Origin of the sequence: Psychrobacter sp. Ps3 (assembly GCF_022129275.1) — a bacterium.
Lineage (GTDB): Bacteria > Pseudomonadota > Gammaproteobacteria > Pseudomonadales > Moraxellaceae > Psychrobacter > Psychrobacter submarinus.
Map to the genome: position 1 here is coordinate 1 of NZ_JADQAL010000004.1, position 115,343 is coordinate 115,343.

Here is a 115,343-nt window from a genome sequence, read left to right on the forward strand (position 1 = left end):
TTGATAAACTAGTAGCGATCAGCAGTGCGCATTTGTGAATGTTCAACACGCCCTAATACAAATTAAGAAGAATCAAATTAAAACGCTGTCTTGCGCGCTGGTAGCGCATTTAAAAACTCATTACGTGCTTGGTTATCATGTACATATTCGCCAAGCATAGCCGTGCTACGAGTCGTAGAGTGCTGCTTATTGACACCGCGCATCATCATACACATGTGTGAGGCATCCATAACCACTGCCACCCCGCGGCAGCCAGTCACATCCATAATAGCCTGTGCCACTTGCTCGCTGAGGTTTTCTTGAATTTGCAGGCGACGCGCAAACACATCTACAATCCGCGCAAACTTTGATAACCCTAACACTTGTCCGTTAGGCAGATAGCCGATATGCGCAAGGCCATGAAAAGGCAGCATATGGTGCTCACATAGAGAATAAAACTCTATATTCTGAACCAACACCAGCTCCCGGTTACTCGATGGAAATACCGCATCGTTGACGACATCGGCTAAATTTTGATGATAGCCTTGGGTCAGGTGAGCAAAAGCCTTTGCTGCCCGCATAGGCGTATCTTGTAAGCCTGGACGTTCTAGGTCTTCACCAGTCGACTCTATCAGTTGACGATAAGATTCGATGGTTTCTTGATAGTTTGATGCTAGAGTTGAGTCATTACTCATAATTTTGACAGCCATCCAAAATGTGGGTATCGCTTAACGCTAAAGTCTCTCGCGCCCAAGACAGTTTATGTTGGGCGGCTGAGGATTTATGAAGAAAGTGCAAGCTTGGAAGGGTTGTGATTATACTTGAAATCAGCGCAACTTCATACCGCTGTCGATTGCGCTAGCAGTATTTAAGTTTACGACTGTTTACTTAAATTGATTCGTGTATAATGAGAACCTGTAGATTTAGATAATTATAACTGCTTTATAAGGACCCATTATGTTACTTCAAGGCCAACGTTTTGTCGTTACTGGTATTGCCAGCAAACTCTCTATTGCTTGGGCTATCGCTGAGGCACTACACCGCGAAGGTGCTTCATTAATTCTGACTTACCCTAATGACAAAATCAAAAAACGCGTCGATATGGCTGCTGAGAAGTTTGAAGCAGATTTAGTCCTTGAATGCGATGTCGCCTCTGACGACTCTATCGCTGCTTGCTTTGAGCAAGTGACAAACCATTGGGGCGATGGTATCGATGGGGTGGTACATGCTATTGGCTTTGCCCCTATGGAGCAATTAGATGGCGATTTTGTTAGCGCTACCACCCGCGAGGGCAGCCAAATCGCTCATGATATCTCAAGCTATAGCTTTGTGGCTCTAGCTAAGGCCGCCCGCGAATTATTAGCGATGCGTCACGGTTCCATGTTGACGCTAACTTATGAAGGCAGCATCTCAGTACTACCCAATTACAATGTCATGGGCATGGCAAAAGCCAGCTTAGAGGCGAGCGTGCGCTATCTAGCAACATCGATGGGCGCTGAGGGTATTCGGGTCAATGCTATCTCAGCAGGGCCTATCCGTACACTTGCTGCTAGTGGCATCAAGTCTTTTCGTAAGATGCTCGATATCAGCGAAAAAATCGCACCTTTACAGCGCAACATCAATCAGATGGAAGTTGGTAATGCTGCGTTATTTTTACTGTCTCCTTGGGCATCGGGTATCACTGGCGAGATTATGTTCGTGGATGCAGGTTTCAACACCGTCGCAATCAGCGAGCAGCTGATGATGCTAGATGAAGCGGATAAATAACGTAGATTACTACTGGTTCATTACTCTTAGCGCTAGAGTGTCGTCCTAAATAGCTAGCCCCAAAAAGCTATTATAGTGCTGGTTATCTTATATTAAGGCAGCGAATAGGCTGCCTTTTTTTGTGGGCAGTGTTTAGTGTATGATGAGCTGTTTTGAATCAGCGCGTAGGCGAGAGCTATGATAACTAAACTACCGAAATGGATACTCTGGGGCGGGGCGGTGCTAGCGTTCAGTGCTGGCAGCGTCAACAGTGTGGCGCTTATGGGTTTTACCAATTTATCCGTGTCGCATGTGACGGGTAATGTAAGTTTATTCTCGGCGGCCATCGCGCATTTTGATGGTCCTAGTGTCTTATTCATTGGCGCTTCTTTAATCGCTTTTTTGATAGGCGCGGTGTTAAGCGGCTTTATCATCGGACAAAACTCTTTAAAATTAGGCCGGCGATACGGACGCGCGCTATATTTAGAAGCACTCCTGTTAATAGCGAGCTACTGGCTCTATCAGCAGCATGCCTATCTAGGTCAGCTCACTGCGGCAATGGCTTGCGGATTACAAAATGCCATGGTAGCGACTTATAGCGGCGCGGTGATTCGTACCACGCATCTGACGGGACTGACCTCAGATATGGGCGCGGCTATCGGTAATTGGCTGGCAGGACGCGCTATTAGTAAGCCCACTTTAGGCTTTCAGGCCATTATTTGGTATTGCTTTTGTGGCGGCGGGGTAGTCGGGGCTTTTTTATTTGCTAGAGTTGATTATGCCGCCTTTATCGTTCCTATTGTTATCGTCTTAGCAGCAGCATTTATATATAACCAATCCTTAGATCAGCTACCTGAGAGACGTCCTCCTGCTTTGTAAAATTTGTCTCGCTTGCATACAGAGCATACCATCTACTCACTAAAAAGCGCCTATCAATATGATAAGCGCTTTTTAATTTTGATAGTCTATTAGCAATTTTATAAGCGATGTAAGTTTAGTAGCTATAATCAGTACCTATAAAAAGCTAAATTTTTAACTGTTTTATTCATTCTCATCTTCATGATCTTCATGCTCATGCATACCTTGCATCATATCGAGAGCTGAATCGTCAGTACGTTGTTGATCCTTTTCAGATAGGCCATCTTGATTAATATCGTTAGGTGCCATCTTGGTTGTTGCATCAGTTGTATCACGATTTGACATAAAGTACTCCTAGTTAGTGTTGTTCCATATTTATTTATAGTATCCAAAATAGTATGGTTCAAGCAATAAGATATGTACACGGTATAACTGCATAACTTTCGTGACTGAGTGTAACATTTCTCTCTACACTGCCGACACTGCTGAGACAGTACCTCTTTGAATAGAGCTCATTTAATAAGTGCTGCAGTCTTTTAGCCAATAGGAGCTATAATCAGGCAGGTTAAAAATCATCAGCAATATTCACCCACACCCAGCCGTTCTCCAGCCACTCCATTAAGTCATCGGGATCGATGTCTGCAACATCATCCGCCTGCAAAGCTTCACCATCTGCCAAGCGCTGCAATGTCTGTTTGGCAATAGTATCTAGACCATCTAGGCGTTGACCATTAGCGTAAAGGATGAGTTCACCGGCATGTTTATGATAGAGCAGCCGATTGCTGTAATCTGCTTGCAAGGTCGCGCCTTCCGTTATGGCTTGCATGAGCTCATCGGTCGTTAGAGTTTCCTCAGGTACGAGCGCGTCATATTGACGCTTGCTGACGACCTCAGATACCGCCTGACGAATGATATCGTCACCACGCTCAGACTGTAGCATGTGCAAGAGCTGCTCTTTGATCGCACTGATACTCTCTGATTGCAATGCGCCAGATGCCTGTAGTGCTTGCGGCAATAGCAGCGGAATAAACAAATCGCTATCGTTGGTGGCGATATCCGCTAGGCTATCGATAATTTGCATCAAATTTGGACGACGGCAGCCAAAAGAGAAAGTCAGACAATCATCTTGCGCCACGCCGAAATGCGAGAGTTTGGGCGGCACATAAAGCACGTCACCCGCTTCTAATATCTCATCAAAGATGATGTCGCCCATATCATCAAACAGTCTTATCGGCTCATCTGTGACAAACTCTGTATTCTTATCACAGTATTTACCTAGCTGCCAACGGCGAGAGCCATAGCCTTGCGCCAAAAACACATCATAATCATCATAGTGCTTGCCGACCGAGCCGCCTTTAGGCGCGTAAGAGACCATAATATCATCACGCTGCCACTGCGGAATATAGTCAAACGCTTGCCACAATTGCCCAAGCTCAGGCGACCATTGCTCAAGGTTTTGCACAAGGACTGTCCACTGCGCTGGCAGGTTGTCAAAGTCGGTTTCGCTTAAGGGGCTTTTTTTGAGTTGCCACTGCGGCTCATCGACAGGCTTAGTTGCCGCTTGAGTGAGCAGGCGGGCAGAGGCCTCTTCTTCAAGCGCTAGGCCGAGCATATCTTCTGGCTCAAACATACCGATTAGTTGCGGCAGACCTTGCTTGATCAGCAATGGCTTTTTTTGCCAATACTCGTTTAAGAATTGCTCAGGGGTCATATTATCAGGTAAACAAAGGGGTATAGCGCTCATTGGTAAATCCATATAAAAATTAGGAAAAATTAATAGTCAGGATGACTTTATAGGAGAGTTTTAATCGTTTATGATGACTTTTCGATAGCTTAATACAAAGACTATCGGCTTATCTTAAAATTATAGGAAGTTTATGAAAAAGTTGCATTTCATCGTCATTATCGCCAGCGTATTTGTCCTACAAGCTTGTGTCCACAAAATTGTCACTGTACCTGCCAAAGTTGCTTATAAAACCACCAAAGGCGTAGTCAAAGGCACGGTCGCGGTCGGCAAGGCTATCATACCAGGCGACAGTGATGACGATGATGATAAAAAGGATAAAAAATAAAACCTTACTTATCACCTATGAGTTTTTAAGATCATCATAGCATGCAAAGTAAGGTTGTTTTTTTATAGACTTAGGCGAATGTATAGCCAGTTTGAACAAATAGAGATGAGGTAATTGTGCCTTATCTCTATTGCTTTAAGGTATTCAATTCACCTTAGCAAACTTTAAAGCTTTGCTATCCAGTCTTGAATAGCGCGTGCTTGCTCAGCAGCGTTACCCGTATAAGTAGCTGGCGTCAGCTCGCGCAGGCTTGCTTTGTCGCTATCTGAGACAGCAGCCAACTCATCGCTCTCTACAAAGGTGAGCATGGCTTCGCGAGTCATGGCATTACCGCGAGTCAAGGCTTTGAGCTTCTCGTATGGGTTTTCGACACGGTAACGGCGCATGACCGTTTGGATCGGCTCGGCAAGTACCTCTTGCGCTTGCTCCAAGTCATCATTTAAACGCTGATGATTGACTTCTAATTTGCCTACACCTTTTAGGCATGCATCATAAGCAATCATACTTTGCGCCAGGCCGACACCGATATTACGCAGGACGGTAGAATCTGACAAATCACGCTGCATACGCGAGATAGGCAGCTTTTCCCCTAAGTGCGCTAGCATGGCATTGGCCACGCCCAAGTTGCCTTCTGAGTTTTCAAAGTCAATCGGGTTGACCTTGTGCGGCATGGTAGATGAACCGACTTCACCGTCTTTTAGGCGCTGCTTAAAATAGCCTAAGCTAATATATTGCCAAATGTCACGGTTAAAATCGATTAATATAGTATTAAAACGTTTGACCACATCAAACAATTCAGCGATATAATCATGTGGCTCAATTTGAGTCGTATAAGGATTAAACGTCAGCTCTAAGCTTTGATTGATAAACTGCTCAGCATGACTTTGCCAGTTGACTTCTGGATAGGCTGATAGGTGAGCATTGTAGTTACCGACTGCGCCATTGATTTTACCGAGTAGCTCAACCTGACCGATTTGCTTAATTTGACGAGCTAAGCGATAAGCGACATTGGCCATCTCTTTACCTAGCGTCGTTGGGCTAGCAGTTTGACCGTGCGTGCGTGACAGCATGGGCTGATCAGCGTGAGTAATCGCCAAGTCAACGATGCTATCGGTCACTTGCTGCATTTTAGCAACCACAAGCTCGCGGCTGTCTTTGAGCATAAGCGCATAAGACAAATTGTTAATATCTTCACTGGTACAAGCAAAATGGATAAACTCCAAGCTATCTTCTAGCTGCTGATTGCCGCGAAACTTATCTTTGATAAAGTACTCAACCGCTTTGACGTCGTGATTAGTCGTCGCCTCAATATCTTTAATCGCCTGCGCGTCACTTTCACTAAAATCATCAACGATACTATTCAAAAAGGCATTGGTATCTGCATCAAACGCTGCCAACTCACCGATGGCGCTGTTGTCCGCCAATGACTGTAACCAGCGAATTTCGACGGTGACGCGCGCTTTAATAAGACCAAACTCAGAAAGATAAGGACGTAAGCTGTCAGCTTTTGAAGCATAACGGCCATCGATTGGGGAGAGAGCGGTAAGTGGGGTCATGGTATCGCCTTTGAGTGAACAGAAAGTGAATGACTGCTTACGACAGCAGTAAATTTTGGTGGCGCAATTATAGCAAAAACTGATGCAAAAAAGGAGTGTCAGCGATATTTCCCACGAATTAATAGTACGTCAAAGACAGATATCAACGTCAATAGATTTGGGAGAAATTGAATAGAGAGAGGAGTCAAAAACGATTGAGGATCATAATCCAAACGCGAACGGACGACATGACAAGCGGAGCAGTAACGGTTACTACTGCCGCTTGTCAAAAATTAAATGCTATCTAAAAACCGCAAGGCGCATCAATAGACTCAATCACGCCGCCACCCAAACAAACCTCATCGATATAAAACACCGCAGACTGACCCGGCGTCACTGCGCGCTGCGGCTCATCAAAAACAACCTTGACCTCAAGGCCTTGCTCATCGATAGCAAAAACTGTGCAGGCTTGATCGGGTTGACGATAGCGTGTCTTTGCCATACAGCTTAAACCTTCGCTAGTAAAAACAGCTTTGGGTGCAGCACCATCGACCCAATCCATTTTATAAGCTTGCAGCTCATTACTCATCAGCATAGGATGCTCGTGACCTTGACCAACGATTAGCTGGTTTTTCTCTAAATCTTTAGCAAGGACAAACCAAGGCTCCTCAGGGCGGTCTTTGACTCCGCCGATACCGATACCGCCGCGCTGACCTAAGGTGTAGTACATTAGCCCATCATGCTGACCGATAACATGTCCATCGTCAGTGATGATATCGCCTTTTTGGGCAGGCAAGTACTGCTGCAAAAAGTCCTTAAAGCGGCGCTCACCAATGAAGCAAATACCGGTTGAGTCTTTTTTCTTCGCGGTCACTAAATCATGCTCTTCTGCGATGCGGCGTACTTCAGGCTTCTCTAACTCTCCGACTGGGAATAAAGTCTTGGCTATCTTGTCGCCGCCAACGGCATGTAAGAAGTAGCTTTGGTCTTTATTATTATCAAGACCGCGCAATAGCTGCGCTACCTCCATACCCGCGCTATTTTTATAATTTACGCTGCGGCGCGTGTAATGACCGGTAGCGATATAATCAGCGCCAAGACCAAATTTTGGATCAGAGGCATAGTCCAAAAACGCCTTAAACTTAATTTCTTTGTTGCACAAAATATCAGGGTTAGGGGTGCGTCCGGCTTTATATTCAGCTAAAAAATGTTCGAACACGCGATCCCAGTATTCCATTGCAAAGTTGGCAGTGTGCAATTTGATACCGATTTTGTCACAAACGGCTTGCGCATCTGCCAGATCATCCATTGCCGTGCAGTACTCAGTGCCGTCGTCCTCTTCCCAGTTTTTCATAAACAGTCCTTCAACGATAAAGCCTGCTTGCTGCAGAAGTACGGCTGATACCGAAGAGTCCACACCGCCTGACATACCAACGATGACCCGCTTCGTGTTTGGGCTATCGATGTCGGCTAAGTTTAGAGGGCGATGGTGAGTGATCGTAGTAGCTTGACTGGATAAATTTTGCGTGGCTGATGTAACTGGCATAACGGAGCGCTCAACAATTTGTGATAACATAGGCGCTATATTATAGCATTGAATTAAAAATCAATGCTTATCAAGCTAATTTCTAGTTTTAAAAATAGCTTAGATGCTTTCATAAAAGTTTCGCTTATGTTGAATAAAATTTTGGATGAACAATGATAAAAATTGGTCAAGGTATTGACGTTCATGCTTTTCATAACAATGGTGAACAGCAACAATATGTCATATTAGCTGGCGTGCCGATTGAGCACACCCATAGCTTGCTGGCGCACTCAGACGGTGATGTGGTGCTACACGCACTTGCTGACGCGCTACTGGGCGCTCTGGCGCTCGGCGATATCGGGCAGCACTTCCCTGATACTGATGCCGCGCATGCTGGCTTGGACTCGCGAGTGTTACTGCGCTATGTGTATAGGAAAATAGTCGACGCCGGCTACAAAATTGGTAATGCTGATATTACCGTGATGTGTGAGCGCCCTAAGCTTGCTCCCCACAATCAAGCGATGCGCGCCAACATCGCCAGTGATTTGCAAACCGATATCAGTAATGTCAGCATAAAAGCCACGACTACTGAAAAGCTAGGATTCGCCGGTCGTCAAGAGGGCATTATGGCAAGTGCTGTCGTCCTTTTATTGGCTGATAAGTCCTAATCATTAGTGGCTTTGATAGTGACCCTTAATAAGCCATTGTTAAAGATCTAGAATAAGTCCTCAAAATGGCTTGCAATAAAGTTATCTCTACCCCATGTAGCACACAACGCTAAGCAAAATTTTTAATAACCCTGCTATTTTAATCACTCTACTAATAGGATAGGAGCTTTTATGAGCGAGCAAACCCCAAATACCGCTGCTAATGATGTCGAACAATTGATTCGCGATCAAATTCGTGACAATAAAGTACTCATTTATATGAAAGGCACGCCGCAGTTTCCGCAGTGTGGATTTTCCGCGCGCTCTATTGAAGTATTAACGCAAATCGGCCGTCCGTTTGCTTTTGTTAATATCTTAGAGAACCCTGAGATTCGCGCGACCTTGCCAAAAGTAGCGAATTGGCCTACTTTCCCGCAATTATGGATTGATGGCGAGCTGATGGGCGGCTCAGATATCATTCTACAAATGTATCAATCAGGCGAATTGAAGCCACTAGTCGAAGCTAATAGCCCTGCCGCTTAATTTATAGACAAGGCTGTATGGATCCCATATAAGCTTTGAGTAAATACTCAAAATAATAATCAGCCTTAGTTAAAGCCTGAGTCAGCCAATAGCTGCTGACTCAGGCTTTGTTGTTTTCGGCGTATTTATCCCCATATACGGCTGCATAATCAAATAAACAATAAGAGGGTATTATGACCAATCAAACCAATACGCAAGCCTATGAAGATGCCGCTTTAGAAAAACGCCGCGAGCATCTTAAGAATGAATCAACGCTCATTATCGAGATGGCCAATAACGAGGACTTCTCAGCGCTTAGATGTATTCATCAGCTCAGCGTCGCTGGCGGGGCGACAGAAGGTACTTATACCGCAATCGAGCAGCGTATCGTTGCTGATCAAGATGCGGCGGGGGCTTATCATCTAGCGCTTTTGGCACAGAATACGCCAGATCTGCCCGTTGATGCTCGTCAGCTTATCGAGATTGTCGTCAATAAAGGCGATAATGAGCAGCGTTTGGCCTTATTGAAGAACCTGCCACTACCGCCTGTTGAGCTCATCAAAGAGCAAATACTAGCTAGCGATGATGGCGAAGCGATTGGACAGATGAATGCTTATTTGCAAATTAACCCAGAAGGTCATGGCAGTCAGCATATGCTGGTCAGTGGTAATTCCGATCAAATTGTACCGCTAAGCGAGGGCAAAAATATAAAGTTTGATTAATGCAGCTCACTAATAACGGCTAAAAATTGTTATAATGAGCACCAATGTCAACTCTCTAGCCATTTTTTAAATCACTGAATACGATAGATGTTGATGTCCTTATTTTTGGGTCGATATCTATCAAGCGAGGCACAAATGCAATACCCAAAATATTACGACGTAGTCGTCATCGGCGGCGGTCATGCGGGGACCGAAGCCGCTCTAGCAGCAGCGCGTATGGGTGCGCAGACCTTGCTATTGACGCACAATATCGAGACCTTAGGCCAGATGAGCTGTAACCCTGCTATCGGCGGTATCGGAAAATCGCACTTAGTGCGTGAGATTGATGCGTTAGGCGGTGCTATGGCTTTGGCGACCGACAAGGCAGGCATTCAGTTTCGAGTGCTAAACAGTCGTAAGGGCGCAGCAGTACGGGCCACGCGCGCGCAAGCGGATCGTATTCTTTATAAAGCGGCTATTCGTCATACGCTTGAGAATCAGCCTAATCTTGATCTGTTTCAGCAAGGTGCAGATGATATCTTAGTCGAGAATGGTCGCGCGACTGCTGTTGTCACCTCGACCGGTATTATTTTTAAAACCCAGACGGTTATCTTGACTTCAGGGACTTTTTTAGGCGGCGTCATACATATTGGCCTTGAGAACTCCAAGGGCGGACGCGCGGGAGATCAGCCCTCAATTAAGCTTGCTGATCGTCTGCGCGAGCTAAAGCTACCTGTCGGCCGCTTGAAGACAGGCACGCCTGCGCGTATCGATGCGCGCACGGTGGACTTTAGCGTTATGACCGTACAGCCTGGTGATACGCCATTGCCAGTGATGAGCTATATGGGTAATGTAGATATGCATCCTGAGCAAGTCAATTGTTATATTACTCATACTAATGCGCGTACTCATGACATCATTCGTGAGAGTCTAGATCGCTCGCCGATGTTCTCAGGTAAGATTGAAGGCGTGGGCCCACGTTACTGTCCGTCGATTGAGGACAAGATCCACCGCTTCGCTGATAAAGACAGTCATCAAATCTTTATTGAGCCTGAAGGTCTCACTACTCATGAGCTTTATCCTAATGGTATCTCCACCAGCTTGCCTTTCGATGTGCAGTTAGAGTTTATCCATAGTATGAAAGGCCTTGAGAACGCACATATTACCCGCCCTGGCTATGCCATTGAGTATGATTATTTTGATCCGCAAAACCTCAAACCAACGCTTGAAACTAAGTCGATTGATGGGCTTTATTTTGCCGGTCAGATCAATGGCACGACAGGCTACGAAGAGGCAGGGGTGCAAGGCTTATTAGCAGGTACTAATGCTGCACTAGAGACCACGAATAATAGCGAGTATGACACGTGGACGCCGCGCCGTGACGAGGCGTATCTAGGTGTGCTCGTCGATGATCTCATCACTCATGGCACCACTGAGCCGTATCGAATGTTTACTAGTCGTGCTGAGTATCGTCTGCTGCTACGTGAGGATAACGCTGATCAGCGCTTGACTGAGACCGGTCGCAAATTAGGTCTCGTTGATGATAGCCGCTGGCAAGCTTATGAGCAAAAGATGGAATCGATAGCTAGTGAGTCCGCGCGTCTCAAAGACATGTGGGCGACGCCAGTCAATGACTTAGGTAAGCAAGTCGCCGCGCAAACGGGTGAGGTGCTATCAAAAGAAGCGACCGCTTATGATTTGCTCAAGCGTCCGCAGATTAACTTTGCCGATATCGCTGCGATTACTGATTCCAAAGTCGATAACCAAGTGGGTGAACAGATTGAGATTTCAGTCAAGTATGCCGGCTATATCGATCGTCAGCGCGATGATATTGAGCAAATGAAGCGTTTGGAGAATACCGCGCTACCACTCGATTTTGATTATAGTATCGTCTCTGGTCTGTCGAATGAAATTGTACAAAAACTCAGTAAAGTACGTCCAGCTACGCTCGCACAAGCGGGGCGTATTAGCGGGGTTACCCCTGCCGCGATTCAACTGCTAGCGATGACAGTCAAAAAGCAGAAAAAAGCCAAGTCGGCACTGGAGTCGTAAGTTTTATACTATTGATGAGGCTGTAGACAGGTTTTATCTAAAACATGAGTTAACGTTTTATTGACGTGAGTCACTTATGATCGCTGCGGTTATTTTTGCTATTACTATCGTACTGCCCAACCTCTTTTTGATGGGGTTGGGTTTTTTCATGAAAAAACGCGGACAAGTGAGCCAAGCGTTTATCGATCAAGCCTCTTATTTTGTTTTTAATTACTGTCTGCCAGCTTTATTGTTTTTTAGTGTGGTCGATAGCGAGGTTGACTATGCTAAGCAAATCACCTTAATAACGGCAGGAATTGTTACCACCTTTATTTTGTTTCTTGGTAGCGAGATTTACGCTAAGCGCTTTATAGCCGATAGCGCTGATCAAGGGGTGTTTGTCCAAGGTATCTTTCGCAGCAACATGGCGATTATCGGTCTTGCTACCGTCGCCAACGCTTATGGTGATATCGGCCTCAGTATCGGCGCGGTCTATATGGGCATCGTCACTATTCTCTTTAATATCCTAGCGGTGATTACGCTTAGCCGAGTGTCTAAAAGCTTAGATGATACCCGTCTAAGCCGTAGCCTAATGGTAATAAAAAAGGTATTTACCAATCCGCTTATCTTAGCGCTACTGGCGGCTTTTACTTATAAAGCATTACCACTGCCGCCTGTGCCCTCAGTCATTCATCATACTGGTGATTTACTCGCAGCAGTGGCGCTGCCTCTCGCTCTACTTTGTGCGGGCGCAAGTATCAACCTAAAAGCGATGCTCAGTCTGTCAGGCTTATCGATGCAAGCGAGTATAGGCCGTATTGTGATTGCGCCGCTACTGGCTATCGCTATCGGTTTGGCATTTGGTTTAACGGGCGTGCATATGGGGGTGCTGTTCTTGATGGTCGCATCGCCAACGGCAGCGGCAAGCTATGTGATGGTCAAAGCGATGGGCGGTAATGACATTTTAGCTGCCAATATTTTGGCGTTTACCACGGTGGTGAGTCTATTTGGTATGGCGCTAGGCGCGGCGGTATTGCGTGCTTTAGGATTGATGTAATTAGTATTGATGTAACTAGTATTGATGTAAAAAGTGAGGTGAGCTTAGGCTTAGTGTATTTAAAGATAAGAGGTGCTGAGGTATTGTCACTAACTTTAACCGTGTTAACCAAAGACACATGGCGTTTTGCAGCGTCTTTTTTTTATAATAAAAAAATAATATAAGTAAAGGAGTCTGCCATGCCATACGATAAACTATCTGATCTACCTGATAATGTAAAAGACAATTTACCTAAGCATGCCCAAGAGATTTTTCAAGCGGCGTTTAATAGTGCAAGCGAGCAATATGAAGATGAGTCGCGTCAGTTTGCTACCGCGTGGGCGGCGGTTGAAAACGTCTATCATAAAAATGACGATGGGAAATGGGTCAAAAAGCCTGATCATAAATAGCCAAAGAGGCTACTCATTAGCTTAAGATTTTAACTTAAAGTTCTACTGTCCTGAACAATAAACACCAGCCATAATAACTATGGCTGGTGTTTTGCTGATATGAAGTTGTATTTTTAATAAACCTGATGACTTATCTTATTTATTCAGCAGGCTGGACATCAAATTTAAATACCCAAGAGGTGGCTTTGGTGGTGGTAGCATCAGGATAATTAATCTGTGTCAGACGCATGCGCGCATAACTATCACCACTGTTTGAGCGGATCAGCGCGCCTTGAGCTATGTCATCAGGTTTTGCACTGAGTTGATGAGTCATGCCATTATAAGTGTACCAGCCAAAATCGAGGTTTGGATAAGTGCCGGTGTAGCCCGGGTTTAGATCTGAGCTGTCGCTATCCACCATCCAGCTGCCTGCTGATTTTGGCGTATCAAAGTCTGTGACATTCAATAGATTGGCAAGGCTTTGCTCTTTATTGTCAGTCATGAACTTAGCTTTGATAGGCTCGTCTTTATCATCATAGTAGCCGTCTGGAGTATTGGCGACAAAACCACCGACCTTACCGGTACCGGACGCGCCGCCATTGAGTTTGACACTGTCACGCCTAAATGCCACCTGCCACTGTTTTGTAGCATCATCAACGATGTTACCCGTTTTTAGATTCAGATAAGTCCACTCCGTGTTGCTAGTGGCGTCAATGGTCTTGGTTTTGACTTGATCGGCGCGCGGCATTGCGGTATCAATCCAGCGCACGGTTGGGTGGCCAGATACTCCAGCTTCATTGTAGTAGTTGATAATCTGCATGGCATAAATAGGCTGCTGCACACTGCTGGCAGTGGCCGGATCGGTATGGTCTGTTGTGATAAGGTACACGCGGTTATTAGGATATAGCTTATGATTTTCTGCAATATTATAAGCGTACCATGAGTGACTATCAAAAATACCGCCACTGTTATCTTCGTTATAATGGTGCGTGATGTCACTACCGGTTTTTGGGTCTTGCATACCGTTGTTATAAGCGCTTAGCTCTGACCAATCCATCAATCCAAACACGCCGCCATCACCGTCGCCTGAGCTGCCACTGTTTGACCAAAGACTGACCCCGCGTTGTTGATTATCAAATTTAACGTCCCACGTGGCGCTACTACAGTCCACCTCGCTATCACTGTCAAAATCAAAACAAGTCTGCATATTAGGGTTGAGACTCGCGCCACTGATCGTCCATTCAGCGCTTTGACTAAAGCTCGCCGTAGCCGTGGGTGGTGCCGTAGTTGAACCGCCACTACTACTGTTATCGCTATCACTACCGCAGCCGGTTAGCGCAACTAATATGGCGGCACTGAGTGCGCCTAAGGCAGATGTTTTGGTCAGGCGTAAATAAGATGACATAAAAAGCTCCTGTTGAATAAAACGATGATATTAAGTAAAACGATGAAAGTAAGGGTTAAAGATTTTGTGATCCAGCTTATTGCCAGTTAAAACGTGCGCCAATTAGCCACTCACGGTTGTCAATCGGGCGATAATCACTGGTATCGCGTACATCACGCTGGGTATCAAAGATGTTATTCACCGCGCCATACAGACTAAAATTATCATCAATCTTGTAGTTCAATTGACTATCAAGCGTCCACCATGATGGTGAGTAGGACTGCGTGGTAGTATCAATCAGCTGCTTAGACTCGTAGTTCAACCTAGGAATAAGCTGCAATGTATCACTCAATTGATAATCGAGTGCCAGCATGACTTTATGATTAGGACGGTAAGTTAATTCGCTGTTGGCGCTCTCATTTTTGGTTTTTAGATAGGCGTATGTGGCTTGTAGGGTGGCGTGATCATCCACTTGCCAATCGATGCCAATATCGCCGCCATAAGTGTAGGCACTATCGATATTGGTATATTGAAAAATACGGATGCCATTTTCGATAATGGCGTTTTCGTTATCAGTTTGGATTAAGTCCTCCACATCGTTATAAAAGCCGTTAATGGATAGGTTTAAATCATCACCAATCTGCCCTTGATAACCGACTTGATAGCTCGTTGAGGTTTCAGGCTGTAAGCTAGGGTTGCCCATGACTTTATAGCCCAAATTACTGTGGTCAAAGACGTAATAGCGCTCTTTTAAGTTGGGCACACGGTAGCCGCTGCCGACGCTGGCGCGAAAGATATGATCGCGTCCACTTGCGTCCGTACGGTTGTATTTGACAGCTACTTTTGGTGCCACATGATCGCCAAAGTCTTGATCATCTTGATAACGAATGCCCGTGAGTATCTCCCAATGATCACCAATCAGCCAGTCATCTTGGAGGTATAGCTCGCCCACATCACGGCTGACCTCATCGCTGATAAGCTCGCTGATACTGTTTTTGGTTTGAGATAGGGTGTCGCGCTGCACCTGTCCGCCTACTTGCAGTAAGTGCATATGCGCACCTGAATCGATGGCTGGTAAATCAAGCTGCACCTGACCTAGCGCGGTGGTGATGTTTGTATTTCGCGATGATGCAAGCACCTCATTGGATAGGGTGTCTGAGTCGCTTTGATAGTCTTCATATAATGCTTGCGCAGATAACTGATAGGTTTGCGTATTTTCATTGAGATGAATATCAGTGCTACCACCGATGCTGATACGATCCTTGTTAATCGACTCCTCACGCTGCTGCGGCAAAATATTTTGCGCCACGCGGAGATTAAAGCGGCTGGTATCGTCCTCACTATAGCGGCTCGCCTCAGCCCACAGCTTTGAGTGCGTAAGCATAGTACGATCATCAGGAGTATAGCTGAGACGTCCTGTTACCTGCGTTTGTTCGCTAGCGTCTTTGATTTGTGGCCAGCGCGCGGTATCGGTATTTAGGCCATCATCATCTAAATAAGAAGCAGACAGACGGGCCTGCAGGCGCTGCGCTGGATCCAGTGCTCCTTCGATACCGGCAGCGATAAAGCGTTTATTGGCATCAATATCATCACCTGAAGGGTTTTGATCGCCATTGGTGGCAAGCTCGGTATTGACATAAGCTTTGGTTTTGTTAATAGCTTTGGTAATAATATTAATCACTCCGCCCATTGCTGCACTGCCAAATTGCGCGGACGCCGCTCCTTGAACCACCTCAATTTGTTCGATATCTACGGTCATATACTGATTGAGATTGACTGTCGAGCCTGTACTGGCGGTGATAGGCAGACCATCAATCAATACTAAAACCTGATCGCCTGTAAAACCCTGCATACTGACTTCATAGCCCGTCTTGCCATGTACTTGCTTGAGATAAACGTTAGGCAATAATTCTAGCGCCTTTTTTAGGGTATGCGCATGATTATCCTCGATTTGTTTGCTGCTAATGACATCTACTTTGACAGGGGCGTCGCTAAGAGCTCGGTTTGAACGGGTGGCAGTTACCACAATAGGATCAAGTACGGTGCTAGGCATGGCGCTATTTGCCAAGCTTTGCTCGCTATCAGCAAGACTATTGAGCTGATAAGGATCTGCTGCTTTCGCGTTTGCCGTTATCGTAACGGCTAATACAAGCGTTATAGCGGCACTCAAAGGCTTGTGAGAAACTTTAAAAGTATTAGATGTTGGCATAAGTGTACACAGTAAGAATAAGGAAGTTTGAATAAATATAAGTTACATAATTCTTAGTTTTGAGTAACAAAGTAAGCATAGATTAATACAAATGAGATTGGTTATCAATGAGTAAATAATAATTATTATCATTTACAAATAAAAAAAAGTTGGTCATAATGCGTTTTGTCAGTGAGCGCTCCGGCATTTTATTAAAAAAGCATAGAGACGCCGCTTTTATATTTGCTTAATAGAGGATACGACCATGACTCACCCCATTCAGCTTGGCCAAAAAGACTCGGTACTTTGGCAGGCCTACCAAGATAAAAAAACGGTGACACCGATGTTATTTCCGACCGAAGGCGCGGCGGTATTGGGTGTAAGTGAGTTTGAGCTGTTACTTGCCTCACCGCATAGCCAGTATATTGGTGGCCAATGCAGAGCAGTGCTTGAGCAGCTAGAGAATTTCGGTGCTGTTGAGAGTATCGTACGTAACGCCTTAGCCGTCCATGAAAAAACCGCACCATATCACAATCTAAAACTTGGCGAAAAAAGGGGCATTGCCCTCAATGTTGGTGGTTTAGATTTGCGCTTTTTTATGGGACGCTGGCAGCATATGCTCGCCGTGACAGATCTTAGCAAGAGTGATAAGCCCTCTTATAGCATTCAGTTTTTTGATGAGCAGGGCGCTGCGATCGATAAGGTGTTTTTACGCGAATTAAGCGATGATAATATCGCGCGCTGGCAGAAGTTAGTTGATAGGCATGCGCAAGCGGTCGATATAACCGAGCTGGTGCTTGATGAGGCAACCGTACCCAAGACTTGGCAGTATAAAGAATTGAGTGATGATAACCGTGACAAGTTGCAGCGTCGATGGCGCAAGATGACGGATGTCCATCAGTTTTATCACATTTTAAATAAGCTTGAGGTTGATCGCGCCAGTAGCTACCGTCAAGCGCCTACAGGGTCTGCATATCCGCTCAGCCTTGATGCGATGAGTGCTGTTTTTGAGCAAGCGCGTGATAGCGAGTGTCCTATTATGATATTTGTTGGCAATTCAGGGCTGGTACAAATTCAAACCGGTACAGTAAAAACCATCAAACGCATGGGCGACTGGATCAACATCTTAGATAAGAGTCACAATAACTTCACTTTGCATCTAAAAGACAAGCAGCTGGCGCAATTGTGGTGCGTCAAGCGTCCAACGGCTGATGGTATCGTCACGTGTATCGAAGGGTTCGATCAGTTTGGCAGCAGTATTTTGACTGTATTTGGTCAGCGTATGGAAGGCACTAGTGAGCTTGCAGCATGGCAAAAAATCACTGCTGATATTGTGGCTAAATTCTCACAAGGGCTGAATGCAGAGGCGCAGCATACTGCCATGCACAATAATCCGGCACAGCCTGCTTAATGAAAGGGCTGTTAGCCACTCATGACTCCTATTTTATGATTCACAGTTACAAGGAACGTTTATGTTCGCGCAATTATCATCTTCTTTTTCTCGCTCCCGCCTCATATCATCTTTTTTTGTTGGCAGTATCTGCGCGCTGACTGCTTTATCGGCACAAGCTTATGAGCGCATCGTCGCCATGAGTCCAGATGTGGCAGATATCATCGTCGCGCTTGGTGCGACCGACAAGCTGGTGGGCAAAGATGCGACCAATAGCCATCCTGCCTTAAAAGATGTGCCAAAAGTGGGGATGCACCGCAACATTACCGCAGAGTCCGTGTTGGCAGTTAAGCCTGATTTGGTACTTGGTAGTTATATGGTGCAGCCGGTTAGTGTCTATAAGCGCCTCAATGACTTAAATGTCAAAGCCACTAACGTAGCGCCAAAAGAGGGCGTCGATTATTTTGCCAATAGCATCAAAGCGACGGGTATCTATATCGGTAACCGCAGTGAAGCTGCACAACTTGCAGATCGTTGGTCTCAGGACATGCAGCCGTTAGCAAAAACGGGCAAACGCTATATCTTAAGCTATGATGGGCGCATTGTCGCAGGCAAAGGGACGGTGGGGGATGAGCTGATTCGCCGGGCAGGCGGGATTAATGCGGCGAATGTCTCAGGACTCAAACCTATGTCGCGTGAAGGCTGGCTGGCTGCCAAGCCTGATGTGATTATCATCGCCGATCATAATCAAAAGGTCATCGGCGGCGTCAGTAAGTTTAGTAAGCGTCCTGAGATTGCCGTAAGTAATGCCGCCAAAAATAATAAGGTTGAGTTTTGGCCTGCCGATAAGTTTTTACGCTACAGCCTAAACTCTCCAAAGGTCATCAAATCGCTACACGATATGGCAAAGTAGCGGGCACTCTAAACCTCTACTGTCATGATTCATCGGTTTAATTCCTCATTTATCACGCTACAGACGATATCCTTATGTCAAACAGTGCCACTTCCAAAAGTCAGAGTCGCTCTCATGTCGGCGCGTTGAATATACCTTCTAAATATAAGCAGAGTGTCTACTATGTCTTAGCAGCTCTAGCGTCATTGCTGCTGATTTGGTTGGGATTGGGTATTGGCTTTGGTGAGTGGTCAAGCCCGGTGCACTTAGATGAGACCATTTGGCAATTGCGCTATCCGCGTGTGGTTACAGCATTGCTTGTTGGTATGGCACTATCGGTGAGCGGCGCTGCATTGCAAGCATTATTTGAAAACCCGCTGGCTGATCCAAGTCTTATCGGTACCTCAGGCGGTGCGTCACTGGGCGTGGTGCTAGTGCTTGCTTTTGGGGTCAGCGGTATTGGTATTCCCTTTGCCGCCTTTATGGGTAGTGTGATTGTCTGTTTGTTTATCCTAGGCTGTCATAGGTTTTTGGGCGGCGGTCAGATGGGGCTACTGATTTTAGGCTTTGTCATTAGTGCCTTTTGCGCGGCGGTGGTGAGCCTAATCTTATTTATGTCTGATGATATGGTACTTAGGTCCGCGACCAACTGGCTATCAGGTAGTATGGCAGAAGCAGGCTTTGTACCGCTACGTTATTCGATTATCTCCATGGTGCTAGGACTCATTATTTTATTGCCTTTGGGTCGTCAACTAGATGGGTTAATGCTAGGTGAAACAACTGCAAAATCTTTAGGGATAAAGGTTGGCTTGAGCCGCTGTCTGGTAATTATTGCCTCAGCTTTGTTAACAGGAGCAGCAGTATCTTTGGCCGGAGTGATTGGCTTTATTGGCATGATGGTGCCCAACTTGCTAGCTATCTTGTTTGGCGGTGGACGGATGCGGCTGATGATATGGTCGGGCTGGCTGGGCGCTATGCTGCTACTCGTGATTGACAGTATGGCGCGGCATGTGGCTTATCCAATAGATGTGCCCGTTGGCATTGTGCTGGCGCTGTTAGGCGGCCCGTTTTTTATCTGGCTGTTTGTACGTAGTAGCCGTCGTTAATCAAGTAACTATCAAGGATGCCCTCTATGTTCAATTCAACTGCTACGGCAGCTACAACCACTACCATAGACTATCATGAGCATGAAGATAATACTGAGCTGCTACGCTTACAAGGTATTCATATTGCTCATGGCGCTAAAGTGCTATTAAGCGTCGATTCACTGACGCTACCTAGCCACAAGTTAGTGGCTTTTATTGGCCCTAATGGAGCGGGAAAAAGCACTTTGCTACATGCTATATTAGGGCAGCATACCGGATCAGGTCTTAAAACTGATGGACAGATTAGCGTTCATGGTCAGCCCATTGATGAGGTCATGCGCCATGGTCATATCGCTTGGGTCGGACAGCATGAGCGTTTTGAGTTGCCATTGACCGTATTAGATTATGTGCTGCTAGGCGTATCCCCTAATCTAGCTTGGTATCAACGACCAAAGGCTCAGCATGTGAGTCAGGCTAGACGCTTGCTTGAGGATTTTGAGCTATGTAATTTGCTATCAGCGCGAGTACAGACTCTATCAGGGGGCGAAAAACAGCGTTTAGCTATCGTGCGCGCGCTGATGCAAGACACGCACATTATGATGCTCGATGAGCCAACCAACCATTTAGACATTCGCCATCAGCGTTTTTTATTAACCTATTTGCGTGATCTGGCGCGCCGTCAACATAAAAGCATCTTAGTCGTATTACATGACTTGACTCATGCACATCGCTATGCCGATGCCGTTGTGCTATTACATAATGGACAAGTTGTGGCTCAAGGCTCGCCTAATGCGGTTATGGATAGCGAGCAATTAAGCGCGGTTTATGATGTTGATATAAAGGCGCATCAAACCGAGGACGGCGTGCTATTTGTTTAGCAAATAAAGCAGAGTAAATAAAAACCTCCTTCTCGCTAGAGTAGGAGGTTTTTATTTACACTAAAGTGAAGATTAAATTTAGCGGCGTCTATCACGATTGCGCCGCTCTTCACGCCGAGCTTTGCCTTTCGGGCTGACACGATAAGTTAAATAGCCAAAAAATACCAGAACGATAATAAAGGCGACTATATATAAGAATATAGAGCTGCCAATAAACAATGATGCTGCAATCACAGGGGTAGCTTCCATGTCAGGTTTCCAATTAGTGCTTTTGATTATTATGCAACGGCGGCATCACCTTGTAAAGTAAACAAATTTAACTGAGAGATGAGCTCAAATGAGCGTAGACGTGCTTCTTGGTCATAGACGTTAGCGGTAACAATCAGCTCGTCAGGTTGGTAGTGGTCGATAAACTCAGCAAGCTTTGGCTGAACCGTCTCCACAGACCCGATAAATGACACAGACAGCGCATTATCAACCATCGCTTTCTCGCTTGGACTCCAAATAGAGCTCATATCGGCAACAGGTTTTGGCATTTGACCTTTTTCACCGCGGCGCAGGCGTACAAAGCTTTGCTGCGCTGAGGTAAAGTGATAATTTGCCGTGTCATCATCATCCGCTAGTAGTAAGTTTGCCGCTAGCATCAAGTAAGGCTTATCGAGATAAACAGAAGGTTTGAAGTTATCGCGGTAAGCTTTGATCGCTTGGCTAATCATCTGCGGAGCAAAGTGTGAGGCAAACACATAAGGCAGACCTAAATGCGCCGCTAGTGTCGCACCAAAAGTTGACGAGCCTAATATCCATACTGGCACTTTTGATTTAGCACCAGGAAAAGCTTGTACAGGACTACTATCGGTACTATCACCAAGGAAATACATCAGCTCCTGCACATCTTGCGGGAAGCGCTCAGCATCTTTCATTTGCCGGCGCAACGCTTGAAAAGTTGCGCCATCAGTACCCGGCGCTCGGCCTAAGCCCAAATCCACGCGGTCGCCATACAGCGCTTGTAGCGTACCGAACTGTTCAGCAATAACAAGCGGTGCATGGTTCGGCAGCATAACGCCGCCCGCTCCGATACGGATACGCTCAGTCTGGCTACCGATGTGCGATAGCAGCACAGAGGTCGCCGCACTGGCAATACCTGCCATATTATGATGCTCTGCCATCCAGTAGCGGTTAAGACCGGCTTCTTCGGCCTTTTGTGCCGTCTCGACTGTCTGGGCGATGCCCTCGGTGATGGTTCTACCTTCAGGTACAGGGGCTAAATCTAAAAATGATAAAGGAATGGTAGTAGTATTACTGTTGGTCATATCTCACCTATTATTGAGTAGTGATAAGCGCTCACAAGCTTTAGGCAGTCTTTCGTTATTATCGTTTAAGACGGCCTATAAAAAGGGTGAGCGCTTGATACTGTATATGATGGGGTAGATCATGAGTTTATCAAGGGCTGTGTTAACGAGGGTAACAAATATTAAAAGACTAGGTTGCGTGCGACAGAAATATTGTCAAACCACACCTTTATGATCGAATTGCTGCTGACAGAGCTCAATAAAGGCGCGGCCATACTGGCGAACCTCAGCATCATCACGCACCGCCATCCAACTGGTAAAGCGGCCAAAGTGATCGACCGGTATAGCAGTAAGGTTATGATAATGACTAGGCTCAAATGCCATCTCCGCGATGATCCCAATCCCTAAACCTAACCCAACATACGTACTGATCACGTCAGCGTCGAGAGCCGCTAAAACAATATCAGGCTCTAGTCCTGCATCGCTAAAAGTTTTATCAATAGCGCTGCGACCCGTATAGCCGCCGTGATAAGTGACAATAGGATAGCTGGCAAGCGTGGGCAGATCGATAGTTTCTAGACCGGCAAGCTCATGATCTTTAGGGACGATAATGCGATGGGTCCAATCATAGTAGCGGTGGCAGCGTAGATAGTTATTATGAAGTAGCGATTCGGTAGCGATACCGATGTCCGCCTGTCCGCGAATGACCATCTGCGCGATAGTTTCAGGATCAGCCTGCTGCAGAATCAAATTTACCTTAGGAAAGCGCTCTTTAAAGGCTTTTACCACATGCGGCAAGACATAACGCGCCTGCGTATGCGTGGTGGCAATGGTGAGCGTACCTGTATTGGGATTATTATAATCGAGGCTTAAGTTCTCAATCGTACGTATCTCAGCAAAGATAGCTTCGATATGCGGCAGTAGTGCAGTGCCCATGTCGGTAAGGCCGGTTAAGCGCTTGCCTTGACGGATAAACACATCTGTTTTTAATTGACTCTCAAGCGCAGCAATGTGCTTGGATAAGCTCGATTGACTGGTATGCAGTACGGTTGCCGCTTGGCTTAAATTATAGCCATTGATGACGGTATGCCAAACCGTCTCAAGCTGTTTCAGCTGAATTTGCAAGTGCCGCTGATTGACGACTACGTCGATTGCCATAATTTATTCCTCAAAGTTTTAAAACCATATCTGCGGCTAGTGTAAATCATAGTTATTATTCTTGTATATACTAGATAGTAATCTATTTATACTATTTTGGAATATATATTACCGAAACTATGAGAGTAGCTGAACTTTCATAAATAAACCTTGATAATCATTAGACCAGTTAAAGAAGATACAAACAGTAGCGATAGTTGATATCACCGTGTATTAACAATGAGATAGGTTAGGTACACAAAGCATCACGCATAAGCAATTAGTTGCAAATACCTCTAGTCATAGATGATGTTCTCAAGTACCATAATTCAATTTTGTAACGAAACCTTTTTTGTTTCAAGTTTTGGTAACTTATTATGTCTGCTGTCAAATCCGTACCGCCTAATCAGCCCGCTAGCAAAAAATCATGGGGTGATGCGTTAAAATCTTTTTCAGATATTCGTGTCATGATCATGCTGTTTTTAGGCTTTTCAGCAGGGGTACCTATTCTGCTCGTTTTCTCTAGTCTATCGTTATGGCTGAGCGAAGCAGGTCTTGAGACGGGTGTTATCACAATGTTTGGCTGGGCGGGTCTTGGCTATTCCTTTAAATTCATATGGGCGCCGCTCATTGACTCTATGCCATTACCTTTTCTGACCAAATGGCTTGGGAGGAGGCGCGCATGGATGTTTGTGTCTCAACTTTTGATTTTGTTGGCTATCTTTACCATGGCAAGCGTCAATCCTGTGGTCGAAAATGTACTTTGGGTGATGGCACTAGGCGCTGTCTTGTTAGGGTTTTCATCCGCTACCCAAGACATAGTCATCGATGCTTACCGTATTGAGCTTGCACCGCCAGCTCTGCAGCCGACATTGTCATCAATATACGTTGCAGGCTACCGTATTGGTATGATCGTCGCAGGGGCAGGAGCACTTTACTTAGCCACCTATTTTGGATCCTCTGAGACGCTCTATAACTACGAAGCGTGGCGCAATACTTATTACACCATGATGGCAGTTATGTCAGTGGGACTACTGACAACATTTGCGGTTTATGAGCCAGCGGCTGAATCATTAGCAATTCACAAGCAAAAAAGAAATCTAAAAGTGTTTTCTATGTATGCCGCTTTTCTACTCATTCCTGGTTTAATTTATGGATTACCGGTATTTATAAGTACTTTCTCAACTCGAATATTGAGCAGACCTTTAACCATCATACCTGTCGAGTTTTTGCCTACTATCAATCTTTACTTTTTAATCGTGATGGCATGCGCGCCTTTTTTATTAATATATTTTATTTTAAATCAGCCAAAAATAATCAATAAAGTTAACGCAGTTGCTCAGTCTCGTAACGATAATCTTAGAATATTAGGACTGTTTGTTTTGTCTGTACTGGCATTTATTGGTGCTTTTGTATTTATAGGTGGAATATTTGAAAAACCTGAAGATGTCGCGCTAAAGTTCCTAATAGAGGTCATCAGACTGCTGGGTAGTTTAGCAGTCGCTATTTTGGTTGGATATGCACTAATAACAGTAGGTTTAGCAAAGAAAGAAGTCGCCAAACGATTATGGGTAGACCCTATCGCGGATTTCTTTCGTCGTTATGGCAAACAGGCGATACTATTACTATTACTGATAGGGTTTTATAGAGTATCAGATATTGTCGCAGGCAATTTATCGAACGTTTTTTATGCAAAGATGGGCTTTACCAAGATTCAGATCGCTGATGCAGTCAAGTTCTTGGGCTTATTTATGACCATCGCTGGAGGATTCTTAGGCGGACTTATTGCACAAAAAATGAAAATGATGCATGTCATGCTTATCGGTGCTATCGCCTCTAGCTCAACCAATTTATTATTTATTCTATTGACTTATCATCCAGGCGATATGAATTATATGTATTTGGCTGTTATCATTGATAATCTGGCTGCTGGGTTTGCAACCGCTGTATTTATTGCCTTCTTATCAGCGCTTACTTCTGTGAAATTTACAGCAGTTCAGTATGCAATCTTCTCATCTTTGATGACTTTGTTTCCAAAGGTTTTGGGAGGATACTCAGGCGGTATATCAGACAATGTCGGTTTTGCTAATTTTTTCTTAATAACCTTTTTGATTGGAATACCGGTATTAATACTGATTTATCTGGTCGATAAGCATGTGGTCATTGGGAGTAATGATGATCCAATCGAACCGCCTGTAAAGCTTAATTAATGGATCATTCTAACGATTGATAGACGATTCTCACTAGTGAATAAATAGATATGACTCCTTTTGATGGTTTGGAAAAAGCTGCACCCATCAGCATAAAGATGATTAAGAAGCGCTCAATTCAAGAGATTCCAGATTTTTGGATAACAGATTGGCTACTGCACGTGATTAATCAGCCAAGCTCATTTTTGTTTACGGATGAGCACTACCAGCTGACAGAGAGTGAGCTTGCGCGGTTTGATGCCGGCGTGACTCAAATGCAGCAAGGTGTGCCATTAGCTTACTTGACGGGACATCAGGCGTTCTGGTCGCTTGACTTTAAAGTAAACGCGCATACCCTGATACCGCGGCCTGATACCGAAGTATTGGTTGAGCAAGTTCTGGAATGGATTGAGAGTAATCCGATTGCCAATCATAAAGCCTCTAAGCGTTTGCTAGATTTAGGTACGGGCTCTGGTTGTATTGCTATTAGTTTGGCTCATGAATTAGCACGATCAAGTTGGCAAGTTATAGCTGTTGACTTATCCGCAGAAGCATTAAGCGCCGCTCAGCAAAATGCTAGTGATAATCAGGTAGATAATGTCAAATTTATGCAAAGCAGCTGGTATGAAGCGCTACCTTCTGATGCCATTCAGCGCTTTGAGGTCATTGTCTCCAATCCGCCTTATATCGATGAAGCGGATGAGCATCTAGAAGGGTTAAAAGCTGAACCTATCAGCGCCTTAAGTGCGCCTAATAAAGGTTTGGCTGATATTGAGCATATCGTAGAGCAAGCGCCGAATTACTTACAGCAAGGTGGCTTATTAGCCATAGAACATGGTTACGATCAAGGCGAGACGGTTAGAGCGTTATTTAATGCTAACGGCTTTGAGGCGATAAAAACCGCTAAGGATTATGGGGGTAATGAGAGAGTGACCCTAGGACAACTAAAGTGACAATTAAAATGACAACTAAAACGCCTGATACAGATAACCGGAGTCTCACGGACGCTGAGTTACTGCGCTATGCTCGGCAAGTGTTATTAACAGGCTGGGATATTGACGCACAGCTGCGTCTGAAGTCTGCTCGGATTGTAATGATAGGCGCAGGGGGCCTTGGTTGCCCAGCATCAGAGACGCTAGTGCGCGCAGGGCTTGGTGAGGTGCATCTCATCGATGATGACGTGATTGAGATGAGCAACTTACAGCGCCAAAGCTTATTTTTACCAAGTGATATCGGTGCAGCTAAAGCGCTGACCGCGGCGCAGATGCTCAAGCAAATCAACCCTTTGATTAGCGCGAAAGGCACGGTCGCACGTCTGACATTAGATAATGCTTATGAGCTATTAGAGCTAGCTGCTGGCAAGCCTAGTCTATTACTAGACTGTACTGATAATTTCGCCACTCGCGATATTATCAACCGGATTAGCGTGCGCTATCAGATTCCATTACTTAGCGCTTCGGCGATTGCTATGCAAGGACAATTGGCATTGTATGAACCGCAGTTAAAGAGCGGCTGCTATCATTGTGTTTTTGGCGATGTTAGTACGGATGAGGCAGTAGATGAGCGCACTTGTGCCAACTCAGGCGTCCTTGCTAGTACTACTGCTATCATCGGTAATTTGCAAGCCAATGCGGCATTGCATTACCTCGGGCTGAATACCAATCCGCTGACAGGCAAGCTTTTATTGTGGGACGGTAGCCGTATGCAGCAGCGCATGATGGGCTATCGGCAAGATACCAGCTGCCCGATATGCGCGTTATGACTGTGTACCGCTAGCGCCATCACAGTTATTTTAGATCATTGGGTTATAAATCATTACTTTTACACCTGACTATAGTTGTTCGGGCGTGTTGAACATTCGACCATGGCACTGACAGAGACTATTTTTTAGGCGATTTGCAGATAAAAATGGTAAGTTTAGTTGTTCTAAGCGTCTATTTTTATCAATAAAGCGGCAAAAAATAGTCCTGTCCCTGTTGTTGTAGTTAGGGCTGATGCTAAAATCGCCCTAGTCGTTGCGACTGTTTAAATAAAATCAGCTAACCAATGCAATAAGCATTACCTGCAATTTTCACTTAGACTAGAACACAGCTTTGATTAACTAGTAGCGATCAGCAGTGCGAATTTGTGAATGTTCAACACGCCCTAATATTAACGCGCAACTGGTATTCATTTTTCTTGCATGCTGTGTCTTCGCTGTTTCGATGTTGCGCAAAATTAATTCCAGCTGCACCGCATCGGTTTTAAAGTGATTCAACTATACTTCCCAAATCAGATGGCAACCTAAGAGCATCGTTAGCGCTATGAAACTAGAAACACTAATTACTAAAGCATGGCAGCGAGAAGCGCTTTGGCTTTGGTTGTTACTGCCGTTAAGTGCGCTATACGGACTACTAACTGCTATACGCCGTAGAGCCTATCAGCTAGAGTGGCTGAAAAGCTACCGCGCTCCTGTGCCGGTTATGGTCATCGGTAATATCAGCGTAGGCGGCAGTGGCAAAACGCCATTAATTATCAGCTTAGTGCACTATTTGCAGCAGCGCGGCGTCAAAGTCGGCGTCATCAGTCGCGGCTATGGCGGTGACACTGCGCAAATGCCAACGCTGGTGACTAAAGATAGCCTGCCAAGTGCCGTCGGCGACGAGCCTTGTTTGATCGTTGGTACGACAGGCGTGGCTATGGCGGTCTGCCCGAATCGTAAGCAAGCGATAACCACTTTGCTTGAGGCTCATGGAGATATCCAGCTGATTATCGCTGATGATGGCTTACAACATTATGCTATGCAGCGCGATATTGAATGGATTGTGGTGGACGCTGCACGCGGCTTTGGTAATCGCCAGTTATTGCCAGTAGGCTATCTACGCGAGCCGCTATCACGGCTTAAAGACAGCACAGTCATTTACCACCAAAAACTTGGCGGTCCCATCTTAAGCGATAGTCAGCTAGCGACAGATAAATTAACCATGCATTTACAGCCTAGTTCATTAGAGCAGCTGCTAGCGCACGAATTATCACAGATCGGTACGGACAGCATCAGTCAGCCTGTAGCACCTAAAGCTGGCAGTACGGTACACGGCGTTAGTGGTATTGGCTATCCGCAGCGGTTTTTTGATACTTTGCGTACACTTGGTTTACAAGTCATTGAGCACCCTTATCCTGATCATTACGACTTTAGCTTAACTGAGCTATGGCAATATACTGAGCATCCTATCGTGGTCACTAGCAAAGATGCGGTGAAGATAAAAGCGTTATGGTTGCAACAGCAACAACACGCTGCGAGTAGCGAAGCAGCTAAGATTGATCAGGACTGGCATGCGCTCGCTGCTAGGCTTTGGGTGTTACCTGTAAGCGCAGAATTATCCGCTGCTTGCTATCAGACGCTAGAGCAGCAACTCAAAGCGTTAGGTATTAACACTGCATTAATAGATACTGCCGCTTACGACTGAGCGCTTAACCCACAGTTTTAGCGCTGTGATTTATTATGGAAATAGCTATGACAACTGTACCTTTTAAGACTCACATCGTCATTCCGGCGCGCTTTAAAAGCACGCGCTTACCGGGGAAGCCGTTATTAGAGATACATGGCAAGCCTATGATCTTATGGGTGGCAGAAAAAGCCCGAGCAGCAGATTTTGCGGATGATATGTGTATCGCCACTGACGATAAGCGCATTGCTAAGCTTTGCATAGAAGCGGGCTTTGAGGTGGTTATGACCCGTCACGATCACGCTTCAGGCACTGATCGTCTTGCAGAGGTCGCTGCTATTAAAGGCTGGAGCAAAGAAGATATTGTCATTAATATGCAAGGCGATGAGCCGTTAGTGCCACCTTTGCTGTTAGAACAAGTCAAAACGCTACTGGTTAAGGATAGCGCTAGCGTCATGGCAACTTTATATGAGCCAATCGAAGACTTCGAGAGCTTTATGCGCCCCTCAGTGGTCAAAGTCGTGAATGCTACCGTCAATCAGCAACAGCGCGCGCTTTATTTCAGCCGCGCGCCTATCCCTTGCGATCGTGACCTAGCTTTAGCGATGGCTTGCGATAATAAAAATGGAGCATCACTAGATATAGACCCTAAACCGCCAAAAGCAGCTTATCGTCATTTGGGTTTATATGCTTATAGAGTCAGTCTACTAGAGCAGTTCGTGGCGTGGCCACAAACACCGCTTGAAGTGCTTGAGAGCTTAGAGCAATTGCGTATTTTAGAAAACGGTGGTCACATTGCGATTGCTGCCGCCGCGTTACAATTACCGGCGGGAGTAGATACGCAGGACGACTTAGATCGGCTCAACGCTATGAGCATAATTGATTTCCAGCAATACCACAACTCATAGGTTTCTAAAACTAATAGTTAAATAACCTAAGCAAAACGTTTGTGAAAACTCATTTGCAGATGCCGGTTGAGGGTAACAATTAAAGGTAATAAGGAATATGACCGACAGTATTTATTTTGCGCCGTTATTACCTTGGCAGCAGTCGCTATGGGAACAGCTGACTGAGCGCTTACTCATGCCGCCGCATCACTTACCGCATGCATTGCTAGCCGCAGGAATGTCAGGGATGGGTAAACGGGCGTTTATCTGGCGCTTTGTCGCTTGGCTACTGTGTCACCAGCAAGCCAGTCATCGGCAAGGCGCTTGCGGTCATTGTGAGAGCTGTCAGTGGCTAAGATCAGGAACCCATCCAAGCTTACAAGTATTGCCTTTAGCAAGTTTGCCGCTTGCAGCTGAGCCAGATAATGCTCAAGAAAGTGCTAAGTCTAATTCTAAAAAATCGAATAGCAGTAATAAGTCATCCAAAGCCAGTAGTAAGGCGCAAGTCACTATCAAAGTCGATGATATTCGCGCGCTGCAGCCTTTTATTTATCAAGGCGGGCAGGGGGTGCGGATTTGTGTATTGGACTATGCCGAACAAATGACTATCGCCGCCGCTAATGCGCTATTAAAGACATTGGAGGAGCCGCAAGCGCAAGTCCATCTATTTTTACTCAGTGATACGCCGAGCAAATTACTTCCGACTATCAAGAGCCGAGTACAGCAATTGCCTTTGCAGCATATTGAGCCTTCAGTGTCAGCCGACTATGTACAGCAGGCGCTTGGCAGCACCATCAATCGCGAAGCGGTCAGTATTGATGAGATCCAGCAGCTTCTTCATCTCGCCAATGGTGCGCCTTTAGCTGCGATCGCTTTGGCACAAGCTGATTGGTATAGTAAACGCGCACTATGGCTGACGACTTGGCAGGCTCTGCGTAGCGGCAAGCGGAGCAGCCTAGCGGCAAGCGACTATTGGCAGCAGCAGCTGAACCTTGCCGACTTTATCAAATTAACCGAGCTTATGCTTTTGGATATTCGCCGGATAAATATGGGATTAGCCAGTATTCAAAACGATACTGAACTACCCAAAGCGCTAGCGCAGCACCAGCCAACAGAGATGTCGATGCAGGATATTGTCGATAGCTTGCAACACATTAAAATTTCTCTACAACAAAATGTCCAAGAGAAGCTTGCCTATGATAAGCTCATGCAAGCATTAGCAGAGTTATAATATATTGACCTTAAAAACTGCAGTGAGGCTCATACAACTGCTTTAGCTGTTATAAATATATGGTCGATTCTAAATAAAATAAAGACATAGTTTTTCAAGGCGGAACTGGTATAAATTTTACTGGCTTGCTGTGCCTACGCATACAGAGGCTGCATAAAATTCATCCCAGTCCCGCTGTATCGTTTTTATAATGAACTTACTATAGTCAAATCTGCAATAAACCTTATATTCAAAAGCCTAACCTTCAAGGAGCTGATTATGGCGATGCCAGGACGCGGTGGAATTCTTACTTGTCATATCGAAGATATCACCACCTTATATGCCAGTTATTTGTCTTTTGTCGACAACGGCGCTTTATTTGTACCCAGCAACCTCGAGCAGCGTTTAGGCGATGAGGTGTTTGTGGCTTTTACTCTGCCAAACTCAAAAGAGCGTTTGCCAATGAGTGGCAAAGTAGTCTGGATCAATCATAAAGCCAACGCCCACCGCCCAGCAGGATTCGCGGTGCAAATCGGTAAAGATGTCACTGGCCAAAGAATTAAGAACGAAGTAGAGCGGCTGCTTGCCGGCAAGATAGACAGTCAACAAAACACTTATACGATGTAGGTTTTTGCCCTATTCTAAAAGATGTAGATTTTAAGATAGTCTACTATCTCTCAAGACCGTTCAATACTGCTCAATAACGCGATGGCACGTACATATCATCGGGGATAGGCTCGCGGTAGTACTCGTCATCACGCTTACGATCCGGCAGATCTACCTCTTCACGTGGTACTTCGACATAAGGGATTTGCTCTAGTAGATGAGCGATGCAATTAAGCCGCGCGCGCTTTTTATTATTACCCTCAACCACCCACCAAGGCGCTTCTGGGATATGAGTGCGCTCAAACATCGTCTCTTTGGCTTTAGTATAATCTTCCCAGCGTCGACGCGATTGTAAGTCCATCGGTGATAGTTTCCACTGCTTTAGCGGATCATGGATGCGGCTCATAAACCGTGAATGCTGCTCATCATCAGTAATTGAAAACCAGTATTTTACGAGGCGGATACCTGAGCGCACTAGCATACGCTCAAACTCAGGTACCGATTGAAAAAACTCTTCGTACTGCGCATCACTGCAAAACCCCATGACTCGCTCAACACCAGCACGGTTATACCAGCTACGATCAAATAAGACAATCTCGCCCGCCGCTGGCAAGTGTGCTACATAACGCTGAAAATACCACTGTGATTGTTCACGCTCGGTAGGCGCAGGTAGGGCGGCTACTCTACAAACCCTTGGATTCAGCCGCTGAGTGATGCGCTTAATCGCACCGCCTTTACCCGCAGAGTCGCGTCCTTCAAAGATAACGACAATGCGCTCGCCGCGATCCACCACCCAATCTTGGAGTTTTATCAGCTCTCTTTGCAGACGTACCAGCTCTTGAAAGTAGGTGCGCCGCTCCAAAACCTCATGCTCGCTCATCTCAATACCATCGAAATGAAAATCTCGCACATAATCATCAACTTCGTTCTCAAGCTCCTCATCATAGGTATCGATCAAGTCTAGATGCATCTTGCGACGCAGCTCATCATCGTACACCTCTTTATCCATACGCTCGACAAAGCTATCCTGCTCAGGCGGGCTCAGTTCGTGTCGCTCTTGAATAGTTAGAGAGTTAGGGTCTATTGCTGATGGTATCTTAGGCATATAAAACTCATTAATATAAAAATGTCATAGCAGTGTTAGGGCTATCATTACTTTACCATACCTTTAATAAATTCTAGAGATAGGTTAACGGTTATTCATCAAAAGCAGTCACAATAAAAACCTTTTAGCCATAAAAAACGCCCTCTGATTATCATCAAAGGGCGTTTAAATATAACGATAAGGTAATGAATAAATCATTCATTCATAAGCAGTAGACTCTCAGCTTACTTCTCTAAGATACAAGTGACGCCTTGGCCACCAGCAGCGCAAATAGAGACAAGCGCACGGCCTGAGCCTTTTTCGTCGAGTAATTTAGCCGCTGTGGCTAAGATACGACCACCAGTTGCAGCAAAAGGATGACCAGCTGCTAGTGATGAACCGTTGACGTTAAGCTTGCTACGATCGATGGAACCTAGTGGCGCATCAAGACCTAAACGCTCTTGGCAGAAAGTCTCATCTTCCCAAGCGGCAAGCGTTGATAGTACTTGTGAGGCAAAAGCTTCATGAATCTCGTAGAAGTCAAAGTCCTGTAGGGTGAGACCTGCACGCTCAAGCATACGTGGTACGGCGTAGGCAGGTGCCATGAGTAAGCCTTCAGTTTCGCCAGACTTACCGATGAAATCTACCGCAGCGGTCTCTTGATGGACGATATAAGCCAATGGCTTTAGACCGCGCTCTTTGGCCCACTCATCGTTGGCTAATAGTACACATGATGCGCCGTCGGTGAGCGGCGTTGAGTTCGCAGCGGTCATCGTTGGGTTGGCGTTTTTCTTGCCAAATACTGGCTTGAGCTTAGCGAGTTTTTCTAAAGTGGTGTCTGGGCGTAGGTTGTTATCGCGAGTCAGACCTTTATAAGGAGTGATCAAGTCGTCAAAGAAACCTTCGTCATAGGCACGCGCCAAGTTTTTGTGGCTATTGAATGCCAGCTCGTCTTGATCTTCGCGGCTGATGTTCCATTCAAGAGCAGTGATCGCTTGATGATCGCCCATAGATAGACCAGTACGCGGCTCGCCGTTTTGAGGAGAGTCGATGATGTCTTTTGGATTCAGACCCATCAGCGCTTTTAGACGCTGCTTGTTCGTCTTAGCCGCGCCTAGTTTGATCATGACCTTACGTAGGCCATCACCGACTGCGATAGGCGCATCAGATGTGGTATCAACACCGCCAGTGATAGCTGAGTCGATAAGACCTAATGCGATTTTGTTCGCTGAAGCAAAGGTCGCTTGCAGACCAGTACCACAAGCTTGAGCGATATCATAAGTTGGCGTATGCGGGTTTAGCGCAGTGTTCAGCGCCGCCTCACGAGTCAAGTTTAAGTCGCGGCTGAGCTTAAGAACCGCGCCGGCAACCACTTCGCCTATTTGCTCGTCTTGTAAGTTATAACGCTCGACTAGACCATTTAAGGCTGCGGTAAGCATGTCAATATTACTGGCATCGGCATAGGGACCGTTTGAGCGTGCAAATGGAATACGGTTACCCCCTAAGATTGCAACGCGCTGCTGGCCTGTGCTTGACGCTGCGCTTTTCTTTTTAGGCGTAGTGCGAGGTTTTTTGCTGGCGGCTTTTGTTTCGTCTTTTTTATCTGTCATAGCTTCTTTCTCGTTAGTGTTGTTTTTAGTCGAGGTGCTTGTCTTAGTGCTGGTATTAGTGCTTTTGCTAGCAGTTGTGCGCTTGCTGGCTGGTTTTTTGTCAGCGCTGTTTTTACTAGAGCTATTCTTATCAGTGCTGTCTGTTTTGGCTTTATCAGCGCTATCCGTTTTTTCTTTGTCAGTGGTGGTAGACTCAGGAGCTGCACCAAGAGTAGCCAGCTCTTCCTCTTTAGCCGCTTTTTTATCGCTCGCTCTGTCTTCCGTGATCTTTGCTTTTTTATCCGCTTCAGCGCTATTCGCTTGCTCGGTAACCCGATTGCCATCGGCATCAAGAATATCGGTATGCTGCTTTAGGTCAGCGATAGAGTCATACTGCGCGTCGTTGTCTGTAGATGGTGCCGCACTTTGGCTGCTAGTCGTCGATTTTTTGGCGCTATCATCGTCACCTTTGACGACTGTCGTTCCAACAATAGGGCTGTCTTTTTTGTTACTCATAAAAGTATCCTTAAAGTAGTAGTGAATGTTAGGGTATAAAAATATTCGTCAATAAAATTAGTCAATACATAATATGATAGCTGCTAATCACAATAGTTTTAATAACCTTCTTGTAGGGCTTTAGCAAATATTTACAGGGTAAAGCAACAAGAGTGCAAAATGTAACCTGCAAAGATTAGACTGAGCAGTATCGACTAGGCTGAATACTGAGTGGCTCATTCAATAATATATTGTTATCATTGACAGTGTAGATCATAACTTATAGTAAGTACCGATCAGATTTTAACATAAGCGGGTTTTTTTTAAATGATTATAGAGTAACTGTGCTGTCTACGTTTGTGCTTGCGGCGGTCTATTGACTTTTATCTGGTTTGCAGATGGGGCCGGTAATTCGTTACTATAGACGCTTTAGACGCTTTGGTAAGGCGAGTTACAAGCGGTTTAAGATGGTTATTAATAAATAGGGTTACGGTCGACAAGCGCTAACGTTAACGATGACAAATTGGTTAAACTCTATAGTAGGCTTATTGTGGCCAAAAGATGTATAGCCGGAATTACTAAACACTTATAATCATCGCCCAAGTGAGTCTTTATAATAGGTATTGTTTTTTAGACTCTATTTTTATCTTTATATACAGGAGTATTTTATGTCAGACCGTTATGGTGATTTTGTACAATCTTCAATTGGTAAAAAAGTAGCCAAAAACTTAGGGTTGCCGCAGCCGGTAAGTCTAGATCGTTTTGAGAGCGGTCAACGTTTGGTACGTGGTAGCGTCTTAGTTGGCCGTGCCGAAGGCGATGACATGAGTGTCAGTAACTCAGTTGCGCGTATCTTATCTGACTTGCATGCTGAGGTTTATGTCAATAGCCGTGATGACGCCAAAGATGCGTTGATAGAGGCAGGTATCGAAGCCAAAGCCAATACAGGCAGCAAAGATAAGTTTAAAGTCTTACTATTTGATGCAAGCAATATCAGTAACGCCGATCAGCTCAAGCAAGTGTATGAGTTTTTTCATCAAGTCGCGCGTAGCGTTGAAAAGTCTGGCCGCGTGATCATCATTGGTCGCCCGCCTGAAGATATCGACGATGTGCAAACCGCACTTGCTCAGCGCTCGCTTGAGGGCTTTGTGAAATCAGTGGGTAAAGAGTTCAAACGCGGTATCACCGCACAGCTCATTTATGTGGCTAAAGGTAGTGAGAAGAATCTAGATTCAGCGCTGCGCTTCTTTACCTCAGCTCGCTCCGCTTATGTTTCAGGTCAAGTTGTCCGTGTTGGCGCAGGTAACACCATCGATATCGATTGGTCACAGCCGCTTGCGGGCAAAACGATGCTCGTCACTGGCGCAAGTCGCGGTATTGGCGAAGCTATCGCACGGGTATTAGCTCGCGAAGGCGCGCATGTGATTTGTTTAGATGTGCCGCAGCAACAAGCGGACCTACAAAATGTCGCTAGTGAAATCAGCGGCTCGACCTTGACTGTAGATATCACTAGCGCCGATGCAGGCGAGCAGATCGCTGATGCTGCGCAAAAGCGCGGTGGCCTTGACGCTATTATCCATAATGCTGGTGTGACGCGTGATAAGACGCTTGCCAATATGGATGAGAAAAAATGGGATATGGTTATCGATATCAACCTAAATAGCGTAGCTGAGCTCAATAAGTACTTACTTGAAAAACAAGTGCTAAAAGACGATGCGCGTATCGTCTGCGTCTCTTCAATCTCAGGTATCGCCGGTAACTTAGGTCAGACCAACTATGCTACTTCAAAAGCAGGTGTTATCGGTTTAGTCGATGCAACTGCCAGACAATTGGCTAATGAAGGCAAAGGCATGACCATCAATGCGGTTGCCCCAGGCTTTATTGAAACACAAATGACAGAAGCTATCCCGTTCGCTATTCGTGAAGCAGGTCGCCGTATGAACTCTATGAGCCAAGGCGGATTACCTGTCGATGTGGCAGAAACCATCGCTTGGCTGGCGTCTCCTGCCTCTGGCGGCTTGAACGGTAATACGGTACGCGTCTGTGGTCAAAGCATGTTAGGTGCTTAATATACAGATTTTATGCAAGCTACTGATTTTATTAAGATAATTTAAGTCAGCTCACATATACTTACGAAAAAAATACTAATAATTGTTAAGAAAGCTGCCCGAGGGTGGCTTTTTTATGATAAAAACACAGGAATAGATAGCTATAAGACTTAAACCGTCAGCTCATTCGTTTTATTAAAAGTTTGCTAAGCCCTACCTAGGATAGATTTATGTCAGATACCCATTATGATGCCCTGCCAAAAGCGCATACCACATATGCCAATATCATCAAAAGCTTACTGCCAATCGGTGATAACACTAAAGTTAGTAAAGATGCATTGCCATCAGCTACTTATACTGTAGACGATTTACATATTGATCAAAGCAACTTGGATGATTATCGTAAAATTTGCGGCTTTAGTGACAACGGCAAGGTGCCGATTACTTATTTTGCGGTGCTATCACAGACCCTGCAGATGAATATGATGGTCAAAGAGCCATTCCCATTTCCGATGCTAGGGTTAGTACACGTTGATAACGTAGTGACTCAGCATCGTCCTATTGGTGAGCGTGAGACGGTGACCCTGTCAGTGAGTTTTGCCAATCTGCGCGATCATGCGCAAGGTCAGCAGTTTGATTTTGTGACGACGGTAAAATCGCAAGAAGACATCATTTGGGAGGGTACGTCTACTTATTTGGCTCGCGGTAAAAAACCTAAAGCCAATAGCACTGAGAGAAGTAAACCGCGCCCAGTGACCGTCAAGCCTATGGTTAATGAAAAAGGGGTGCATAAAGTATTTGAGGTGCCAGAGGATATCGGCCGCCGTTATGCTTTTATCTCAGGTGATTTTAATTTGATTCATCTGCATCCTTTATCGGCAAAAGCATTTGGCTTTCCAAAAGCTATCGCGCATGGCATGTGGTCAAAAGCAAAGTGCTTAGCGCTGATGAATGATCTGCCGGATGCTTATAGCGCTGAGGTGTCTTTTAAGTTGCCTATCTTCTTGCCTTCAGAAGTAGAGCTCATCGCTGAACCTGTCGATCAACTTGAAAGTAGCGATGATCGTTGTAATTTTGGCCTATATAGTGCCAAAAATGACAAGCCGCACTTAGCTGGCGTCGTCAAGTTAATAGAAAACTCGCAGTAATAAACAGCACCGTTTTATTTATATTGAAGTAACTCACATTTGAGTAAGTAACGCTGATAGATATTCGCTATCAGCGTTAAATTGCTTTAATTTCGGCACTAAATACGCTCAGTATTTTATGGGGTTACCGCACTAAACATACAACTGTTTAGCGCCAAGACAGCTAACTCAGCCATTCTTAATTATTCACTTACTACTTATCTTCTTTTATCATTATGAGCCAAAATACAACTCAATTGACACCATCACAAGATGCAGATACTCGCTACGACTCTGATAACGGCGTCGTCCTCACTGAGGCGCTGTCGCCTTATTTTCGACCTGCTGAGCAGACTATCGTGTGCGGAGCGCTTGATGAACAAAAAGTGAGCGCTCTTGCGCAGGCAGGCGTGGAGCTTGTCATCAACTTACAAGCCAATGAAGAGCTGGCCTTCGATGAGGCCAAAGCCGTTCAACAAGCTGGCATGGCTTACGAGCATTTGCCTATCGCTAATGCCGCTGATCTCAAGCAGCTCAACATCTTAGCCTTTGATAATATTTTGCGCCAACATCACGGCAAAAAAACCGTCATGCACTGCGGCTCCGGCAGCAGAGTAGGCGCAGCTGTTGCCCTACGTGCAGGCTGGTTACGTGGCCGGAAGATGGATACTGCTATGGAGCGTGGTCATAGCCATGGACTAACTGAGAAGCTTGAGCAAGAAACTTATAATCGGCTACTAGTACCGCGTTAAGCGATAACAGGTTGCTAGCAGGCACATAGACGTTATAAATAAACAGGCGACCTATATTATATAAGTCGCCTGTTTATTTATAACTAAGTACTTTTATTAGCATAATTTTAAGGAAGAAATAACGATGAGCAAGAGTGTCAATAACGAGCTGCAACAAAAACTGCAACGCTTACTCAATGATTTGCAGCTAGAGGACGCGCCAGCAGGTGGCTCGGTAGTGGTTTATCAGGCAGGCGAGTGCGTAGCTGCTGCTAGCATAGGCCAAGCACAAAGCAATGATAAGTGGCAAGCAGATACTTTAGCGCTTAACTTTTCTACGGGTAAAGGCGTACTGGCGACGCTAGCGCACGTTTTGGTCTCTGAGGGTATGCTGGCTTATGACGAGCATATTGCCAGCTATTGGCCTGAGTTTGCGGCTAATGGGAAAGCAAAGATTACGTTACGCAAGCTGATGTCGCATCAAGCCAGTTTGTTCGCCATTAGTGCTATCGATGTGGATAACGCGACTTTATTAAACTGGCCGAGAATGCTTGAAGAAGTGGCGGCGATGCCGATCAATGAGATTGATGCTGCTGATCAGTTTGTTAGTGCCTATAGCGCGCTGGTATATGGATGGATACTAGGCGGCTTGATAGAAAAAGCGACTGATATGACGCTAGCTGCCGCGCTAGGCAAGTATCTGACTGAGCCTTTAGGCATCGCGGGCAGCTGCTATTTTGGCGTGCCTGCAGATCAAGTCGATAAGGTCGCTAAATTAGCGAAAGACTTTATCAATACTGCGTCAGAAAATCGGTCACTGCCAACAAGACGCCATAAGCCAGTACTAAAAGCGGAGTCGGAGCAGACGTTAGCGGCTTATAGGCAGCTGCCAAGCTATGAGTGCTGGCAACAACTGGCTGACGAGAAAAAGTCTATATCACCAGCTGATAAAAAACAGCACGTTACGTCATTGACCGCTACGAAAATCAACCGTCTATACTTCGATCATAGCGCTATTAATGCCAGCAATTACCGCGCCGCACTAGTGCCAGCAAGTAAGCAGCCTATCGATTACTATGACGCACAAACGCTGCAAGCGGTTATACCTGCAGCCAATGGCGTCGCTTCAGCGCAAGCTCTCGCCACTATTTACGCGATGCTCGCTAATGGCGGCGTATGGCAAGGTAAAACTTTGATAGATGCAGAGACGTTTGCACAGATGTCTCAGCCGCAAGTGATAGGGATGGATGCAGTGATGCCTGCTTCGATGAATTGGCGCTTGGGTTATCATAAGCTCTTTAGTATATGTCAAAGTAGCGATGATAGCGTGACTCCAAGCACTGAGCAAGGGTTTGGTCATATGGGTTATAACGGTTCAGTGGCTTGGTGTGAGCCGTCGCGGCAGTTGTCTTTTGCTTTTATTCATAACTTCGATGTCACAATGCTAAATGATATTCGTCAATTTGCGCTGACCGAAGCAATGATAAAGATGATTGATACGCAGGATTAAGCACACAGTCTTTACCGGCGTGATTTATCTGGTGTCATATTCAATAGTGACGGCGCGCTTAGCCCATGAATGAAGATAGAGATCAAGATGACAATGATGCAAACTATCCAAAGCTTAGTGGCATCAGCTTCGCTAAATAGATCTTTATTAAGCGCATAGGATAGATAGTACAGTGTACCAATACCGCGAATACCAAGCGCAGAGATGGCATACTTTTCGGTATGATGCATATTCAGCCCAGTGAGTCCTATAACGCCACCGATGGGACGTATGAAAAATAAGAAGGCCAAGCTGACAAGGTACACCGACCACGTCAGCTCAATGTCAGAATGTAGCCATTGACCAATAAGCATACCAAAAGCTACTAAGATCACTGACATCAGCAGGCCCTCAGATTGCTCTGCAAAGTCGTGTAGCTTTTGATGGTATGAGTGTTCATGTTCTGAGCGGCGAAAAGCAAAGGCGGCGATAAATACCGCGATAAAACCATAACTATGCACGTATTCTGCTGCCCCATAAGACAGCAAGGTTAACGCAATAACAGTGTAGCCCTGCGAGATATTGGTCTCATTAGAAGGCTTCGAAAAAACAACTTTTGCTAAGAGTTTACCCACTAAGATGCCGACGACAACGCCGGCTAATATCTTCCATAGTACCTCATAAGTAAACCACGACCACAACAGATCCCCAGTAATGCGCTGACCATCATTGTAGGCCTCAGCAATATTAATCGCTAAATAAACAAAGGGAAAAGCAAGACCATCATTGAGACCAGCTTCTGAAGTCAAAGTGAAGCGCGGGGTATCCTCACCGCCGCTATTTGGTGGCCCTACTTGAATACTAGACGCTAACACCGGGTCCGTTGGAGCGAGCACTGCGCCCAATAATATCGCTGCGCCTATAGTCAGTCCAAACGTGTAATAGCCGAGTACTGCCATAGCAAAAATACAGATCGGCATAGTGACCAGTAATAAGCGCAGCGTAGGACGCCATAAGTCCCAAGCCAGCTCAGTGTCTATCTTGATACCTGCGCCAACTAAAGACACCAATACCACAATCTCAGTCACCTTTTCGATGAGGAGGCCATTGTCTAAAGGGTTCAAAAAAGATAACGTTAGCCAAAAATAGCCAACGATCATCCCAAAGCCGACTTGCAGCATAGGCAACGAGATAGGGACGCGTTTGGAGATAATAGGAAAGATAGCCCCTAGTAAAAACGCGACGCCGCCTATCAACAGAATATAGTTATAATTTTCGATCATAAAAGTTGCGTATGCCTATAAGTTAGTATTCGCCAGTATCTAAATGGCCTGAATCGTTACTTATCATGTAGAAAAAGGCTAAACATTTCCGCAAAAAAACGTTATCACTTTAGAAAATACGTTGGTTTTTGGTAATAGCGCGTAGAGCAAACAGCGGCTACTGATAATAAGCCAGCTTATATAGACAACAAAAAAGCCAGCACTTAGGCTGACTTTTGAGGCGATAGCGTATTTATAAGTAAGCGATTAGCGCTCCACTTGACTGACATCACGTACCGCGCCAGTATCAGCGCTCGTCGTCATCGCCGCATAAGCACGTAGAGCAGGGGAGACGTGACGGGCGCGATCAACGGGCTTCCATGCGTCGCGGCCGCGTGCTTCCATCTCTTCGCGGCGCGCTGCTAAATCCGCATCGCTCACGTCCATATTGATAGTACGGTTGGGGATATCAATGTGAATCGTATCGCCCTCGACCACTAAGCCAATAGCGCCGCCCTCAGCGGCTTCTGGACTGGCGTGGCCGATAGATAATCCTGACGTACCGCCAGAAAAGCGGCCATCGGTGAGTAAAGCGCACTCTTTACCTAAGCCTTTAGACTTCAAATAAGTGGTTGGATAGAGCATCTCTTGCATGCCAGGACCGCCTTTAGGCCCTTCATAACGAATAATAACCACGTCACCTGCTACGATCTCATCGGATAATACCGCCTCGACAGCCGCATCTTGCGACTCAAACAGACGCGCGCGACCGGTGAACACTAAGATACTCTCATCGACGCCTGCGGTTTTGACCACGCAGCCTCGCTCGGCGATATTGCCGTAGAGTACAGCAAGGCCGCCATCTTCTGAGTAAGCATGCTTAGCACTGCGGATACAGCCTGACTCGCGGTTGACATCGAGGTTGGGCCATTCTTTATCTTGCGAAAACGCTTCTGTCGTACGTACGCCGCCAGGAGCTGCTATATAACGCGCCCGCGCTTCAGTATTATCAGGATTCATGATATCCCATTTATCAAGAGCTGCGCGCATTGATGGGCTATGAATGGTAGGCACCTCTGTGCTCAATAAGCCAGCTCTATCTAACTCTGCTAGTAGTCCCATAACACCGCCTGCGCGGTGTACATCTTCCATGTGGTACTTTTGCGTGGCAGGCGCGACTTTTGATAGGCAAGGCACACGGCGGCTGAGTCTATCGATATCAGCCATCTTAAAATCAATCTCTGCTTCATTTGCCGCAGCGAGCAGATGCAAGATAGTGTTGGTTGAGCCGCCCATTGCGATATCGAGGCTCATAGCGTTTTCAAACGCCGCTTTGCTAGCGATAGAGCGCGGTAGTACCGAATCATCATCTTGCTCATAACGGCGTTTCGCCAAATCGACGATAGTACGACCTGCTTCTAAGAATAGCTCACGGCGTAGCGCATGTGTGGCAAGCAGTGAGCCATTACCCGGCAGCGATAGACCTAGCGCTTCGGTCAGACAGTTCATGGAGTTTGCGGTGAACATCCCTGAGCACGAGCCACAAGTTGGACAAGCAGAGACTTCGATCTCTCGTACATCTTCATCGCTGATGGTATCGTCAGCGGCGTCCATCATTGCGTCGACTAGATCTAATTTGCGAATAGCGCTACCTTGCGAGTCTTCATTATTATGGCTTTTGCCGACGCTACTAGCGACGACTTTACCCGCTTCCATTGGGCCGCCTGAAACGAAGACTACAGGAATATTGAGACGCATCGCTGCCATCAGCATACCGGGCGTGATTTTGTCACAGTTAGAGATACAGACCAACGCATCAGCGCAGTGAGCGTTGACCATATACTCCACAGAGTCCGCGATCAAATCACGGCTCGGCAACGAGTAGAGCATACCGCTGTGACCCATCGCAATACCGTCATCCACCGCGATAGTATTGAACTCTTTTGCCACGCCGCCTGCGCGCTCGATCTCACGTGCGACCAATTGGCCAAGATCTTTTAGATGCACGTGACCGGGTACGAACTGCGTAAAAGAGTTGGCAATAGCGATGATAGGCTTACCAAAGTCGCCATCCGTCATCCCCGTTGCGCGCCATAACGCTCGTGCGCCTGCCATATTGCGGCCACCAGTAGAGGTTTTTGAGCGATAATCCATGTGTTATTCCTTACTAATCTAATAAAGGGTACGTTTGTTTTTTGATGCCATCGTTAGAATGTAACAGTGATAATTTGTATTGATATCAATAGCAGACTGCCAGATAGCGCTCGGCACATAATCAGTGGCTAACGCTACTCAATGCGTTCTAGTATAGCCACCTCAAACCAAGGCAGCTTAGGTTTGTGCTCTTCAAGTTTTGAGAGGATGCTTAGAGCGTGGGTAGCGGGTAACAGTTGGTAGTCATTGCCCGCAGCAATCGTCAGCACCCAATCATCGACACTGCTATCTTTATCGATACTATACTCATCGATGCTGATTAAAGCTTGTTTGTCGTTTTTGTAGAGCACATCAACGCGGCCAAAAAACTGCCAATCTTTAAAGGCAGCAATCACCGCGTCAGCTTTGTTTTGGGTATAAATTTGCTCAGTCGTCTTGGCTGTATTGGTCCAATGTAGCCGTACTGCTAATTGCAGCGCTTCACTAAAGACTACTAACGAGCCGATGACTTTGACATGCCAAGGCGTCGCTATCAAATCGGCGCTGATGCCCAAAGCTGCTGCCGCTTCTTTAGCACTCATCAGAGTATTAAACTGTGCTAGCAGCTTTGGCGTCAAAGGATGGGCCTGTTTAATAGAATCATCAAGGCTATCATAGTGATATAAGAATTGCAGCGGCAACTCCTGACTAACGGTTTTTTCGCTGATTTTGCAGTTATGAATGCGCCAGCTAATAGCAGTATCCGTGAGCGCTTGTGCCAAAATAATCGCATTAGGGTCAATGACGTTTGCTTGCTTTTGTGACGTACCATCTTCAGCCTTAGCAGTAGACGTCATGTTATCTGATGACGCTATGTTTGAGGAGTTTAAGGGAGTATTTTGATCAGTAGTCATATTCGTCGCTGATTGAGTCGGCAAGGCAGTTAAATCCATAACAGTTGTGTTATCAGAGTAGAGGTTTAATATAACATTGATAGCTAGAAAACGTTAATAAATTAGTGGAGTGACAAGGCAAAAGATTGGTTATAACTCTTTACTCTATCTAAAAAGCTGTCAGTCATTATTTATGCTCTCTTGCTATTTCGCTCACTATATTGCAGACTTCTTTTGTATTTGGATCGACGTTTTCAAAATATTTAGAACTAAAAATTACTATTAAGGATATAGACTATGAGTCAAAACAATCAACCTAGCCGCTACGATGACAGTAATATCTTCGCCAAAATGCTTAATGGTGATATTCCTTATCATAAGGTGTATGAAGATGATAAAACGCTAGCGTTCATGGATATCATGCCACAGGCCAAAGGTCATGTACTGGTTATTCCAAAACAAAAAGCGGTGGATTTAGCTGACCTGCAGCCTGAGTATGCCGCCGCCGTACTGGCCACATCGCAAAAGGTAATGGCAGCGCAGCGTCAAGTGTTTGATCGCGAAGGGGTGATACAGATGCAGCTTAATGGCGCTCAAGCTGGTCAAACCGTTTTTCATTATCATATACATCTGCTACCTAGTAGTATTCATGAGTTAGGTCGTCATGCGGTGACACAGGCTGACAGCGATGAGCTTGCTACTATTGCAAAACAACTGGCTGAAGCTATAGATAATCAATAGTTTAAAGTACTGAGAAGTACTAAATCAATAAGTACGAAAAGGTTATAACCTTAAACAAATTGATGCATTCAATAGGATGGCGAGCATTTCATCGTTGCAATATGGCATATCGAAAATCGCTCACTTCTCGATAAGGGCAGCTGTATAGTTGCCCTTTTTTTACCGTCTGCTTTTTACAGCCTTTTGGTTGGCTATTTATGACTCAGAAGTTTGTTAAAACTTACCTATATTTTTGGATTAATGCCGAGCTATGTTTTACATTGGGTTCAGCTTTATTTATGCTTGTAAACGTTTTTGCGCCTAAAAAAGAGTCATAATACTATGAAAAATGAGAATCTGCGCTCTACGATTTTGATGCCAGTCTTTATACCGACAGCCATCGTAATGATACTGCTTGTCATTGGGGCTTCGGTGAATCCGCAACTGGCAAGCGGTCTATTTGAGCAAGTGCTTGTCTTTACTACAGAGAGTTTCGGCTGGTTTTACATGCTCGCCACGGCGCTGTTCTTGATATTTATTGTAGCTTTGGCTTTTTCTCCTTATGGCAATATCAAGCTTGGCCCGGATCACGGCGACGCGCAATATAACTTTATAGAATGGTTTGCGATGCTGTTTTCAGCCGGCTACGGTATTGCCTTATTGTTTTATGGGGTGGCTGAGCCGGTACTGCATTTTGCTACGCCGCCACTGTCAGAACCACAAACGATTGCCGCGGCAAAAGAGGCCATGCAGATTGCTTATTTTCACTGGGGCTTTCATATTTGGGCAATTAATGGGGTAGTGGCGCTGACCTTGGCTTATTTTGCTTTTCGTCAAGGGTTGCCTTTGTCCATGCGCTCGACACTTTATCCTATCATAGGCGACAAGATATATGGACCTATCGGTCATGCGGTCGATGTTTTTGCTATTTTGGGCACGCTATTTGGCCTTGCCACAAGTTTAGGTATTTCAGTCTCGCAGATTAACACCGGTTTGAATTATTTGGTGCCAAGCATCCCTGTCAATACTACAGTACAGGTCATTGCGATTACACTGATAACGGCTCTGGCACTGATTTCCGTATTAGCAGGGATGGATAAGGGTGTAAAAAGGCTGTCAATATTGAATATGATACTAGCAACGGCGCTCATGTTGTTTGTATTCGTCGTCGGTCCATCAGTCTTTATTTTGAATGCCTTTATGGAGAATACTGGCAGTTATTTGGGTAATATCGTTGAGCGTACCTTTAGCTTGCAAGCCTATCAGCATGGCGATTGGATCACCAGCTGGACGCTATTTATCTTTGCTTGGACGATTTCATGGTCGCCTTTTGTCGGGATATTTATCGCCAAGATTAGCCGCGGGCGTACGATTCGCGAGTTTATCGCTGGCGTCATGTTAGTGCCGACTATTTTTACTTTCTTTTGGTTTGCCGTCTTCGGTGATACCGCCTTAAACATGATTATGGTGCAAGGCTATGAGTCGCTCATTACGGAAGTACAGAACAACCAAGCGATTGCCCTGTTTAAACTGTTAGAGAACCTACCATTGACGCAAGTAGTGTCGGGGTTAGCAGTCGTGCTGATTATTACTTTTTTTATTACCTCGTCAGACTCAGGCTCACTAGTGATAGACTCGCTAGCGGCGGGTGGCCGTAGTGATACGCCAGCTTGGCAGCGCACGTTTTGGGTGCTTATCTTAGGGGTTGTGGCGTCTGTACTGCTGCTGGCAGGTGGTCTTCAAGCATTGCAGACGGCAGCTATCGTCAGTGCCTTGCCGTTTACTATGATTATCTTGATTGCGATGTTTGGTATGTGGCGCGCGCTCCGTATCGAGGGGCATCGTAATGAAAGCTTAGCCGACAACAATCATCTGCCGCCGCATCTATTAAAGCTTGAGGCTTGGCGAGATCGTATTGACTATATTACTGATCAGCCAAGTCGTGAGGAAGTGCTCGCTTATATTCAGGGTACGGTCATGGAGTCGATGACTAAGGTCGCTGAAAAATTCGCCGAGAGAGGCTGGGTACCTGAAGTCAATTACGATGATATCAATAATCGCGCGGTACTAGAGCTGCAGCGCGGAGATGATGTTGAGTTTTGGTATGAGGTGCGCCTATCTAATCATGAGCTGCCCGACTACTATGCCGAAGACACTGATGGCTCAGCAGACGACAAGACAGCAGTAGATAACACAGAAGAAGCGACACAAGAGCATCAGTACCGCGCGCAAGTGTATCTACGCCGCGGCGCTCAGACCTATGATCTCTATGGCTATCAATCGGAGTCAGTGATTAATGACATCATTGATCACTTTGAGAAGTACCTCAAGTTCTTACATGAATCGCCCAATAGCCTGCCGTGGCGTATGCAAGAGCATGATGACAATATTACCTTAGAGCAAGGTAGTGTGTTTGATAAATAGTTTAGTCATGCATGCTAAACACTTGCAATACAGATATTAGGCCTTAGAATAACGGCTTGTTTTCTATGCAAATCAAGCCGTTTTTTATGTCTATAAATACTTCTGCGAATTCTGCGATGGCTGATTCTTCAGCACCAGTTGCCGCTCAGCATCCCTTATTACAGCCGCTTGATATCGGTGGTCTGAGTATCGAAAACCGTCTGATGGTCGCGCCGATGGCAGGGGTCACGGACAATCCTTTTCGTCGGCTTTGTAAGTCCTTTGGCGCCGGGCATGCGGTGAGCGAGATGATTATCGCGGATACTGCGCTCTATGCCCGTAAAAAATCTTTATACCGAGCCAATTTCGATGGTGAGATTGCGCCAATATCAGCTCAGATAGCGGGCGCTGAGCCTGATAAATTAGCTGAAGCGGCGCGTTATCAGATTGACAATGGCGCGCAGATTATTGATATCAATATGGGCTGTCCTGCCAAAAAAGTTTGCCGTAAGCTGGCAGGCTCAGCCTTGCTGCAAGACGAAGATTTGGTGGCGCGTCTGCTCGATGCGGCGGTAAATGCCGTTGATGCGCCTGTGACGCTAAAGACGCGACTGGGCTATGAAAATGGACGCGAAAATATCTTGCGAGTGGCACGCCGTGCTGAGCAAGCTGGTATCGCAGCGATTGCGATTCATGGGCGTACGCGCGAGGATATGTACACAGGTAATGCCCGTTATGAGCTGATTCGTGAAGTCAAAGACAGCATCAATATTCCAGTGATTGCTAATGGCGATATCGATAGCGCGCAAAAAGCGCAACAAGTGTATGAGCTGACCGGCTGTGATGCGGTGATGATAGGCCGCGCCGCACAAGGCCAGCCGTGGCTGTTTCGCGATATTGAGCACTACTTGCGTACCGGTGAACAATTAGCTGCGCCTACTATCCGCGAGATCAAAGATATAGTGTTAGCGCACTTGCAAGAGCTATATGACTTTTATGGTGAGTATTCAGGATGCCGTATCGCGCGTAAACATATCGCTTGGTACACCACAGGTATTCCTAGTTCTAACGCCTTTCGTCAAGCGATGTATGGCGAGGAGAGTACAGCAGGACAGTTTCGAGTAGTGGAGGAGTTCTTACAAGCGCACGAATGATAGTAAGCCTTTATTTTTCTGCTCAAAGGGTATGCAGCGTCAAAGCTGAGATGAAGTCACTAGATAAAACGTTCTCAAAGCACTTTTTACGCTTAGAGTGTCTCGATGACCATTGTATATATTCTCCAAATCAAGTAAAGTCAAAGATGCAGGTCTTACTATGTAGTCTTTATAGGAGTAGGGGCTATATTTTGCTCGAGGTTACGCTGTACACACAGCCAGTCACGTATACAATAATTAAATAACAAGGATGTTTTATGGCAAACCCTTCAAAGAAAAAAATTAGCAAAGTCGTCAAAGGTAAAAATATCATCATCACCGGTGCTTCAAGTGGTATCGGCGAGCGTACGGCTTTTTTACTTAGTGAGTGCGGTGCACACGTTATCTTACTTGCCCGTACTGAAGAGAAGCTAAAAGTCGTCAAAGAAAACATCGAAGTATTAGGCGGTAAGGCCAGCTACTATCCTTGTGACTTGACCGACATGGACGATATCGAAAAGACCAGTCAGCTCATCCAAGAAGACTTCGACAGTATCGACGTACTCGTCAATAATGCAGGCCGCTCCATCCGCCGCTCCGTTCACGAGTCAGTCAATCGCTTTCATGATTTTGAGCGCACGATGGATATTAACTACTTTGGCGCAGTTAAGATTATCTTGGCTTTCTTACCCGGCATGATAGAGTGTAAAACCGGTCAAATCGTCAATATCTCTTCGATTGGCGTACTAGCCAATAGTCCACGTTTTGGTGCTTATGTCGCCTCAAAATCTGCTCTAGATGCTTTTAGTCGCTGCTTAGCTGCTGAGGTCAAAGGCGATAACATTACCATTACCAATATCTTTATGCCGCTGGTGCGCACGCCGATGATTGCACCGACCAAACTATATCGCTACATGCCAGCACTGATGCCTAATGAGGCGGCTATGATGGTAGCCAAAGCTATCGTGAAAAAACCCAATAGTATCGCCAGCGGCATGGGTAAGTTTGCCTCTGCAACTTATTCGCTAGCGCCAGCCATCAACGTTGGCATTCAGTCTATCGGCTATCGTATCTTCCCAAGCTCATCGGCTGCGCAAACGACAGATACTAAGCCTACTTTAGCGCAGCGCGCCTTTGCTAGAATCCTGCCAGGCGAGCATCATTAAAATAGCATTTTAGTTGACTTGGTATGAATAAAAAGGATGCTTCGGCGTCCTTTTTAGTTTGTCGTCAGTTTTGTTAAGGGAATAACGAGTGGTTCCCTAGTGAGGATTTGAACCTTTGTCTAGGAGCTAATGATATCAATATCTCTACTCATTAAAATCAGCTCTACGATTTTTTAGCAAGCTTACTGGTTTTCATTTACTTCACTCGATTAGATAAAATAACGCCAATTGAGCTTAACATTATGCCGCATACCACTACTATTGTTAAAGGCTCATGAAGTATTAACGCTGCAAGTAAGGCGGTCAGTCCAGGAGACAAGGAACCAAGTAGCAAGGTGCGAATAGAGCCCAGCTTGTTGACTGCATAAGAAAACCCAATGGTTGAGACCACCCCAACACCAACGCCTTGTACCAAAATAAAAGGTAGCGCGTCGTCAAAAGAAACGACTCCTAGGTTTGTCTTTAGAATGCCAACAAGAACCATCACTAATACTATAAAAAATGATGTGTAAGAAAGTACGATAGCCACCGCTATTGGACTTAACTTTGTATTTTTAAGACCCAAGGTATAACCTGCCCAAACCAAGCTTGCAAGCAATAAGAAGGCCACGCCATGTAGCAAACTTTCAGGCGAAGACCCTGCATTTCCTATAACCATAGCGGTTACACCAAACAGAATCAGAATGAATGCCAAAAACTTTTTTAACGATATCTTTTGACGATAAAAAATAAAAGATAAGAGGGCGGCAAAGAATACTGGCGTCCCTGTCAAAATAGTACCAACGTAAGCAGCAGGAGCAGTTCTTGCGCCAAAGGAAGCTAGTAAAAGAAAGGGCACGCCGCCACATAATATAAATAAGACATCAAACCATTTGATATTTTTGATCTCCCTTAAACTGGAGTATGCCCAAGGTGTCAATAAAAGTAATGGCACGCTAAATCGAATGAGCATGACATCAGCAATACTTAGCGATGACCCACCAATAGCTCGGACAGTCAATGCAAAACCTGACCAAATAAGTAGCACGGCAATCATAGCCACATAGCCTTTCGCTAGCGGAGACATTGCAAATGAGGTGTTTTTGCGCGGAGATGATTGAAAGATTGTATTCATGTCGATATCTTAAGCTTATATACAAAGCCTAATTATCAATCAAATATCGCGCTTTTATCTTTATTCTTTTATTGCAAATCTATACTTATTTAGTGGATAATGCCAATTAATGTAGAATTATTGGCTTAAAAAACCAGAAAGGCAATACATGGATAAAATCGACCGTCATATTTTGGAAGTGCTTCAGAAAGAAGGACGCTTATCGACAGCTGAATTAGCTGAGCGCATTGGTCTGTCACCCTCACCTTGTGCTAGGCGCCTGAAACGTTTAGAAGATGAATCCTATATAGAGGGTTACCAAGCGAACGTCAGTAGAGTGAAAGCTGGTATTAAGATGAGCTTTTTTGTGGAAGTTAGTCTCAATAATCATCAAGAAGCGTCAATTATCGCTTTTGAAAATGCGTTATCTGAGATGGACGAAGTCATTAATGGCCATGTGGTCTCGGGCCCTTATGATTACTTATTGGAAGTAGTCAGCGCAGACCTCAACGGTTATGAAGAGTTTACACGTAAGTTGCATAAGCTGACTAGCGTTAAAGACATACATACCCACTTATCAGTGAGAAAAGTGGTTAATAAAACAACGTTGCCCATTTTTACATGATATCTTTTGATACCTATTAGGGTCTGTGCTCAATTTAAAAAAACAGTCATTCGAATGACTTAAATAATTAATAAGGGGCTATCCTAAATAATTTTGCTTATCTAGGACAGCCCCTAAACTTTTATAAACTCCAAAACTTACAATTAAAGGCAAGAGACAGAACAACTGTTATCAACTAAGAGTGTATCGGTAAGGTACTAATGGGCATACCTGTAATGAATAGTGTGAACCAATGCGCTAGCCAAAATCTGGATTTCATCACGTAAACCAAGAGAATACTGCTAGATAGCAGTGTTCTCTTATTATATTCAAAGGGAAAATCATGCGTTCTTTGCTTCTAACGACAATATGCTTAACGGGCAGTTTAGCTCTAGTGGCGTGTAATAACCATCGAGCCGAAACCACGGATCTTAGTCAGCAATCTACAATGAAAATGCCGGTAGCATCAGCGGCATTTACCGCTTTTGGCAATAAAGGAAAAAGTTGGCGGACAGTGGTTAAAGGAAATAGATTAAGTGTAGAAGCAGATTTCTTAAAGCCCACAACAGTTGTGGTAGTGGGCTCCGCTAATACTAACGGCTTCGAATACGAGAGCACAATAAACGGACAACCTATTATTTTGAATATACGAAAAAATATCTGTATTGATGACAATGGCTATCAAAATGAATTTATTGCCACATTAAGCTATGCAGGTAGAACATATCAGGGTTGTGCCGTTGCCGGTGCAATAGAAATTGCGCCCACATAGAAGATAAGTCTAAGCGGTATCCAACGTATGCCTATGACAAACCAATTTCACTGGTGCGGTTCCCTAGTGAGGACTTGAATCTTTGGCTGTGAGCTAATGGTATTAAGGTTTCAACTTGCTTAGATAGCCACAGTGTACTTCATGATGTACTTACCATAGATATTCTATCTATGATCGGTGCGCTAGTGAGGACTTGAAGAGACCATCCCAGATTCTGTGTAACTGACGTTTAGATTAAATACTTACACAAAATTTAGGAAGGTCTCTGAAAATTAACCACCTGACACAACTCGTCACCTACTAACAGATCTTGGCGGTCATAAAAGTTGCCCCAACGCTTATAATTATTATCCGTTCTCGACTCAGGGTTATAAGTAATGGCGATGTAGGTTTGAATTTTATTAGTGTCCTAAATTAGTTGACCACCACCAGATTCTTATCAAAGACTTCATCATCTATTATTCGCCAAACGGCAACTTGCTGATGGTCTTTGGTGGTGACTAGATTTAAAGTTTGTTCAATCATTGCTTGAGGTCTCATATCCTTATGATGTTTATTTGCTTCAAACCCAGTTACTTTACACTTAGCGGTTTAATTAAGCTACTTACTTGAGCTATTTGCTTCAGTTATTAGGCTTGGCTACTTACTCAACTTCAATATTCTAAAGGCGCCCTGAATAACTAAAGCAAATACGATGCTACCAATAATCAAATCAGGCGTACTAGAGTGTAACCAATTAACCAAAATCCCTGCAACAATTACCCCTAAATTGATAATCACATCGTTTGAAGTGAAAATCATACTGGCTTGCATATGGGCTTCTTCTTCTTTGCTTTTCGATTTTTGTAGTAAATAGAGGCAAATCGAGTTTGCAATTAGCGCAAGAATCGATATGACTATCATGGTAGAAAAGTCAGGTAACTGCTCATTGCCAAAGAAACGTCTTAGTACTTCTAAAAAACCAAGAATCGCTAGCGTAATTTGAAAATATCCGGCAATTCTAGCAATCCGTTTTTTCTTAATGACCGTTCCACCGACCGCAAATAAGCTAATTCCGTACACGAAGCTATCTGCTAACATATCTAAGCTGTCGGCGACCAACCCCATCGAACGAGAAATCAGTCCCGTGCTCATTTCAATAATAAAGAAAGCAAAGTTAATGACCAGCACTATCCATAGTAGCTTTCTTTGCTCAGCATCTTTTTTGTGACTAGAGTCAGCATCAATTTTAAAATTATTGTTGGGATCAGAGGGGTCAATGGTTTCGGTCGAGAGTAGGGTGTCTCCTAATTTTAGGTCATGAATAGCAGTCTCTATCCCTTCTATATTGTCATGATGAAACACAGTTAATTGACGGTTAGGAATGTCGAACTCAAGATGTTCAATATTCGAGTGGCCCTCTAATTTCATTCGGATTAGGTTTTCCTCCGAAGGGCAGTCCATCTTCGATATTTTAAAAGTTGTTTTATTCATAGCTACATTTATATCCGGGTGGTGGTTCAAAAAGTAGGCTGTCTAAGTGACAATATAAAGAAAAATGGTTTCAAAAGCTATACCCCAACCGAACCAGTCATTTCACCCTGTAAACCTATTTAAAGACCACTTAAAACAGACCACTATTAAACAACCACCTATAACAGACTCACGAAACTGTCATCTAGCCAAAAATACGCCACAATATCCAAAACAACCCTAGCATCACGACAGCGATAATTAATAGGCGTTTAGCCCAATAGGGCAGTAGGGGTTTTTTATAGCCGATATCATCGAGCTTACTATCGACACCGCGCTGCAAGCTCTTAAACCCTGCTTCAGGAGGCGTAGATTTCACCCGTTGTTTTTGTAGAGGCGCAGTATCTTCATTAGCGACCTCTCTATCTGAGCTAATAGCACTATTTGGAATGCCTTGCTTACTGGCGATAGAAGTGAGTTGTTGGTGTTGTTTGGTTTTGAGGGCGGCTTCATATTCATCGATACGCGCTTTAGCGGCGTCCATACTGATACCCTCGTCAGCGGCTAACGTCTTGATGGCCATGACAAGATTACCTTTTTCGATCATTATGGCGACCGACTTTGGCAGTTTTTTACGGATGGCTTGAGAGCTGGCGTCTGGATTAAACATAAGGAGCCTTTTTTGATAGTAATATTTGGTCAGATAGGGTTTATTATAGCAACTCTAAAAGCGCTAAGGGACAAGCAAAACGTTACCCAAATCTTCAAAAAAAATGCTGCAACCCATTCGGATTGCAGCAAATAAAAGCTCGCTCTTTTTAAGCAACATAATGACTGTTAAATGAAGAGCGGCATCATAAAACGCAAGTATTCACTTATAGGTCTTTCCAGCGCTGGATAGACTCTTTGATCACCTCTTTGGCTTCCGCGACGTCGCCCCAAGACTCAACGACCGTAGTACCGGCTTTTTTGAGGTCTTTATAGTGACTAAAGTGGAAGTTTAGCTGGTTGATCAGCTGCTTAGGTAAGTCTTCTAAGCTGTTATAAGCGTTGCCCGTATCACGATCATCAGCAGGCACGACAACGATCTTGTCATCGACTTCACCATCATCAACGAACTTCATAACGCCGATAACTTTAGCTTTCAAAAAGATACCTGTTGGCAGTGGCTGCTCAGTGATGATTAGCGCATCAAGCTCATCGCCATCTTCGTCAAGGGTTTGCGGGATAAAGCCATAGTTACAAGGCTTAGCAAAGATTTGCGGATCAATACGATCAAGCTCGAATACAGCAAGCTCACGGTTCCATTCGATTTTGTGGCTGCTACCAGTAGGTATCTCAACGACTACATTGATAACGCCGCCATCAACATCACCGGCGTCCAAAATCTGATTAAAATCTGCCATAAAGGGTCTCCAACTGTTGCTATTATTGAATATTAAAAAAGAATATCTGTGTTTATACCGCGCCATTAAACCACAAATCTCGCAGTGCTTAATGGCTGCCGAGTGCGAGTATAACAAGTTTGTATTTATTTTTCTTGTTTGCCTTAAGTCTATACTGGCACGATATTATGCAGTCTAAGACTTTGGCGGTACAGGACGCAGAGCAATATCGCCGGCGTGGCGCTGTGCAATATTATCAATAAGCATCTGGCTGACTCGCTTGTAACTGAGCGTCGCTTCGTTATTATTCATTTTGTGATTATCCACGTCGTTATTATCAATAGAGACAAAATCTGCCAAGCGCAGCATTTGCATGCCCGCGTAACCGCAAGGGTTAATGGCGTTAAAAGCTGATAAGTCGCAGTTGATATTGAGCGCTAAACCATGATAGCTAAAACCGTGCTTTATTTTGAATCCTAATGAGGCGATTTTACCGAGCATAATATTATCAGTTGTCTGAGCTTCAGTATTAGCTTCATCGGTAACTCCTGAGTAGATGTAGACGCCTGGGGCATCACGCCGCGCTTTGGCCTTAAAGTCTGATGCTGCGCTCTCACTGGAGCAGTGACTCTTGAGGCAATCATTGATCACGTCTTCTAAGGCTTGCTCTGCGTGAGAAACTAAATTGCGTACGCTCCAGCCTAAGCTGTCTAAGTCGAACAGCCAATAGATCACTAACTGGCCATGTCCATGCCAAGTCACTTGTCCGCCGCGATCGGTTTGAATGATAGGGGTATCTGTTTGCTGCAATATGTGCTCGGGTTTGCTGGCTTGACCTAAAGTATAGACATCGTTGTGATCGACAATCCATAGCTCATCGGGGGTCCGCAGCCCTTGCTGTTGTTTCACTTCGATGCGCTTGAGTATGCTTGCGCGCATTGCATCGCTAGTTGCCACATAATCAGCATCAGCAAAGGTGCGACTAATCAGAGTATCACTAAGAGGCTGCATAAGTCTCGCTATTTTAGAAGGTGTAGAGTGAGGTATATCCTCATAATAAAGGCTAAAAATAATCATTAAGTGTAGCAGTTTTTTTTATCTAATGAATATAGATATAGCGGTAAATTAAGTGCTTTTATCACCTATCGCCATAAAACCACCCACTTCAGGGAGTGGATATAAGGCGACATGTACTGTCGTGAGTAGTGTTTAAAGGGTTGTAAGTTGAAATTAACCTCGCCATACTAAAGGTATGAAAACCCTCAAACTACGCATCAAAGACAAGCACATAAAAGAGCTGAATCAGCTAAGCGGTTCAGTAAACTTCGTGTGGAACTATGTCAATGCGCTGTGCTTTGAGCATTTAAAACGTACCGGTAAGTTTTTTAGTGCCTATGATTTAAGTGAGTATACCAAAGGTAGCGGTGAGTATTTAGGATTACACAGTCAAACCTTACAAGCCATCAATGAGACTCACGCTAAATCACGTAAACAATTTAAAAAGGCCAAACTTAACTGGCGTACTAATAGACCTGATGCCAAGCGTAAATCACTAGGTTGGATACCTTTTAAAAAAACTGCTATCAAGTATCTATATAGCAAACAAACGGGAAAGAAAGCACTTAAATCAACAATTCAGCTATCGCTCTCTAAAGGTCAAAAGCTCATCATTGATGTATTCGATAGTTACAACCTAAGCCTATATCAAATCAACACCTTAGAGATAGCACAAGATAGCCGCAATCGTTGGTATGCGTGTATCACCGTTAAAGACTACCCTAAACAAGCAAGTGGTATGGGCAGCGTTGGTATTGATTTAGGCTTAAAAGAGTCTGCTACCACATCAAACGGTGACAAGCTAACTATTAAGCAAACGCAAAAATGGGCTAAAAAGCTAGCCATTGCCCAACGTGCCAAAGATAAGCAACGTGTTAAAGCAATCCACGCCAAAATCAAAAACACAAGATTAGACTTAATTCATAAATTTACCACCGAGCTTGTTAAAGATAATGCTTTGATTGTGGTCGGTGATGTTAAATCACGCTCATTTACAACTAAAAAAACCAAACTGGCTAAATCGACATACGATGCAGGATGGTTTGAGATCAAACGACAACTGGAATACAAATGCAAGCATGCAGGTTGTCGTTTTGAGATGGTAAATGAGAGTTACACTACCCAGACCTGCTCGTACTGCCTTAAAATAAGTGGCAGTAGTCCGAAAGGTAGAGCAGATCTTGGAATAAGAGGATGGACTTGTGCTGAGTGTGGCACAGTGCATGATAGAGATATTAATGCCGCTAAGAACATCCTTGCGGTCGGGCTTGACCGTCTAGCTGTAGGAATCCCCTCGGTTTAGCGAGGGGAGGAAGTCAAATAGTACTACTTTAGCGCTCATGTATATCCGGTAACAAAATGATTAGCTGATGCGAACCTATAAGTCTGATAATCGTGCTTTTCATTCGCCAGTCAATACGCTACATTAGAGAGCAACCCGCTAGTGCGTCTTGACGCTAGCTTTTATGACAAGGATGACAAATGACAGATACACAGCAAAACAACTATCAAGCCGATGATCAGATTATTGAGCAAACTCGTCATCATATGGCAAACGAGACGAGTCAGTCGCTGAGCATTGCAACGACCATTGATGAGATGCACGCGCAGTTTTCGCACTTATACAAGCTAAGTCGCGATCAGCCTATCAATGATTGGGCAACTCGCGCTGAGCAATTGGATAACTTGGAGCTGATGCTAAGCGAAAGGCAGGATAGCTTAGCGCAAGCGATCAGTGCCGATTTTGGCTATCGTAGTGAGTCTGAGACGCAATTTGCAGAGCTATTCCCAAGCTTTACCGGTATCAGTCACGCTAGAAAATACGGCAAAAAATGGATGAAACCGCGCCGTGCTTCCATCTCAGCACTTTATATGCCCGCTCATAATGAGATTCAGCCGCAGCCGCTAGGCGTGGTTGGTATTATGGTGCCTTGGAATTACCCATTATTTTTGGCGGTAGGGCCGATAATAGATGCGCTCACGGCAGGTAATCGCGTCATGGTAAAAATGAGTGAAGCGGCGCCTAAATTTGCGCAAGCGTTTGCAGAGGCCGTGGCGCGCTATTTTTCGCAAGATATGGTCTGCGTAGTGTTAGGGGAGGTTGATATTGCTCAAGAGTTCAGCAAGCTGCCCTTTGACCATTTGCTCTACACTGGCTCAACTGCTGTCGGCAAAAAAGTCATGGCAGCTGCTGCGCCTAATTTGACGCCAGTGACGCTTGAGCTTGGCGGTAAGTCGCCGGTTATTGTGCTAAATGGTGCTAATCTTGAGTCAGCGGTTAACCGCGTGATGATGGGCAAAACTCTCAATGCGGGTCAAACCTGTATCGCACCTGATTATGTGCTAGTACAGCGTAAAGATCATGAGGAGTTTATCCGCTTAGCCAAAGAGTGGATGGATAAGCACTATCCTAATATTGCCGACAATCCAGACTATTCACGGATCATTAATAATCAACAGTTCAAACGGGTGAAAGGATATCTCGATCAGCTGCCCGGTGAGGATGTGCATCTACTAACCGATGCCGAGCCTAATATCGACACGCGCTTGATGCCGCCGATTATCGTCAGCGAGCCTAACGATGATAGTGAAGTGATGCAAAATGAGATCTTTGCTCCTGTGCTGCCGCTAGTGCACTATGACACGCTAGAAGACGCTATCGATTATGTCAATGCGCGTCCGCGTCCTCTTGCATTGTATGTCTTTGGCGATGATCAAAATGAGATTGAGCAAGTGCGTTCACATACCGTATCAGGCGGCCTATGTATCAATGAAGTAATATTGCACGTCGTGCAGCATGATTTACCGTTTGGCGGTGTTGGTCATTCAGGTACGGGTGCTTACCATGGCCAAGCGGGATTTGAGCGCTTGAGCCATATGAAGCCTATTTTTGTACAAAATAAATTAAATGGTATGAATTTACTATTGCCGCCTTATGGTGGTTTCTTTAAAAGAGCAATGGGCTTAATGCTGAAATAGCTCTTTTTAAATGAATAGAATAATAAAATAGCGTTTATTTTGATAAGCGCTATTTTTTTGAAAAAATACTGTCAAAACCTGCAAAGGTTCTACATACTATTCATTACTCATATTTCATACCCATCTTTTATGGCGCTGCGATTACCGTATCATGGCTACCAGCGAAAGGCTATACAAGCTAATATTTATAAAGACCAATAGTCATAAAAGCTCGCTTTGACCATAAGTAGTCATCGCTAAAACCATATATAGGATTTATTATGCGCCAATGGATTGTTTTTAGCTTACTCCTATTAAGCTCACTATTACTGCCTTTATCTGCCTCGGCTGCAGCTTCCACATCGTCTTGTGAGACCCCCATTAATTTTGGCGCGCTTACTTGGGAGAGCGGGCAGTTCACTACAGGCGTCCTCAAGTACATTACTGAGAGCGGCTACGGCTGCGTCGTTGAAGAAGTACCAGGAGCGGGGCCAGCGCTTGAGAACGCGCTATTGCAAGATGACATACAAGTCATCGGCGAGCAGTGGATAGGACGCTCACCCATCTTAGAGCAAGCTATTGAAGACGATAAAGTGACGATCATTGGCGATACGCTAAAAGGCGGTGCGACGCAAGGCTGGTATGTGCCGCAATACGTAATGGACGATAATCCTGGTCTACGTCATTATCAAGACTTGCCAGAGTACGCTGAGCTATTTACTGATCCTGAAAGCCCTGATGAAGCTCGTTTTATGAACTGTCCTGCAGGCTGGACTTGTGAGATATTCAATGTGCGTCTACTCAAAAACACCGGCTTAGATCGTATCTTTAATATCACAAGCCCCGGAACAGGAGCGGCGCTCGACGCTGAGATCTCCTCCGCCTTTGAGCAGCGTAAGCCGTTGTTGTTTTATTATTGGCAGCCGACAGGACTGATGGCGAAATACGACTTTGCAGCGCTCAAGTTCCCTGAACATGATAAGAGCTGCTGGGATGATCTATTATTAGCCAATGGTACCTCCGACTGTGTGACTGGGTTTCCTGTGTCACCTTTAGCGATTGCGGTATCGACGCCATTTCTCGATAGCAATCCAGAGCTCAGCCAAGCCTTCAAAAAAGTACAGTTCACTCCAGACCAGCTCAATGGCGCGATATTGGAGATGAGCGAGAATAAGCGTAGCGGTGATGAGCAGGCCCTGCTGTTTTTGCAACAAAACCCTGACATTTGGCAAAACTGGCTCTCTGCAGAGGCTGCCACGGCATTGGCGACTGATCTAGATATTCGTTTGACAGGTACGACTGCTGGGGATACTCGTATTGACTCGCCGCTAAATGATGAAACGGCAACAGGTAATTTACTAGGGCTATCGTCAAGCTTCCCAGAATGGTCGCTTGAGACCCCGCTGAATAAGGCGCTAGCAACGGTAGTAAGAGATTACGGAGAGGTGTTTCGTGGTATTAGCAGCGTAACCTTGACTTATTTATTATTGCCTATTGAGCGCTTGTTAACCGTCATTCCCCCTTGGCTGATTATCGCTTTAGTGACGGTATTGGCTTGGTTTGGGGTGCGCAAAATATGGTTCGCTGTCGCTTGCGGCGCAGGGCTGTTTTTGATTGGCGCATTTGGGCTGTGGGGCGCTTTGATTGATACCTTGGCGCTACTGATTGTCTCGGTGCTCATCACGGTCGTCATCGGTATTCCCATCGGGATTGCGATGTCAGGGAGTGCCTTATTACGCAAAATCGTGACCCCCATTCTCGATGTTATGCAGACCATGCCAAGCTTCGTTTATCTGATTCCAGTGCTGATGCTGTTTGGTATCGGTAAAGTGCCGGCGTTATTTGCCACCATAATATATGCGCTGCCACCTTTGATACGTTTGACAACGTTAGGTATTACTCAGGTCAATCATGAAATGATCGAAGCGGGCCGCTCATTTGGTAGTACACACTGGCAGCTACTGATCTGGATTAAACTGCCGCAAGCGCTGCCGAGTATTATGGCAGGGATTAATCAGGCGGTAATGATGTCGCTTGCGATGGTAGTACTAGCTTCAATGATTGGCGCGCCAGGACTGGGCGAAGATGTGCTGCAATCTATTCAAACGCTCAATATCGGTCAAGGTTTGCAGGCAGGTACGGCGATTGTCATTGTAGCGATTATTATTGACCGTATCAGCCAAGCTTTTGGTCAAGGTAAGCGCGCGCGGCAAAAGACCATCGAAGAAGGTCGCCGCCCAACGATAGGTTAAGCTGACCTTTTTATTCGCCCTTATGAGCAACGACTAAATAGCAAACACGGGCATAATTAATAACTATTGAGAAACATGATGGATCATATTAAGTTAGAAAATATCAGTAAGATATATAATGCAAGCCCAAAGCAAGCACAGTCTGCCTTAGACTTATTGGCTGACGGAATGGACAGTACGCGTGTGAAAGCACAAACCGGTTATTCGGTCGGGCTATACGATGTCAACTTAGCGATAAAAGCCGGCGAGCTACACTGTATTATGGGTTTGTCGGGTTCAGGTAAATCAACGCTGATACGCCATCTAAATCGTTTGATCGATCCGACTACTGGTAAGATTTGGGTCAATACCGACATGCGAAATGATAGAGCTGCTAACATTGGTAAGCCCGCGGCTGCCGATACACATACGAGCCATTCAGCCATAAATATCTTAGATCTGGATGATAAAGGTTTGCAGCAGTATCGTCAGCATACGGTCAGCATGGTGTTTCAGCATTTTGGTCTGATGCCGCATATGACTGTGCTACAAAACGTCGCTTACGGACTGCGCGTACGCAAAATGAGTGTCAGCGAGCGTCATGAGATTGCTCGTCATTGGTTAGCTGAGGTCGGCTTGCCGAATCTGGAGCACAGCTACCCGGATGAATTATCGGGCGGTATGCAGCAGCGGGTAGGGCTGGCGCGCGCTTTAGCCACAGATAACCCGATACTGCTGATGGATGAAGCCTTCTCCGCACTCGATCCGCTCATCCGTGGTCAATTGCAAGATCAGCTATTAGAGCTACAGGCTCGGCTGCATAAGACCATCGTCTTTATCACTCATGATATCGATGAGGCGGTCAAAGTCGGGCAGCGCATTAGCATCTTAAACGGCGGGCGCTTAGTACAAACCGGCACACCAAATGAGCTGCGAGACAATCCTGCCGATGACTATGTTGCGCAGTTTATGAGTGCGAAGCACTAAAGCAATAATAAATAAAGATTGTTACCGCGAAAGAACCTGCCTGCTTAAAGGCGGGTTTTACACGCTATATTTTAAAGTGAGCCTCTTCTCTGGTTAACACAATCTTAATGCCTAGATAGTCGTATTAACATTAGATCATTGTTTTAGCCTCTTAATGCTCGTAATATGAGGCTAAAATAAGCCACCCAAAGTAAACCAAAGCAAAAAAATTCAACCAAAACTCGTTTTATCTACGATATCTTATCCAAAGTCCTTTTCAAGTCGTCTCTAGCTTTTCAATGATTGGTTTGTATTTTGATCATTTTTTATCCCTATCAGTGTCAAGCCGCAATTAGGGTACGCGCCGTTAATGAAGTTGCTCCAGTCATGACTGTATGCTAACGGTTTTGAGGTTATTAAGCGGCAGATAAGCAAATGCTAGATAATGGCGTTATACTTAAGCCCTGTTTTGTTTACTGCTATTGTTTGCTAGAAAACTCTTTATTATAAAATCCACACGCTAAGGTTACCGTATGGCTGTTACTCATACCCCAATTATCACCTCTTTGTTAGACAATGATCTCTATAAGTTCACTATGCTACAAGCAATGCTGCATCAGTTTCCGCAGACGCATGGGGTGTATCGTTTTCGCTGCCGCAATAATAATGATGCTGCTTATCCGCTAGCGACCATCAAAGAATCATTAGAGCAGCAGCTAGATAGTCTTTGTGAACTGCGGTTTTTGCCTGACGAATTAGAGTACTTACGAACCTTACGCTTTATGCGCTCAGACTTTGTCGATTATCTAGAGCTATTTCAGCTCAAGCGTCGTTTTATCACCGTCAGTACTGATAGCAAAGGGCGCTTATTCATCGATATCGAAGGGCCAATGATTCAAGCAATGTTTTTTGAGGTATTTGTACTGGCTATTGTCAATGAGCTATATTTTAATGCGTTGTCCAATCCGCAAGTGATCGCCGAGGGACAGCGCCGTTTAGATGCTAAAGTGGCTTTGCTGCATCAGTATGCCGAGCAGCAAGTCAATAATGAGAGTGATACGCCGCCCTTTATCGTTGCGGATTTTGGTACGCGCCGGCGCTTTAGTAAACGCTGGCAGGCGCACGTGGTCAAGACCTTGCATCAGGCTGAGCCCAATATTATCAGCGGCACGTCCAATGTACTGTTAGCCAAGACACTGGAGATGACGCCAATAGGTACGATGGCGCATGAGTTTATGCAAGCGTTTCAGGCCTTAGACGTGCGTTTGCGTAACTCGCAAAAGGCGGCATTAGAAGCTTGGGTGCATGAATATCGTGGCGATTTGGGTATCGCTTTGACTGATGTGGTAGGCATGGATGCGTTCTTACGCGATTTTGACTTGTACTTTGCCAAGCTCTTCGATGGCCTGCGTCACGATAGCGGCGATCCTTATATTTGGGGTGATAAAGCCATCGCTCATTATAAAAAACTAAAAATAGATCCAAAAACCAAGATTATTACCTTCAGTGATGGCTTAAACCTAGAAAAAGCCTGGGAGCTGCATCAGTACTTTAAGGATCGGATCAAAACCAGCTTTGGTATTGGCACGAATCTCACTAATGACATGGGTCTGACGCAGCTCAATATTGTACTCAAACTAGTAGAGTGTAATGGTCAGCCGGTAGCGAAAATATCAGATAGCCCTGGCAAAACCATGATCAACAATGACACGTATCTGGCGTATTTACGGCAAGTGTTTGAGGTTGATGACCCGGAGTAGCGTAATAGTTTAGCTTTATATTATTTATGTAGGCTGGGTTTTTAACCCAGCAAATTCTTATGTTGTAATGTCAAAGAGGAGTGGATAAGTCTAATCAGTCATCTTCATCAGTGACGACGACTTCCTCAGCAAAAGCAGCATCTAACGCTTGCTGCACGGCATTGATACGCTCTTCGCAGACGCGATAAGCGGCGATAGACTCTTCAACCGTCGTCATTAGGTTGTCGATATCTGGCTCGTCTTGCTGTTGTAATTCTGCAGCATTAGTTTTTAGAATATCATAGGCCGCCTTAAAGGTTTTTGGGGCGGCTTTTTTACGTCTACGAGTCGAAGTGGCCATAGGGTTTCCTTTGTTGATATGACTTTAAGAGTTGTTTTTAAAGTTTAATTTACGAATATTCTTGCAGGTTTAACATATTTAATGGTGCGCCTCGCGCGCCCTACATAGCTTAATTCATAAAAACTTAAAGATTAAAAACTTTAAATTTAATAAAAAGATACATCGTAGGCTAGCGCTTTAGCCCAGCTTCTGTATCTTGCAAAAGCAAAATGCTGGGCTAAAGCGCCAGCCTACAAAAAACATCATTGTTTTTGAATTAAAGCAATTACAGAACATTATGATTGTCATGAGTGGGGCTATTAGCTTCTAAGCTTTTGACATTTAAGATCTGCGCGGTCGCTTGCCCATCTTTTAGCATAATGTTGATGGTTTGATCAGCATAAAGCTGGCTGCTACTAGTCAATACCTGCTGACCTTTATTGTCCATTAGCATGCTATAGCCTTGTTTTAGCACTCGCGTAGGCCGATGCAGTAGGACGATATCACGTAGATGTTCACTATCGCGCTGAGCTTGCGCTAGCTGCTGCTCGCTACTATGCATTATTATTTTTTGGTGATTTTTTGCGGCAATACTAGCCGCTGTTATTTGCTGATACGCGCCTTGCTTGATTTGAGCTTGCCAGTCGCTAGTCACTCTAGCCGCTTGTTTGACTTGTCGCTGCGCGCTTTGCTGAATACTTTGCCAAGCGTAGTTGCTGTCTTTTTTTAGCGCGGTGAGTTGTCCGATAGTTTGTGATTGCAGTTGGCTGAGTTGTCTGATACTTTGCTGCTGAGCGACTTTGAGCTGCCGCTGCGCTGCTTGCTTGATTTGTGCTTGATAGTTCAAAGCTTGCGCTATTAGGCGAGCTAAGTGAGCGATAATCGCCGCTATCACTTTAGATGGCGTATCAAAGCTGCTATGCGCTACTTCATCAAGGATGACTTTGTCGCGCTCATGGCCGATACCGACCCAAACTGGCACTGGCTGCTCAGCGACCAAGGCGGCAAGTTCGTAGTCATTGAGGTAAGCTAAGTCGCCAACCGCGCCGCCGCCGCGAATGATCACCAGTAGATCAGGCAGACGCTGATAACTATCAAAAAAGCGCTGCTGAGCACTGACGATCGCTTGACGAATCTCGGCGGGCGCATGATTGCCCTGAAAGGTAGCGTGATGATAATGAAATTGACAAGCGCCCGTATTAGCAAGACGATCGGCGTCCGCTTGAAAATCGCCTAATCCGGCGGCTTTTTCTGGGGCAATGACAATCACGTGCTCTATATCAAAAGGGGACTCTAGCTGCTGATTGAGGTGCATCAGGCCTTCACCGCTCAAGCGATCGACCATCTGCGCGTATTGCCGTGCCAAATCTCCTAGGGTATAGCTCGGATCAATATCTTCAATCGTCAAGGAAAAGCCATACTGAGGATGAAAGTTCGCTGATACTTTAAGTAGGACAGTCAGATCACGGCTGAGCGCCATACCCGTCGCGCGTTCAAACTTAGCGAGTACGCGCGCCGCTTTAAAGCGCCAAAGGTTGCCTCGGCAGCTGGCAACGACTTTGCCGTCATCGTCCTTTTCGGCCAATTCAAAGTAATAATGGCCGCCTTTGCTCGAGAGGTTGCGAATTTCAGCTTTAACCCAAACTCGGTGGGCAAAGGTTTGTTTAACCACCATCTCAACCGCGCTTAAATAATCACTAAGTCGTAGCACGGTATCTTCAAGATTGTTTTCTAAACTACTCTCGACCTCGGCCAATTCTGCTTCCAAAGTCGCTAAATCTTTGGCAGGCGCTAAAGTTTTAGCATTGGATGATTTAACAGAATTAAGGTTAGGTTTGCGCATAAAATCAGACCGAATAGGGAATAAAAATGAAGAGGTAATGGTAAGCTAAACCATGTTAAATTGAAACAATAGCAAACAGCCAAACTGGTTTTGCCACGATATTAGAGCCTTCTACTTTACCTCAAAATCTAACGCTAAGCGAAGCCAAGTTGATCAAAAGATCCAAGCTTGCAAGAGAGGGCTTAGGTATGTCAAAAAAAGATCAAATGCTCGTTAGGCCTGCGTCTTTACTGACAGCGAAAACTAATCATATATTCATAATCATCGTCGCGTGATAGCTCAGGCGAGCCAGTCCCTAGTATAGCACCTACCATCGCGCCAGCTTGCCCGACCATGCGTCCAGTACGCTCATTCAAAATCCCATTATATCTAACGGTGTCTTTGACGACGATGACTTTTTTACCGTGACACGTTTTATCAGCAGTAGCAATGGCATTTTGCTGAGCTTGTATCTTGGTTGCGCCAAGGCCTGTGGTTTCATAAGTGGAGTCAGTACGCTGAATAACAGGGGAGGAAGGCGTACTCTGACAAGCGCTCAGCGCTAGTGCTACGATCATCGTTGACGCTAGAAGCGCCGTTTTTCTAGTAGAGCCGAGATTGTTGGACTGATCATTGAATTGATTATAAAGGTTGTTCATAAAATGCTCCTTTACTACAACTGAGTCAAGATTAGCAAGATGAAATGACTAGGTTGCTTAGGTTGCTTAGGATGCTTAGTCATCTTTACAAGATTAGCTTACTACTACTCTTTACGTCACGTCTATAGATGTCGTGTTTGTAGTGTTGCGCTTTTTTAAATTTTTAACGAGACTGTTTGCTTTTAATAAGACTAAAACAGCAAATCACTTGAAATATAGCAGATTTCTAGCATAATTGACCTCACTCTTTTAATCGGTCGTTATTATTATGCCTTTAATTCCTGCTCCTGCTGGCGTGTTAGAAGTTGATGCGCTTTGGCAACAAGACAATCCTTGTGATCCTAATACCGATACTGTGGCGCTACTGTGTCATCCGAACCCGTTATTTGAGGGCACGATGAATAATAAAGTGGTCACGACTATGTACCGTTTTGCCCGCGACAACGGTATGCACGTGGTACGTTTTAACTTTCGCGGGGTAGGGCAGTCGACAGGAGAGCATGACTACGCGGAAGGTGAGGTGGTCGATGCTATGACCGTGTTACAATGGATTGCCGGGCAGAGCGATGCTCGCAAACTGTGGCTAGGCGGCTTCTCTTTTGGCGGCTATGTGACGGCTCGTACCGCTGAGCAAGTCTTAGTGTCGCCGCATGTTTGGGGATTGAGCGACTTTGAGATTGCCAATGTCGCGCTCATCTCGCCTTCAATCGAAAAAAACGATAGCGAGCATATTGCTTTGCCGATTGAGAAGACGTTTGAGATCTATGGAGATGCCGATGAGGTCATCTCACCTGACAATATGCAAGCTTTTGCTGAGCGTTTAGGGATTGAGGTCAGCGTAGTCGAAGGTGCGGGGCATTTTTTCCATGGGCGTTTAACGGAGTTAAAAAAGCTATTAGAGCAGCACAGTTTCGCTTCTGATAGCTAACTGAGAGCCTAAAAGTGCAGATTTTATTTATAGAGTACAAGTTATAGAGTAAAAGTGCTACATAGTAGTTATCATAGAATAGCTATAGCATAGTAGCATTAGAGCACGTTATAGTATCCGTATAGCTAAAACAATAATTATCGCTTTACATAAGCTGCATTATAGTCGTAAACATCGAGCCGTGTTGGCCTAGAGAATAAAGCTGGTATAGCAAGCGCCACTGCTTTGACACCATTTATTCTGATGAATCTATTCTTATTGTCTCAGTGCAAAAGACATAAGCGAATAAGAGTAGACGGCCAAAACACTTTTTTTATTTTGTTAAATATGAGTCGTATTATGAGATTATCTCCATTACAGCGCTACGAGCAAGCCATCAGCTCTGAAGACTTTACCCGAGATGAACAACAGTATATAGCCATGAGCTATCTTGATGATCTTTATCATAAGCTTAATAATACGGTCGAAGAAAAAAAAGGCATTTTTGGATTTTTTAAATCTAAACCTACCGCGCCAAAGGGCTTGTATATGTGGGGCGGCGTTGGCCGCGGCAAGACCTGGATGATGGATATGTTTTATGATTCGCTGACTATAGAGCGTAAGATGCGTCAGCATTTTCATCACTTTATGCAGCGAGTGCACAAAGAGCTCAACCAACTACAAGGTCAAAGCGATCCGCTAGAAAAGGTTGCTGATATTATCCATAACGAAGCAGTAGTTATTTGCTTTGATGAGTTTTTTGTCTCTAACGTCTCTGATGCGATGATATTAGGCGACTTATTTACCATGCTGTTTAATCGCGGGGTGACTTTGGTTGCTACCTCAAACATCGAGCCGGCAGGTCTGTACAAAGATGGTCTGCATCGAGACCGTTTTATGCCGGCTATCAAAGAGGTTGAGACACATACTACGGTGATGAATATCGACTCTGGTATCGATTATCGCTTGCGTGTCTTGCAGCAGGCAGAGCTATACAAATCGCCTATGACGCGTGAGAACCATAACTGGCTTGCCAACCGCTTTGCGAGTTTATCGAACAATCTCAAAATCAGTAGCGAGCCTATCACGGTTAATGGCCGCGAGATTAAGATCAATGCCCGTACCGAAGACATCTTGTTTTGTGACTTTCGCCATTTGTGTATGCAGCCGCGCTCCGCTGCTGACTTTATTGAGATTGCCAATCGATTTAGCACGGTCTTGATCAATGCCGTACCAGCGTTAGACGACGATCTGCGAGATCCAACTCGCCGCTTTATTTACTTAGTCGATGAGTTCTATGATCGTAGGGTTAAGCTGTTAGTACGTGCTGAGCAGTCTATTCTTGATCTTTACCAAGGTGAGAAGCTGGCCTTTGAGATTGAGCGTACTCGTTCACGCTTGCTTGAGATGCAATCAGAGGACTATCTAAAGATGCCGCATCGACTCGATGACGCCGCATAAGCCTTTTGTTAATTACCTTATGAAGTAACTTACGAAGTATTGTATTAAGTACTACATTGAGTATCTTATAGTCGAACCACTATTAAAGTGTTACAGCGTTAGACTCGTTTAGCCTACTACTGTAGTACTTGCACTCGTCTGCCTTGTACCACTTTTAATATTGATTGACTATACAAGCTTAATTGATAAGCCAAATAATAACAGTGTAGCTTCTTAATAAAATGATAACGATAATAGAGCTACTGATAGCAATAATAATGATAATAGCCGACGATGATAAAAGGATGACAAATGAGTACGCCAAGAGAGCGTTTAATCACCGAGGAAGATGAATTAAGCGTAACAACCAAAGAAACTTCTAATCATGAGAGTGACCGCCTTGATAGTAGCAATGAAAGTGATATAGAAGATAAGCAGCTCATTGAGTGGATTAAGTCTAGGCGCACTATTGGCAATCTACAAGAGCCGGCACCGACTCACGAGCAAATCAGAGCGGCGATTGACTGCGCGGTGACTGCGCCCGACCACAAAAAACTACGACCTTGGCGTTTTATTATCAGCGAAGGCGAAGCGCGTCAACAGCTGGGGCAAGCATTACTTGAGGCGGCAGAAGCGCAAGCGGCGAGAGCAGGTGAGACACTATCGGATAAGACCCGTAAAAAAACTGCCAATCTGCCAATGCGCGCGCCAGTGATTATTACAGTCGTCACTAAGATGCAAGAGCACAAGAAAGTCCCGCCGTTTGAGCAGATGCTTAGTGCCGGGTCAGCCGTGCAAAATCTACTATTAGCGTTAATGGCGCAAGGTTTTAGCAGCGTATGGCGCACAGGTCTGCTGTGCAATGAGCCTGCGGTAAAAGATTATTTTGATGTCGCGGCTGATGACTATGTTGTCGCCTTTATTTATACTGGTACGAGCCCAAAACCCAAACCTGGCAGAAAACCTATGGATATAGAGCCGCTGCTGCGTTTTGAGTCTTAAAGATTTATTGCGGTTAAGAGTAATAATGGCTGACCTATATTTGCGTTAAAAGGTTTTTACTAAAGCTTTTTTGGTTGAAACTTTTTCAATAAGTATAAAGGGCGTAATAGCTAATAGCTACTTGGTTCATCCTTTAAGCACTGACAATATGGATATAAGTATATGACAAGCTCCTCAGATGAAGATAAGCAAAATCAAAATGCTAATAACGCTGACACTGTAGGTCGCGACAAGAGTAATAATAGCGAAAATAATAACAATAGCAATGAGAACAAACCGACTGGCTTGATAGCCAGTATTCTTGATCGAGCCACCAAATCAGGCTTTGGTCGCAAAAAATTGAACCCTAATAAAGTTGAGGCGGCGGTAGCCAAACAAATGGATCAAATACATAAGAGCCCAGAAAAGATACGTCTAACAGTGCTTGGCGGCGGTAGTTTCGGTACAGCAATGGCTAACCTAGCCGCGCGAAATGGCTGTGATACTACCATTTGGGTACGCAATAAGCGCACCGTCAAGTCTATGGCAAAAACGCAGATGAATAAGAAGTATCTGCCAGGGTACAAGCTCGATAATCGCTTAAAGTACAGCTACGACTTAGAAGCTGCGGTAAAAGACAAAGATATTATCTTTTTAGCCGTACCTAGCTCAGCCTTTCGTGAGACTCTCAAAAACATCAAACCATTTATCAGTGGTCAATCGATTGTTTCGCTCACAAAAGGTATGGAAAAAGACACGTTTGCCATGATGAGCGATATCATTAAAGATGAGCTGCCGGAGGTGAACTTTGGGGTGATGTCAGGGCCAAACTTGGCGGTTGAAATCATGAAAAACATGCCGTCAGCTACGGTCATCGCCAGTGAGTCAGAGCCGCTACGCCACGCCGTACAAGCGGCGCTACATAGTGCTTTTTTCCGAGTGTTTGCTAGTGATGATATTCGCGGTGTCGAGCTTGGCGGCGCGCTTAAGAACATCTATGCTATCGCTATGGGCATGGCTGCTGCCTACGATGTCGGTGAAAACACTAAGGCCATGCTGTTGACACGCTCGTTGGCTGAGATGAGCCGTTTTGGCGTAGAAGAAGGCGCCAATCCGCTTACTTTCTTAGGTTTGTCTGGCGTAGGCGATCTTTATGCCACTTGTAACTCAGAGCTGAGCCGCAACTTTCGAATTGGTAATATGCTCGGGCGCGGTATGGATATCGATGCGGCGGTCAAAAAGCTAGGCCAAACCGCTGAAGGGGTCAATACTATTCAGCAAGTCCATGAAAAAGCCAGTAAGCAAGGTATCTATATGCCTATTACTCATGCTCTACATGCGGTCATCTATGAAGATAAGGCAGCGCTAGGAGTCGCTCTACACTTGATGGAAGCCGGATTTCGTAGTGACGTGGAGTTTGTGATGCCGCATGACCATAGTAATGCGGCCCTTACCGCGCAGATGAGCGCTGCGAGTAGCGCCGACGACAGCGAAGGCAACACCGATAAAAAAGACAGTAATAACCTTAAGAATAAATAATCCTCATCAAAAATAAAGCAAATAAAGATGAGCAAAAGGAGTGCTATGAAGATTATACTGATGCGACATGGACAAGCTGAAAACGAGAGTCGCCCAGATAGCGCACGGCAGTTGACCGAATACGGTCAGCAGCAAGCCGCGCAGACGGCTGAGTATCTTATAGAGCATTATCGTCCTGATCATTTTGTGGTCAGTCCGTACGATAGAGCGCAGCAGACCCTAGCAGAACTGCAAGCGCGTGCCACCGATGTGCCAGCTAGTGTACAAGATAATATCACGCCCTCAGATGACGCTCATGCAGCACTGATAGAGCTTGGCCATATTGAAGCAAACTGTCTGGTGGTGGTTTGTCATATGTCTATTGTCGCTAATATTGCCAGCTTACTCACTGGCGCAAGTCCTGAGTCGTTTTCACTAGCTGAAGCGCGAGTGTTTGAGATGGAGTTTGTGATGTCAGGAATGGCCGAAGAGGTTGATCGTTTTGTACCTATGCAGCCGTAGATAGCCTTCGGTAGCTTAGATCAACGTTAATAATTATCCACTTTTAAATAAACTGTCAACTTCAACCGCTAACTACTAAAGGACATCTCTATTGTTACATGTTTGGTTAAGAGCGCAGCATAGCTCACTTGCCGTCTGGCAAGCAGATGCTAAGCAGTGGCAGCTAGTCGATGACTGGCAGCAATTGCAAGAGCATTATATTAGTTATAAAAGTGGTAATGATAAGCGGCTTTGTTTGTATTTTCCATCTAGCCATTTGCTCCAAGTAGATACTGAGCTCAGTCTTAATCAGCTCAAGCAGCTAGGCGATACTGGCAAGCAGTACTTATTTGAAGAAACGTCAATTACCCCAGTCGAGCAGCTGATGGTGCGTCAGCAGAGTTATGCCAGTCACCATCATCTCTACGCGCTCGCAAAAGACGATAGTGACTCATGGCAACAAAGCGCAATACTGGCAGGGTTTAATATTGGAGCTTTGCTGCCTGATTTTTTATTGTTGCCGGTGCCTGAAGAAGGCGCAGGTCAGCAAGTAGTGCTGTATCAAGATAAACACACTACTTTGCTGCGGCAGTCGTTGCAGCAGGGCATGGCAGTCAGCTACTTGCCCTTAGTGGTTGAACGCTTGCCTCATCTCAGTGAGATATGCCAACTAAGTGCTATCGATGAGTCTGTAGCGAGTATAGAATCGCCACAGCTCTCCGCGCCGCACCTATTACTCACTCAGATTGCCGCCAAGCCTGAGCCCGTAGATATACCTGATCGTCACGCTCTGAACTTCTTTACTAAGACCTCAGACACAAAGCTCTCTCCTTATTTGCGAGTGGCGGCTATGGTGGCGCTATCAGCATTGGTATTACAAATGGCTACCGATGGCTTACAAGCGTACCGCTATAATCAAGCAAGTGCGGCAACCCAAAGCGCTATCGGCAAACAATTTCAATCTTGGTTTCCAGAAGATCGCTTAAATTCGCGGACATTGTTACAGACGCAGATGCAAGCCAAGCTGCGCACAGATAGTCAAGCTCAGTCGGCGCATATGGCAACCCTAGCGCGTATATCACCTCTCATTAAGCAGTCTTCACTGACTGCGCAAAGCTTAGTGATGCAGCCAAGCTCTCTTAGTCTTACGCTTATTGCGCCTAATCGCAGCAGTCTTGACGAGTTTGCTAATACGCTAGTCATTCAAGGAATAGCGGCCAGCTTGCAAAGCGTTAACGGTAATGAGCAAGGCGAGTTCAGTGGGCAGATAACCGTAAATATAGCGGATAATAGCGCTGAGGCTGGCGAGTTATCTTCCTCTTAACCCGGCTCGTCAATGTCATGTGATCATGTGGTATGTTGCTTTTGACGATTTATAACTTATTAAATGTTTTTATAGCTTCTTAAAATTTAAGTAAAAAAGGCTCAGTGATGAATAAGCCGCAGCGCCGTACTAAACCTAGCCGTACAAAAGGTAATAGTACAAGCTCTTCAAGTTCTTTAAATACGGCGACGAGTAGTCCTGCCTCTAGCAATACTTGGTCTGAGTGTTTAAGCCGTTACCAATCGACATTAGCGACACGCTGGCAAGCACTGTCTCCACGCGATCAGTTGGCCTTAGGCGTTTTATCGCTATTTTTATTAGTGTTTCTCGGCGGTTATGGCGGCTATAGTGTCAATCAAGCGGCGAAAGACAGCAAAGCGCAGTACCAGCAGCAAGTAGCCGATTATTTTTGGTTACGTGCGCAGGCGAGCAATATTGACAACAACGCGCTCAATGCCAGTACTGAAGGCCAAGTCGTTGCCCCTGCCACTGCGGTCAATTCGCTGTTAACCAATGCCGGTATTGCTAATGCTCAAGTAGCGGCCGTTGGTGATACTGTGCAGTTAAGCTTTACTAACCCAAGCCAAGCGCTTATCACTAGCGCGCTTGGTAAGCTGAGCGAGCAGGGCTGGCAGGTCACTCAGCTCAATATGCAGCAAGATATCAACACCAAGCAAATTCAAGTACAAGCCACGCTTGCTTCTTAACGATTAGACTGGCATTCAATCTCAATCTTGAAAATCGTCTTTATAACCGCAATATTAGATAAATGAGCGCTACTGAGTATTTGAGTGTTATCATCAAATCGATAGCTCGATCTTATGGCCAGGCGCTGCAATTTGCCATCATTACCGTCAAGTGTGATAGGGATACTTATTATGAGCTCACCTTCTAACCCTAATTCTGATAACTCTGATGATTTTGTATCTCGGCCAACCTTAGACAAATCAGAGTCTCGCTTTGAAAATAGCATTCATGCCCAACAGACCCATGAACTTGCACGCTCAAGACAAGATACTGCGCTTAGTGATAAACAGCAGCGCTCACTGATCACTTATAACCATCTTACCTATCTGCTTTATGTCATTAGCTATTTGACGGCAGGGCTGTTGTGGATTGTGCCTATCGCTATGAATTATGCTAAGCGTCACGATGCTGATGGTACTTGGTTGGCCACGCATTTTGATTGGCAAATCAAGACTTTTTGGTATAGTATCATCTGGTTTGTGATCGGTCTTATCATAACGCTAGTAGCCGTTGGCGGCTTAGGTATCAGTGTGCTAGCTGAAAGCAATAATCTTGCTATTGGCTCCGGGCTATTTACCGGATTAGGTATTTTAATTATCTTGTTTACGGTTATTTGGCATTTATATAGAATTGCCCGTGGCTGGATTGCTTTGAGCGATAAGCGGCCTGTGCCTTGATGGCGGTTTTGTTTGAAAATTAATGTCTGATAAATAATGTTGAACAACGCTCAGTCTATTTAGTTATAAAGTCGTTAATTGCTAATATTTATAGCATAATATTTGCGGTTATTTTGGCTAAGCCTATAGCAAGCTGATATAATCGCAGCGCTTTATGGCAGTCGTTTTGCCTTTTCTATTCACCATTTAATCAGGGTTTGTTGTCACTATGTCCTACGCCTTACTTCGTCCGTTTTTATTTAAGATGGATCCTGAGCGCGCTCATGATATGACGCTGTCTTTATTGGACAAAGCACACAAAGCCCGCACTTTAGGGTTGGTGTATGGTCAGCCGATGCAGCCCACCACTTGCATGGGTCTGCAATTTGCCAATCCGGTAGGACTAGCGGCCGGCCTCGATAAAAACGCAGATTATATCGACGCGCTAGCCGAATTAGGTTTTGGTTTTATTGAAGTTGGCACGGTGACGCCGCGGCCACAAGTCGGTAATGACAAACCGCGTTTATTTCGACTCAGACAGGCCGATGCTATTATTAACCGTATGGGGTTTAATAACCAAGGGGTTGATTATCTTATAGATAATGTCAAACGCTGCAAGTATAAGGGTAATATCGGTATCAATATCGGTAAGAATGCGAGCACGCCTGTTGAGCAAGCCGCTGACGATTATGTGTATTGCTTAGAGCGCGTTTATCCCCACGCTTCTTATATTACGGTCAATATCTCCTCTCCGAATACTGCTAATCTACGCGATTTGCAAAGCGGTGAAGCCTTGACTCAGCTACTAGATACGATCAAAAACCGTCACAGTCAGCTGGCCACTGAATATGGTTTTTACGTGCCTTTAGTATTAAAAGTCGCTCCTGACTTAGAGCCGCTGCAGGTCGATTATATCTCGCAGCAGCTGATAGATTTCGACATTGATGGTTTGATTGCCACTAATACCACTTTGAGCCGAGTCGGGGTAGAGGACTTACGCGACGGGGACCAAGCGGGCGGTTTATCCGGTCGTCCGGTGAGCCATACGAGTACCCAAATCTTACAGCAATTCTCAGATCAGTTAGAAGGCAAAGTAGCACTGATTGGCGTGGGTGGTATCGATAGCGGCGATAAAGCCGTCAAGAAGATCAAAGCTGGCGCGGATTTAGTGCAGCTTTATACTGGCCTTATCTATCGCGGGCCTGGGCTAGTACAGTCTTGTATTCAAGCTATCGGCGGTTATTACGATGCCATTTACGATACCAGTGACAATACTACGAAAGAGTGATGTATAACCGTTTATTTGCCTATTTGACTGATAGACCAATGATAGCTGAGTATGATAATACTTTTGACCCTTTCCTTAAACGAATGAGGCAGTAAAAATGAGTGGTTTAGATATTATCATTGCTATCGTGGTGCTCATTGGTTTATGGCGCGGCTTTCAGGCAGGGTTGATAAAAACGGCGGTAGGACTTATGGGCTGGTTTGTCGCTCTAATTGTCGCCACTCGTTTAGCTACGTCGATTGCCCCGCAGTTATCAAGCTTAGTTGCCAATCCGGTACTGCAGACGGCATTAGCTTTTTTGATAGTCGTGATTGTTATTTTAGCCATCATGCATTTGTTGGCGTTTATTTTCTCAAGCGCACTCAAAACGCTAAATCTTAGCGTACTCGATAAGATGGCAGGCGGTGTATTGGGAGCAGCCAAAAACACCTTAATGGTGTTGGTAGTACTTAGTATCAGCGCGCCTTTATTGGTACAGCTGCCGCAGTGGCAGACCTCAGTGCTTGCCCCTGAGCTGATGCCTTATGCACCAATGGGTAAAGAGCTAGCTACTGATATGCTAGGCATGGCTTGGGGACAGATTAACCAATCATAATAGCTCTGAGCCGACGATGATATTTATTTAGTCTTATTGATTTTTCTATAAGGTTAGAGCATGTAAGCTATCTAGGCTTTGGCATAGTAGTGTTATAAAATAAAAAAAGTTTTCTTATAGAACTGCGTCATCAGGATTATGCTATCAGAGTGATGTTATTACCGTAGTATTCGCTCTTTAAATATAGACGCATCGATATTGTATATCAGTTGCATTGTTTCTAAATTTTCAAGTTTCTGACTTTTCAAGTTTCTAAATTTCTAGCTAATACGAATTCATTGCTATCAGAATTCATTAGTGCAGGATTCATTAGTGCCAAACCACTAGTATGAATAAACGCTATACCTTCTCGTTACTAATCTTTGCTCTAAAATAGGACATAACTATGTGTGGAGTCGTTGGGGTTGCAGCTCATGAGCCCGTTAACCAAATTCTTTATGATGGCTTAACTATGCTTCAGCATCGCGGTCAGGATGCAGCCGGTATTGTTACCTTGCAAGATGGGCGTCTGTACCTGCGAAAAGAAAACGGTATGGTGCGCGATGTGTTTATGAACCGCCATATGATCAAGCTAGTCGGTAAGTTTGGTATCGGTCATGTGCGCTATCCGACTGCTGGCACCTCTAGCAGTGCTGAGGCGCAGCCGTTCTATGTCAACTCGCCTTATGGTATTACCTTGGCGCATAACGGTAACTTGACCAATGCGGAAACCTTAGCCAAAGAGCTATATATCGAGGATCGTCGTCATCTCAATACCGATTCAGACTCTGAGGTTTTACTTAACGTGCTCGCCCATGAGATGCAGGACTTAGGCAAGACGAATCCTAACGCTGATGATATTTTTGAAGCGGTAAAAGCGGTCTATCATCGCTGTGAAGGCGCGTATGGCGTAGTGGCTTTGATTACCGGTCACGGTTTATTAGCTTTTCGTGATCCTAATGGCATCCGTCCACTGGTCTTCGGTGAGCGCTTGGCGGCTAATGGCGGTACAGAATATATGGTGGCCTCAGAATCAGTGGCGCTAACAGGCTCAGGGTTTACGATTATTCGTGATGTCAAACCCGGCGAGGCGATATTTATCGATTTAGACCATAACTTGCACACTCATCAGTGCGTTGAGCAGCAAGAGTATACGCCTTGTATCTTTGAATACGTCTATTTTGCGCGTCCAGATTCGATTATGGATAATATCTCAGTCTATAAGTCGCGTCTGCGTATGGGCGAAAAACTAGGCGATAAAATCTTGGCCGAGTGGGGCGATGATCATGATATCGATGTGGTCATTCCTATTCCCGATACGTCGCGGACCTCAGCGATGGAGCTGGCGCTGAAGATGAATATCAAATATCGCGAAGGCTTTATGAAGAACCGTTATATCGGACGCACCTTTATTATGCCAGGCCAGCAGCAACGCAAAAAATCAGTACGGCAAAAGCTCAGTGCCGTGCCGCTAGAGTTTAAAGGCAAAAACGTCTTGCTAGTGGATGACTCTATTGTACGCGGCACTACTTGTCATGAGATTATCCAAATGGCGCGTGATGCGGGCGCGCGTAAAGTCTTCTTTGCTAGTGCAGCGCCGCCGGTCAAGTACCCTAATGTCTATGGTATCGATATGCCAGTACGTAGTGAGCTTATCGCTTCGGGACACAGTGTTGAAGAAGTGCGTAAGATTATCGGCGCGGATCGTCTGATATTCCAAGATTTAGATGACTTGATTGATGCGGTAAAAGACACTAAGCATAGTAAAGTGGAAGGCTTTGATTGTGCCGTATTTAATGGCTGCTATATCACTGGACAAATCAATGAAGCTTATCTTGATCATCTGCAGGCTCAGCGTAATGATACGGCTAAGACTGGCAAGAAAGGCGTACAAATTGTCGCTGATACGCCAGTCGATATGATGGGTATTGAAGAGATATAATTCTTATATTGATATCATCATCGTTAGTTATCGAATTAAAAAGAGCTTCTCTATGTTAAGTAGAGAAGCTCGTTTTTTATGCCGATATTTAATTGTTCGGTGTTCGGTGTTCGGTGTTTGATTGTGCGCTTTCAGTAGATTTTAACTTAAGAGCTGAGCAAATACCCAAAGCAGACCATTTAAAGTCGCTATACCGACGATCATACTCACTAGCAGCTGCTTGCTAAAATGATAAACTAAAAATACCAGTGCTAATGCGCCAATCTGAGCTAACAATAGATGCACCTCAGGACTGGCTAAACTATGGCTCAGCGATAAGTCTTGATAAGCCAAGCTAGTCAAAATAAGCAGCACCATGACCGATAAAGGTAAGCTTTCATTAAGCCTGTGGAGCCAAGGCGTGTCTAGTATTTTTTTGGGAATTAAGGCAGGGATAGCTCTAGTGATAAAAGTCACCGCTGCCATAGCGAGAGTAGCTATAATTAGATATTGACTAGTCATCGGAGCGGTCTCCTGTAACAGAGTACTGCAGCCAAAACCCGCGCGCTAAAATCAGCAGCATACAAAAGCTAATAGCGACTAATAATAGCCAGTCACTAGTGAACAAGGAAGCCAGTATCAGACCAATGACAGCGATAGCGATAGGAAATAGCCGCTTCACATTTTGAAACTGCTCATAAGCTAATATGGCAAACAAACAGACTAAGGCGAAATCTAAATGCGGCACTAAGTCGTTGAGAGCGCTACCTATCATCACCCCAATCAGAGACGCCACCACCCACCAGCTTTGATTAAATAGACTGATAGGCAGTATTAACGCTTGTCGCTCCTCAGCAGGCAGGCTAGTCATTACCGAAAAGGTCTCATCGGTTAGCGCAAATAAGCAATAGGTCTTAGCCAGCTTTTGGGTAGGCATAGATTGCAATAACGGCATAGCATAAAAGACATGACGCAAGTTAATCGCGGCAATATTGGTTGCGATACTACCCACAGGCAGACCGGCGCTTAGCATGGGCAAGCACGCATACTGCGCTGCGCCTGCATAGAGAAATAAACTCAGCATTAAAGTTGCCCAAATAGGAATGCCAGCGACTTGAGCAAGAACGCCAAAGGCAATACCAGCGGGCAAATAGCCCATTGCCACAGCTAAGCTTTTTTTGAAGCCATCAGCCCACCGATAGGAGGCTTGGGTTTGTTGTTTGGAATAAGAAATGGTCACGTTAGATCCTGAGATTTTCGATGTTGTTATATGTGACATCCAGCTTTTATTTTTAAGATTTAGCGCTTATAGTCACGTTTTATTTAAATTTATTCTAGTTTTATTGAGGTTGTAGCTTGTCGTAATTGCCTGTCAGGTAAGCACGATATAAAAACGCGCCAAGAATCACTAGTCTTAGTGCTAATAGGCACCAAACGCTGAGCCAAATCCCTGTCATATCGTAGCGCTCATAAAGTAGCCAGCTGATAGGGAAGAAGACCACGGCTAATAGCAGGGCCGCATTTCGAATGACACTACCAGCTGTGAGACCGAAAAATATACCATCGAGCCAGTACGCGCCTACGCCTATCAGCGGCAATAGTATCGCATAATTCTGATATTGGCGGGTAAGGGTGAGCACCGGTTCGATATTGGTCATTGTCTGCAAGTATGTCGGCATTGCTAGGAACCAAAGCAGGCTTAAGAGCAGTGCCAAAGCGTAGCTGACGATACCTGTCCGCTTGACAATAATAGCAAAGCGTCGCCAGTCTCGTCGCCCTGCGGCCTGTCCTGCAAGTGTCTCTGCTGACACCGCTACGCCATCTAAAGCAAAGGCTGAAATACTGAGAACTTGCAGAAGAATAGCGTTAGCGGCCAAAACTAAGTCGCCACTTTGTGCTGACAGTCTTGTGACCCAAGCAAAGCTCAAAGTCAAAATAAGGGTGCGAATAAAAATATCTTTATTTAAAGAAAATAGCCTAAGCATCTTTGAGCGCGTAAAATACTCAGCGTCAGTACTAAATAGAGCTGACCACGACAGTTGTAAATGCTGGCGACTTAGCCAAAGTGCTAGCCCCACTCCTGACCAAAAGGCGATAGTAGTCCCTAAAGCAACACCGACTAATCCCAGCCCCATACCATACACAAAAAACAACGTCAGTATAATGTTTAATAGCGCAATAAAACCTTGCTGATAGAGCATATAACGCGTCTTACCTTGCCCTGCGAACCAGCCAATAAAAGCAAAATTCATCAGCTCAGCGATGACGCCCCAGAAGCGCACGTCTAAGTAAGTTTGGGCAGCGACGCCACTAGCAGGATTCGCCGACAATGCTTGCAAACCGTATTCGATCAGCCAAGGTTTTGCTAAGAGTAATAGCGCCCCGATGATAAAGGCGAGTACTAAAGCGCGCTGCAAAATAGAGAGTAGGGCCGAGGCCATTTGCTCTGAGCCTGAGCGGTTACTTGAGCCATTATCAGTTGTATCCTCATCTGCCGTACTGGCACTGAGCTGACCCAAAGCCTGAGCCGATAGCCCAGAGGAGGCGTACTGCAAAAAGTTAAAACTGACTAATAATAGCGATAAAAGCTGGATTGCAAGTCCCATGCCCGCAAGATTGGCCGCCGCATTCATATTACCAACGACAGCAGTATCAATCAGGCTTTGTAGCGGCATGGCTAGGTTTGCCAACATAACAGGCACGGCGATAGAGATGATACGCCGATAGCGGGTATCGATAGGTTGGGGCGCTGCTGTTGAGGTTGTGGCCATAAAATATCGCTGTTACTGAGATGAAGGCTAAACGCTGTAATACATAATACAAAAATAAAAGCACCCAACACTCATCGATAATGAGTCAGGTGCTTTTATAATAACTTTTTAGCGAATAGCTATGAATAACTATTCGCCAATTCACTTATTTACAATAAACTATTCAAACATTTTTGGGTCATTAAAGCTAACGATCTCTTCTTCAAACTCAGGTTTTACTTTTACCACAAAGTCATCGCGTGATAGACCCATCGCTAGCGGAATAGAGCTTGCAATATAAGTAGAAGAATAAGTACCAGCAAGCAAACCGATAAATAACGCCACTGAGAACCAGTATAAGCCATCACCGCCTAAGAACATCATAGCCAGCACGACTAAGAGCACCGTTGAGATAGTCATGATCGTACGGCGTAAGGTTTCAGTCAATGACAAGTCAATCGTTTGGCGCGGCGTGATACCGCGAACCCGGCGGAAATTCTCACGGATACGGTCATAGACAACGATAGTATCATTCAGCGAGTAACCAATCAGCGCCAGTACCGCCGCCAAAACCGTCAAATCAAATGGGAAGCCAAAGAGTGCAAATACCCCAATTGTCACAATCGCATCATGAAATAATGATAATACCGCCCCTAATGAGAGCTTAAACTGGAAGCGTAGCGCGACGTAACCTAGCATACAGACTAAGGCAAGAGCTAAGGCCATCACTGAGTTCAGATAGACCTCGTTACCCACTTGGCTACCTATAATATTGACGTTGCTAATACTAGCTGGATTATTAGGCAAGTCTAATGCGATATCCAAGCTAGTATTGAGCCCATCGATATTGTCAGATTGCGGCGGTAGGCGTACTAGCAGCTCTTTATTAGTGCCTAAGTACTGCACGACAGCGTCATCAAAACCGTTATCAGCTAAGGCCTCAACCACAGCCACTTGCTCAACCGATTGCTCATAGCTGACATCCGCTGAGACGCCGCCGGTGAAATCAAGACCTAGGTTTAAACCATTAACGGCGATAGCAATGATACTTGCGATAACCATAAAGATAGAGAGTAGGCCCATAGGCTTCTCTAATTTCATAAAGGGGATAATACGCTGATCGCCAATGGCTTTTATACCGCCTTCAGCTGCTGCTGCTGCGTCATCAGCGGCGTCGCCCTCGAAGTGACTAGGATCTACAGCATTAGCGGTTGCTAGGGCTTGTGAGCCTTTAGCATTGTCACGCTGAGCTCCTTTAGGCCCTTTAGTCGTTTTATTTAAGTTATTGGTTTGAGTATTGCTACCTTTACCATCACGGCGCGGCTTATTGCGGCGGCGACGCTTATTGCCTTGCGGGTTAGTATTCGAGCCACCGTTACCTGACTGATTGCCTGAGCTGTTCGAGGTCGGCAGGTTGTCTTTATTGTTCGGGTTATTCTGATCGATCGCCATAGTAGTCTCCTAACCGATGCTCAAACGTTTGATAGATTTGCGCTTACCATAAGCGATTTGTACTAGCGCTCGCGTCACCAAAATAGCGGTGAACAGTGAGCTGACAATACCAATCGCTAAAGTAATAGCAAAGCCTTTGATCGGACCGGTACCGATAGCGAATAAGATAAAAGCCACCAGCAGTGTGGTAATGTTAGCATCGAAGATACTACTAAACGCACGATCGAAGCCGGCCACAATGGCGGTTTTTGGCCGCACACCGTTGGCTATCTCTTCACGTATGCGCTCAAATATCAGCACGTTAGCATCGACCGCCATACCGATGGTCAAGACGATACCAGCGATACCAGGCAAGGTAAGAGATGAGCCTAATATCGACATGATTGAGATGATAATGATGACGTTGACAGCTAACGCAACGTTAGCAATGACGCCAAACAAGCGATAGAAAATTATCATAAAGATGAACACGAGTAAGTAACCGACTTGGGTCGAAAATAAACCTTTATCGATATTTTCTTGACCAAGTGAAGGGCCAATAGTGCGCTCTTCGACAAAGTACATCGGCGCCGCTAGCGCCCCTGAGCGTAGTAGCAAAGCAAGCTCGGCCGCCTCAGCGCTACTATCTAAGCCCGTGATACGGAACGAGGAGCCAAGTACCGCTTGGATATTGGCACGGTTGATGACTTTAGTCTCCGCGTAAGGCGTCCGAACTTCAGTCGTCTCACCCGTCACAGGATCTTCTTCATAAGTGATGCGTTGTTTGTTTTCGATAAACAGCACCGCCATTTGCTCACCAACTGAGGTGCGCGTGGCGTTTTGCATGAGTCTACCGCCAGCGCTATCTAAGGTAATATTCACCTCAGGTGTACCGCTCTCATCAACGCCTGTCTGCGCGTTAGTGACTTTGTCACCGGTAACGATAGCTTGACGCTCTAACAGAACCGGCGGGCCATCTAGTGATTGAAAAGGGAAGGCCTCAGTGCCAGCAGGAGGAATACCGCCGGTGTAGTTTTCGGCATCTTTTGCTACCATGCGAAACTCAAGGTTGGCAGTACGGCCAAGTACTCGTTTGGCCTCGGCAGTATCTTGTACGCCCGGTAGCTCCACCACGATACGGCTAGCGCCTTGCGACTGTACTAATGCTTCTGCGACCCCAAGCTCAGCAATCCGGTTACGCAAAGTCGTCAAGTTTTGATTAACGGCGTAACTGTTAATCTCATCGACCATGGCATCGTTATAGGACATGACTAGCGCAGGGCCTTGGTCATCAATGGTTGATTGCACCGTAAAGTCATTACCCATTGACGCTTGTAGGATGTTTTGTGCGCGTCCGCGGGCGTCAGTGTCAGAGAAGTGCAGAATGATGCTTTGACCTTCAGTTTTAGTACCGGTCACCGCTACGCGTTCAGCGCGCAGCTCTCGGCGCACGTCACGGCTAGCGCTGCTAAGACGCTGCTCTAGCGCCTTATCCATATCCACTTCTAGTACAAAACGCACCCCGCCGCGAAGATCCAAACCGAGCTTCATAGGCTTAGCGCCGATATCGCGTAACCACTGCGGCGTGGTTTGCGCTAAGTTGAGCGCGACGACATAATCATCGCCTAAGTTTTGGCGCAAGACTTCCTGAGCTTTTAGCTGCTCATCTGGAGTATCTAAGCGTACCAAGGCACTGTTGTCCTCAAAGCTACCATCGTGAAAGTCGATATTGGCTTCACTAAGCAGACGCTCAGACTCCGTTAATACGCTCTCAGACAGCTGAGTACCTGCTGCAGCACTCGTAATCTGCACCGCAGGCTCATCAGGATAAAGGTTTGGAGCCGCGTAAAGACCTGCCACGATAAGCACGACAATGATAACTAGGTATTTCCATGCGGGATATTGCATAATGACTTCTTTGTATTGATAAAAGACTGGTGATGCAGACCATGAGTGAATAGATAATAGGGTAGCTAATAGCCAAAAATGACCGCAATTAGTGAACGGTCATTACAATATATGTGACTATAAATGTGTGACTATAAATAAGTACTATAACCTATAGCTGATTACAATCTAACTCATCGTCAAGCAGCACTAAGGTAAGACTTAAACGCTCTCAATAGTGCCTGCAGGGAGTACTGAGATTACCGATGCGCGTTGCACTTTGACATCTGTATTGTTGTTTAAGCTCACAACAGCATAATCGCCTTCGATTTGCTTGATGCGGCCCATGAGGCCACCGGCGAAGATAACTTCGCTGCCAACGGTAAGCGAGCTTACCATCGCGCGGTGCTCTTTAGTACGCTTAGACTGCGGACGAATAACCAAAAAGTAAAAGATAGCAAAAAAAGCGACTGGCAGTAGTAGCTGACCAAATAGTGACGCGCCACCGGCGGCATCGCCTGCTGCTTCAGCAGCATGGGCTGACTGGATAAATAAGCTCATAATTTCTCTCGATAAGTGAGGTACAAAAATAAAATTAGACGCATAGTAACAAAAAATCTAACACTTAGTAACTGTTAATCATAGCACAAGCGCATTTTTCTTAGCCTGACAATAAGCGGAGCGCTAATGGTAGCAGCTATGACGGTACGCATTAGGGCAGATAAGTGCTTCTAAATACTGGTTTTAGTCCTAGATTGAGACTAACTATCAATGGCTCAAAATAGATAAGCGTTAGTATACCGATAAAACGGCTCATAGGACTGCAAAATTTAAGGCTAAATGGCCCGTGGTTTCATCGTATGAAGACAAAATATTGTGTAACCTGAGTATCAATGATAATATCGAATGCTTATAAAAGTGTTGGCTTTATAGCAGCGCTTTATTTTTCGCTCCACCTTTTATTAAATCATTATTTAGGTTACCCGACTTGCTGCTTACCTCTTTGGTTACTTCTCGTTTATATCGCTTACGCGCTTGTCGTAAACAAGCTTCAGCGGAGCCTCCCCCTATAAAAAACTCTAGCTCTTATCACTGGATTTTATCGGTTTGCACTGCCTTATTTAGTGTAACATTGCTTTTGTTGCCGACATCTGTACTAGCAGCGAGCTCAGCTGCAGCGACAGAGGTCGCAGCACAAGCTACAGCAAGTAGTGTACTACTACTAGTGCTGTTTGTACTCTTAGCAATTGGTGTCTCGTTTGTCTGCTCGCTTGCAGAGTCAGCGCTACTGACTATGACACCCTCTTACATCGCTGATGTACAAGAGAGAAACCCCAACAAAGCGGCCATGCTCAAACGTCTTAAGGTCGATAACATCGATCAGTCGCTGGCGGCTATTTTGACTTTAAATACCGTAGCGCATACCGTCGGTTCTATTGGCGCCGGTGCGCAAGCCACGATTGTCTTTGGTAGTGCTTGGTTTGGTGTGTTCTCAGCGTTTATGACATTGGCTATTTTGTTTATATCTGAGATTATCCCCAAAACCTTAGGGACCGTTTATTGGCGTCAGCTTAGCGGTGTAGTAGCGTACTTCGTTCGCGGTATTATTATGCTTTTATATCCGCTGATATGGATATCTGAGCGTATCACTAAGCTGCTGGTCAGAAGCAAAGAGACCGATGTCTTTAGTCGCCGCGAGTTTGCCGCTCTTGCTAGTATAGGTGAGGAGGCTGGTCAAATTGACCCGCTAGAGTCGCGTATTATTCGTAATTTGTTAGCCTTTGGGGCGATAAAAGTCGAAGACATCATGACGCCGCGCTCAGTAATGCTCGCTTTTGAACAAAACAAAACCGTCACTGAGCTATTAGCGGATCGCCCTAAGCTGACTTTTTCACGCCTACCTATCTATGATGGTGATTTGGATAATATTACTGGGTTTGTGCTAAAAACAGATATCTTATTAGCAAAAGTAAATCACGCGACCCATAAGCCTTTGACGCAGTTTCAGCGAGAGATCACTTTTGTTTTCTCCAAGATGAAATTGTTTGACTTGTTAGAGCTGATGCTAAAAAATCGTATTCACATTGCCATTACTGTTGGCGAGTATGGCGAAGTCAAAGGACTTGTGACCTTAGAAGATGTGTTTGAGACCTTATTAGGCCTTGAGATTGTCGATGAGATTGACCGAGTTGAAGATATGCAAGCACTGGCTAGGCAGATGATGGATCGCCGTGTTGAGCGCTTGGGGATGAAACTTAGTGACGATGAGCATGACAATGACGTCAGAGTAGATGAGAGTCATAATACTGACAAATCTAAGTCTTAGTATGTTATCGATACTGTGTTAATGATATTAGGAGTTCGACTCTAGCACTAACAAGGACTTTTTTTAGATCAATCAATAAGATAAGCCTAGCCGATTAGATATGCAATTATCACACAGGGAGTTACATGACTGTGAGAAATTACTGATAGGCTAAAACTTTCAAGATAACCGCTAAGGAAGAAGATGAAACGTTTGGGGAATACACGTTTGGGGAGTACAAGGTTACTAGCGTTGATAATCAGAGGCGCTAGTCTCACAGCATTAGCTACCGGCGTAAGTGTAGTCGCTGTTAACGCACAGGCCGCGACGATGAGCGAGGGCTTAGTACAAAACTATGCCAGCTCCATGAAGACGGCGGCGAATAATAAAAACATTAGCCAAGTCTCGCGTTTGGTGTCTGACGATGCGCTTATCTCTTTATCCAGAAAAGGTAAAACGACCAGCCTAGATAAAGATGCGTATCTAAGACTGTTACAAAACAGTTGGAATCAGACCTCAAACTACCGCTACGACATTAATATCGATAATATCGTCATTACTGGAAACCAAGCTAAAGCTAATGTTAGCACCACAGAGAGCTGGGTTAAAGATGGCAATAATGTCTCATTCGTGACTAATTCAAGAGTAACCTTAACCTTATCAACGGGTAACGCCATACTATTAAGAGCGGTATCACAAGTGACTATTAATTAGTAGGTAATTAATAGCTAATTAATAAGTAGTCATTAAGTAAATAATTAGTAAGCGCTCATTAATAAATTATATTGATAGGCTATGGTTTGACTAGTAACTTATGCGCCGTAACTTATAGGTCAAAGATCATAAATTATAAGTCACAAATCATTATCGTTGTATGATAAGCCATGAATAATAATCAATGAGTTAATATGATTGATTGAGTTATTCGTTCAAGCTTGCGATAGTTATAATGTTTATCTTATGCTGCGTCTTACACTGTAATAGCGACAAGTTATCTTTACCAAAAGCTATCTAAGCTATGCTGAATCAAGAGGGTAATGCTATGCTCTAATAAACGCTTACTGTTATGTAAAATATAAGCCTTGAGAATTTATTTTCAGTCAACTATTTTTATCCATTGTTATTTTTATCTATTTTTGTTGCTAGGAAGCCGCCATTATCATGTCTATCGTGCCGTCAAACTCTCGTTTACCTATCGCTTTGCCTTTGACCCTTGCCGTATCCGCTCTACTTGTCAGTGCTTGTAGTAATACGTCAGCGGTAAAAAACACTGGGGTTAAAAATACTCGTACGCCTGTGGTCACTAAGCGCCCAGCTGCGACCCCGCAAACTCCTGCTAGCGATGACTATTCAACGGCTTATTTAGATGAAGAGAGCTTAGATGAGCTCGCGGATTTATTAGAAGCCAGTGACATGGCTATGGTTGAGGGTAATAAACTTGCCATTCAGCAGTACGGTGATTTATGGAACCGCCTGCGTGCAGGTTATCGGATGAACGCTGGTCGCCCTATCTACAATCAACGTATCGAGGGGCAAAAAGGTTGGTTTACGAGTAGACAAGATTACTTAAACCGTTTGACCGCGCGAGCCAGTCGCTATTTATATCATACTGTGCGCGAAGCGGAGCGCCGCAATATTCCGACCGAGTTGGCATTATTGCCCGTTATCGAAAGCTCGTATGATCCTAGTGGTACGAGTAGTGCGGCGGCTGCAGGCTTGTGGCAGTTTATCCCAAGCACGGGACGCATCTACGGTCTCAATCAAAGCAGTACTTATGACGGTCGCCGCGATGTTATCGAGTCGACGCGCGCCGCTTATGACTTCTTGACGGCGCTGCATAACCAATTTGGCAGTTGGGAGCTGGCTTTGGCAGCTTATAACGCCGGTCCTGGACGGGTACAAAAAGCCATTGACGCGAATGCGGCGCGAGGATTACCAACAGACTATTGGTCGCTAAGACTACCTACTGAGACGATGAACTACGTGCCGCGCTTTTTGGCAGTTGCTGAGATCGTCGCTAACCCCTCACAGTTTGGGGTTTATCTACCAGCTATCGCCAACCGTCAGCATTTTCGTAGTGTTCCTGCCAACTACGGCGTCAGTCTGGCTGAAGTCTCACAGCTTACAGGCGTCAGCTACGACGAGCTTGAAAGATTGAACACCGCTCTCACTTCTGGCCGTATTGACGCCTCAGGCCCACAGCGAGTCATTATCCCGAACGATGTCGATGTCAACATCGACGCCAAACTAAGTGCACTGCGAGGTAATGGCAGTAGTAATGTCATCGCCTCTAGCATACCTACTACGCCAAGTACCTCAGGATCAACATCTTATAATAACAAGCCCTATAGCAGCGGCTCCCTACCTTCAACGGGAAGTGGTCTAGCTGAATATGCGGCTAGTGCTAGTGTGCCGCAGCAAACGACCAGTTATATCTCTCCAGCTGCTACGCCGTCTAGTAGCTCAGTGTATAGCAGTAATAACAACGCCAGAACTGAGCCGCCTATTACTAGTAGTGAAACGCAAAAAATCAATGCGGAGCTAAAAAGCAGCAACAGCTTACCGACGACTTCTGCGCAGATCACAGGTAACAATACTATCGTACAAGAGCCGCCACTGAGCCAAGAAGAGCGCGACTTTATTGCTAGACAGATTCAATCACAGACTCCAGATCAGCGAGAGGTGGTCAGCGCGGTCGATGGTAATATTAAACTGTCCGCTGTACAGACACAGCAATCTGTGTTGGAGGCTAGCGGTAGAGAGAAAAAGCTTAGTTTTGCAACCAGCGCTAATAGCAAGGCAAAACCACAAGGCAAACGCAGCACCTATACCGTAAAACGTGGCGACACTTTGTCTAATATCGCTAGCCGAGCAGGGGTGAGCTGGCGTGAAATCGCCGAGTGGAACCAGATAGATCCTAAGGCTAACTTACTCTCTGGCAGTACTCTGTACTTGTATAATGCTAAACCTATCGAGCCTTTAAAGAGTAGCAATACGCCAGCTCAACCCGAAAGCTATGTGGTACAAAGCGGCGATACATTGATAGGTACAGCAAATCGTTTCGGCTTATCAGTCACTCAGCTAGCGACTTATAATAATCTCAGTAGCCGCGCTGATTTGCTGCGCGGTCAAAAGCTGTGGTTAGTGCCAGGTAAGGTTACTGCGCCTGCGGTGACTCCTGCTGCTCCTTCGCGTAAACGTGCACAGTCAACTACCGCTACTAAGAGCTACAAAGTCCAATCAGGTGACGGTCTCATCGCCCTTGCCAAACAGTTTGGTATCTCAACCCAAGCTTTAGCCGATCTCAACGGTATCGGTAGTGCAGATTCGCTGTACGTCGGTCAGACGTTAAAGATACCAGCAGATGCCAATATGACATCTTTATCAAATAGCTCAGCTAGTCGTTCTAGTAGCTCGGCTGTAACCAGTAATTACAAAGTAAAATCTGGGGAGACGCTCATAGGTATTGCCAATAGTTTGGGTGTGAGCGCGGCGCAAGTAGCAGCGGTTAACAGTAGCTTTGATGAAAGAGCTCGCCTACAACGCGGTCAAACCATTAAGGTACCTGTCTCAGCTTCACAAGTGGACAATAAGCTCAATGACAAACCCATCAGCTATAAGATCCGCTCTGGTGATACGTTAATTGGCGTAGCCAACCGCTACAAAATCGGCGTTAGTGACTTGGCCGCAGCCAATAATCTAAGCACTAACTCGAACCTTATCTTAGGACGCAGTTTGACGATTCCAGCTGCGGGTAATCGCTCTACTGCTACGAGCGCAACTAGCACGAGCAGCGCTGCATCGACGAGTACTACTAGTACAGGTAAAAAGCTAGACAACACTGAGAATTATAAAGTACAGTCAGGCGATGGCCTAATTGCGTTAGCTCGCCGCTTCGGAGTATCTGTATCCGATCTAGCAGCCACAAACAATCTATCGACTAAAGCGCAGCTACAGCGCGGTCAGACGCTTAAAGTGCCAAAAATGACTGTTAGCTACCAAGTGGCTTCTGGAGATAGTTTGATTGGCTTAGCGCGCAAATACGGCGTCTCGACAAAAGAGCTGGCTGATATGAATGATATCGCCCCTGATACGATGTTACAACGCGGTCAGCGCTTAACCGTGCCTAATCGCTAAGCATAATTTCAGTGAGTCCGTTAAGCGGATTGATGGCTCACTGAGCTAATGCACATAGAATAAAAAAAGCTGCTCTTAATACTAAGAGCAGCTTTTTATTACTAAATACATTGTAAATCAGATGCTTTATAAGCTAAACATCCTAGTTATTACACGCTATAGGTCTTGATGGTTTCAAGATAGCTTCTGATATTACTGACGTAATGCATAGCTTGACCGTAGCGGCTATTCGAAGCTCTATTGTCTGATAAATAAGCATATACGTTCGCCCAGCTCTTATCATCGATGCCTTGCTCACGCAGTTTACGCTGAATACGTTTGACTGCATTAGGCCCCATATTATAGCCGGCAAGTGCGAACCAAATCCGATCCGACTCTGGCACATCAGCAAAGTCCGCTTTTACTTGCTCCAAGTAGCGAGCACCGCCGCCGATGCTTTGATACGGATCAACGCGATCAGAGACGCCCATCGCTTTTGCCGTGCTATTGGTCAGCATCATGATGCCGCGTACCCCAGTAGGGGAGACAGCATTAGCATCGAGATGCGATTCTTGATAGCCCATTGCAACCAGCAGCTCCCAATCGTGATTATAGTTCTGAGCTTGCTGCTCGAACTGCGTCTGATAATCGGGTAGCTTCTCTGTCAGTGTCTGCTGAAAGTGATTTTGACTATAAGCATCTTTTAGCAGTTTTTGATTATAAAAAGCCGCTAATTTCTGGGTATTATTGATTTTGATATTATCACACAGATAGCTACTAGCCGTTTGTGACAGCAGATCACTGGAGTCCTTAAACGTCCAGCTCACTTTCGGGTTTAGACCGTTATTAGTCAAACTAGTATCATAACCACAGCTTAGATTCACTGAGGCAAGATTGAGCTGATTGGTAAGCTGAGTACTAGCCGTAGTCAAGGCCATATCAGCCTCACCATTTTTTAGTGCCGCAAGTGCCGTCTCTTCTGTTGCATAAGCTTTTAGGTCGATAGTAACGCCAAGCTCATCAGCATAGCTACGCACTAAATCATAACCAAAACCGTGCTGAAAACCGTCAGTAGCAAAATAAGTACTATCACCAGGCACAGCGGCTATGGTTAAAGTCTTATCTAGCATGACCTGATCATAGGCCGGTACTGGTACCTCCATAGTGGTAAGACTTCTAGCAGGCAAAGATAATAATGCGATACTAGATACTTGGGCAATTTTTTTGGATTTGGCAAAACGAGTTACTTTAGCCGATGGAACGATCTTACTTTTGGTGCTAAGTGTGCGATTGGCTGGACGTAATAAGTATGAAATACGACGTCTAGCCCCTTGCGCGGATACTTTTACACGATAAGTAATACGCTGCATGGATGTCTCCTAATTGTAGCCATCCTACTTACCCTTAAACTGACATTCATACGCAAAGACATCTGACTTTATATAAATGTCGATCTTTGACACTTTTATACTCATCGCTAAGATACTAGTTCAATTATAGTAGCTCGATAAACAAAGTGTCGTTTGCTACCTATACAAGATAGTCGACTGAATAAGATTGTCGAAACTGCTGGTTAGAGCAGCACTATCAATAGCCTTTGATAACCCTAAGCTTCAAAACGCACTAAAATGGATGAAGAGAGTAACTTGGTATCGTTTCTTCACCAGTCGCTAAATACTTAGATATGTTAAATACTTAGGTATCAAGACTAAAGGTACTAAGGTAAGGTCATGAAAAAGTTATTGTATAAAAGCAGAAGCTTTAGATCTGATTAAAGCTAAAGTAATAGATAACCCTTTAATCAGTACTTCTTTCTATAAACAACGAGCCGCTAACGATACTGCGACTGCCACCTATAAGCTCTTATCCAGCGCTAATATTAGCCCTTTAACGACAACAATCTACCGAAGTAGAGCGTCTTTAAAGACCTAATATCTTATGCAACATCGAAATGAATACCTTTAGCGTTATAGAAATTATCATAACTAAAAGCTAAAACGGCACTCAACCAACGTCATAACCGGAGGCTTTATTAATGGAAAGTCTCATGACAAAACATTCTCTTACAATTATACTTTATGAGGAATATATAGCAATTATTCAAGTTACGTTAACAAAGCAGTAATAAAACTTAACGCTCATGCAGGGTTGACAATATCGACAAAAGTAACCGGCAAATTAAACTGTTCAGAAACTAATTCTCCTAGCGCTTGTATACCACCGCGTTCAGTCGCATGGTGACCACAAGCGAAGTAATCAATACCCAATTCACGAGCACTGTGCGTGGTACGTTCAGATATTTCTCCTGAAATATAAGCGTCGCAATCCATAAGCGCGGCTTGCTCAATCATATCTTGCGCGCCCCCGGTACATATGGCGATCCGCTCAATTTTCTTGGACGCTGTTGTGACTACAGAGGTAGCATCTATCTGCTGGTTTTCTTTACTAGAGATAAGTGACTGATCAGTATCGTTGCCAGAGGGCGAAAAGTCACTTGCAATATGCAGAGGTTTACGCTCTAGAGTCTGAGTAATCGTCTCTATCAGATTTGCTGCACTTTGCGGCTTACCAATAGCTATATTGCCAACGGGATGCGTCTCATTAGGGTAGAGAGCACCGGTGATAGTCAGTCCTAAACTTTCGGCAAGCTTAGCGTTATTGCCTACGATTGGATGCGCGTCAAGCGGTAGATGATAAGCGATTAAAGAGATACCATGCTGCATGAGTTTGCGAATACGCTTGCCTTTCATTCCGGTGATAGGCTCAGGCTCACCTTTCCAAAAATAACCATGATGGACCATAATGGCGTCAGCGTCAGCAGCAATGGCTGCATCTATTAGCGCTTCACAAGCGGTCACGCCAGTGATAATACGCTGAATAGGCCGTCCGCCGTCGACTTGTAGACCATTAGGGCAGTAGTCTTTAAATGCATTGGCGTCAAGATAATCATCACAAAATTTGGCTAAGGCCTGTGCGCTTATCGATGGCGCTGCACTAGGACTACCGTTGTTAGTAGCCGGGCTAGTCGATTCTAAATTATGCTTTTGGTTCTTTTGGTTCATGGGTTTTCCTTATTACTTTTTTATAGCTTACTTTATTGCCTAAATTTTTAGTGGTTTGTCTTCTTTATATAAGTAGGACAGAGGTTTTATGTTGTAGCTGAAATGAGACACTTAAATGGGGCTTAGTTTATCATATTGCTATTAAGCCAATTTATTACGCTTAGGTGGAGCTGATAACTGAGCTAATAGTGTGGTGATAGTGAATGTAGTGAGTATATTGAGTACTCATAGTTAGTTTAAGGTCTCATAAAACTACCTTTGAGCATAATAACTGAAAGGCTACACGATGCCGCAGTACTGTATAATAAGCCCAGTTATAATTGGTGAGCGCAGCTATGTCAGTAGATAGGTTCTATAGCTTGATTTCATTTAGCTCTTGTCTTTAAAAAAGCTTATTGCAGCCCTATCTAAACTATAATATTTACTAGCGCTTTATTCATTAGCATAACATTTACAGAGGTTCTCTATGTCGTCTTCCCCAAACGCCAATAACAAGGCATCGCTATGGCAGTGGTTGCCTTGGGTTTTATTAATAGTAGTAATTGCAGCGTTTGTTTGGCTATTTATGAGTATGAAGACGCCATCAGAGGCGACATGGGAGCCGCCAAGGACTCCGCCAGCTGAGCAAGAGGCCTCAGCGCCAGTTGCTGATACGCCAGAGCCGATCTCTTCTTATCATAATGCAGTAGCGCGCGCCTCCCAGTCAGTGGTGAATATTTATACGACGCAGGCGATGGCAGAGCATCCTTACATCGATGATCCAGTACTGCGCCGATTCTTTGAGAACCATGGTGACCAGCAGCAAGGCCCAGGATCTACTAATTTAGGCTCAGGCGTTATTGTCTCTGAAGATGGGTATATCGTGACTAATGCGCACGTGGTCGAAAAAGCCGATGAAATCACCGTTGCCTTTAGCGATGGGCGTAAAAGCCGCGCTAAGGTCATCGGCACCGATCCAGATAGTGATTTAGCAGTGATTCGCGTCGATATGACTGGGCTTACGCCATTAGGGTTTCGTGAAGAGCCTATTCGCGTTGGCGATCTTGCGCTAGCGATAGGTAACCCCTTTGGCGTGGGTCAAACGGTGACGCAAGGTATTATCTCAGCCACAGGTCGTACGGGCCTTGGCGTCAATAAGTTTGAGGACTTTATCCAAACCGACGCCGCTATCAACCCAGGTAACTCAGGCGGTGCGCTAGTCGATGCTAGCGGTGAGTTGGTCGGTATTAATACTGTGATTTTCTCGCGCTCAGGCGGCTCAATGGGTATCGGCTTTGCTATTCCAACCGCGCTTGTTGAGCAAGTGATGAACGCGCTGATCAAAGATGGCCGCGTCAGCCGTGGCTGGCTTGGCATTGAGATTCAGTCGCAATTGCGTGATCCGACTCAGCTTGAGACCTCAACTGGTGTCGAAGTGCTCAATGTAGTTCCGCAAGGTCCTGCCGCGATTAGTGGCCTAAAGACCGGCGATATTATTTTGACTATTGATGGCGTTGAGATGACCGATGCCAATACGCTGATTCAGTATGTCGCACGCAAACCGCCCAACACGGTGCTCAATACTCAAATACTACGCAATGGTAAGCACGCGGAAGTCCCTGTAACCTTAGCTGAGCGCCCGTCACAAGAAGTCGTACAACGTCCCGTTACTATGGAGGGTGGCCCTGAACAGAACTATCACGGCGAGTCACAAGAGCGACCGATGATGAGTGAGGAGGAGCGTGACCGTATGCGCGAAGAGCTGATGAAGCTATTTGAAAACAATGGCGCACCTCAATAACCGCTTGCGTTACTTCAGCGCTACTGTCTAAGTAGCATTAGTTAATAGCAACATGACTGAACATCAAAAAACGCGCTGTCTTTCAAAGACAGCGCGTTTTTTATGAGCGAATGGTTTATGAATCACTCAGTCTTTTACCAGTTCATGATCGATATAGATAACACCTTGAACTCGGCAGCAGCAGGGCAGTATCTCATTATCCTCAATCATCGCAAGGGGCGCAAAAGGATACTCCACCACATGCGAGCTGGCGATACGACGTACGCGGCAGCTACCACAATAGCCTTCACGGCACTGATAGTTGATATCGTGCCCAGTACGCAGTAAGCCGTCTAGCAAGGTCTCGCTATCATGCAAATAAAAGCGCTGTTTGCTGGTCACTACCCACGTCATTGCCCAAGCTCCTGATGGTCATTTTTATTGGTTTTTTTTGCCTTGATGATAGCGCGCCTGCATGACAGCGATATGTCATCGACGCGCTAATAACATCTAAAAATTACAGCTCAAAGTCATCAAAGTCGCTATCGGACAAGTCTGAATTGATCTGACCGACCAGATACGAGCTGATCTCAGTCTCTTGCGGCGCGACTTGCACGTTATCAGAGGACAGCCAAGTGTTAATCCAAGGAATCGGATTAGACTTTGAATTCGGAAAGGCAGACGGCAGGCCAACCGCTTCCATACGCAAGTTGGTGATGTACTCGATATATTGGCAAAGGATATCTTTATTAAGTCCGATCATTGAGCCATCTTTGAATAAATATCCCGCCCATTCTTTTTCTTGCTCAGCGGCCTTACGGAAGATCTCAATGCCTTGCTCATGACATTCTTCGGCAATCTCGACCATCTCAGGATCATCTTTGCCATTACGCATGAGGTTCAGCATATGCTGTGTACCAGTCAGATGCAGTGCTTCATCACGAGCAATCAGTTTAATAATCTTGGCATTACCTTCCATCAGCTTACGCTCGGCAAAGGCAAACGAGCAAGCAAACGACACATAAAAACGAATCGCCTCGAGCACGTTGACCGCCATGATGCACAGATAGAGCTGCTTTTTTAATGAGCGCAAATCAACACTGATCTCTTCGCCATTGACCTTATGCGTGCCGGCACCGTACAAGCTATACAGCTGCGAGTTACGATACAGCTCATCATAGTAGCCTGCGATGTCAGAGGCGCGCTCTAGAATATGCTCGTTTTGCATAATATCGTCGAAGACAAGGCCCGGATCATTAACGATATTACGAATGATATGCGTGTAGCTGCGCGAGTGAATGGTCTCAGAGAAAGACCAAGTCTCAATCCACGTTTCAAGCTCCGGTATCGACACCAGTGGCAGCAGCACGATGTTGGGGCTACGACCTTGAATGGAGTCGAGTAGGGTCTGATACTTGAGGTTACTGATAAAGATATGCTGCTCGTGCGAGGATAAATTACTAAAGTCGATACGGTCTTTTGAGACATCGACTTCCTCAGGACGCCAAAAAAACGACAGCTGCTTTTCAATCAGTTGCTCAAAGATCGGGTGCTTTTGTTGGTCATAGCGGGCGACATTGACCGGCTGACCAAAAAACATCGGCTCTGTAAGCGCATTATTCGGGGTTTGATTAAAGATTGAATAAGTCATGAAACTGCCTTTTTAAATATCTAGTTGATTGATATATTGATATAAACATAAATACATTCTACAGGGTGTCTTACCCAATAACCTACAAGTTCTCCAAAGATATCTGCCCTTCGTTGACATAAGCTTTGAGCATCTCGCTAAGCTCACCGTCATCCAAAGCTTCCAATTCATCGATAGCGCTTTTACGCTGCGGGCTTAATCCTTCGTCTTGAGGCAGTTTTGCCGCTGTTTTTTTAGTGACACGCTTTGCTGGTTTTTTCGCGGCTTTTGCGACCTCTTTTTTTGTGCTTTCTTGATTTGAGGCAACGCTTGGGTTCAATTGCTCGCGCACCGCTTCGATATCGACTTCTATTTGTACGATGTGCGAGCTACCATCATTAATATCTGAAAATACGTTAGGGATAAACAAACCACCGTCTTTGATGATTGCGGTATAGTGCACGTCTATGACCTCCGTCATTTTTATTCTTTATGTGTTGCGATTATAGCGGTAAAGTTAAAGGGTTTTTTTGATTGTACTTAAGCTATGGCTGGCGTACTGCAAGGCTTTCATATACCTTATTGTTTTCTCTTTTGCCTACGGCTAGTACATAAACGACCACTACATCATCTTTGACGCTATAGACCAAACGATAGCCTACAGCACGCAATTTGATTTTATAGGTATCTGGATGTCCAGAGAGTTTTGATGCAGGCACACGCGGATTTGCTAGTCACTGCTGCAGCTTTTTTTTAAACTGCTGCTGAATACTGGGCGCGAGCTTTTTCCATTCTTTTAATGCTAACGGATGAAACTCAAGACTATAAGTCATCCAAGGTAACCTTTATCGGTGTCTGCCCGTCATTCATGCGAGCATTAACGGTTTGACTTAATGCCATATCATCCATCGCTTCCATCATACGCTCGTACATGTCTGTGGAAACTAAGTAAGCCACGGGTTTATTGTGATTTAAAATAGCAACAGACTCACCATCCGACTGTTTAATCAGTGCCGAAGGGTTGGTCTTTAACTCTGAGATACTGGCTGTCTGTGTCGCAAATATCGGTTGCATGATTCATTCCTCGCTAATATTATGTCCTAAATATAGGGCTAATTTTAGCACGAAAATTAGGTCTTACTTGTCACTGTGTTAAATTAAATATTTTAGTAGCCAATCCCGCCTACCGCTTGTATCTGTCTAGTTGCTATTATCATCAGCAGAATAGTTGCTACAGAATTTGCGAAAATGCAAATTCTCTTGCGCTCGGACGAAGAAGTGCTTCGTTATTTCCTCGCTCAGGGCTAAAAATCTTTGTAGGGCGTCTTTCTTTTTTCTTAACGACTCTTCTGATTGGGCGCACCCTACAAAATATTCGCTTTCTATGCCTTTGAGTAGGTTGGTGTCGAGGTACGAGACCCAACAAGGACTCAAACCGTTGGGTTTCCTTCGTCAACCCAACCTACGTGCTATGACTCTTTTACATAATCAGACTCTTGACCATTCCAACCACACTCTACACAAATACCATCTTGGAAGTTATGACTACAGCTTGGATAGCCATAAAGTTTGTGAGCGCAACTAGGGCATAAACTTGCCATCTTTGAGCTAAGTGTAAAGTATGATGATTGACACTCATCACAGATGCTATTTGCTCTATTCATGATTTGATTCAAAGCCCAATATGTTGACGTAATAGACGTAGGGTATGCCTCGTGCACCTTTATACACAATTTCTATATCATCGGTGCGCTGGGCGAACCCTACACCCTATAATTTCAGCTTCCTTTCCAGTGGTAAGCCTACACCTTTAGGAAACGGTTCTTCACCAATTAAATAGCAATCTTTGTCAAATTCGTAAGGTATGGCAGCGAGACTTCCATCAAATAGTCTTCTCACAATATGTCCATCCAACTTTTTCTTATAAAAACTAGGTAGTCCTCCTGTATAGACATTTCCTAGGAAAGCTAAAGTAAACTCTGCTAAATACTTTGGATACTTATCGCTAGGATATAAAACAGTTAAACTTAAGGCACCAGAAAATGTGACTACTAATGGACAAGTTTTTTTATTTAGTTCTAGCTTGAAATTACCCAGAAGAAAAATCAAACAAAACATAAATTCTCTGAAAGATGGGCTATGTATATGTCTAGAGGATGGATAAATTTCCACCATTCCAAAAACCGAATACAATTCATCTAAGATTTCGTTATTAAAGCCTATCGAAAACGGTACTTCTATTGTTGGCCGTTTGCCATCCAACATATCATCAGTGTTTTCTTCAAAATACTTGAGAGCAGGTTTAAGATTCTTAATAGATAGTCCATGGGTTTTAAGATTAGGGTGCGCTATAAAGTCTCCTAACTCTCTAAAAATACTTCCACGATTAGTATCATCTCTACTTGCAGTAATAAAAAGTGATACATCATCTTGATCGAAAGTTTGGCTCTCATATTTTTCATAGAAGTTTTTGATCTGATACTCGGTATATGCATTCATATGATTCCAGTACCTTATAGATAACAATAAACAGCGAGCTTAACCCAAAAGCCAAACCCGCCATCTATCAGAAATTCTCTTTAAAAAGCTTCTCTTGCAAACCTAGATCTTACAAGCCCCGCCAGCACAATCATCTTCCATATCCGCTTGCGCGTCATTGGCACCATCACGGGTGTTATGGTAATACAAGGTCTTCACGCCAAGCTTATACGCGTTTAGCAAATCCTTAAGCAATATCTTCATCGGTACACGGCCGCCTTCATAACGAACCGGATCGTAGTTAGTGTTAGCCGAGATACTTTGATCGACAAACTTTTGCATGATAGCGATAAGCTTGAGGTAGCCATCGTTATTTGGCATTTGCCACAGTAGCTCGTATTGACCACGCAATTTCTCAATATCTGGCACCACTTGCTTTAATATGCCATCTTTTGACGCTTTGATAGAAACCAGACCACGTGGTGGCTCGATACCGTTAGTGGCGTTAGCGATTTGGCTTGAGGTCTCAGATGGCATCAGCGCGGTTAGGGTAGAGTTACGTAGACCGTGCTCGGTGATCTCTTGACGCAAGCTTTCCCAATCGAGATGTAGTGGCTCTTGGCAGATGTTATCCAAGTCAGACTTATAAGTATCGATCGGCAAAATACCTTGCGAGTACGTGGTCTCATTAAAGGCAGGGCACGCGCCTTGCTCTTTGGCAAGTTTGTTTGAGGCTTTCAAGAGATAGTATTGCAGCGCTTCAAAGGTTTGATGGGTCAGGCCTAGTGCTGAATCATCTGAATAGCGCACGCCATTTTTCGCGAGATAGTAGGCATAGTTGATCACGCCCACACCAAGGGTACGGCGGCGCATACTGCCATTTTCAGCAGCTTTGACCGGATAGTCTTGATAGTCGAGTAGGGCATCAAGGGCGCGGACGATTAATTCTGCAGGCTCTTCGATATCGCTGACGCTCTCGACTTTACCCAAGTTGACCGCTGATAGGGTACACAGAGCGATTTCACCTTCTTCGTCATTGATATTATCAAGCGGCTTAGTCGGTAGCGCAATCTCCATACAGAGGTTTGACTGGCGAATCGGTGCAACGCTGGCATCGAACGGGCTATGGGTATTGCAATGATCGACGTTTTGGATGTAGATACGGCCGGTGCTGGCACGCTCTTGCATCATCAGGCTGAACAGATCTGCCGCTGGAATCTGGCGCTGACGTACAGAAGGGTCGCCTTCGTACTTGGTGTAGAGCGCTTCAAACTTCTCTTGATCTTCAAAGAACGCATCGTACAGACCTGGGGTGTCATCCGGCGAGAATAAGGTAATGTCTTGGCCTTTAATCAAGCGCGTGTACAAGGTTTTGTTGATTTGTACGCCGTAATCCATGTGACGCACACGGTTGTCTTCGACACCGCGATTGTTTTTGAGTACAAGGAGTGATTCAACTTCTAAATGCCATAGTGGATAGAAGAGAGTCGCGGCCCCACCGCGCACGCCGCCTTGCGAGCAGCATTTGACTGCCGTTTGAAAGAGCTTATAAAACGGGATGCAGCCGGTATGCTGAGCTTCACCGCCGCGGATAGGGCTACCCAAAGCGCGAATACGGCCAGCGTTGATACCGATGCCAGCGCGCTGCGAGACATAACGCACGATAGCGCTGGTGGTCGCGTTGATAGAGTCGAGGCTGTCACCGCATTCGATCAAGACGCACGAGCTGAACTGGCGCGATGGCGTACGTACACCTGACATGATAGGCGTCGGTAGTGAGATTTTAAATTGTGAGGTCGCGTCATAAAAGCGTTTGACGTAACTTAAGCGCTCAGTTTTGTCGTAATTGGCAAATAGACACATGCCCACGAGCATATAAAGGAACTGCGGGCTCTCGTACACGGTCTTCGTGACACGGTCTTGTACTAGGTATTTACCTGCCATTTGCTCAACAGCGGCATAAGCAAGGTTCATATCGCGCCAGTGATCGAGGTAGGCTTCTAGCTCATCAAACTCGCTACGGCTATAGTCGGCTAGGATATGCTCGTCGTACTTACCTGCTTCAGTTAGAGTTGTCACATGATCGAATAGGTGCGGCGGCTCAAACTGATTATACGCAATCTTACGCAGATGGAAGATAGCAAGGCGCGCGGCGAGATACTGATAGTCAGGCGTGTCCTCTGAGATGAGATCGGCGGCTGACTTGATGATAGTCTCGTGGATATCACGGGTTTTGATGCCTTCATAGAACTGAATGTGCGATTTAAGCTCTACTTGTGACACTGACACATTATCTAAATCGTGCGCGGCCCATTCGATTACCTTATGGATTTTATCCAAATCTATAGGCTCTAGGCGTCCGTCGCGTTTGGTTACTTGAATATTATCAATATGTGTCATACCGCCCTCGTAAATTATCAATAGTTAGTCGTATTACTCAGTCAAAACTGTCCTATAGTGTTATCGACTTCTTTTATTAAGCAAGCTATAACCAGAAGGCTTCTGTGCTTTTTTTAGGCAAAAGAATACCGAAGGCTCTAGTCAGGTAAAAAACCACTGAGCACTACATATAGCGTATTTGTTAGTAAGTAGACACAATATAGCGGGAATAATTTGAAAATGCTATATTGATTTTAGATTGAATTTATGTTGTTGAGGCGCTAAATTTCAGCAAAGAGCGATGGCATAAGGCCTAGAAGATATGTAAAGAATCATAAATTTTTTTATAAAAAACAGCTTGCTTTTCACTTTTGCTAATTTGATATCTTTGCTACTGATAATAGCAGTGGGAAGCGTAAAATAGCGGCACAGATTGTACCCGATAAGCACGGTCAATGCCATAAAAAATCGTCACCTAAACAGTGACGATTTTGGTTGTACTTTTCGATGTATTAAGAGGTAAGACTCGCCAAATAACAGCTTAGATAGAGCGCTGACTCGTTTTAGCCACTTCTAGCAAGAGGTTTGCTGCTTATACCACCATACGTACCGTTTGCGCGTTATCAAGCGCTGCATAAAGCTCATTCACTTGCTCAGCGCTAGTCAGATACAGATTAACCCGCGCTGAATGAAAGCGGTTGGTCTTTGAAGGCTTGACTTCAATAGAGGCTAAGTCGAACTCAGGGAACTGACTGCCCAAAATGAGTTTAAGCTCATTGAGTAATGTTTCGTGTTCGCCTTCATGACCGATCACACTCATTGGATAGTTCATGGGAAATTCCCACAGCTCTGGGTTTTGAATATCCGTTTTTTTACCTTTTAAGATGCCGTTATTAGCGACTAATTCGGTGACTTTGACGTCTCTTTTGCTGGCTTGTTGATCGTTAGAGTTGTTTTTTGAATCGTTACTCATAATGAAACCTTTGTTGTTTTTTCAATATTAATGCTAGAGCCGCACACAAAAAAGCTGAGACTCGCTCAGCTTTTTTACTTATTGCCTGCTACTGTCTTGCCTCTTTTATGAGGCTAAAATAGCGTTTTTTCAAGCTGCAATATTAATCATTCTCAAGGAATGAACGCAAGTGCTCAGAGCGCGAAGGGTGGCGCAATTTACGCAGCGCTTTGGCTTCGATCTGACGGATACGCTCACGAGTGACGTCGAACTGCTTACCGACTTCCTCTAGCGTATGATCGGTTGGCATATCGATACCGAAGCGCATTTTGAGCACACGCGCCTCACGTTCGGTCAAATTGCCTAATACATCACGCGTCGCTTCACGCAAACCTGCAGATGTTGCATCATCGACAGGGCTTGAGATCGTCCCATCTTCGATAAAATCGCCTAAGTGCGAGTCTTCATCATCACCGATAGGTGTTTCCATAGAGATCGGCTCTTTGGCGATTTTTAGCACTTTACGGACTTTGACTTCGTCCATCTCTAAGCGTTCGCCTAATTCCTCAGGCGTAGGCTCACGCCCCATCTCTTGCAAGAGCTGACGCGAGACGCGGTTTATTTTGTTAATCGTCTCAATCATATGCACCGGAATACGGATAGTGCGCGCTTGGTCAGCGATTGAGCGGGTAATCGCCTGACGGATCCACCAAGTGGCGTAAGTTGAGAACTTATAACCGCGGCGATACTCAAACTTATCGACCGCTTTCATCAGACCAATATTACCTTCTTGAATGAGATCCAAGAACTGTAGACCACGGTTGGTGTATTTTTTGGCGATTGAGATGACCAGACGTAAGTTAGCCTCGACCATCTCTTTTTTGGCACGGCGGGCTTTGGCCTCACCAACTGCCATACGGCGCGCGACATCTTTCATATCAACGATTTCCATGTCGAGCTGCTGCTCGTAGTCGCGGATTTTACGCTGCAGTAGAATCACATCATCAGTGACTTTTTCTAAAGTTTCGGCAAAGGCTGGCTTGCCTTTTAGGCGCTCTGTCAGCCAATCGACGTTAGTCTCGTTACTTGGGAAGGTCTTACGAAACTCGCTACGCGGCATACGGCCACGGCGAATGACCAGGCGCATAATTTGGCGCTCTTGCTTACGCACATCATCATAGACATCGTGCATGATGGCCATGACTTGATCGGACATGCGATTGTTCAATTTGAGCATCATAAAGCGCTCAGCGAGTAGAGCATAAGCGGCTTTTGCTTGCTCGCTACCACGGCCATATTCAATTAAGGCTTCTTTAGCAGTAACAAATAAGTCTTCGATCTCCTCGATACGCAGGCGTACGGCTTCTGGGTCGATACCGCCGCTTTCTTCCTCTTCAGCTTCTTCTTCCTCGACGTCATCTTCGTCTTCATCGTCTTCGTCATCGAGCTTGCTCTTATCTTTAGCTTTGAGGACAGGTGCTTTTTCTTTCTCCTCACGGGCCTTTTCTTTTTCTTCTTTAACGCGATCTTTTTCTTCTTTAGCTGCCAGACGATCTTCTTCAGTTTCAGGATCTAAAAAGCCGGTAATCACATCAGAGAGTTTTTTCTCACCCTCTTGAACCTTTTGGTATTCATCAAGTACAAACTGTACCGTACCAGGCCAGTAGGCCATCGCATGCTGCACATCGCGGATACCTTCTTCGATACGTTTAGCGATAGCGATCTCGCCTTCACGAGTCAGTAGATCAACAGTACCCATCTCACGCATATACATACGTACAGGGTCAGTGGTGCGTCCAGGTTCTGTCTCAACAGAAGCGAGTACGGCTGCTGCTTCATCCGCTGCCATATCATCATCGCTTGAATCATCGCTCATCAAGATATCATCAGCATCAGGAGCAGATTCAAAGATCTTGATCCCAACGTCCGTCAGCATCTGCACGATATCTTCGATCTGATCGCTTTCGGTAATAGAGTCTGGAAGTTGATCATTCACCTCAGCATAGGTGAGATACCCTTGCTCCTTACCCATCTGGATTAAGGTAGCTAGCTGGGAGGTGGAATTAGATAAGGACTTATCGTTCATAATTACTCGCTTGCATCGGGCATTGTCATAACAGATATAAAGGCTAAACGCTTGAATTGACCTATAAGCTTAGCGATTAGTCATCCTCTACTATGACAATGAGTTGATATGAATAAGGGCTCAAAAGCATCAATGCTATAAATAAACTACGATTCAAAATAGCAAAAAAATAAAAAATTGGTTCAAATTGCTCAAATCAAGCTGATAACGGCGTAGTTTAACACAGACCTATGAAAACAGAATACGGCTAATCAGCGCAGATACTAGAATCTCTTGTTTTTTAACCGCTGATTTGAAAGCTTATTGAGCATTATCATAGATGATGGGGTCAGCTGCTAGGGTTTTAAAGGGTTTGGCTAGGATAAAAAATAAATTAAGCCCGTCCTAGATCATTTGTAGCGCCAGACTCGTCGCACCATCTACTTAGCTGCCCATCATTTGCGCGGATTGTTCGGCTTGCTGGGCCCGCATCCAATCATTGAGGTGCTGGGTTTGTTTTCTAACGATGGCGAGTTTGACATGATTGGGGTTTTTTATCAGCTCTTGGGTCTTTTTTTGCATATGCAGCTGCAGTAGCTGCATAACTAGTGTCTCAATTAGCGCATCCAAGCTTAAGATATTTCTGGCGTGTAAGGTCTTATAAAAAGGACCCCAGCTACGACTCAGCGACTCTTGGGTACTCGCGGTAAGATTAGATAATATAAAATGCGCTGCCGCATTGGGGTCTTTTGGCAAGTAATTGATACAGCGCTTGATGGTACTGACTACATCTATCAAAGGAGCATCTTGCAAATCCTCCCAAACTAAAGCGCGCATGGCGTCAGCCGAGGCTTTTTGCTGGATATGGGCAGGCAGGGATAAGCTTGTGAGCCCTGCTTGCTGCCAAATCATCTCAATCGGATCTTCGCTTAACGCTAAGGGCTGAAACAAAAAGCACAGCTGCAGCTGCTGACTGATGGTCATATCACCATCAAAGTCTAACAAGGCATCTTTAGCTTCACTGTTTTGACTGCGTTTGCCGCCCAGCTTTTGATAGATATCATTGTTGAGCAGATAACGAAAGCTACTGCCTTTTGGCAAAGAAGCTGTCAGTGTTCGCACTTGCGACATCAGCTTCGCTTTGCCTTCTGCTAAGCTCATATCATAACGCTCACTTAAGTAAGCGAAGATATATTGCGACAGCGGCATGGCGTTTTTGATCTGCTCGCGCATAGCTTCATTGCCGTGCGCTTTAATAAAAGTGTCGGGATCATGGTTGTTCGGTAAGGTCAAAAACCTAAGCTCTTTGTCATCGGCGAGTACCGGTAGCGCCACTTCAAGCGTGCGCCAAGCCGCTTTTTGTCCGGCGCTATCGCCATCAAAGCTTAAGGTGAGCGTCGGGTTCAAGGTCAAAAGTTTTGAGATTTGACTCTCATTGATCGCTGTACCCATAGAGGCCACCGCGCCATAAATACCCGCTTGATACAGTGCGATGACATCCATATAGCCTTCAACGACGAGCCAATCATTAGCCCGCTGCTGGCGCGACTCATAATAACCATAGAGCACATGCTGCTTGTGAAAGACGGGCGAGTCTGAGGAATTAATATACTTTGGCTTGACTTCATCATCGAGCGCGCGGCCACCAAAGCCAATCGTGCGTCCTTGATTGTCACGAATCGGGAAGATGACGCGATCACGCAATAGATCATAATCACGACCTGACTCTGATTGGCGCACAAGCCCTAGCGCCTTTAGTCCTTCTATGTCTTGAGGAAACTCATGCTCAAGGTGCTGCCAGCCAAAAGGCGCGTAGCCTAAACCAAAATCCTCAAGACTTTGCTCAGTGATACCGCGGGCGGCAAAGTAATGCTTGGCATGCGGATGCGTGTGCAAATTACGCTGATAAAATTGCTGAATCTGCGTCAACAGCTCGTATAAGTTGCCGTCTTGCTCACTGGCACTATCAGCACCGATTGGCATTGAGTAGTCATCAGCCATAAGCCAATCTGGCGGCTGTTGGTCATCGATAGGGTTGTAATCAGGATAATCCATAGCCGCGGACAAGTCGCTAGTATAGTTATCAAAATAATCACTACTTGCGTGGCTGGCATAGAATGCATCATCGTTATGATAGTCAGGCGCGGTATCAGAAGTTTGCTGCACCGGCGAAGATGTGTTGTCCACTACCTTTGGAGGCATAGGCTGAGCAGTAGGCCTCGGCTTGCTGCGCTGGTAGCTGACGTTTTTTTGCTCGTCTTTCGGGACTTCGATGCCGGTCTGCTTAGACAGCTCGTCAACCGCTTCCATAAAAGTGAGGTTTTCATAATCGCGCAAAAAACTAATCGCATTGCCGCCGACGCTACAACCAAAGCAGTGGTAGATGTTTTTTTGTGGATTGACATAAAAAGAAGGCGATTTTTCACCATGAAAAGGGCAGCAGCCTTTAAACTCGCTACCTGCTCGTTTGAGCGTAGTATGCCGACCAATCATGCTGATCAAGTCAGCTTGGCTATTTAATTGCTCGAGAATATGGTTAGGAATACTCATAAGGATAAATATTTTAGCACAGAGACTGAGCAAGGTTATGCTCAGCTTTTAATTTTGGTGAAATATTTAGAGGTGGCTTTACTCATACCTCATCATGAAGCGCGCTAGTATTTAATATTAGCTTAAAATAAATAAGGCCAACGATAGCGTTGACCTTATTTATTTGCATTTTTATCTACTGACATCGTACTTTGATACAGTACTAGTCAGCTGGTTATATCAGTAAGCCGACTATTCAGTGTCTTCTTCGATGACATCCGTATCGGCAGGCGTGAGCTGAATACGCTCGCTAGTATTGTCATCAGGTAGGGTTGCGCGGCGCACAGGATTGGTGGTTTGCGGATTAACAATAGCGGATCTGGCAGTAGAGCCGGTGCTTGCTTGGTCAGTGATGCGCTCGCTTTCATTTTCAGGCAGACCTAGACCGATATTGACACCGCGATTGTCGCCGGTGACTAGGTTGCTTGAAGAAGCATTAGCATTGCTGGCAGCAGCATTGTCGCTTGGCAGGCGTAGCTGAGTGGCGCTACGAATGATCTGCTCTTTGGTTGCGCCAGTATATTGATCCGTCGCTATCGAGGACTCGCTAATACCTGCGCGACCAAGCTTACCAAAGGTTAGCTTGTTTAACCAAGAGCTATCACGTTTGGTATTGAGCTTAACGCGGCCATCATTGGTCAGCCAGTTTGGATAGTTAATCTGTAGGAGCGTTTGGTACTCTTGGGCCAGATCAGTGATACCAAGCTTTTGATGCGCGTAAGCCAAGATAGCTAGCGCTTCAGGAACAGACTCACTCAATGGATAATATTGTACGACCCATCTGGCACGGTTGACGGCCGCGACATAAGCTTCGCGCTCGATATACCAGTTAGCCGCTGTCAGCTCACTTTGTGCAAACTGATTGTAGATAAAGGTCATACGCTGAGCAGCATCAGGAGAGTAGGGGCTATTGGGGTACTTATTGACCAGCTCTTGGAAGTTGGCAAAGGCAAGACGTAAATAGGCTGTATCACGCTCTGCTTGATTGACTTTAAAGATTTTTAGGCCATCAGATGAGCCTTCCATATTGGCCACGCCGCGTACGTAATAGGCGTAACTGACTTGCGGATTAGAAGGATAAAGACGAATGAACTGCTCGGCGCTGGCAGCAGCGAGCTCATAGCTGCCACTAGCGTACTGGGCATACATCACATCGAGCAGTGCTTGCTCTGCATAAGGACCGGTAGGATAAAAAGTGCGCAAGTTATTTAAGTCTTCGATGGCTTGGTTGTAACGACCTTTGTCGATTTCTGCAATCGCATCATTATAATAAGCTTGTTCAGACTTTTCGGCCGTCTCGACGGCGTCTACGTCATCGCCTGTTAGGTTTTTAAAAGTCTGGCAGCCAGCCAAGCTCACACTTAAGGTAAGCAAGGTCATTGAAGATAGTTTGATAAACGTGTTGCCTACAGGGCGCATACTTCTCTCCGCACAAAAGGCATAATAGCAGCGACGCTACTATGCAACATAACAGGTTAATAATAAAAGTCAGTAGTAGCACCAATCGATAGGCTACTAGCAAAAGTTCTGCCTACTTTATAGAATAATACAAGCTTCGTCTATTTTTTCACGGTTTATTTTCGCAAGCTGAGCGATTTTGCTGACTATAAAGTTGGCTCTAAACCATACTCGGCTCCAAATAAACTACAGCAAAGTGATTATCAATTATATCACTAAGTTTAATTTAAAACAGATAACTGAGTGATGCTGTAGGGTCTGAGCATTTGCCATGCTACAATATAGCCCTAATTAACGGATACTTTATTTTGATAGCTAGCGCGCTAAATTATCAAATAACTGTCTACATTTCTATAAAGTGCACTATGGTGACTTTACGACGACTGAATATGCTATGAATGATAATGCCACAAGTACAACACTAAATGCCGATAATGAGATGATTGAAAACGAAGCAGCGTTAGCAGAATTCGATGAGGACTCTCTTGCTGATGATGGTCTTATGGATGAAGAAATAGAAGACGATGATGAATCAGGCGATGAGGATCAAAGCTCTCAACTGCCAGGTCAACGCGTATTAGAGGTCATCGATGTGACGCATACCGTGACTGAAAAAGAGTCAGGCCTACGTATCGATAAGCTTGCTTCACAAGTCTTCACTGATTTCTCGCGCGGGCAGCTTCAAGGCTGGATCGCTGACGGTAGCTTACTGTGCAATGGCAAAGTAGAAAGGCCCAAATACCGCGTTAAGACTGCTGATGTATTGCATTTGTCCACGACGCTGCAGCAGCATAGTGAAGATCAGCCAGAGAATATCGCCATCGAAGTCGTCTATGAGGATGAGGCGGTACTCGTCATCAATAAGCCGGTTGGTATGGTGGTGCATCCAGGCGCTGGTAATCAAACCGGCACGTTAGTGAACGCATTATTATATCACTACCCGCAGCAGCACCATTTGCCGCGCGCAGGACTTGTGCACCGTATCGACAAGGATACCTCAGGGCTGCTATTGATCGGTAAAACAAAACCGGCACAAATGGCGCTAATGGAGCAGCTCAAAGATAAAAGTGTCTATCGCCATTACCAATGTGTGGTTGCCGGAGATCAAGCCAGTTTAAGGCGGCATCAAAGGATCGATGCACCTATCGGTCGCCACCGCAATCAGCGTACCAAAATGACGGTGATGACCGCTGGACGCGAAGCGGTCACCCATCTATTGAAGATTACCCCGCTCAATGAAAACTACTGCTTATTGGATGTCGGCCTTGAGACCGGACGCACGCACCAAATCCGAGTGCATTTAAGTCATATAGGTCATCCTATCGTCGGTGATCGCGTCTATGGCGGCCGTCGTCAGCTACGTGCAGGCTTAAGCGAAGAGCAGCGCCAAACTATCGGCAACTTCCCGCGTCAAGCTTTGCATGCTTATGCCTTAGGGTTTGTGCATCCGATAACTGATGAAGACATCGAAGTCACCGTGCCGATACCGAAAGATATGCAGCAGCTCATAGCGGTGCTAAGCGACGATTATGGTTTGGAATAATCGCTAAGCTGATTTTTGAGCTAATGTGCTGTGTCAATTTAGAGTAATGTCAGTTTGAACTTATATTAACTTAGACTTAGGTGAAGCGCAGAATATGACGAATAAGACAGCTGCTTTAGGCAAGCCACCAGTGCGATTAATCGCTCAGCTCGATGGTGTCTCTATTTTTCAGACAACAGCGCTGACAAAGACGATTGATAGTGATGATGGTGATGATGGCGAAGCAGTTGCTGCAAGCAAGCAACAACTGCAAAAAGGACAGGCAAGCTACGGCGAGTTTAATCTCGGCTTACATGTTAATGATGCTAGCCTGACGGTGTTGATGAACCGTATGCGTTTATTGAGCGCAATCAATGATCAGTTAAACGCACAACAGGCAAGCGCGCAACCTCTAATGGTTGAGCGTGTACACTGGCTCAATCAAGTGCATGGTAAGCATGTCTATGACGTTGATTATAGCGCTGATGAGGCGCATCGTAACGCCAAGCTGAGTATGCGCCCAGTAGATGCTGATGCGATGATTAGCCGGCAAACTGGTACGGCTTTAGCGATTATGACCGCAGACTGCGTGCCTATTGTTTTGTACCAGCCGGCGACTGAGCAGATTGCAGCGATTCATGCGGGCTGGCAAGGGCTGTCTTGCGGTGTTATCAAAGCAACTACTGAACGTTTCGATAGCGATGCCCCTATTATCGCTTGGATAGGGGCTTGTATTAGCCAAGCTAATTATGAAGTCGGTCGCCCAGTATTAGAAAAATTAGTAGCAGGCTGCACTGATAATCAGTTACTAGACTCGGCAACTCTAAATGATTTTGACGCTTTATTTAGTTGCTCAGCTTTAATGGAAGGCGAGATAAGTAAAGACAGTAACTCAAAGCATAAGGTCGGTCGTGATGATTTATACAATAGCGAATTACATAAGAGCTATAAGAGCCATAAAAGTATGGATAAATTATCAAACCACGCTACTCTAAGCACAGAGAATATATCTGCAAATAAAGTCATGCTCAACTTACCGAAGCTCGCTACTGCACAGCTCGAGCATTTAGGGGTAAATGTGGCGAATAACACCGCTATTGATTGTAGCTATGACGATATAAACTACTACTCTTATCGTCGTCAGACCCATCTACAACAGCCAGCGACTGGGCGTATGGCTTTACTCATTGTCCGCAGCAGCTATGGTTAAGTGAAAATAAAACTGTCATAAATTGAAAGGCACTACTGGTATAAATTTTCCTTGCGTGCTGCGTCCCTTCGATGCTGCGCAAAATTCATTCCCGTAGCGCTACAACATTTTTATATTGAATCTACTATAAGTGCTACGGAATCCATAAACCAATTTATTATTAGAGCTCGTATGACTACATCTATAGCCGCGACGGCAAATCTCGATAGAACATCTAACTTATCCATAGCGGTTGTTTATCACAGTAATTATGGACACACCAAGCGCGTTGCTGAAGCCATTGTTACAGGTGCTCGTCAGCAGTTGGCAGAAACACAAGTAAAAGCTATCGATGTCCATGATGTCGATTGGGACTTTTTGGATCAAGCCGATCTCATTGTGTTTGGTAGTGCGGTGTATATGGGCAGCTTGACTGCCGGACTCAAGATATTTATGGAAGAGACCTCAAAGCGTTGGTTCCATCGTCAGTGGGAAGGCAAGTGGGCGGCAGGCTTTGCCAACTCAGGTGGACTGAGCGGCGATAAGCTTGCGGTACTACAACAAATCAATCTATATTGTATGCAGCATGGGATGAACTGGATTGGCTTGCCGCTTATGCCGACAGGACACGGTGAGAATGATCTAAACCGTCTATCGAGCTATTTGGGCTTAATGACGCAATCTGCTGATGGGCCACCGGAGGAAACGCCTGGCAAGGGTGATATAGATACTGCGATATGGTTTGGCAACCACTTAGCCAAAACTATTATCAAGCACCAACCGGCAAATGATTGATAATAAATAACAGCCCACCACGCGGCTAGACAAATAAGTAAGAAGGCGGATATCTCATTGATATCCGCCTTCTTGTTTGTGACGCTTGTGACGTTTATGCCATTTATGCCAATGTCTAAGAAGTGGTTTTGAGCAATTGTCTAAAATTTAGGTTAAAACGCTAAGCTAAAGTTATGGCTGAGCGTAGGCACTGTAAGAGATGACAGGAATGGGGCTAGCACCGAACTGCATAGACTGGCAACCGCTTTGCAGCGCTGCAGATACAACGACCGCACTTAGGGTAAGCGCGCGGATAGCGGTGGCTTTGAAGATCGCTTTCAAAATAATGAGTCTCTTAAAGTTTAACAACAATAGATAAAGTATACCTGATAGCAGTAGAAATGGGGTATTTGCTATTAAAACAAAACGTTTGTACAGAGGTGGACTATATAAACTAGTCTAACTTTTGTAAAGTATTTAAACGAATACGTTAATAAACTAGCAATACTGCAGAAATAATATAAAGTTGACTCATAAGGTATTAAATAACGCTGACACGGCTCAGTATGCAAATGCGATAGCTTTTAAGAGCATTATATTCAAAGCATCATATTGACAACCCTGGGCTGCTTCATCAACGCAAAACAACGAATTAAAAATCAAGCTGCTAGCTATACGAGGATATTATGAAGCCACTTTATCTGATGCTATCGATGTTTGCTATCGGTCTCACTTCTACCGCCGCATTAGCTGAAGCTACAAGTATTCCTGATGCTGCAAGCCTACCTAATATCAGTCCTGCCAATAGCGATCTAGTTAACCGCGGTGCGTATATTGCCCGCGCTGCTGATTGTATGGCCTGCCACGGCGATGACTACGTCGGCGGTAACGCGATTGAAACACCGATGGGTGATATTTATTCCACTAATATTACGCCCTCAAAACAGTATGGTATCGGTAAATATACTGAAAAAGATCTAAAAAATGCGCTGAAAAAAGGCCGCGCGCCTAATCATATGATTTATCCTGCTATGCCATATCCTTCTTATAGCGGCATGACGGATGAAGACATCAGCGCCTTATTCGCTTATCTACAAACCGTACCAGCTTATGATGAAGCCCCTGATTATAAAACCAGCTTGCCTTTCCCCTTTAACTTTCGCTTCTTAATGCTCGGCTGGAATGTACTCAATGTGCCTTCTACTGAAAATCGTGAAGGTCTGAGCGCAACCCAAGAGCGCGGTGAGTATTTGGTTAATAACCTTGGTCACTGCGGTACCTGTCATACGCCGCGTAACAGTACCATGGGCTTTGATAAAGATAACTACTTATCTGGTGCCGAGCTTGGCAATTGGTATGCGCCTAATATTACGCCAGATGAGTCAAGCGGTATCGGTAGCTGGAGTGAGCAAGATATTGTCACTTATCTGCGCACCGGTCAGCTGGATCAGCGCGCTTATGCTGGCGGGCCGATGGCCGAAGTAGTCGCCCATAGTACTCGCTACCTAAAAGATGAAGATCTAGGGGCTATTGCTTCTTATCTAAAAGCAGTACCTGCTGTACAAACGGAAGATAAAGTGCGCCCAGTTGATGCCTCGCGTTTACCAAGCCCAATTAATGAGTCTATTACTCATGATTTGCTCGCTCAAGATGACTATTTGACTCAAGCCAAAGCAGAAGTTACGGGCGGTAGTAACTCTCCTGAAGCGTTATATTTGGCAGAATGTGCAAGCTGTCATGGCGTCAATGGTTATGCCCAGCCAGATGCTCGCTACGCGCCTATCGTCGGTCTTAGCAGTATTCGCAGTGATAATCCTGATGCTTTGATTAATGTCATCGTGCACGGCGCAGAGGGCGCATCCGACACTACGCCTAAGATGCCAGGATTTGAAGAAGAGCTCAGTAGTGAGCAAATTGCTAATATTGCCAACTACGTCCGAGTTAAATTTGGCAGCTTGCCTAGTAGTGACTTGACTGCAGCTGATGTTGATCGAGTGATAACTGCTGAGCCTGAGCAGCCCTTTTTAATCAAATACGCTGGATGGTTGGCTGCTCTGGGCATCATCGTTGCTATCGTGATTATTTTCTTTATTATTCGAGCCATTATACGCTCAAGACGTAATCACTAAGATGGACTTCGATGCTCAGTAAATGGTTTTATTGAGCTGACGAGGACAAGCTGCCACTGA

97 protein-coding genes and 1 pseudogene are annotated in these 115,343 nt (G+C 45.1%); 54 read left to right on the top strand and 44 right to left on the bottom strand.

All coding sequences use genetic code 11. The annotated features are described in order from the left end of the window. Positions 1 to 77: 77 nt before the first annotated feature. Positions 78 to 674 carry a GTP cyclohydrolase I FolE gene (folE, locus tag I3248_RS02050; protein ID WP_025646854.1) on the bottom strand — a complete coding sequence of 199 codons (597 nt, stop codon included), beginning with the start codon at positions 672 to 674 and terminating at the stop codon, positions 78 to 80. 262 nt (positions 675 to 936) lie between these two features. Between folE and I3248_RS02055 the strand changes: the two genes are divergently transcribed. Both I3248_RS02055 and I3248_RS02060 read left to right on the top strand, forming a co-directional pair. Beyond that, on the top strand, positions 937 to 1,746 hold the full coding sequence (locus I3248_RS02055; RefSeq protein ID WP_025646855.1) for an enoyl-ACP reductase: 810 nt from the start codon (positions 937 to 939) through the stop codon (positions 1,744 to 1,746). 177 nt (positions 1,747 to 1,923) lie between these two features. Continuing rightward, on the top strand, positions 1,924 to 2,604 hold the full coding sequence (locus I3248_RS02060) for a YoaK family protein (protein ID WP_025646856.1): 681 nt from the start codon (positions 1,924 to 1,926) through the stop codon (positions 2,602 to 2,604). Between the two features lie 162 nt (positions 2,605 to 2,766). On the opposite strand, the gene I3248_RS02065 is transcribed toward I3248_RS02060, so the two are convergent. Both I3248_RS02065 and I3248_RS02070 read right to left on the bottom strand, forming a co-directional pair. Next, the gene (locus I3248_RS02065; protein WP_238062354.1) at positions 2,767 to 2,928 is read right to left on the bottom strand and encodes a hypothetical protein; all 162 of its coding nucleotides are present in this window, start codon (positions 2,926 to 2,928) and stop codon (positions 2,767 to 2,769) included. A gap of 220 nt (positions 2,929 to 3,148) precedes the next feature. Continuing rightward, a complete protein-coding gene (locus I3248_RS02070; RefSeq protein WP_238062355.1) occupies positions 3,149 to 4,327 on the bottom strand; it encodes a cupin domain-containing protein in 1,179 nt (392 codons plus the stop codon). A gap of 133 nt (positions 4,328 to 4,460) precedes the next feature. Between I3248_RS02070 and I3248_RS02075 the strand changes: the two genes are divergently transcribed. Then, positions 4,461 to 4,655 carry an NF038104 family lipoprotein gene (locus I3248_RS02075; RefSeq protein WP_100749484.1) on the top strand — a complete coding sequence of 65 codons (195 nt, stop codon included), beginning with the start codon at positions 4,461 to 4,463 and terminating at the stop codon, positions 4,653 to 4,655. A gap of 164 nt (positions 4,656 to 4,819) precedes the next feature. Here I3248_RS02075 and purB read toward each other — a convergent pair whose 3' ends face one another. Together purB and mnmA are read right to left on the bottom strand one after the other, a co-directional pair. Next, positions 4,820 to 6,211: an adenylosuccinate lyase gene (gene purB / locus I3248_RS02080; protein ID WP_238062356.1), complete on the bottom strand. Its 1,392-nt coding sequence runs from the start codon at positions 6,209 to 6,211 to the stop codon at positions 4,820 to 4,822. A 283-nt stretch (positions 6,212 to 6,494) separates the two neighbouring features. Further along, entirely contained in the window at positions 6,495 to 7,736 is a 1,242-nt protein-coding gene (gene mnmA / locus I3248_RS02085; RefSeq protein WP_269117127.1) for a tRNA 2-thiouridine(34) synthase MnmA, read from the bottom strand. A gap of 152 nt (positions 7,737 to 7,888) precedes the next feature. On the opposite strand from mnmA, the gene ispF reads away from it, so the two are divergent. From ispF to I3248_RS02115, 6 genes are all read left to right on the top strand, one after another. Next, a complete protein-coding gene (gene ispF, locus I3248_RS02090) occupies positions 7,889 to 8,383 on the top strand; it encodes a 2-C-methyl-D-erythritol 2,4-cyclodiphosphate synthase (protein WP_238062357.1) in 495 nt (164 codons plus the stop codon). A gap of 171 nt (positions 8,384 to 8,554) precedes the next feature. Continuing rightward, complete coding sequence (grxD, locus tag I3248_RS02095; RefSeq protein WP_025646862.1) at positions 8,555 to 8,905, top strand: Grx4 family monothiol glutaredoxin; 351 nt, start codon at positions 8,555 to 8,557, stop codon at positions 8,903 to 8,905. 173 nt (positions 8,906 to 9,078) lie between these two features. Then, the gene (locus tag I3248_RS02100) at positions 9,079 to 9,606 is read left to right on the top strand and encodes a hypothetical protein (protein ID WP_238062358.1); all 528 of its coding nucleotides are present in this window, start codon (positions 9,079 to 9,081) and stop codon (positions 9,604 to 9,606) included. Positions 9,607 to 9,741: 135 nt separating this feature from the next. Further along, positions 9,742 to 11,637, top strand: coding sequence for a tRNA uridine-5-carboxymethylaminomethyl(34) synthesis enzyme MnmG (gene mnmG, locus I3248_RS02105; RefSeq protein WP_238062359.1), 1,896 nt, complete (start codon positions 9,742 to 9,744; stop codon positions 11,635 to 11,637). A 76-nt stretch (positions 11,638 to 11,713) separates the two neighbouring features. Beyond that, positions 11,714 to 12,673 (top strand): AEC family transporter, encoded by a 960-nt coding sequence (locus tag I3248_RS02110; RefSeq protein WP_238062360.1) that lies wholly within the window; start codon positions 11,714 to 11,716, stop codon positions 12,671 to 12,673. 179 nt (positions 12,674 to 12,852) lie between these two features. Further along, a complete protein-coding gene (locus I3248_RS02115; RefSeq protein WP_238062361.1) occupies positions 12,853 to 13,062 on the top strand; it encodes a ChaB family protein in 210 nt (69 codons plus the stop codon). Positions 13,063 to 13,201: 139 nt separating this feature from the next. On the opposite strand, the gene I3248_RS02120 is transcribed toward I3248_RS02115, so the two are convergent. Continuing rightward, positions 13,202 to 14,446 (bottom strand): HmuY family protein, encoded by a 1,245-nt coding sequence (locus tag I3248_RS02120; RefSeq protein ID WP_238062362.1) that lies wholly within the window; start codon positions 14,444 to 14,446, stop codon positions 13,202 to 13,204. A 76-nt stretch (positions 14,447 to 14,522) separates the two neighbouring features. Then, on the bottom strand, positions 14,523 to 16,634 hold the full coding sequence (locus I3248_RS02125; RefSeq protein ID WP_238062363.1) for a TonB-dependent receptor: 2,112 nt from the start codon (positions 16,632 to 16,634) through the stop codon (positions 14,523 to 14,525). 244 nt (positions 16,635 to 16,878) lie between these two features. On the opposite strand from I3248_RS02125, the gene I3248_RS02130 reads away from it, so the two are divergent. The 4 genes from I3248_RS02130 to I3248_RS02145 all read left to right on the top strand — a co-directional run bounded on the left by I3248_RS02130 (position 16,879) and on the right by I3248_RS02145 (position 20,858). Then, positions 16,879 to 18,024 carry a ChuX/HutX family heme-like substrate-binding protein gene (locus tag I3248_RS02130; RefSeq protein WP_238062364.1) on the top strand — a complete coding sequence of 382 codons (1,146 nt, stop codon included), beginning with the start codon at positions 16,879 to 16,881 and terminating at the stop codon, positions 18,022 to 18,024. Positions 18,025 to 18,085: 61 nt separating this feature from the next. Further along, entirely contained in the window at positions 18,086 to 18,916 is an 831-nt protein-coding gene (locus I3248_RS02135) for an ABC transporter substrate-binding protein (protein ID WP_238062365.1), read from the top strand. Between the two features lie 74 nt (positions 18,917 to 18,990). Beyond that, positions 18,991 to 20,001, top strand: a complete 1,011-nt coding sequence (locus I3248_RS02140) for an iron ABC transporter permease (protein ID WP_238062366.1) — start codon at positions 18,991 to 18,993, stop codon at positions 19,999 to 20,001. A 26-nt stretch (positions 20,002 to 20,027) separates the two neighbouring features. Continuing rightward, positions 20,028 to 20,858, top strand: coding sequence for an ABC transporter ATP-binding protein (locus tag I3248_RS02145; RefSeq protein ID WP_238062367.1), 831 nt, complete (start codon positions 20,028 to 20,030; stop codon positions 20,856 to 20,858). A gap of 78 nt (positions 20,859 to 20,936) precedes the next feature. Here the strand turns inward: I3248_RS02145 and I3248_RS02150 are convergent, their stop codons facing one another. The 3 genes from I3248_RS02150 to I3248_RS02160 all read right to left on the bottom strand — a co-directional run bounded on the left by I3248_RS02150 (position 20,937) and on the right by I3248_RS02160 (position 23,305). Continuing rightward, a complete protein-coding gene (locus tag I3248_RS02150) occupies positions 20,937 to 21,107 on the bottom strand; it encodes a hypothetical protein (RefSeq protein WP_156923993.1) in 171 nt (56 codons plus the stop codon). 29 nt (positions 21,108 to 21,136) lie between these two features. Continuing rightward, positions 21,137 to 22,168, bottom strand: coding sequence for an LLM class flavin-dependent oxidoreductase (locus tag I3248_RS02155; RefSeq protein ID WP_238062368.1), 1,032 nt, complete (start codon positions 22,166 to 22,168; stop codon positions 21,137 to 21,139). Positions 22,169 to 22,363: 195 nt separating this feature from the next. After that, positions 22,364 to 23,305 (bottom strand): LysR substrate-binding domain-containing protein, encoded by a 942-nt coding sequence (locus I3248_RS02160; RefSeq protein ID WP_201602977.1) that lies wholly within the window; start codon positions 23,303 to 23,305, stop codon positions 22,364 to 22,366. A gap of 356 nt (positions 23,306 to 23,661) precedes the next feature. On the opposite strand from I3248_RS02160, the gene I3248_RS02165 reads away from it, so the two are divergent. The 7 genes from I3248_RS02165 (at position 23,662) to I3248_RS02195 (ending at position 31,622) form a co-directional block, all read left to right on the top strand. Beyond that, positions 23,662 to 25,494: an MFS transporter gene (locus I3248_RS02165; protein WP_238062369.1), complete on the top strand. Its 1,833-nt coding sequence runs from the start codon at positions 23,662 to 23,664 to the stop codon at positions 25,492 to 25,494. A gap of 50 nt (positions 25,495 to 25,544) precedes the next feature. Then, a complete protein-coding gene (gene prmC / locus I3248_RS02170) occupies positions 25,545 to 26,426 on the top strand; it encodes a peptide chain release factor N(5)-glutamine methyltransferase (protein ID WP_238062370.1) in 882 nt (293 codons plus the stop codon). Positions 26,427 to 26,434: 8 nt separating this feature from the next. After that, complete coding sequence (locus I3248_RS02175) at positions 26,435 to 27,235, top strand: HesA/MoeB/ThiF family protein (protein ID WP_238062371.1); 801 nt, start codon at positions 26,435 to 26,437, stop codon at positions 27,233 to 27,235. 541 nt (positions 27,236 to 27,776) lie between these two features. Further along, positions 27,777 to 28,919 carry a tetraacyldisaccharide 4'-kinase gene (gene lpxK / locus I3248_RS02180; protein ID WP_238062372.1) on the top strand — a complete coding sequence of 381 codons (1,143 nt, stop codon included), beginning with the start codon at positions 27,777 to 27,779 and terminating at the stop codon, positions 28,917 to 28,919. Between the two features lie 47 nt (positions 28,920 to 28,966). Beyond that, on the top strand, positions 28,967 to 29,806 hold the full coding sequence (gene kdsB, locus I3248_RS02185) for a 3-deoxy-manno-octulosonate cytidylyltransferase (RefSeq protein ID WP_238062373.1): 840 nt from the start codon (positions 28,967 to 28,969) through the stop codon (positions 29,804 to 29,806). Positions 29,807 to 29,903: 97 nt separating this feature from the next. Then, positions 29,904 to 31,016 (top strand): DNA polymerase III subunit delta', encoded by a 1,113-nt coding sequence (locus tag I3248_RS02190; RefSeq protein ID WP_238062374.1) that lies wholly within the window; start codon positions 29,904 to 29,906, stop codon positions 31,014 to 31,016. Positions 31,017 to 31,274: 258 nt separating this feature from the next. Next, positions 31,275 to 31,622 (top strand): PilZ domain-containing protein, encoded by a 348-nt coding sequence (locus I3248_RS02195; protein WP_201602513.1) that lies wholly within the window; start codon positions 31,275 to 31,277, stop codon positions 31,620 to 31,622. Between the two features lie 70 nt (positions 31,623 to 31,692). Here I3248_RS02195 and ppk2 read toward each other — a convergent pair whose 3' ends face one another. Next, complete coding sequence (gene ppk2, locus I3248_RS02200; RefSeq protein ID WP_238062375.1) at positions 31,693 to 32,706, bottom strand: polyphosphate kinase 2; 1,014 nt, start codon at positions 32,704 to 32,706, stop codon at positions 31,693 to 31,695. A 224-nt stretch (positions 32,707 to 32,930) separates the two neighbouring features. Continuing rightward, positions 32,931 to 34,790 carry an acetyl-CoA C-acetyltransferase gene (locus I3248_RS02205; RefSeq protein ID WP_238062376.1) on the bottom strand — a complete coding sequence of 620 codons (1,860 nt, stop codon included), beginning with the start codon at positions 34,788 to 34,790 and terminating at the stop codon, positions 32,931 to 32,933. Between the two features lie 647 nt (positions 34,791 to 35,437). Between I3248_RS02205 and I3248_RS02210 the strand changes: the two genes are divergently transcribed. From I3248_RS02210 to I3248_RS02225, 4 genes are all read left to right on the top strand, one after another. Continuing rightward, positions 35,438 to 36,838 (top strand): 3-oxoacyl-ACP reductase, encoded by a 1,401-nt coding sequence (locus I3248_RS02210; protein ID WP_238062377.1) that lies wholly within the window; start codon positions 35,438 to 35,440, stop codon positions 36,836 to 36,838. A gap of 209 nt (positions 36,839 to 37,047) precedes the next feature. After that, the gene (locus tag I3248_RS02215; RefSeq protein WP_201556638.1) at positions 37,048 to 37,965 is read left to right on the top strand and encodes a MaoC/PaaZ C-terminal domain-containing protein; all 918 of its coding nucleotides are present in this window, start codon (positions 37,048 to 37,050) and stop codon (positions 37,963 to 37,965) included. Positions 37,966 to 38,180: 215 nt separating this feature from the next. Further along, positions 38,181 to 38,696, top strand: coding sequence for a sulfur transferase domain-containing protein (locus I3248_RS02220; protein WP_238062378.1), 516 nt, complete (start codon positions 38,181 to 38,183; stop codon positions 38,694 to 38,696). Between the two features lie 124 nt (positions 38,697 to 38,820). Beyond that, the gene (locus tag I3248_RS02225; protein ID WP_238062379.1) at positions 38,821 to 40,185 is read left to right on the top strand and encodes a serine hydrolase domain-containing protein; all 1,365 of its coding nucleotides are present in this window, start codon (positions 38,821 to 38,823) and stop codon (positions 40,183 to 40,185) included. 11 nt (positions 40,186 to 40,196) lie between these two features. On the opposite strand, the gene I3248_RS02230 is transcribed toward I3248_RS02225, so the two are convergent. The 3 genes from I3248_RS02230 to I3248_RS02240 all read right to left on the bottom strand — a co-directional run bounded on the left by I3248_RS02230 (position 40,197) and on the right by I3248_RS02240 (position 44,512). Next, complete coding sequence (locus tag I3248_RS02230; protein ID WP_238062380.1) at positions 40,197 to 41,447, bottom strand: cation:proton antiporter; 1,251 nt, start codon at positions 41,445 to 41,447, stop codon at positions 40,197 to 40,199. 246 nt (positions 41,448 to 41,693) lie between these two features. Further along, positions 41,694 to 43,580, bottom strand: coding sequence for a dihydroxy-acid dehydratase (gene ilvD, locus I3248_RS02235; protein ID WP_238062381.1), 1,887 nt, complete (start codon positions 43,578 to 43,580; stop codon positions 41,694 to 41,696). A 134-nt stretch (positions 43,581 to 43,714) separates the two neighbouring features. Next, positions 43,715 to 44,512: a hypothetical protein gene (locus I3248_RS02240; protein WP_238062382.1), complete on the bottom strand. Its 798-nt coding sequence runs from the start codon at positions 44,510 to 44,512 to the stop codon at positions 43,715 to 43,717. A gap of 237 nt (positions 44,513 to 44,749) precedes the next feature. Between I3248_RS02240 and I3248_RS02245 the strand changes: the two genes are divergently transcribed. The 4 genes from I3248_RS02245 (at position 44,750) to I3248_RS02260 (ending at position 49,874) form a co-directional block, all read left to right on the top strand. Beyond that, positions 44,750 to 45,193, top strand: a complete 444-nt coding sequence (locus tag I3248_RS02245) for an HIT domain-containing protein (RefSeq protein ID WP_238062383.1) — start codon at positions 44,750 to 44,752, stop codon at positions 45,191 to 45,193. A 321-nt stretch (positions 45,194 to 45,514) separates the two neighbouring features. Further along, on the top strand, positions 45,515 to 47,596 hold the full coding sequence (locus I3248_RS02250; RefSeq protein WP_238062384.1) for a BCCT family transporter: 2,082 nt from the start codon (positions 45,515 to 45,517) through the stop codon (positions 47,594 to 47,596). Between the two features lie 116 nt (positions 47,597 to 47,712). Next, positions 47,713 to 48,729 (top strand): tRNA dihydrouridine synthase DusB, encoded by a 1,017-nt coding sequence (dusB, locus tag I3248_RS02255; protein WP_238062429.1) that lies wholly within the window; start codon positions 47,713 to 47,715, stop codon positions 48,727 to 48,729. Between the two features lie 257 nt (positions 48,730 to 48,986). After that, on the top strand, positions 48,987 to 49,874 hold the full coding sequence (locus I3248_RS02260; RefSeq protein WP_201556651.1) for an SDR family NAD(P)-dependent oxidoreductase: 888 nt from the start codon (positions 48,987 to 48,989) through the stop codon (positions 49,872 to 49,874). A 196-nt stretch (positions 49,875 to 50,070) separates the two neighbouring features. Here the strand turns inward: I3248_RS02260 and I3248_RS02265 are convergent, their stop codons facing one another. Then, complete coding sequence (locus I3248_RS02265) at positions 50,071 to 50,988, bottom strand: DMT family transporter (RefSeq protein ID WP_238062385.1); 918 nt, start codon at positions 50,986 to 50,988, stop codon at positions 50,071 to 50,073. A 148-nt stretch (positions 50,989 to 51,136) separates the two neighbouring features. On the opposite strand from I3248_RS02265, the gene I3248_RS02270 reads away from it, so the two are divergent. Together I3248_RS02270 and I3248_RS02275 are read left to right on the top strand one after the other, a co-directional pair. Beyond that, entirely contained in the window at positions 51,137 to 51,592 is a 456-nt protein-coding gene (locus I3248_RS02270) for an Lrp/AsnC family transcriptional regulator (protein ID WP_238062386.1), read from the top strand. A gap of 322 nt (positions 51,593 to 51,914) precedes the next feature. Beyond that, positions 51,915 to 52,343 (top strand): hypothetical protein, encoded by a 429-nt coding sequence (locus I3248_RS02275; protein ID WP_238062387.1) that lies wholly within the window; start codon positions 51,915 to 51,917, stop codon positions 52,341 to 52,343. Between the two features lie 414 nt (positions 52,344 to 52,757). Here the strand turns inward: I3248_RS02275 and I3248_RS12110 are convergent, their stop codons facing one another. The 5 genes from I3248_RS12110 to lipB all read right to left on the bottom strand — a co-directional run bounded on the left by I3248_RS12110 (position 52,758) and on the right by lipB (position 56,191). Then, entirely contained in the window at positions 52,758 to 52,883 is a 126-nt protein-coding gene (locus tag I3248_RS12110) for a hypothetical protein (protein WP_256713876.1), read from the bottom strand. A gap of 99 nt (positions 52,884 to 52,982) precedes the next feature. Continuing rightward, positions 52,983 to 53,816, bottom strand: coding sequence for a cation transporter (locus I3248_RS02280; RefSeq protein ID WP_025644116.1), 834 nt, complete (start codon positions 53,814 to 53,816; stop codon positions 52,983 to 52,985). Between the two features lie 184 nt (positions 53,817 to 54,000). Beyond that, positions 54,001 to 54,465: a hypothetical protein gene (locus I3248_RS02285; RefSeq protein ID WP_238062388.1), complete on the bottom strand. Its 465-nt coding sequence runs from the start codon at positions 54,463 to 54,465 to the stop codon at positions 54,001 to 54,003. A 205-nt stretch (positions 54,466 to 54,670) separates the two neighbouring features. Further along, positions 54,671 to 55,201 carry an inorganic diphosphatase gene (locus I3248_RS02290; protein ID WP_025644142.1) on the bottom strand — a complete coding sequence of 177 codons (531 nt, stop codon included), beginning with the start codon at positions 55,199 to 55,201 and terminating at the stop codon, positions 54,671 to 54,673. Positions 55,202 to 55,375: 174 nt separating this feature from the next. Next, complete coding sequence (gene lipB / locus I3248_RS02295) at positions 55,376 to 56,191, bottom strand: lipoyl(octanoyl) transferase LipB (RefSeq protein ID WP_238062389.1); 816 nt, start codon at positions 56,189 to 56,191, stop codon at positions 55,376 to 55,378. A 241-nt stretch (positions 56,192 to 56,432) separates the two neighbouring features. On the opposite strand from lipB, the gene I3248_RS02300 reads away from it, so the two are divergent. The 5 genes from I3248_RS02300 (at position 56,433) to pncB (ending at position 64,151) form a co-directional block, all read left to right on the top strand. Beyond that, positions 56,433 to 57,539 (top strand): transposase, encoded by a 1,107-nt coding sequence (locus I3248_RS02300; RefSeq protein ID WP_238062390.1) that lies wholly within the window; start codon positions 56,433 to 56,435, stop codon positions 57,537 to 57,539. A gap of 179 nt (positions 57,540 to 57,718) precedes the next feature. Beyond that, entirely contained in the window at positions 57,719 to 59,215 is a 1,497-nt protein-coding gene (locus tag I3248_RS02305) for a coniferyl aldehyde dehydrogenase (protein WP_238062391.1), read from the top strand. 260 nt (positions 59,216 to 59,475) lie between these two features. Beyond that, on the top strand, positions 59,476 to 61,446 hold the full coding sequence (locus tag I3248_RS02310; protein WP_238062392.1) for a glycine betaine ABC transporter substrate-binding protein: 1,971 nt from the start codon (positions 59,476 to 59,478) through the stop codon (positions 61,444 to 61,446). Positions 61,447 to 61,524: 78 nt separating this feature from the next. Further along, positions 61,525 to 62,412, top strand: coding sequence for an ATP-binding cassette domain-containing protein (locus tag I3248_RS02315; protein ID WP_238062430.1), 888 nt, complete (start codon positions 61,525 to 61,527; stop codon positions 62,410 to 62,412). A 512-nt stretch (positions 62,413 to 62,924) separates the two neighbouring features. Further along, the gene (gene pncB / locus I3248_RS02320; protein ID WP_201556661.1) at positions 62,925 to 64,151 is read left to right on the top strand and encodes a nicotinate phosphoribosyltransferase; all 1,227 of its coding nucleotides are present in this window, start codon (positions 62,925 to 62,927) and stop codon (positions 64,149 to 64,151) included. A gap of 94 nt (positions 64,152 to 64,245) precedes the next feature. On the opposite strand, the gene xseB is transcribed toward pncB, so the two are convergent. From xseB to I3248_RS02335, 3 genes are all read right to left on the bottom strand, one after another. Next, the gene (gene xseB / locus I3248_RS02325; protein ID WP_025644148.1) at positions 64,246 to 64,491 is read right to left on the bottom strand and encodes an exodeoxyribonuclease VII small subunit; all 246 of its coding nucleotides are present in this window, start codon (positions 64,489 to 64,491) and stop codon (positions 64,246 to 64,248) included. 265 nt (positions 64,492 to 64,756) lie between these two features. After that, positions 64,757 to 66,313, bottom strand: a complete 1,557-nt coding sequence (gene xseA / locus I3248_RS02330; protein ID WP_238062393.1) for an exodeoxyribonuclease VII large subunit — start codon at positions 66,311 to 66,313, stop codon at positions 64,757 to 64,759. A 227-nt stretch (positions 66,314 to 66,540) separates the two neighbouring features. Beyond that, positions 66,541 to 66,870 (bottom strand): hypothetical protein, encoded by a 330-nt coding sequence (locus tag I3248_RS02335; RefSeq protein WP_238062431.1) that lies wholly within the window; start codon positions 66,868 to 66,870, stop codon positions 66,541 to 66,543. Positions 66,871 to 67,219: 349 nt separating this feature from the next. Here I3248_RS02335 and I3248_RS02340 point away from each other — a divergent pair, with 349 nt between their 5' ends. The 11 genes from I3248_RS02340 (at position 67,220) to purF (ending at position 78,829) form a co-directional block, all read left to right on the top strand. Next, positions 67,220 to 67,879 (top strand): alpha/beta fold hydrolase, encoded by a 660-nt coding sequence (locus I3248_RS02340; RefSeq protein ID WP_238062394.1) that lies wholly within the window; start codon positions 67,220 to 67,222, stop codon positions 67,877 to 67,879. Between the two features lie 339 nt (positions 67,880 to 68,218). Beyond that, positions 68,219 to 69,319 (top strand): cell division protein ZapE, encoded by a 1,101-nt coding sequence (zapE, locus tag I3248_RS02345; protein WP_238062395.1) that lies wholly within the window; start codon positions 68,219 to 68,221, stop codon positions 69,317 to 69,319. A 291-nt stretch (positions 69,320 to 69,610) separates the two neighbouring features. Then, positions 69,611 to 70,300, top strand: a complete 690-nt coding sequence (locus I3248_RS02350) for a nitroreductase (protein WP_238062396.1) — start codon at positions 69,611 to 69,613, stop codon at positions 70,298 to 70,300. Positions 70,301 to 70,462: 162 nt separating this feature from the next. Further along, positions 70,463 to 71,818 (top strand): NAD(P)H-dependent glycerol-3-phosphate dehydrogenase, encoded by a 1,356-nt coding sequence (locus I3248_RS02355; RefSeq protein ID WP_238062397.1) that lies wholly within the window; start codon positions 70,463 to 70,465, stop codon positions 71,816 to 71,818. A 45-nt stretch (positions 71,819 to 71,863) separates the two neighbouring features. Continuing rightward, a complete protein-coding gene (gene sixA, locus I3248_RS02360; RefSeq protein ID WP_201602559.1) occupies positions 71,864 to 72,319 on the top strand; it encodes a phosphohistidine phosphatase SixA in 456 nt (151 codons plus the stop codon). Between the two features lie 91 nt (positions 72,320 to 72,410). Then, a complete protein-coding gene (gene gspL / locus I3248_RS02365) occupies positions 72,411 to 73,622 on the top strand; it encodes a type II secretion system protein GspL (RefSeq protein ID WP_238062398.1) in 1,212 nt (403 codons plus the stop codon). Between the two features lie 107 nt (positions 73,623 to 73,729). Further along, on the top strand, positions 73,730 to 74,329 hold the full coding sequence (gspM, locus tag I3248_RS02370; protein WP_238062399.1) for a type II secretion system protein GspM: 600 nt from the start codon (positions 73,730 to 73,732) through the stop codon (positions 74,327 to 74,329). A 171-nt stretch (positions 74,330 to 74,500) separates the two neighbouring features. Beyond that, on the top strand, positions 74,501 to 75,046 hold the full coding sequence (locus I3248_RS02375) for a hypothetical protein (protein ID WP_227682706.1): 546 nt from the start codon (positions 74,501 to 74,503) through the stop codon (positions 75,044 to 75,046). A 208-nt stretch (positions 75,047 to 75,254) separates the two neighbouring features. Next, positions 75,255 to 76,313, top strand: a complete 1,059-nt coding sequence (locus I3248_RS02380; protein ID WP_025644168.1) for a quinone-dependent dihydroorotate dehydrogenase — start codon at positions 75,255 to 75,257, stop codon at positions 76,311 to 76,313. Positions 76,314 to 76,410: 97 nt separating this feature from the next. Then, positions 76,411 to 76,908, top strand: coding sequence for a CvpA family protein (locus I3248_RS02385; RefSeq protein WP_025644170.1), 498 nt, complete (start codon positions 76,411 to 76,413; stop codon positions 76,906 to 76,908). A 385-nt stretch (positions 76,909 to 77,293) separates the two neighbouring features. After that, on the top strand, positions 77,294 to 78,829 hold the full coding sequence (gene purF, locus I3248_RS02390) for an amidophosphoribosyltransferase (protein ID WP_238062400.1): 1,536 nt from the start codon (positions 77,294 to 77,296) through the stop codon (positions 78,827 to 78,829). Positions 78,830 to 78,970: 141 nt separating this feature from the next. Here purF and I3248_RS02395 read toward each other — a convergent pair whose 3' ends face one another. The 6 genes from I3248_RS02395 to yajC form a co-directional block, all read right to left on the bottom strand. Then, positions 78,971 to 79,330, bottom strand: a complete 360-nt coding sequence (locus I3248_RS02395) for an AzlD domain-containing protein (protein WP_201556675.1) — start codon at positions 79,328 to 79,330, stop codon at positions 78,971 to 78,973. Further along, positions 79,323 to 79,967 carry an AzlC family ABC transporter permease gene (locus I3248_RS02400; RefSeq protein ID WP_238062432.1) on the bottom strand — a complete coding sequence of 215 codons (645 nt, stop codon included), beginning with the start codon at positions 79,965 to 79,967 and terminating at the stop codon, positions 79,323 to 79,325. Before I3248_RS02400 ends, I3248_RS02395 begins: the two co-directional genes overlap by 8 nt. Before the next feature lie 181 nt (positions 79,968 to 80,148). Then, positions 80,149 to 81,579 (bottom strand): MATE family efflux transporter, encoded by a 1,431-nt coding sequence (locus I3248_RS02405; RefSeq protein WP_238062401.1) that lies wholly within the window; start codon positions 81,577 to 81,579, stop codon positions 80,149 to 80,151. A 159-nt stretch (positions 81,580 to 81,738) separates the two neighbouring features. Continuing rightward, positions 81,739 to 83,010, bottom strand: coding sequence for a protein translocase subunit SecF (gene secF / locus I3248_RS02410; RefSeq protein WP_238062402.1), 1,272 nt, complete (start codon positions 83,008 to 83,010; stop codon positions 81,739 to 81,741). A gap of 9 nt (positions 83,011 to 83,019) precedes the next feature. Further along, a complete protein-coding gene (gene secD / locus I3248_RS02415; protein ID WP_025644179.1) occupies positions 83,020 to 84,897 on the bottom strand; it encodes a protein translocase subunit SecD in 1,878 nt (625 codons plus the stop codon). Between the two features lie 201 nt (positions 84,898 to 85,098). Then, the gene (gene yajC / locus I3248_RS02420) at positions 85,099 to 85,437 is read right to left on the bottom strand and encodes a preprotein translocase subunit YajC (protein ID WP_025644181.1); all 339 of its coding nucleotides are present in this window, start codon (positions 85,435 to 85,437) and stop codon (positions 85,099 to 85,101) included. A gap of 577 nt (positions 85,438 to 86,014) precedes the next feature. Between yajC and I3248_RS02425 the strand changes: the two genes are divergently transcribed. From I3248_RS02425 to I3248_RS02435, 3 genes are all read left to right on the top strand, one after another. Continuing rightward, positions 86,015 to 87,202, top strand: a complete 1,188-nt coding sequence (locus tag I3248_RS02425) for a hemolysin family protein (protein ID WP_238062403.1) — start codon at positions 86,015 to 86,017, stop codon at positions 87,200 to 87,202. A gap of 183 nt (positions 87,203 to 87,385) precedes the next feature. Further along, positions 87,386 to 87,895 carry a hypothetical protein gene (locus I3248_RS02430; RefSeq protein ID WP_238062404.1) on the top strand — a complete coding sequence of 170 codons (510 nt, stop codon included), beginning with the start codon at positions 87,386 to 87,388 and terminating at the stop codon, positions 87,893 to 87,895. A gap of 447 nt (positions 87,896 to 88,342) precedes the next feature. Beyond that, positions 88,343 to 91,318 (top strand): LysM peptidoglycan-binding domain-containing protein, encoded by a 2,976-nt coding sequence (locus tag I3248_RS02435; protein ID WP_238062405.1) that lies wholly within the window; start codon positions 88,343 to 88,345, stop codon positions 91,316 to 91,318. A 149-nt stretch (positions 91,319 to 91,467) separates the two neighbouring features. Here I3248_RS02435 and I3248_RS02440 read toward each other — a convergent pair whose 3' ends face one another. Continuing rightward, a complete protein-coding gene (locus tag I3248_RS02440) occupies positions 91,468 to 92,667 on the bottom strand; it encodes a transglycosylase SLT domain-containing protein (RefSeq protein WP_238062406.1) in 1,200 nt (399 codons plus the stop codon). A gap of 768 nt (positions 92,668 to 93,435) precedes the next feature. Next, on the bottom strand, positions 93,436 to 94,359 hold the full coding sequence (locus I3248_RS02445; RefSeq protein ID WP_238062407.1) for a Nif3-like dinuclear metal center hexameric protein: 924 nt from the start codon (positions 94,357 to 94,359) through the stop codon (positions 93,436 to 93,438). Between the two features lie 466 nt (positions 94,360 to 94,825). Here I3248_RS02445 and I3248_RS02450 point away from each other — a divergent pair, with 466 nt between their 5' ends. Next, positions 94,826 to 96,139: a trypsin-like peptidase domain-containing protein gene (locus I3248_RS02450; protein WP_238062408.1), complete on the top strand. Its 1,314-nt coding sequence runs from the start codon at positions 94,826 to 94,828 to the stop codon at positions 96,137 to 96,139. A 126-nt stretch (positions 96,140 to 96,265) separates the two neighbouring features. Here I3248_RS02450 and yfaE read toward each other — a convergent pair whose 3' ends face one another. The 11 genes and pseudogenes from yfaE to I3248_RS02505 form a co-directional block, all read right to left on the bottom strand. After that, positions 96,266 to 96,532 carry a class I ribonucleotide reductase maintenance protein YfaE gene (gene yfaE, locus I3248_RS02455; protein ID WP_025644195.1) on the bottom strand — a complete coding sequence of 89 codons (267 nt, stop codon included), beginning with the start codon at positions 96,530 to 96,532 and terminating at the stop codon, positions 96,266 to 96,268. A gap of 103 nt (positions 96,533 to 96,635) precedes the next feature. Continuing rightward, entirely contained in the window at positions 96,636 to 97,769 is a 1,134-nt protein-coding gene (gene nrdB / locus I3248_RS02460; protein ID WP_201602592.1) for a class Ia ribonucleoside-diphosphate reductase subunit beta, read from the bottom strand. 82 nt (positions 97,770 to 97,851) lie between these two features. Beyond that, positions 97,852 to 98,229: a hypothetical protein gene (locus I3248_RS02465; protein WP_238062409.1), complete on the bottom strand. Its 378-nt coding sequence runs from the start codon at positions 98,227 to 98,229 to the stop codon at positions 97,852 to 97,854. Positions 98,230 to 98,293: 64 nt separating this feature from the next. Further along, positions 98,294 to 98,581: pseudogene (locus I3248_RS02470) on the bottom strand (type II toxin-antitoxin system mRNA interferase toxin, RelE/StbE family). Then, on the bottom strand, positions 98,571 to 98,822 hold the full coding sequence (locus I3248_RS02475) for a type II toxin-antitoxin system Phd/YefM family antitoxin (RefSeq protein WP_223332932.1): 252 nt from the start codon (positions 98,820 to 98,822) through the stop codon (positions 98,571 to 98,573). The pseudogene I3248_RS02470 and the gene I3248_RS02475 overlap by 11 nt, the downstream one beginning before the upstream one ends. Positions 98,823 to 99,518: 696 nt before the next feature. After that, positions 99,519 to 100,247 (bottom strand): hypothetical protein, encoded by a 729-nt coding sequence (locus tag I3248_RS02480; RefSeq protein ID WP_238062410.1) that lies wholly within the window; start codon positions 100,245 to 100,247, stop codon positions 99,519 to 99,521. Positions 100,248 to 100,349: 102 nt separating this feature from the next. Further along, a complete protein-coding gene (nrdA, locus tag I3248_RS02485; RefSeq protein ID WP_238062411.1) occupies positions 100,350 to 102,626 on the bottom strand; it encodes a class 1a ribonucleoside-diphosphate reductase subunit alpha in 2,277 nt (758 codons plus the stop codon). Positions 102,627 to 103,197: 571 nt separating this feature from the next. Further along, on the bottom strand, positions 103,198 to 103,578 hold the full coding sequence (locus tag I3248_RS02490) for a DUF493 domain-containing protein (protein WP_238062412.1): 381 nt from the start codon (positions 103,576 to 103,578) through the stop codon (positions 103,198 to 103,200). 142 nt (positions 103,579 to 103,720) lie between these two features. After that, a complete protein-coding gene (gene rpoD / locus I3248_RS02495; RefSeq protein ID WP_201609924.1) occupies positions 103,721 to 105,643 on the bottom strand; it encodes an RNA polymerase sigma factor RpoD in 1,923 nt (640 codons plus the stop codon). 423 nt (positions 105,644 to 106,066) lie between these two features. Continuing rightward, complete coding sequence (locus I3248_RS02500) at positions 106,067 to 108,172, bottom strand: CHC2 zinc finger domain-containing protein (RefSeq protein WP_238062413.1); 2,106 nt, start codon at positions 108,170 to 108,172, stop codon at positions 106,067 to 106,069. Positions 108,173 to 108,403: 231 nt separating this feature from the next. Further along, entirely contained in the window at positions 108,404 to 109,630 is a 1,227-nt protein-coding gene (locus tag I3248_RS02505; RefSeq protein WP_238062414.1) for an outer membrane protein assembly factor BamD, read from the bottom strand. Positions 109,631 to 110,108: 478 nt separating this feature from the next. On the opposite strand from I3248_RS02505, the gene I3248_RS02510 reads away from it, so the two are divergent. The 3 genes from I3248_RS02510 to I3248_RS02520 all read left to right on the top strand — a co-directional run bounded on the left by I3248_RS02510 (position 110,109) and on the right by I3248_RS02520 (position 113,175). Beyond that, on the top strand, positions 110,109 to 111,212 hold the full coding sequence (locus I3248_RS02510; RefSeq protein WP_227675577.1) for an RluA family pseudouridine synthase: 1,104 nt from the start codon (positions 110,109 to 110,111) through the stop codon (positions 111,210 to 111,212). Between the two features lie 94 nt (positions 111,213 to 111,306). Next, on the top strand, positions 111,307 to 112,401 hold the full coding sequence (locus I3248_RS02515) for a polyphenol oxidase family protein (RefSeq protein ID WP_238062415.1): 1,095 nt from the start codon (positions 111,307 to 111,309) through the stop codon (positions 112,399 to 112,401). A gap of 171 nt (positions 112,402 to 112,572) precedes the next feature. Continuing rightward, positions 112,573 to 113,175, top strand: a complete 603-nt coding sequence (locus tag I3248_RS02520) for a flavodoxin family protein (protein ID WP_238062416.1) — start codon at positions 112,573 to 112,575, stop codon at positions 113,173 to 113,175. 171 nt (positions 113,176 to 113,346) lie between these two features. Here I3248_RS02520 and I3248_RS02525 read toward each other — a convergent pair whose 3' ends face one another. After that, entirely contained in the window at positions 113,347 to 113,496 is a 150-nt protein-coding gene (locus tag I3248_RS02525) for a hypothetical protein (RefSeq protein ID WP_201602617.1), read from the bottom strand. A 344-nt stretch (positions 113,497 to 113,840) separates the two neighbouring features. On the opposite strand from I3248_RS02525, the gene I3248_RS02530 reads away from it, so the two are divergent. After that, complete coding sequence (locus I3248_RS02530) at positions 113,841 to 115,283, top strand: cytochrome c (RefSeq protein WP_238062417.1); 1,443 nt, start codon at positions 113,841 to 113,843, stop codon at positions 115,281 to 115,283. Positions 115,284 to 115,343 lie beyond the last annotated feature (60 nt).

Bases quoted from the DNA above. Each gene is read 5' to 3' on its own strand.
- xseB (WP_025644148.1), bottom strand. From the start codon at position 64,491: ATGGCCACTTCGACTCGTAGACGTAAAAAAGCCGCCCCAAAAACCTTT.
- I3248_RS02475 (WP_223332932.1), bottom strand. From the start codon at position 98,822: ATGCAACCGATATTTGCGACACAGACAGCCAGTATCTCAGAGTTAAAG.
- I3248_RS02240 (WP_238062382.1), bottom strand. From the start codon at position 44,512: ATGGATTTAACTGCCTTGCCGACTCAATCAGCGACGAATATGACTACT.
- yfaE (WP_025644195.1), bottom strand. From the start codon at position 96,532: ATGACGTGGGTAGTGACCAGCAAACAGCGCTTTTATTTGCATGATAGC.
- I3248_RS02115 (WP_238062361.1), top strand. From the start codon at position 12,853: ATGCCATACGATAAACTATCTGATCTACCTGATAATGTAAAAGACAAT.
- I3248_RS02220 (WP_238062378.1), top strand. From the start codon at position 38,181: ATGAGCCAAAATACAACTCAATTGACACCATCACAAGATGCAGATACT.
- I3248_RS02260 (WP_201556651.1), top strand. From the start codon at position 48,987: ATGGCAAACCCTTCAAAGAAAAAAATTAGCAAAGTCGTCAAAGGTAAA.
- purF (WP_238062400.1), top strand. From the start codon at position 77,294: ATGTGTGGAGTCGTTGGGGTTGCAGCTCATGAGCCCGTTAACCAAATT.
- I3248_RS02265 (WP_238062385.1), bottom strand. From the start codon at position 50,988: ATGAATACAATCTTTCAATCATCTCCGCGCAAAAACACCTCATTTGCA.
- I3248_RS02190 (WP_238062374.1), top strand. From the start codon at position 29,904: ATGACCGACAGTATTTATTTTGCGCCGTTATTACCTTGGCAGCAGTCG.
- lipB (WP_238062389.1), bottom strand. From the start codon at position 56,191: ATGCAGCCTCTTAGTGATACTCTGATTAGTCGCACCTTTGCTGATGCT.
- I3248_RS02110 (WP_238062360.1), top strand. From the start codon at position 11,714: ATGATCGCTGCGGTTATTTTTGCTATTACTATCGTACTGCCCAACCTC.
- I3248_RS02310 (WP_238062392.1), top strand. From the start codon at position 59,476: ATGCGCCAATGGATTGTTTTTAGCTTACTCCTATTAAGCTCACTATTA.
- I3248_RS02245 (WP_238062383.1), top strand. From the start codon at position 44,750: ATGAGTCAAAACAATCAACCTAGCCGCTACGATGACAGTAATATCTTC.
- I3248_RS02380 (WP_025644168.1), top strand. From the start codon at position 75,255: ATGTCCTACGCCTTACTTCGTCCGTTTTTATTTAAGATGGATCCTGAG.
- I3248_RS02205 (WP_238062376.1), bottom strand. From the start codon at position 34,790: ATGAGTAACAAAAAAGACAGCCCTATTGTTGGAACGACAGTCGTCAAA.
- gspM (WP_238062399.1), top strand. From the start codon at position 73,730: ATGAATAAGCCGCAGCGCCGTACTAAACCTAGCCGTACAAAAGGTAAT.
- I3248_RS02225 (WP_238062379.1), top strand. From the start codon at position 38,821: ATGAGCAAGAGTGTCAATAACGAGCTGCAACAAAAACTGCAACGCTTA.
- ppk2 (WP_238062375.1), bottom strand. From the start codon at position 32,706: ATGCCTAAGATACCATCAGCAATAGACCCTAACTCTCTAACTATTCAA.
- I3248_RS02500 (WP_238062413.1), bottom strand. From the start codon at position 108,172: ATGAGTATTCCTAACCATATTCTCGAGCAATTAAATAGCCAAGCTGAC.
- I3248_RS02400 (WP_238062432.1), bottom strand. From the start codon at position 79,967: ATGGGCTATTTGCCCGCTGGTATTGCCTTTGGCGTTCTTGCTCAAGTC.
- I3248_RS02060 (WP_025646856.1), top strand. From the start codon at position 1,924: ATGATAACTAAACTACCGAAATGGATACTCTGGGGCGGGGCGGTGCTA.
- folE (WP_025646854.1), bottom strand. From the start codon at position 674: ATGAGTAATGACTCAACTCTAGCATCAAACTATCAAGAAACCATCGAA.
- I3248_RS02305 (WP_238062391.1), top strand. From the start codon at position 57,719: ATGACAGATACACAGCAAAACAACTATCAAGCCGATGATCAGATTATT.
- I3248_RS02210 (WP_238062377.1), top strand. From the start codon at position 35,438: ATGTCAGACCGTTATGGTGATTTTGTACAATCTTCAATTGGTAAAAAA.
- I3248_RS02430 (WP_238062404.1), top strand. From the start codon at position 87,386: ATGAAACGTTTGGGGAATACACGTTTGGGGAGTACAAGGTTACTAGCG.
- I3248_RS02280 (WP_025644116.1), bottom strand. From the start codon at position 53,816: ATGAATAAAACAACTTTTAAAATATCGAAGATGGACTGCCCTTCGGAG.
- I3248_RS02120 (WP_238062362.1), bottom strand. From the start codon at position 14,446: ATGTCATCTTATTTACGCCTGACCAAAACATCTGCCTTAGGCGCACTC.
- I3248_RS02350 (WP_238062396.1), top strand. From the start codon at position 69,611: ATGAGTACGCCAAGAGAGCGTTTAATCACCGAGGAAGATGAATTAAGC.
- yajC (WP_025644181.1), bottom strand. From the start codon at position 85,437: ATGAGCTTATTTATCCAGTCAGCCCATGCTGCTGAAGCAGCAGGCGAT.
- I3248_RS02055 (WP_025646855.1), top strand. From the start codon at position 937: ATGTTACTTCAAGGCCAACGTTTTGTCGTTACTGGTATTGCCAGCAAA.
- secD (WP_025644179.1), bottom strand. From the start codon at position 84,897: ATGCAATATCCCGCATGGAAATACCTAGTTATCATTGTCGTGCTTATC.
- I3248_RS02465 (WP_238062409.1), bottom strand. From the start codon at position 98,229: ATGACGGAGGTCATAGACGTGCACTATACCGCAATCATCAAAGACGGT.
- I3248_RS02100 (WP_238062358.1), top strand. From the start codon at position 9,079: ATGACCAATCAAACCAATACGCAAGCCTATGAAGATGCCGCTTTAGAA.
- I3248_RS02440 (WP_238062406.1), bottom strand. From the start codon at position 92,667: ATGCAGCGTATTACTTATCGTGTAAAAGTATCCGCGCAAGGGGCTAGA.
- I3248_RS02445 (WP_238062407.1), bottom strand. From the start codon at position 94,359: ATGAACCAAAAGAACCAAAAGCATAATTTAGAATCGACTAGCCCGGCT.
- I3248_RS02250 (WP_238062384.1), top strand. From the start codon at position 45,515: ATGAAAAATGAGAATCTGCGCTCTACGATTTTGATGCCAGTCTTTATA.
- I3248_RS02150 (WP_156923993.1), bottom strand. From the start codon at position 21,107: ATGGAAGCTACCCCTGTGATTGCAGCATCATTGTTTATTGGCAGCTCT.
- I3248_RS02505 (WP_238062414.1), bottom strand. From the start codon at position 109,630: ATGCGCCCTGTAGGCAACACGTTTATCAAACTATCTTCAATGACCTTG.
- I3248_RS02510 (WP_227675577.1), top strand. From the start codon at position 110,109: ATGATTGAAAACGAAGCAGCGTTAGCAGAATTCGATGAGGACTCTCTT.
- I3248_RS02405 (WP_238062401.1), bottom strand. From the start codon at position 81,579: ATGGCCACAACCTCAACAGCAGCGCCCCAACCTATCGATACCCGCTAT.
- I3248_RS02195 (WP_201602513.1), top strand. From the start codon at position 31,275: ATGGCGATGCCAGGACGCGGTGGAATTCTTACTTGTCATATCGAAGAT.
- I3248_RS02355 (WP_238062397.1), top strand. From the start codon at position 70,463: ATGACAAGCTCCTCAGATGAAGATAAGCAAAATCAAAATGCTAATAAC.
- I3248_RS02520 (WP_238062416.1), top strand. From the start codon at position 112,573: ATGACTACATCTATAGCCGCGACGGCAAATCTCGATAGAACATCTAAC.
- I3248_RS02160 (WP_201602977.1), bottom strand. From the start codon at position 23,305: ATGGCAATCGACGTAGTCGTCAATCAGCGGCACTTGCAAATTCAGCTG.
- purB (WP_238062356.1), bottom strand. From the start codon at position 6,211: ATGACCCCACTTACCGCTCTCTCCCCAATCGATGGCCGTTATGCTTCA.
- I3248_RS12110 (WP_256713876.1), bottom strand. From the start codon at position 52,883: ATGAGACCTCAAGCAATGATTGAACAAACTTTAAATCTAGTCACCACC.
- I3248_RS02450 (WP_238062408.1), top strand. From the start codon at position 94,826: ATGTCGTCTTCCCCAAACGCCAATAACAAGGCATCGCTATGGCAGTGG.
- I3248_RS02480 (WP_238062410.1), bottom strand. From the start codon at position 100,247: ATGAATGCATATACCGAGTATCAGATCAAAAACTTCTATGAAAAATAT.
- I3248_RS02270 (WP_238062386.1), top strand. From the start codon at position 51,137: ATGGATAAAATCGACCGTCATATTTTGGAAGTGCTTCAGAAAGAAGGA.
- I3248_RS02215 (WP_201556638.1), top strand. From the start codon at position 37,048: ATGTCAGATACCCATTATGATGCCCTGCCAAAAGCGCATACCACATAT.
- I3248_RS02145 (WP_238062367.1), top strand. From the start codon at position 20,028: ATGTTCAATTCAACTGCTACGGCAGCTACAACCACTACCATAGACTAT.
- I3248_RS02395 (WP_201556675.1), bottom strand. From the start codon at position 79,330: ATGACTAGTCAATATCTAATTATAGCTACTCTCGCTATGGCAGCGGTG.
- mnmG (WP_238062359.1), top strand. From the start codon at position 9,742: ATGCAATACCCAAAATATTACGACGTAGTCGTCATCGGCGGCGGTCAT.
- zapE (WP_238062395.1), top strand. From the start codon at position 68,219: ATGAGATTATCTCCATTACAGCGCTACGAGCAAGCCATCAGCTCTGAA.
- I3248_RS02530 (WP_238062417.1), top strand. From the start codon at position 113,841: ATGAAGCCACTTTATCTGATGCTATCGATGTTTGCTATCGGTCTCACT.
- kdsB (WP_238062373.1), top strand. From the start codon at position 28,967: ATGACAACTGTACCTTTTAAGACTCACATCGTCATTCCGGCGCGCTTT.
- xseA (WP_238062393.1), bottom strand. From the start codon at position 66,313: ATGCGCAAACCTAACCTTAATTCTGTTAAATCATCCAATGCTAAAACT.
- I3248_RS02435 (WP_238062405.1), top strand. From the start codon at position 88,343: ATGTCTATCGTGCCGTCAAACTCTCGTTTACCTATCGCTTTGCCTTTG.
- I3248_RS02515 (WP_238062415.1), top strand. From the start codon at position 111,307: ATGACGAATAAGACAGCTGCTTTAGGCAAGCCACCAGTGCGATTAATC.
- I3248_RS02175 (WP_238062371.1), top strand. From the start codon at position 26,435: ATGACAACTAAAACGCCTGATACAGATAACCGGAGTCTCACGGACGCT.
- I3248_RS02315 (WP_238062430.1), top strand. From the start codon at position 61,525: ATGGATCATATTAAGTTAGAAAATATCAGTAAGATATATAATGCAAGC.
- I3248_RS02130 (WP_238062364.1), top strand. From the start codon at position 16,879: ATGACTCACCCCATTCAGCTTGGCCAAAAAGACTCGGTACTTTGGCAG.
- nrdB (WP_201602592.1), bottom strand. From the start codon at position 97,769: ATGACTTATTCAATCTTTAATCAAACCCCGAATAATGCGCTTACAGAG.
- I3248_RS02135 (WP_238062365.1), top strand. From the start codon at position 18,086: ATGTTCGCGCAATTATCATCTTCTTTTTCTCGCTCCCGCCTCATATCA.
- lpxK (WP_238062372.1), top strand. From the start codon at position 27,777: ATGAAACTAGAAACACTAATTACTAAAGCATGGCAGCGAGAAGCGCTT.
- I3248_RS02490 (WP_238062412.1), bottom strand. From the start codon at position 103,578: ATGAGTAACGATTCAAAAAACAACTCTAACGATCAACAAGCCAGCAAA.
- pncB (WP_201556661.1), top strand. From the start codon at position 62,925: ATGGCTGTTACTCATACCCCAATTATCACCTCTTTGTTAGACAATGAT.
- I3248_RS02075 (WP_100749484.1), top strand. From the start codon at position 4,461: ATGAAAAAGTTGCATTTCATCGTCATTATCGCCAGCGTATTTGTCCTA.
- I3248_RS02340 (WP_238062394.1), top strand. From the start codon at position 67,220: ATGCCTTTAATTCCTGCTCCTGCTGGCGTGTTAGAAGTTGATGCGCTT.
- dusB (WP_238062429.1), top strand. From the start codon at position 47,713: ATGGCTGATTCTTCAGCACCAGTTGCCGCTCAGCATCCCTTATTACAG.
- I3248_RS02125 (WP_238062363.1), bottom strand. From the start codon at position 16,634: ATGCCAACATCTAATACTTTTAAAGTTTCTCACAAGCCTTTGAGTGCC.
- I3248_RS02300 (WP_238062390.1), top strand. From the start codon at position 56,433: ATGAAAACCCTCAAACTACGCATCAAAGACAAGCACATAAAAGAGCTG.
- I3248_RS02275 (WP_238062387.1), top strand. From the start codon at position 51,915: ATGCGTTCTTTGCTTCTAACGACAATATGCTTAACGGGCAGTTTAGCT.
- I3248_RS02385 (WP_025644170.1), top strand. From the start codon at position 76,411: ATGAGTGGTTTAGATATTATCATTGCTATCGTGGTGCTCATTGGTTTA.
- nrdA (WP_238062411.1), bottom strand. From the start codon at position 102,626: ATGACACATATTGATAATATTCAAGTAACCAAACGCGACGGACGCCTA.
- I3248_RS02140 (WP_238062366.1), top strand. From the start codon at position 18,991: ATGTCAAACAGTGCCACTTCCAAAAGTCAGAGTCGCTCTCATGTCGGC.
- I3248_RS02155 (WP_238062368.1), bottom strand. From the start codon at position 22,168: ATGACCAACAGTAATACTACTACCATTCCTTTATCATTTTTAGATTTA.
- I3248_RS02285 (WP_238062388.1), bottom strand. From the start codon at position 54,465: ATGTTTAATCCAGACGCCAGCTCTCAAGCCATCCGTAAAAAACTGCCA.
- I3248_RS02070 (WP_238062355.1), bottom strand. From the start codon at position 4,327: ATGAGCGCTATACCCCTTTGTTTACCTGATAATATGACCCCTGAGCAA.
- I3248_RS02290 (WP_025644142.1), bottom strand. From the start codon at position 55,201: ATGGCAGATTTTAATCAGATTTTGGACGCCGGTGATGTTGATGGCGGC.
- rpoD (WP_201609924.1), bottom strand. From the start codon at position 105,643: ATGAACGATAAGTCCTTATCTAATTCCACCTCCCAGCTAGCTACCTTA.
- I3248_RS02335 (WP_238062431.1), bottom strand. From the start codon at position 66,870: ATGATCGTAGCACTAGCGCTGAGCGCTTGTCAGAGTACGCCTTCCTCC.
- ispF (WP_238062357.1), top strand. From the start codon at position 7,889: ATGATAAAAATTGGTCAAGGTATTGACGTTCATGCTTTTCATAACAAT.
- prmC (WP_238062370.1), top strand. From the start codon at position 25,545: ATGACTCCTTTTGATGGTTTGGAAAAAGCTGCACCCATCAGCATAAAG.
- mnmA (WP_269117127.1), bottom strand. From the start codon at position 7,736: ATGCCAGTTACATCAGCCACGCAAAATTTATCCAGTCAAGCTACTACG.
- I3248_RS02165 (WP_238062369.1), top strand. From the start codon at position 23,662: ATGTCTGCTGTCAAATCCGTACCGCCTAATCAGCCCGCTAGCAAAAAA.
- grxD (WP_025646862.1), top strand. From the start codon at position 8,555: ATGAGCGAGCAAACCCCAAATACCGCTGCTAATGATGTCGAACAATTG.
- ilvD (WP_238062381.1), bottom strand. From the start codon at position 43,580: ATGGATTATCGCTCAAAAACCTCTACTGGTGGCCGCAATATGGCAGGC.
- I3248_RS02375 (WP_227682706.1), top strand. From the start codon at position 74,501: ATGAGCTCACCTTCTAACCCTAATTCTGATAACTCTGATGATTTTGTA.
- I3248_RS02065 (WP_238062354.1), bottom strand. From the start codon at position 2,928: ATGTCAAATCGTGATACAACTGATGCAACAACCAAGATGGCACCTAAC.
- secF (WP_238062402.1), bottom strand. From the start codon at position 83,010: ATGGCGATCGATCAGAATAACCCGAACAATAAAGACAACCTGCCGACC.
- I3248_RS02230 (WP_238062380.1), bottom strand. From the start codon at position 41,447: ATGATCGAAAATTATAACTATATTCTGTTGATAGGCGGCGTCGCGTTT.
- sixA (WP_201602559.1), top strand. From the start codon at position 71,864: ATGAAGATTATACTGATGCGACATGGACAAGCTGAAAACGAGAGTCGC.